Here is a 115,343-nt window from a genome sequence, read left to right as displayed (position 1 = left end):
TCCGCGGCGCGGGCGACGCTTCGACGATCGGCCTGGTGACCGGCGCGCAGAGCACCGAGGAGTTCATCGACGGGTACTCGGTGTCGTCGTCGGCCGCGCGGATCCGGGCGCGCACCCTCGCCGAGCTGCAGGATGCCGAGGCGACCGCCCGCAACCTGCAGGCGCGGCTGTCCGCGATCCGCGAGGTCGTCACGGAGCTCAAGCGCCTGGCCGACGAGAACGTGCGGTCCAAGGAGCAGGCCAAGCAGGCCGCAGTGGCGCGCAAGGCCGAGATCCAGGAGCTGATCGCGGAGCAGCAGCGGCTCAAGAACCGCATCGAGCGGCGCAAGGACGTCGCGCTGGAGAGCATGCGGGACAACGAGCAGGAGCTGAGCTCCATCGAGGCCGACCTCAAGGGGATCATCCGCGAGCAGGAGGAGCGGGACGAACGGCTGGCCCAGGAGCAGGCCGAGCGGGAGGCGGCGTCGGGCGGCTCCTCCGGCGGTGGATCGTCCGACGGCGGTGACTCGTCGGGTGGTTCCTCCGGTGGCAGCAGCGCCGGCAGCCTGTCGTTCCTCAGCTACCCGACGGCGAGCCCGGTCGTCACGTCGTCGTACGGCATGCGCTTCCACCCGGTGCTGCAGTACTACCGGCTGCACGCCGGGACCGACTTCCGGGCGTACTGCGGCACGCCGATCCTGGCCCCTGCCGACGGCACCGTGCAGTACGCGCGGTACCTGGACGGACTCGGCAACCAGGTGCTGATCAACCACGGCTACTCGTCCGGCGGCAGCAGCGTGATGACGAGCGCGAACCACCTCACGTCTTTCGCGGTCTCGTCGGGTCAGCACGTCTCGCGGGGTCAGGTGATCGGCTACTCAGGCACCACCGGGACGTCCACGGCCTGCCACCTCCACTTCGAGGTGTACGTCGACGGTTCGACGGTCGACCCGATGACCTGGCTGTAGGAGCCTGGCTGCGGGAGCCCGGTGACAGATACCTGGTCGTAAAAGCCTGGTCCACCCTGGTCCGGCGCGTAAACTGGGCCGTCGCGCTGCCTGCACGAGGTGCGCCGAACAGCAGATCCCGGAGGGAGACCATGGCCAAGAAGGACGATCCGCGCAAGATCGTGGCGAACAACAAGAAGGCCCGTCATGACTACGTGATCGAGGACGTCTTCGAGGCCGGGCTCGTGCTCTCGGGTACCGAGGTCAAGGCGCTGCGGATGGGGCGGGCGTCCCTCACGGACGGGTACGCCAACATCGACCGCGGCGAGGCGTGGCTCGAGAACGTGCACATCCCCGCGTACTTCCAGGGCACGTGGAACAACCACGCGCCGCGGCGTCGGCGCAAGCTCCTGCTGCACCGCGAGGAGATCGCGCGGCTGGAGTCCAAGTCGCGGGAGAAGGGGCACACCCTCATCCCGCTGTCGCTGTACTTCCTGGACGGCCGGGCCAAGGTCGAGATCGCGCTCGCGCGCGGTAAGAAGGAGTACGACAAGCGGCAGACCCTGCGCGAGCAGCAGGACATGCGCGAGGCGCAGCGGGCCATGCGGGCCAAGGAGATGCTCGGCTGACTGTTGCGGAAATAACGTTCCCGTCCAGGGTGTTGATCACCTAGACTGGAGACGTTCCGCACGGGCGCAGCCCGCGTGGGACACGTTGAAAACAACATAGGGGCTGATCGGTTTCGACGGTGGTCGTGCTTCGAGGAGAAGCGGGTCGAGGATGCAGGCTTATCTCGTTAACGATGCCTGTAAACCAATAGTTGCCGATAACTCGCGCAACGAGTTCGCCCTCGCCGCCTGAGCGAGCCCGAACTCCGTCGGCCTGGGAATTGCTTCCGTCCCAGTAGCCGGCGTCATCTAGGAAGCCACTGCTCGTAGCTCTCGTCATCGGGGCTGCGGGAACACTCAGGTGACTGGGCCTGTCCGTGAACGTGTCTGCGCGAGCACGGGGGCCGAGAAAATCCATAGCAGACTGCGCCCGGAGAAGTCCTCGAAAACCGATACCGGACCCGGGTTCGATTCCCGGCAGCTCCACATCAGGTTCGGCGATCCGAACCGTAGTCACTCGTGCCCGGGCCGACATCGGCCCGGGCATTGGTGTGCGCGGGGCAGGTGGGCCCGCGCGCGGGTGGCTCGTGGCTCGTGGCTGCTGGCGACCTCCGCCGGCTCGCTGTGGGCCGGCTGGGGAGAACCTGGATCGTAACGGAAGGGTCTCGGTTCGGTTTCTCCTCTTGAGTCCGTTCAGCCCGGAATGGAAGGTGTGTCCACCCTGCGAGCGTGAACCGGTGTCTGCCAGGCAGTACCGAGGTACGGCCGCAACCTCACGAGCCACAAGGAGGACTCACGATGGCGGTGCGTAGACCCATGCTGCTCGGTTCGGCGCTCTTGGTCTCGGCGCTGTTCGGCACCGTGTTACCTGGCGCTGCGGCGGATACCTCGGCGGACGTGAGCATCGAGTCGATCGGCGGGCAGGCCGTGACCGACGGTCGCGTGCGCGACCGCGTGACGGGCGAGGTACCTGTGGCCGGGACGGCGAGCACCGGAGCGCCGGAGAGCTCGGCCGGTCCTCTGGTGGCAGACGCCGGGGACAGCGGACTTGTCGCCGCCGGCGGCTCGACGGCCCTGCTGGGCGCGGCCTTCGGCGGTGCCGCACCGTACGAGTTCTCATGGTCGGCCACTGACGGGACGCTGGCTCGTGCCGATTCCGCGACCCCCACCTTCGACAGCACGGGTCTGCAGCCCGGCACGTACGACGTGACACTCGAGGTCACCGATCGCCTCGGGGCGACAAGCACCGACGTCGTCAAGGTCGTCGTGTACAAGAGCGTCGAGGCGGTGCTGCTGGACGAGACGGCGTCGGACACGACACCCGGCGTGACGGGCGTGGCGCCGCTGGAGTACGAGTTCGACGTCGTCGCGGGGACGGCCCGCCTCGACGTGAACGTGACCTGGACCAACGAGAACAACGACTACGACCTCATCCTCATCGGTCCGAACGGCAACGAGGCCGCACGTTCGGCCGGTGGAACACCGCAGACGTCGGAGGCGACCGGTGTGGACGGACCCGCCGAGGGCACGTGGACGCTGCGCGTGGACCGCTGGCTCACGGTGACCGACACCGTCACGTCGGTCGTCACGGGCATCCAGCAGGCCGACCCGCGACCTGTCGTTGCGGCGGGCGGTCCGTACGCGTTCGCGCTGGGCGCGGATCAGGCCCTCGCCGGTAGGGCGACGGGCGGGACAGCGCCCCTGACCATCGGATGGGACCTGGACGGTGACGGCGAGTTCGACGACGCCGCGGGCCCTGCTCCGACCGTTCATCTGCCCGAGGGGCGGTACCTGGCGACTCTCAAGGCCACGGACTCCGCTGGGCTGGAACGTCGGCAGACGACGAGCATCCTGGTCGCAGCGCCGGAGGTGATCGCGACGCAGACCGTACCGGTCACAGTGATCGGCATTGCGGACACCGGTATCAACCCGTACCACGAAGAGTTCTCGGCGCAGACCTATCCGGACCCGGCCGTTCTGGCCCTGACGGACAACTTCACCAGGCATCCTTCGGAGTACATCCCCGGTTATCCGGAGGACGCCGCGGCGCTCCCCGTCACGCTGGGTGAGGGATACCTGCCTGCCGAAGACACATCGCTCTGGGCAGGCAACGAGACGATCGCCCCGGCGACCCTCTACTGGATCCCGGGCACGAAGATCGTCGGTGCCGTTGACGCGGGCGGCTCCACCGGTGCGACGTCCGCGGATGATCCGCACCCGATCCTGGACGACAACGGCCACGGCTCCGGATCGGCGTCGGTGTCGTCCGGCAACCGTTACGGCTACTGCCCGACCTGCCTGCTCGTGGCTGTCGAGGGGCTGGACGAGACCGTCGCGACCGGCTACCCGTGGGTGGACATCACCTCGCACTCGTTCGGCTATGTCGGCGGCGCCCCGGTCGGTCCTGTCAGCAGCGGCGAGGAGGTCACCAAGGCCGCGGCCGAGCGGGGACAGACCGTGCTGTTCGCCGCGGGGAACGGCGTGGGCAACGCCTTCGACGTGCCGGTGAACACCTGGCACTCCGACCAGACGGGCCCGGACTGGAACATCACCGTGGGTGCCATCCGGCGCGACAACCAGCGCGCTGTCGTCGGCGACGGCATACCCGTGCATGTCTCGGCCTGGGGCGATGGCAACCTACCCTCGGCGTGCCGCACCGGGACGATCGGCCAGTGCGCCTTCGGCGGCACGTCTGCGGCGACGCCGTATACCGCCGGCGTCTTCGGCTCGGTACTGACCCAGGCCAGAGCGGCTGTCGGCGACGGTGCCGCCGGGCAGAAGCCCGGCCAGGTGGTCGCCTCCGGCATCGCGCGAGACGAGAGCGTCTACCTTGCCGACGGCAAGCTGACCCGGGCGGAGCTGCGCGAGGCCGTCCTGAAGACCGCGTTCCCGCTGAACCAGGACAACGCCGTCTCGCCGTACCCGTATCCGCTGACTGCGCCGTACAGCGGTGAGTCGAACGTCCTGTTCGAGGGCTACGGTGCGGCGACGCCCCATTCGGCCCGGCGGGCTGTCGACGTCCTGCTCGGGGCAGAGCTGCTGCCGGAGCGGCCGTTCGAGGACCAGTTCTTCGCCCTGGACCGTGCCGTGCGCGACACGCTGTGGGGTGGCTACGACCGTGACGGCGACGGAGCAGCCGACGACGAGAGCATCGCCGACGGCGTCGACCTCACGGCAGCCGACCTGACCAGCGTCGCGGGCACCCTCGACGTCCTGCGTGAAGTGGCGGAGGCGAAGGAGGCGGACGAGCCGGGCAGCGAGCCCCGGACGCACAGTGCTGCGCCCCTGACCCGCTACCTGCACCGCCGGGTCTCGGCCGAGCCTGGTGTCACCGGCTGCGGTGCGACCATCAACGAGACGTACCTGGGGGCGGAGAACACCCCGGGCGACCTGGAGCCGTGCTTCGAGTCCCGTGTCACCAGCGTAGGCGCGGCCTTCCGGCCGCTGGGCATCTTTCCATCGGACGCTCCGCTCGACGCGCCGCTGCCGGCCGGGTCGACCGTGCACGTCGAGCTGTACATCGCCGGCGAGACGCCCATGATGGTGCAGCCCACCGGCGTGCTGATGGCCACGGATCGGGAGCTGGGCGAAGGCGAGGGCATGCTCGCACCCGTCAACGGGAGCGGTCCCGGCGGCGCCGTCTGCACGACGCTGGGCGAGGCGTGCTGGACGAAGCACGAGTTCTCCTTCACGACGTCCCGTCCGGCGTTCTCCGGCGAGCAGATCACCTTCCAGGTGCGGCTTCTCGGCGCCCGATCGTGGGCGTTCGGGTTCGAGGGTGCCCATGCGTCGAAGATCGTCATCGCACCCGCCGACCTGCCGTCGACCGGGTTCGAGCTCGGCGCGAGCATCACGTCTCCGGGCGACGGCTCGGAGCTCGGCGAGTCCGAGACGATCACAGCAGGTGGCTCGTACGCGTTCCCCGACCCTGGCAGCGACCCGACCGGGGCCGGGGACCATCCGGTCACGCGGCGGGTGCAGGTGTCGGTGGACGACGTGTCCTTCGCCGAGCCACGGACCGCGGTCCTCGACGAGGGCACCGGTACCTGGAGCGTCGAGATCGGCACACTGCCCGTCGGCGAGCACGTCATCTACGCTCGGGCGCGGGTCGACGGGACGGTATCGGAGGCGTCGGCCAGCCGGTTCACCGTCTCGCCGAACGCTGAGGTGCAGTGGCAGATCGTCGACCGGAACGCGCCCGTCGTCGGGACCGCTTGGCGGCCGACCCTCGGCTTCGCCGACTGGTCCTTCGTGTTCGACACGGCACAGTTCGCGACCAGCGGTCCCAAGACCGTGGTGGTCCGGCAGGTTGACGGGGGCGTGGAGACCGCCCGTGACACCGCGCGGGTTCGGTTCGAGTAGCGGCGGTCGGCGACGAGCTGAGGAGAGGACCTCCGGGCGAGCGTGGAGCTGTCTAGCGCAGCACCCGCGAAGCCCGGAGGTTCTCGCGCGCAGGCCGCTCGACGTCGGGACCTGGCCAGGGCACACTGGCAGCGGCGCGGACACCGGGGTTCGCGCGCCGGAGCGGAAGGGCATCACATGGCCGACTACGCGGACGTCTACCGGCGCAGCCTCGACGATCCCGAGGGATTCTGGGGTGAGCAGGCGGGTCTGATCTCCTGGTTCCGCAAGCCCACCCGCGTGCTCGACGCCGACAGCCCGCCGTTCTACCGCTGGTTCCCCGACGGCAGACTGAACACCTGCTACAACGCGCTGGACCGGCACGTGATCGCGGGCCGTGGGGACCAGGCGGCGCTGATCTACGACAGCCCCGTCACCGGCACCTCCAGGACCATCACCTACGCCACGCTGCTGCAGGACGTCGCGGCGTTCGCCGGCGCCCTGCGCGACCTCGGGGTCGGGCAGGGCGACCGCGTGGTGATCTACATGCCCATGGTGCCCGAGGCCGTCATCGCGATGCTCGCGTGTGCCCGCCTGGGGGCCGTGCACTCGGTGGTGTTCGGTGGGTTCGCCGCGAACGAGCTGGCGGTCCGGATCGACGACGCGCAGCCGAAGGTAGTGGTCTCGGCGTCGTGCGGGATCGAGCCCAGCCGGGTGGTGGAGTACAAACCGCTGCTCGACCGGGCGCTGGAGCTGGCCGACCACGAACCGTCGTCGTGCGTGGTGCTCCAGCGGCCGCAGGCGGCGGCGACGCTCGTCGAGGGCCGGGACCTGGACTGGGCCACCGCCATGCATGCCGGGCGGACCAATCCGGCTCCCTGTGCCGACGTCGCGGCGACCGACCCGCTCTACATCCTGTACACGTCGGGGACCACGGGGAAGCCCAAGGGGATCCTGCGCGACAACGGCGGCCACGCCGTCGCCCTGGCCTGGTCCATGCGCAAGATCTACGACATCGACGCAGGCCAGGTCTGGTGGACGGCGTCCGACGTCGGCTGGGTGGTCGGCCACTCCTACATCGTCTACGGGCCGCTGATCGCAGGCGCCACGACCGTGCTGTACGAGGGCAAGCCCGTCGGTACGCCCGACGCCGGGGCGTTCTGGCGGGTCGTCGCCGAGCACGGCGTCGAAGCCCTGTTCACCGCGCCGACCGCGATCCGGGCGATCAAGAAGGAGGATCCGGAAGGGATCCTCGTGGCAGGGCACGACACCTCGTCGTTGCGGCACCTGTTCCTCGCGGGGGAGCGGCTCGACCCCGGCACGTACGAGTGGGCGGGAAGCATCCTCAGGGTGCCCGTCATCGACCACTGGTGGCAGACCGAGACCGGCTGGGCCGTCGTCGCGAACCTGCGCGGGCTCGACCTCATGCCGACGCGGCCCGGGTCACCGTCGGTCCCCGTGCCGGGCTTCGATGTGCAGGTGCTGCTGCCCGACGGCACGGTAGCCGGGCCCGGGCAGGAGGGCAGCCTCGCGATCAAGCTGCCGCTGCCGCCCGGGACCCTGCAGACGCTGTGGCGCGACGACGAGCGGTACGTGTCGTCGTATCTTGCGGCGTACGACGGCTACTACCTGTCGGGCGACGGCGGCTACATCGACGAAGACGGGTACGTCTATGTCATGGGCCGCACCGACGACGTCATCAACGTCGCCGGGCACCGCCTGTCGACCGGGGCGATCGAGGGGGTGCTCGCGGCGCATCCCGCGGTGGCGGAGTGCGCGGTGATCGGCGCCGCCGACCCCCTCAAGGGGCAGGTGCCGCGCGGGCTCGTGGTGCTCAAGGCGGGGGCCGACCCCGAGGGGGTGGCGGCGGAGCTCGTCGCCGCCGTGCGCGACCAGATCGGGCCGGTCGCCGCGTTCAAGGACGTCGAGATCGTCGCCGGGCTGCCGAAGACCCGCTCGGGCAAGATCCTGCGGCGCACCATGCGTCAGCTGGCCGACGGCGAGCATCCTGCCGTGCCGTCGACGATCGAGGACCCGGCGGTGCTGACCGCTCTGGAGCCGGTGCTGCGGCGGGACTGACACATGTCATGCATCGACCGGGTGTTTCTCCAGGCAAGGTGGTGATCGGCGGCACTGCCCGCCGCGTGTGCGCCGTCGGAGGGTGGATACACGAAGCGAATCCACTTCAGTTCCCCCTTTCCGCTCCCGAACCGCCCGCCGCGGCACGGCGCATCCGGGGGCGGGCGGCAGCGCGTCCAGCCGCGACGAGTGCGAGGCCGGAGCGTGGCCCTGCGGGCGAAGGTCGTCGAGGCCGCGGCCGAGCAGTGCGCGGAGGGCCTCCGTAGGTTCGCCCAGGGGGCCGAGCAGACTTTCGAGCCGCTGGTGCAGATTGCCGACGAGGGGCCGCGCAACGTGCTGATCCTGCGCCCTGAATGTCGCGACGACCTACCTGGTCGACGGCGCGATGCCTGCGCGGGACGTGTCCTGCCGGGCGGCCTGACGGATCCCGGGTGGCGGGGGAGCGCGCGGTCCTCGAGGATCGCGCGCTCTCGCGCAACCACGCCGAACATCGGCGTCCGAACAGACCACCACGCTAGGGTGACGCCCGTGCAACACCCCGGAGACCCTGGCCTCGTTCCGGAGCCTGCGTCGGCGCAGGTACCGGGCGGTTCGATGCTGCTCGAGGACGGCGCGCGGGTCGGGACCGACCCCGTGCTGCGTCCCGCCGCGCGCTGGTGGCGCCATGTCACGGAGGAGGCCTTCGGCCTCGACCTGGTTCCCTCGGGGACCGATCGCGGCTCCGACCGTTCGACGGGACAGCACGTCGACTTCGCCCTCGCTCCAGATCTGCCCGCCGGCGGATACCGCCTCGAGGTGCGCCCCACGGCGGGCCGTCCGGAGGCCGTCGGCTCGGTGGCCGGCTCGGTTCGGGTCGACGCCGCGGACCTCGCCGGCGCGCACGCCGCCGCCCAGACCCTGCGCCAGCTCGCCGGCCCGGCGGCCTACCGGCGCGCGGCCGCGGCCTACAGCGGCAGTGGCATCGCGCCGCTCGAGCTCCCGGCGGTGCGCATCGAGGACCACCCGCGTTTCGAGTGGCGGGGGGTGCTGCTCGACGTCGCCCGGCACTTCCTGCCCAAGCACGACGTGCTCCGGTTCATCGACCTCGCCGCCGCCCACCGGCTGAACGTGCTGCAGCTCCACCTCACCGACGACCAGGGCTGGCGGATGCAGGTCCACCGTTACCCGGAGCTGACGCGGACCGGCGCCTGGCGTCGCGAGTCCACCGTCGGCACGTGGCGCACCGGCTCGGGCGACGGTCGTCCGCACGGCGGCTTCTACACGCAGGACGACCTGCGCGAGATCGTCGCCTACGCCCGCGACCGGGGCGTCACCGTGGTTCCGGAGATCGACGTGCCGGGTCACGTCGAGGCCGCCGTCGCCGCCTACCCGGAGCTCGGCACGCGCAAGGACCGCCAGAGCGTCCGCACCACGTGGGGCATCAGCCAGGACGTGCTCGACCCGTCCGAGGGCTCGCTCGCGTTCTTCCGGCACGTGCTGGACGAAGTGCTCGACGTCTTCGACACCCCGTGGATCGGCCTCGGCGGCGACGAGGTACCGCCCACGCTCTGGCGTGAGTCGCCCCGGATCGTCGAGCGTGCCAGGGCGCTGGGCCTGCTCGCGCCCGACGGCGCACCCGACGTCACACAGCTGCACGGCTGGTTCATCGCCCGCCTGGCCGAGCACGTGTCGGCGGCCGGCCGTCGCGCCGTCGTCTGGGACGAGGCGATGTCGCCGATGCTGCCGCGCGACGTGATCGTGACGTCCTGGCGTGGCTACGCCCAGGGCGCGGCCGCGCTCGAGGCAGGATACGACGTGGTCATGGCGCCCGAACAGGCCGTCTACCTGGACCATCGCGCGAGCGATCACCCGCTGGAGCCGATCCCGGTGGGCTTCCTCCGCACGATCGAGGACGTCTACGCTTTCGACCCCCTCCCCGCCCCGCTGAGTGCCGGATTTTCGCCCGTCCAAGGCCCACGGACGGGGCGAAAATCCAGCACTCAACGGACGGTGGGGCGGTTGTTGGGGGCGCAGGCTCAGGTCTGGTCGGAGCATCTGGACGGCGCGCGGCGCGTCGACTACGCGACCTATCCGCGGCTCGCGGCGTTCGCCGAGGTGGTGTGGTCGCCCCGGGCCGACCGGGAGCCGGGCTCAGCGGCGTCGAAGGAGTTCCTGGAGCGCCTGGAACGGCGCCACCTGCCGCGCCTGGACGCGTACGGCGTCGAGTACCGACCGGTCGCGGGGCCCCACCCGTGGCAGACCCGGCCCGGCGTCCAGGGCCACCCGCGCGACCTGGCGGCGGAGACCGCCGTCGGCGGCTGGGCGGGGCTCGGCGGCTGGCGCGAGGACGGCGGCGTCGAGAACCTCCCGGAGCAGGACCATCCGGCGCAGCCGGACCCGGGGTGACCTCGACGAGCGCCGGCCGGTTGGCTCGGGGGTCAGGTCGCACGGCAGGATGTGGGTGTGTTGCGCATCGACGATCCCACGTTCACCTGGCCCCTCCTGACGCTCGACGAGGCGGCCCTGGACCACAACATCGCGACCGTGGCGGGCGCGTTCGCCGGTGCCGGCGTCGAGCATGCGCCGCACGTGAAGACGCACATGTCCCGCGAGGTCTGGGAGCGGCAGTCCGCCACCGGGGTGTGGGGCGCGACCGTGGCCACCCCCGCACAGCTCCGGACCGCGCTCGGCTGGGGCGTCCCGGGTTCGGGACGCCGCGCCTTCCTCGCGAACGAGCTCGTCGACCCGCGCGACGTCGCCTGGCTGCGTTCGGCCCTCACCGACGGCATCGCTGAAGGCACCGCCGGCGAGGCCGCGAACAGGCTCGCCGACGAGGTATGGGTGTACGTGGACTCCACGTGGGGCGTCGAGCTGCTCGCCGGGGGCTTCGCCGGCGCCGCGCCGGAGACCGTCGCCCGCCTGGGCGTGCTCGTGGAGCTGGGTGTCCCCGGTGGCCGCACCGGTGTGCGCGGCGTGTCCGACGCCGTCACGCTCGCCGGGCTGGTGCATGACGCCGGGCTCCGGCTGGTCGGCATCGCCGGCTACGAGGGTCCGGTGGCGAGCGGCACCAGCGACGAGGAGCTGGCCGCCGTCGGGCGATGGTGCGACGAGCTGCGCGAGGCGGGCGCCGGGGTCGCGGACCTCGTGGACGGACCCGTGGTCCTGAGCGCGGGCGGCAGCACCTTCGCCGATGTCGTGGCGCGGCGCCTCCCCGTGCCGGTCCGGGACGCGGCGGGCGAGGACGTGCCGACCCGTGTGGTGCTGCGGTCCGGTGCCTACGTGACGCACGACCACGGCCACTACGTGCGCGTCGACCCGTGGACGCGCCTCGGCACCGAGCGGCTCCGGCCCGCGATCACGGTCTGGGCCGCGGTGCTGTCCGCCCCCGAGCCCGGGCTGGTCATCTGCGGTCTGGGCCGCCGGGACGTGTCGTTCGACATCGACCTGCCGACGCCGCTCGTCGCGCGCACGCCCGACGCCGCCGGGCGGCTGGGTGAGCCGCGCACCCTGACCGGCGTGCGGGTGACGGCGCTCAACGACCAGCACGCCTACCTCGCGCTGGATTCCGCCGCCGACGGCGTGCTGCGGCCGGGCGACGTCATCGGGTTCGGGATCTCGCACCCGTGCACCACCCTCGACAAGTACCGCACCGCCCTGGTGACCCGCGGCGACGACGTCGTCGAGCAGGTCACCCTCGACTTCTGAACCCGTACCCGGCCCATCGCACGACCCGACCAAGGAGATATCGATGACCGCGAAGTCCGTCCTCTCGACCCCGGACGCCCCCGCGCCGGCCCACACGTTCCACCAGGGCGTGCGCAAGGGGCCGTTCGTGCAGGTCTCGGGGCAGGGCCCCATGGACCCGGCGACGAACACGTACGTGCACGCCGGCGACGTCGGCGCGCAGACGACCCGGACGCTCGAGAACGTGCGCGCGATCGTGGAGGCGAGCGGCGCGACGTTCGACGACGTCGTGATGCTGCGGGTCTATCTCACGAAGCGTGAGGACTTCGCGGCCATGAACGAGGCCTACGGCGAGTTCGTGACGAAGCACTGCCCGGGCGGCGTGCTGCCGAGCCGCACCACGGTGTTCGTCGGTCTGCCGCACGAGGCGATGCTGGTGGAGATCGACGCGCTCGCGATCACCGACTGATCGATTGTGGGCGTGATCGTTGCGACAACGTGCCCGTTCTAGGCGCAACGATCACGCCCACAACCAAGGTCAGTCGGCGGGAGCCGGGTCCGGGGTTGCGGTCGGGGGCAGCGTGGGGCGGTTCTTGGCGATCTGCCTGCGGACGCCGACGACCACCAGGAGCACCACGCCCGCCAGCGCGAGCCACGGGATGATCGCCCCGAGCACCAGGACGACGACGTTGAAAGTGCTGACCAGCGCGCTCCACCCCGCGGACAGGCCGCCAAGGAACCCACCGGGCCGCGCCTGAGCGGCGGGGGAGTCCTCCGCGACGATCTCGACGTGCAGCGTGGACATCGCCACCTCGTCGGAGAGCCGGTTGCGCTCGGAGACCCGGGAGTCCAGCTCCGCCTGACGGGTGGAGAGCTCCGCCTCGATCTCGATGAGGTCGGAGGTGCGGTCGGCGTCGGCCATCAGCTCGCGCAGCCGGTCGGTGGAGGTGCGCAGCGCCTCGATGCGGGCGTCGAGATCCTGCGCGGTCCCGGTGACGTCCACCGTCTCGACGTGGCGGTCACGTACCTCGCCGAGCTCGTCGAGGGCGTCCAGCGTGGCCGACACCCGGTCGGCGGGGATGCGGAGCGTCATCGAGGCGCTGCCGGGCTCGCCGTCGGTGGCGGCCTGCTCGTCGCGCGCCTCGACCCGGCCGCCCGCCTCCTCCACGAGATCGGCGATCTGCTCGGCGGCCTCGAACGGGTCGTCCACCGCGAGCGTCGCGTTGCCGGTGGTGATGAGCTCGCGGTTCACGGCCTCCTCGGGAGCCTCGGCGATACCGACGGCGCCCGTCGCGTCGGCGACGCCGTCCTGGCCCGTGCCCGGTTCGACGACCTCGCGCGCGGACCCTTCGCCGACTGCCGGTTCGCCACCGGAGTCGCTCGCGCCGCTGCCGGAGCAGGCCGCGAGGGTGACCACGAGGGTCCCTCCGACGACCGCTGTCAGGAGGGTGCGGAAGAGTCGGCGCGCGGGCCGGCCCGCGTCCCCCCTGGCTGACCGGTTGCGCTTCATGGGACGAGCGTAGGAGGCCCGCAGGGCAGGAACATGCCCCACCTGAGAACTGTGATCCCTTTGTGAACTTGTGGGCCCGGTGACCAGATTTTTCTTCGGTTTTGCGGGGTTTTTGATCACGGTGCGGTCACGTCATGCCTGGGCCGCCAAGGTACGGCAGGCTCGGATTCGTCAGGCACACGAAGTAATCCGGATACGTCGACAGAGGGAGTCCGGCGCCAGGGCAAACGTGACCCAAGTAACAGTCTTGTTACGGGTCGCGCCGGGCGATGGACACCGACTCTGTTAAGGAGGTCTACTAACAAACATGGCGACGCAGACAGAACGCAACGGCACCGGGCGAGGGCTCGGCGCACGCTTGCGCGCGACGTCCAAGGTGCTTCCCGAGCACGCCAGGGCGCACAACCGGTCCCTGGTGCTGCAGCACCTCTTCCACGAGGGGCCCACCTCCCGGGCCGACCTCGCACGAGCCACCGCGCTCACCCGCGTCACGATCTCCGACCTGGTCTCGGTGCTCATCGCCGAGGGCCTGGTGGAGGAGCTCGGCACCCGGCCCGGCCAGCGCGTCGGCAAGCCCGCGATCCTCGTGGGCCTGCGCACCGACGCCTTTCAGATCGTGGCCGTCGACCTCACGGAGCACCGCCACATGCGGGGCGCCGTGCTCAGCCTCACCGGCGAGATGATGGTCCGCCGCGAGCTCGACATCGACGGGCGCACGGGCGACGAGCTCGTCGATCTGCTCACCCGCTTCGTCCGCCGGCTCGTGGCGGCGGCGATCCACCCGGTGATCGGCGTCGGCGTCGGCTCGCCCGGCATCATCGACCTGGACGGGCGCGTCGTCGAGGCGCCCAACCGCGGCTGGTACGACGTGCGGCTCGCCGAGATCCTGGGCGAGCGACTGGGCCTGCCCGTGCACGTCGCGAACGACGCGAACACGGCGGCGCTCGGTGAGTTCACCTACGGCGGGGCGACCGGCAGCATGCTCGTGGTCACCGTCGGTGCGGGCGTGGGTGCCGGCGTCGTGGTCGACGGCGTGCGGGTGCACGGCCAGGGCGACGCGGCGGGCGAGATCGGCCACGTCACCGTGGACGACAACGGCGAGCAGTGCGCCTGCGGCCGCGTGGGCTGCCTCGAGACCGTCTTGTCGGTCCCGGCACTGCGGCGCGCCGTCGCGAACAAGAACAAGGAAGATTCCGACGCCGCTCTGGCGTCGGCAGGCCGGGTACTGGGTGTCACCCTCGCCCCGGTCGTCAGCGCGCTCAACCTCACGGAGGTGTTGCTGAGCGGCCCGCGTGGCCTGCTCGACGGCGCCCTGCGCGAGGCAGCGCTGGACACCATCCGTCAGCGGACCATGCCGGCCATCAACTCTGGCCTGCAGCTGCGGATGGCCGCGCTCGACGAGGACGTCGTGCTGGCGGGCGCCGCCGTCCTCGTGCTTTCCGCCCAGCTGGGGGTCTCGTGAGCAGTTATGCGCACGTGTCGGCGGCAGGCGTCTCATCGAGCTTCCACTCGAGTCATCACCATGCACCGCGACACGAAGTCGTATCCCGGGAGGAACCCCAACGTGAACACAAACCGTCTCGTCGGCGCTGCGGCGTCGGCGATCACCCTGACGCTCGCGCTCAGCGCCTGCGGTAACGCGGGCGGCGCCGCGACCGCCGAGGAGACCGGACCAGGCGAGGTCCGGGTCTGGCTCGTCGGCTCCGACACGCCCGTCGAGGCCCGCGACTACCTGAAGAAGACCTTCGAGGAGGAGAACCCCGGCAGCACTCTCGTCATCGAGGAGCAGGCCTGGGAGGGTCTGGTCGACAAGTACACGACGGCGCTGTCCGGCTCGGACGCCCCGGACGTGGTCGAGATCGGCAACACCCAGGCTGCCGCCTTCACCTCGGCGGGATACTTCCGCGAGATCACCGCCGACGAGTTCGAGACCCTGGGCGGCAGCGACCTGCTCCCCGGCTTCGTCGAGGCCGGCGACTGGGAGGGCAATCACTACGCCCTGCCGTACTACTCGGGCTCGCGCGTCGTTTTCTACTCCGAGCAGATCCTGGGCGACACCGAGGTGCCGACCACGCTGGACGAGTACGTCGAAACCGCCGTCGACCTGAAGACGGACGACCTGTCCGGGGTCTACTGGCCGGGCCAGGACTGGTACAACGCGCTGCCCTTCATCTGGGAGAACGGCGGCTTCGTCGCCGAGCAGGCCGAGGACGGCACCTGGGAGGCGGGCTTCTCCTCGGAGGGCGGCCTCGCCGGCCTGGAGCAGATCCAGACCATCATGACCAAGGGCAACAACGCCCCGGCCGACACCAACGAGGCCGACCTGCAGGTGCCGTTCTGCGAGGGCAAGGTCGCCTTCCTCTCGGCGCCGAGCTGGATCCAGTGGTCGATCAACGCGCCGGAGGAGCCCGAGGACCCCGAGGGCGTGCCGGGCTGCGCCTCCACCTACGGCAAGGACCTCCAGGGCTTCGCCCTGCCGGGCAAGGACGGCGGCGCCGCGCAGGTGTTCGCCGGCGGCTCGAACATCGCCATCGCACAGAAGTCGGCCCGTCCGGACCTCGCGATGAGCGCCTACGAGATCCTGCTCAGCGACGAGTACCAGTCGATCCTCGCCGGTGCTGGCCTCTTCCCGGCCAAGACCTCGCTGTTCGAGCAGGTCGACCAGGAGTCGTCGATCGGCAAGGCCGCCGCTGAGGCGGCCGCCAACGCCAAGCTCACGCCGGCCTCGCCGAAGTGGGCGGACGTCGAGTCCAAGATGCTGCTGCAGACCGCCTTCACGAAGATCGCCTCCGGCGAGGACGTCAAGACCGTCGCGGAGCAGCTCGACGCGGACATCGAGGAGATCCTCAACAGCTGACCGGATCAGCTTCCCGTCCCGCCCGGTGCAGCCCCAGAAACGCCCGGGCGGGACGGGACACCACTGCCCGCTCCGGGCGTGCCCCGCCCGACCCCCTGAGGAAGACGGACATGAGCCTTCTCGCGGACCTTCCCGCGCCTACGGCGCCACCGCGCCAAGAGATCCGGCAGCCGAGCCGGAAACCGTTCCTGCCGTGGCTCCTGCTCTCGGCCACGATGGTCATCCTCGGCGTACTGACCGGCTATCCCGTGCTCCGGCTGGTCGTCATGTCGTTCCAGGAGTACGAGCGTGCCCAGCTCATGGGTCTGCCCGCCGAGTGGGTCGGCTTCGACAACTACGCGACGGTGCTGACCGACGTCGAGGGCTTCTGGGCCGTCCTGGGGCGCAGCTTCGCGCTCATGGTCGTCCTCGTGGTCACGACGATGGTGCTCGGCATGCTCGTCGCTCTGCTCATGATCCGGATCGGCAAGGGCATGCGGCTCCTGGTGTCGGTGGGCCTGCTGCTGGCCTGGGCCATGCCCTCGCTGGCCGCGACCACCGTGTGGGGCTGGGTCTTCGACACGCAGTACGGCGTCGTGAACAACGTGCTCACCGCGATCACGGGCGACCGGTGGTTCGGCAATTCCTGGCTGCTCAACCCGTGGTCGTTCTTCCTGATCCTGACCTGCATCATCGTGTGGGGCGCCGTGCCGTTCGTCGCGTTCACGCTGTACGCGGGCCTCACGCAGATCCCCGAGGAGGTGATGGAGGCCGCGCAGCTCGACGGCGCGAGCGCCTTCCAGCGCTTCCGGCTCATCCAGGTGCCGTACGTGCGCAGCATCATCACGGTGCTCGTGATCCTGTCGATGATCTGGGACCTGAAGGTGTTCACGCAGGTGTTCGTGCTGCAGGACATCGGCGGCGACCGGGAGCTGACCAACACCATCGGCGTCTACATCTACCAGACGGGTATGGCCCAGGGGCACTACGGCCTGGCGAGCGCGATCGGCGTCATCTTCGTGGTCGTCATGCTGGCCATCTCGTACCCCTATGTGCGGCGCACGCTGCGGGAGGAGGAGCTGTGATCAAGATCCGCAGGCGCCTCGCCGACACCGGGTTCGGCGTCCTGGCCCTGATCGTCTTCGCCTTCTCGGCGTTCCCGGTGTACTGGATGGTCAGCACGTCGTTCCTGCCGAACAGCCGGATCCGCGGCGAGGACCTGGCGTTCTTCCCGACGCCGGACCTGTTCACGCTGGACAACTATCGCGCGGCGATGTTCGGCGAGGCGCGGGCACCGTTCCCGCCGGCCGTGCTGAACTCGATAGGTGTCACGTTCCTGACGCTGGTGATCGCCCTGGTCGTGGGCTTCGTCGCGTCGCTGGCTCTCACCAGGTTCCAGTTCAAGGGCCGCCGGACTTTCATCGTGCTGATCCTCGTTGTCCAGATGATCCCCGGAGAGGCGATGATCGTCTCGATGTTCCGGATCATCGACGGCTGGCAGCTGCTCAACACGATCATCGGCCTGACGCTCGTGTACACGGCCGGTGTGCTGCCGTTCACCATCTGGACGCTGCGCGGATTCGTGAACGGTGTACCCAAGGAGCTGGAGGAGGCGGCGATGATCGACGGCTGTTCCCGGGCCGGCGCGTTCTGGCGGGTCACGTTCCCGCTGCTCGCCCCGGGCCTGGTGGCCACCGGTGTGTTCGCCTTCATCCAGGCGTGGAACGAGTTCGTCACGGCGCTGGTGATCATGCAGCGGCCCGAGGCCATGACGCTGCCGCTCTGGCTGCGGACGTTCCTGCAGGCCACACAGGCCACGAACTGGGGAGCGGTCATGGCGGCGTCGGTACTCATCGCGATTCCCGCGGTGGTCTTCTTCCTGATCGTGCAGGGCCGGATGACCGGTGGTCTGGTGTCCGGCGCGGTGAAGGGCTGATGGGCGGCAGGTCCACAACAGGCAAGTCCAGCAGGGGCGGGCCCAGCAAGCGAAAGGTCGGGATGGGACAGGTCGGCAAGGGGAAGGCTCGCGCCCGGACGGGGTCCGGGCGCGAGTCCGCGTACACGGTCGGTCTCGACATCGGCGGCACCAAGATCCTCGGCGCACTCCTGGATCCGGAGGGCGACGTGGTCTCCACCGTGCGCCGGTCCACGGTGCACGGCGCCGACGGGCTGATCGCGGGCGCGACGCAGGCGGTGCGCGACGTCGCCGCGTCGGGCGGGGTGGAGATCTCGCGCCTGGCGGGCGTCGGGCTGGGTATCCCCGGCATCGTCGACCACCGGTCCGGCACGGTGAAGCACGCGGTCAATCTGGGTGTGCACGACGACGAGCTCGCACTCGCCGACCTGCTGTCCGCCGAGCTGGGCGGCGTGCCCGTGGTGGTCGAGAACGACCTCAACGTGGCCGCCGTCGGCGCGGCGCACGTCCTGGAGCGGTCGGCCGAGCAGGACGGCGTCGAACAGGACGGCGGGGCGCGCGACCACGAGGACCTCGCGTTCCTCGCGCTCGGCACGGGCCTCGCGTCCGGGCTGGTGCTCGACGGGCAGCTGCGGCGCGGCGCGAGCGGTGCGGCGGGCGAGATCGGGCACATCCCCGTGGACCCGCTCGGGCCGGAGTGCCCGTGCGGGCAGCGCGGCTGCCTGGAGCGGTTCGCGTCGGGCAAGGCGCTGGAGGCGGCGTGGCCGTCGCGGCACGGCAAGCCGTCGCCGGTCGAGCTCTTCGATGCGGCGCGCGCGGGCGACGAGGAGGCGATAGTGGTCAAGGACAGGTTCGCGTCCGCCACGGCCGCGGCCGTTCGGCTGCTGGTGCTGACCACCGACGTGCGCCACGTAGTGCTCGGCGGAGGTGTGGCCCAGCTCGGCACAGAGCTGCTCGACGCGGTGCAGGACGCGCTGCGCGAGCAGGCCAAGGTGTCGCCGTTCCTGGGTTCGCTCAAGCTGGCGGAGCGAGTCCGGCTCGCGCCGACCGATGTTCCGGTCGCGGCGGTCGGCGCCGCTGTCCTCGGGAGGAGAAGCTGATGGAGGTCGTGATCGCGCCCCCGGGCGAGCTCGCGCGGCTGGCGGCGGACGCCGTCGAGGGGCTGGTACGCGCCAACCCGGAGGCGGTGCTGGGGCTGGCCACCGGGTCGTCGCCGCTCGCGGTGTACGACGAGCTCGTGCGCCGGCACAAGGAGGGCCTCTCGTTCGCGCGGGTCCGGGCGTTCATGCTGGACGAGTACGTGGGCCTGCCCGCGGACCACCCGGAGCGGTACCGCAACGTCATCAACAAGGAGTTCGCGTCCCGCGTCGACCTCGCGCCTGGCGCGGTGCAGGGCCCGGACGGCCTCGCCGCCGACCTCCCGGCGGCCTGCGCCGCGTACGAGAAGGCCATCGCGGACGCCGGCGGCGTCGACCTGCAGATCCTCGGTATCGGCACCGACGGGCACATCGCGTTCAACGAGCCGGGCTCGTCGCTGGCGTCCCGCACCCGGATCAAGACCCTGACGAAGCAGACCCGTGAGGACAACGCGCGGTTCTTCGGTGGTTCGGTCGACGACGTGCCCCGGCACTGCCTCACCCAGGGCCTGGCCACGATCATGTCGGCGCGGCACCTGGTGCTGCTGGCCTCCGGGCGCACCAAGGCCGAGGCGGTGCACCAGCTCGTGGAGGGCCCCGTCTCGGCGATGTGGCCCGCCACCATCATGCAGCTGCACCCCCACGCGACGGTGCTGGTCGACGACGCGGCGGCGTCCCGCCTGCAGCTCGCCGACTACTACCGGCAGACCTACGCCGAGAAGCCGGACTGGCAGGGTCTCTGACCCGTCAGAGGTAGTTGCCCGCGACGGGCGCCGGCTTCCACCGGCCCGACGTCGCCACGTCGGTGACCCGGGCGGTGCTCAGCCCGTCTGGGCCGTGCTCCAGGATCGAGCGCCGGGCGACCTCGCGCAGGTCCGCACCGGTGGCGCCGTCCAGGTAGGAGGCGACCAGACCGACGTCGACGGGGGACCGGGGCGGCAGGAAGAGCCGCAGGATCTCCGTGCGTCCCGCCAGGTCCGGCGGCGGTACCTCGATGATCGTGTCGAAGCGCCCGGGGCGCTTGACCGCCGGGTCGAGCGCCTCCGGGTCGTTCGTGGTGGCCAGGGTGAGCACGTCGTCGGAGCTGCGGGTGCCGTCCAGGGCGTCGAGGAACTCGGCGAACGACGTGTCCCCGCGCGAGCCCTTGGACGCCACCGAGTCGATCTCCTCCAGGACCACGAGGCACGGGCCCAGGCCGCGGATCTCCTCGTACAGCTCGGTCATCCAGGTGCGCAGCACCTCGGCGGTGACGAGCACCACGGTGAGCGGCCCGGCGAGCTCGGTGGCGATCACGCGTGTGAGCTTCGTCTTGCCGACACCCGGCTTTCCCGCCAGCAGCAGCCCGCGCGACGTCGTGTGGCCCAGGGCCCGCAGGGCGTCCCGGCGCGTGGTCACGCTGGAGCAGAACAGGTCGACCTCGCGCCACAGCTCGGCGGGCAGCACCACGTCGTCGCGCACCTGGACAGTGTGCTTGACCGGCGTCAGCTCGACGGCGCCGGTCGACGCCCGCGCCGACAGGACTCCGCCGCGGTAGGGGTGCTCGTCCTCCAGCGTGCGGGTCAGGTCCGCGAGGACCCGCTCGGCGAGCGCGAGGCCGCCCGGCGGCGTGAAGGCCGTGACCGTGGGCGTCCCGTACCGGTAGGCCACCTCGACGGCGACCGGCGTCTTGTATGCGGACCTAGCCGGGAAGAGGACCGTGGCAACGGCCGGCACGCTCACGGACGTGCCGTTGCCCAGGTCGAGGGCCGCTCGCTGCGGGGCACCGCCCGGGCCGAACACGGCGACGTCGTCCTGGTGCCGCTCCACCCAGCGCTGGAGGGCGTAGCCGTGCAGGCGCTGCAGCGTGCGCGACATGTCGCGCGAGACGTTGACGAGCGCGCTCTCCTCGACGTCCCACTGGCGGCTCAGCCACTCGCTCGACGAGCGCGGGTCCCTCGGACGTTCGGGGATGGGGCGGCCGAGCATGGCGGCCACGGCTGCCACGGCGCGCCGCGCGGCCTCGTCGTTGTCGCCGAAGTCGGGCCAGACAGGATCGTGCAGGCCGCTGGGCAGCCCATCGGTCAGGTCGGCGGAAAGAGTGGTGGACAAGGTCTCGGCGAGGTCGGCAGGGGAGACGGTGCCGTCGTCGGGCAGAGTGAGGCTCCTCTCAGGGCGGGGATGTGACATGCAGACAGTTATAGCCGTGGTCACCGACACCGACGCAAGGCTTTCCGCGGCCGGATCGTCCCGCCGCACCCCTGGGACGTCCCGCGAACAGGCCCGGACCTGCTCCGGAGCGCGTGCCGCTGGAGAGGGTGTCGGTGGTCCCGCGTAGACTTCTCGGCATGACCGAACCACTCTCCAACCCGCAGGACGACCCGCGCACGCAGGGCGGTACGAGCGTCCTCGAGCGCGAGGAGACCCGGGAGGAGACCCAGCCCGGGGACCATGAGCGCTTCGCGCACTATGTGCGCAAGGAGAAGATCATGCAGTCCGCCATGAGCGGCAAGCCCGTGATCGCGCTCTGCGGCAAGGTCTGGGTCCCCGGCCGGGACCCGGGCAAGTTCCCGGTGTGTCCCAAGTGCAAAGAGATCTACGACGGTCTCCGTGACCCGCAGGACGGCGGCGAGGGCGACTCCTCCAAGTGACGAGCCAGCCGCAGCAGCTGCCCCACACACCGTCGTCTGCGGCCGCATCGTCGCTTAGCCCTGCCTTTCCACGTCGTGCCCCCTGGGGCACGGCGTCGAGTCTGCGCGCCTGGCAGGCGGAGGCCCTGGAGCAGTACCGCGAGAGGAACCCGCGGGACTTCCTGGCCGTCGCCACCCCTGGCGCGGGCAAGACGACGTTCGCGCTCCGCATCGCCACCGAGCTCCTCGAACAGGGCATCGTCCGGCGCGTCACGGTCGTGGCGCCCACCGAGCATCTGAAGACCCAGTGGGCCGACGCCGCCGCCCGTGTCGGCATCCGTATCGACCCGCACTTCAAGAACTCGCAGGGCCGGCACGGCTCGCACTACGACGGCGTCGCCCTGACCTACGCGCAGGTGGCGGCCAAGCCGGCGCTGCACCGCGCCCGGACGGAGGCCGCGCGCACCCTCGTGATCCTGGACGAGGTACACCACGGCGGTGACGCCCTGAGCTGGGGCGACGCCGTTCGTGAGGCCTTCGAGGTGGCCGAGCGCCGGCTTGCGCTCACCGGCACCCCGTTCCGCAGCGACACGTCCGCCATCCCGTTCGTCGAGTACGAGGCCGACGCCGAGGGCATCCGCCGCTCCAAGGCCGACTACACCTACGGCTACGGCGAGGCCCTGCGCGACCACGTCGTCCGGCCGGTCCTGTTCATGTCCTACGCGGGCGACATGCGCTGGCGCACCAAGATGGGCGACGAGGTCAGCGCCCGGCTCGGCGAGGCCATGACCAAGGACATGACCGGGCAGGCGTGGCGCACCGCCCTGGACCCGGAGGGCCAGTGGATCCCGTCGGTGCTCTCGGCGGCCGACAAACGTCTCACCGAGGTGCGCCGCACCGTGCCCGACGCCGGCGGCCTGGTCATCGCCACCGACCAGGACAACGCGCGCGCCTACGCCGCGCACCTGCAGGAGATCACGGGCAAGCGCCCCACCGTCGTCCTGTCCGACGACGAGGGCGCGTCCGGGCGCATCGAGGAGTTCGCGCAGAGCGAGGACCGCTGGATGGTCGCCGTGCGCATGGTGTCGGAGGGCGTGGACGTGCCACGCCTCGCCGTCGGCGTGTATGCCACGAGTGCCTCGACGCCGCTGTACTTCGCGCAGGCGATCGGCCGGTTCGTGCGTGCCCGTAAGCGCGGCGAGACGGCGTCGATCTTCCTGCCGAGCGTCGCGCCGCTGCTGAACCTGGCCAACTCCATGGAGCAGGAACGCGACCATGCGCTCGACCGGCCGCGCACGGCCGAGGAGCAGGGCATCGAGTACGACCCGGAGGCCGCGCTCATCGCGGAGGCCAACCGGGAGGAGAAGGCGTCGAGCGAGCTGCAGGGCTCGTTCCAGGCGCTGGAGGCCCAGGCGTCGTTCGACCGGGTCCTGTTCGACGGCGGCGAGTTCGGCACGAGCGCGGACCTCGGCTCCGCGGAGGAGCTCGACTTCCTCGGCCTGCCCGGGCTCCTGGAGCCCGACCAGGTGGCCACGCTGCTGCGGCAGCGCCAGGCAGACCACCTCAAGGCGCGCGGCGGCGCGCCGACCGCCCGCGAGGTGGAGAACGAGCGGTCCGAGCAGGAGCACCGCCGCGCGGCCGAGCTGCGCAAGGAGCTGTCCAAGCTCGTGTCGGCGTGGGCCAAACGCAGCGGGCAGCCGCACGGGATCATCCACACCGAGCTGCGCCGCAAGTGCGGTGGGCCCGAGGTACCGCTCGCGACCGCCGACCAGCTGACGGCGCGTGTCGCCCAGGTCCGGCGCTGGTTCGTCGGGCAGAAGTAGAGCATGAGGATCCGCATGTTGAGACAAGAGGCCGTCCCGGCCCTGTTCGCGCCGCCCGGGGCGGCTCTCTGGCCTACCGTGAGTGCATGACCGACGAGCTTCGGGGCATCGGCGCCCCGCTCACAGACTCGTGGCCTGTGTTCGACAACGGTGTCAATGAACCCCGGCCGCTTCCCGCAGCACCCCTGCCGGCGGTGCGCCCGTCGGTCGCGCTGCTGACCGACCGCTATGAGCTGACCATGCTCCAGGCGGCGCTCGCGGACGGTACGGCCCATCGGCACTGCGTGTTCGAGGTGTTCACGCGACGGCTCCCGGCCGGGCGCCGATACGGCGTGCTGGCAGGGACCGGCCGCGTTCTGGAAGCGCTGCCACACTTCGTCTTCGAGGACACCGAGCTGGCGTACCTCGAGGAGAACCGAGTGGTGGACCGCAGGACCCTCGACTACCTGGCGAACTACCGGTTCACCGGGACCATCCAGGGGTACGCCGAGGGTGAGGTGTTCTTCCCCGGCTCTCCGGTGCTGCAGGTGGAGGGCACCTTCGCCGAGTCCGTGCTGCTGGAGACCCTGGTCCTGTCGATCCTGAACTTCGACTCGGCGGTGGCGTCGGCGGCGTCGCGCATGACGAGCGCGGCCGGCGGGCGTCCCGTGCTGGAGATGGGCTCGCGCCGGGCGAACGAGCAGGCCTCGGTCGCGGCGGCCCGGGCGGCGGTGATCGGCGGCTTCGCCGGCACGTCGAACCTCGAGGCCGGTATGCGGTACGGCCTGGACACGATCGGCACCGCCGCACACGCGTTCACGCTGCTGCACGACTCGGAGCGGGACGCGTTCGCCTCGCAGGTCGCCTCGCTGGGCCCGGGCACCACCCTGCTCGTCGACACGTACGACGTGAAGCAGGGCGTGGCGACCGCCGTCGACGTGGCGGGGACCGGGCTGGGCGCCGTGCGCCTCGACTCCGGTGACCTCGGCGGTCTGGCGCAGGAGGTGCGCAAACAGCTCGACGAGCTCGGTGCGCGCGACACGAAGATCGTGGTCACCTCCGACCTCGACGAGTACGCGATAGCCGCCCTGGCCGCGGCGCCGGTCGACGTGTACGGCGTCGGCACGTCGGTGGTCACCGGGTCCGGCGCGCCGACGTGCGGCATGGTCTACAAGCTGGTGGCGCGCGCCGACGCGTCGGGCGTGCTGCAGCCGGTGGCCAAGGCCTCGGCGAACAAGGCCTCCCGGGGCGGGCGCAAGGCCGCCGCGCGGCGCTACGGCCGGGATGGCCACGCCGTCGAGGAGATCATGGTGACCGGGCCGGACGACGCGGTGGCCGAGTGGACGCCGCAGAGCGACGACCTGCGGCCGCTGCTCGCGCCGATGGTCGTCGACGGCGCCGTCGACTCGCGCTGGGTGGGTCCGTACGGGGTGGCGAACGCCGCCATCAACCACGGCATGGTGCGCGCGGAGCTGCCGCGCGGAGCACGCCGCCTGTCCGACGGTGACCCGGCGATCCCGACCGTGGACCTCCGGCTGGAGAGCCTGCTCGACTGAGCCTGGACCGACGTTCGGACCTGCATCGGGACCGACCTGTGAGCCACCTGTGACCGACGAAGGGTTGCAGGTCACAGCCCGGCGACAACTTCGCGAAAATCTTGGACAGGGGTGTCCAGTCGAGGGACGAAACCGCCTAGAGTGAGACCGTGACTTCTTCCCCACCGCCGCTGCTCATACCCATGGGGTCAGCCGGGACGGCCGTCGAGGAGGACACCGATGCGGACCTCGCCTCGGGGGTCGCCGACCCGTGGGTGACGATCGTGTGGAACGACCCGGTGAACCTGATGTCGTACGTGACGTACGTCTTCGAGAGCTACTTCGGGTACCCGCGCGTCAAGGCAGAACGGCTCATGACTCAGGTGCACAAGAACGGTCGCGCGGTGGTGTCCAGTGGTGGGCGCGAACGCATGGAGGTGGACGTGCAGGCGATGCACGGGTTCGGTTTGTGGGCGACGCTGCAGGAGTCGGGCGCGCGGGGAGCCGCATGACGCCGTTCCGCGCCATGCGGCGGGGTTACGAGGCCAGGTTCGAGCCCGTGGAGCGGATCGTCCTGGCCCGGGTGGCACGCGACGTCGCGGACATGCTCCGCGAGGAGGCGGGCCTCGACCTGTTCGACGACGGCGACGATCCAGGCCCCTCGACGCATCCCGGGCCGGGCAAGGGGCAGGCGTGGGCCAACGGCCTGCTGGCCCCGGACGAGCTGACGGACGCCGACCTCGCCCGGCTGACGGGAGTGACCGGTGTGGGACGCATCCCGACGGACCCCGCGGCGCGGCGGCTCCTGCCGGACGCGAGCAAGAACGACTCGGAGATGGCCGCCGAGTTCCGCCGGCTGACCCAGAACGACGTCGCCCAGGGCAAGGTGGACCGGCTCGAGGCGTTCGCCGCGCTGCTCGACCTGCCCACGGGGGACGACGCGCCGTCGCCGCTGGGCCGGCACGGGGCGCCGCCGCCGGTGCGGGTCCCGCGCGAGGACGCCGAGCAGTTCGCGGGGGCGCTCACCGACGTGCGGCTCGTGATCGCGGAGCGGCTCGGCCTGAAGTCAGACGACCAGGTCATGCAGCTCACCGACGAGATCATGTGGGACCGGCAGGCCGGTCGCGAGATCCCCGTGGCGACCGACGGCCGCGCGGCCCGGCGCTTCTGGTCCGGCGTGTTCGTCGCGGCGGGCTACGCCCAGGAGACGCTGATGGACGTGATGCTCGCGGAGCTCCGCGGACGCCGTCCCCCGGGCGCGGTCTGACGCTCAGAGCTCGTAGGTCTTGCCCTGTTCCGCGACCTCGACCGGCCCGGCGTACGAGCCGCGCGCCTCGGCCAGGGTGTCGGCCGGGTCGTTCCAGACCGGCAGGTGCGTGAGCAGCAGACGGCGGGCACCGGCGTCGGTCGCCACCTGACCCGCACGGTGGCCGGTCAGGTGGATGCCGCGCTCGACCACGTCGTCGCGTCCCTCGAGGAACGCGGCCTCGCTGAGTAGCAGGTCGACGTCGCGCGCGAGCTCGACGACGGAGGTGCAGGCGTCGGTGTCGCCCGTGTAGGCGAGCGTCGTCGTGCCGCCCGACGACGACGGGCCGGTGATCCGGACCCCGTACGTCTCGACCGGGTGGAACACCCGGTGCGGCTCGATCGTCAGCGGACCGACCTCGACGAGTTCGTGCTCGGCCCAGGACCGGAAGTCGAAGTCGTTCTCCATCGACTCGCCGTCGCTCAGCCCGTAGGACAGCGCGACGTGCCGCTCGGCGGTCGACGGGCCGTAGACGGGCAGCGGGGCGCCTCGGCCGCCGTCTCGCAGCGAACCGCGCTCGGGGTGGTAGCGCAGGTAGACGTACAGGCCCGCGAGGTCCGCGCAGTGGTCGGGGTGCAGGTGCGAGATGGACACGGCGTCGAGCGCCATCGGGTCCATGTGCCGCTGCAGGGCGCCGAACGCGCCGTTGCCGAGGTCGAGCACGACGTTCCAGTCCCGCGCCTCGTGGCCCGCGGCGGCCGACTCGGCGGCCGAGACGTGCACCAGGTACGAGGACGCAGGTGTGGCCGGGCCCGGGAACGACCCGGACACCCCGAAGGGGACCAGGCGCATCAGACGGCCTCCACGAGGGAGACCTCGGGGCCCAGGAACCGGCTGGCGAGCTGCCCGAACGGCGCCGGGTCGCCGGTGGTCAGGAAGCGGTGCACCGGTGCGCCGACGTCGGGCGTGCGCTCCAGGCCGTGCTCCACGAGGGTGCGGTACACGTCCTTCGCGGTCTCGTCGGCGCTGGACACCAGCGTCACCTCCTCGCCCATGACGTACGAGATGGCTCCGGCGAGCAGCGGGTAGTGCGTGCAGCCCAGCACCAGCGTGTCGACGCCGGCGGCCTTCACCGGGTCGAGGTACTCGTGCGCGAACTTCTGCACCTCGGGGCCCGATGTCTTGCCCTCTTCGACGAAGCGCACGAACTCCGGGCACGCCTGGCTCGTGATCGTCAGGCCCGGGGTGACGTGGAACGCGTCGTCGTATGCGCGCGACTGCACGGTGGTGCGCGTGCCGATGACGCCGATCCGGCCGGACCGCGTGGCGGTCACCGCGGCCCGGGCCGCGGGCAGGATGACCTCGACCACGGGGATGCCGTGCCGCAGCTCGTACCGCTCGCGGGCGTCGCGCATCATCGCGGACGACGCTGTGTTGCACGCGATGACCAGCATCTTCACGCCGTCGGCCACGAGCCGGTCCATGGCGTCCAGCGCCATGGCGCGGACGGCGGCGATGGGCTTGGGACCGTAGGGGCTGTTCACGGTGTCGCCGAGGTACCGGACCTGCTCGTTGGGGAGCTGGTCCAGGATGGCGCGCGCGACCGTGAGGCCGCCGAGGCCGGAGTCGAAGATCCCGATGGGCGCGTCGTTCACGGGTGAAGCCTAGCGATGACATGGTGTGGTCACCGTTGCTCGTGAGCCGTGCCACGCGTGACGCGTGACACGTTCCGGCAGGTCAGAACGGCCCCGGACAGGACCACCTACGCTTGGCGCATGACCTCCAGCACCGACACAGTCGCCCGCGCCGACGGGCGCGCCACCGATCAGCTCCGCCCCGTGAAGATCACCCGGGGATGGCTCGACGAGGCCGAGGGATCCGTGCTCGTGGAGTTCGGCCGCACGCGCGTGCTGTGCGTCGCGTCGTTCACCGAGGGCGTGCCGCGCTGGCGCAAGGGCTCCGGCGAGGGCTGGGTCACGGCCGAGTACGCGATGCTGCCGCGCGCCACCAACGAGCGCAGCCCGCGCGAGTCCGTGAAGGGCAAGATCGGCGGCCGCACGCACGAGATCTCGCGCCTGATCGGCCGGTCGCTGCGCGCCGTCGTCGACATGAGCGCGCTCGGCGAGAACTCGATCGTGCTGGACTGCGACGTGCTCCAGGCCGACGGCGGTACCCGCACCGCGGCGATCACCGGGGCGTACGTGGCCCTCGTCGACGCCATCGCGTGGGGGCGCCGGCACGGGCACATCAAGGGCGGCAAGCAGGTGCTGTCCGACTCCGTCGCCGCCGTCTCGGTCGGCATCATCGACGGGACCCCGATGCTCGACCTGCCCTACGTCGAGGACGTGCGCGCCGAGACCGACATGAACGTCGTGGTCACGGGCTCCGGCAAGTTCATCGAGGTGCAGGGCACCGCCGAGCACGCGCCGTTCGACCGCGCCGAGCTCGACTCGCTGCTCGACCTGGCGGTCGGCGGCACTGCCGAGCTCGCCAAGCTCCAGCAGGAAGCCCTCGCGAAGGAGCTCTGACCTCTAAACGCGCGCGGCCTCGACCTGCGCTGCGACGCTGTCCTCGCCCACGAACACGCTGCCGCCGCGGCGCACGGTGTCGTTGTAGCGGCGGAGCATGTCGGGCTTGTTGTCGCGGACGAGGGCGATCCAGACCGCCGGCGCGCCCGTGTCGGGGTCGTGCGCGGCGCTCCACTCGGCGATCTCGACCATGATCGGGATCAGTCCGAGGCCCCGCTCGGTGAGGTCGTAGCGCACGCGGCGCCGGTCTGCCGGGTCGGTGGACCGGCGCAGGATCCCGGCGTCCGTCAGCGAGTCGAGGCGGGCGGACAGCACGCTCGGTGAGATGGCCTCGTCGGACGCCAGGAACTCGTTGAACGTGTGCTTCCCGAAGTAGACGACGTCGCGCACCACGAGCAGGGACCACGGGTCGCCGAACGCCTCCAGCCCGAAGTTCACGGGGCAGGTGGACTTGCCGCTCGCGCGCTTCATGATGCCCTCCCGTCCTCGGATCCCGCTTTTCTGACCGACGTTCCCGGCCCGGAAAACTCGTTGCCGCCGGACCGATGATTCTCCGCGACCCGCTCCGTCAACTCTGCATGATCACTACGAAGATCGTAGTGAATTGACACAGGGTCCACAAGGACCCGGGACTCGAGGAGCTTCAGATGAGCGCGAACGAGACGCAGACGGCGTCGAACGGCGTGGCGAAGCTGCGCATGCAGGACCCCGAGGTGCGGACCTTCGCGCACCTCCTGGTGAACGTGAGCCTGGCATCGGTGGTCAACTTCACCGTCTGGTTCGCGGTCACGTTCTGGGTGTACCTGGAGACGACATCGGTCTTCGCGGCCGGCGTGATCTCTGGCATCTTCCTGGTCGCGATGGTCTCGACCGGCGTGTGGTTCGGGTCGCTGGTCGACCACCATCGGAAGAAGACGGTGATGCAGGCCTCGGCGGCCGTGTCGCTGGCCTTCTACCTCGCGGCGCTCGGGTTGTACGTGACCACGCCCGCGGCCGTGTGGACCGATCCGGCGAACTTCCAGCTGTGGGCGCTCGTGCTGCTCGTGATGGCCGGCGTCATGGCGGGCAACGTGCGGGGCATCGCGATGACCACCGTCGTCACCGCGCTGTTCGACGAGTCGCGCCGCGACCGGGCCAACGGCCTCGTCGGTACGACGTCGGGCATCTCCCACCTCGTGACGTCGGTGATCAGCGGGCTGCTGGTCGCGTCGAGCGGGATGCTGGGCGTGCTGGTCGTCGCCGTGGTGGTGCTGACCGCCGCCGTCGTGCACCTGCACCGCCTGCCGGTGCCGGAGTCGCTGGCCGAGGCCGCGGCGGCGGGTGAGCCCAAGAAGGTCGACCTGCGCGGGACTCTGCGTCTGGTGAGCCAGATCCCGGGGATGTGGGCGCTGATCGGCTTCACGCTGCTGAACAACCTGCTCGGCGGCGGCCTGATGGCGCTGGCCGACCCGTACGGGCTGTCGCTGATGTCCGTCCAGGCCTGGGGGTTCGCGTGGGGCGGGATCAGCGTGTTCATGATCCTGGGCGGGCTGGTCGTCGCCAAGCGCGGCGTCGGGCGCAACCCGCTGCGGACGCTGCTCGTGGTCAACCTGATCATGTGGGCGGCCACGTTCCTGCTGCCGATCCAGCACAGCGTCGTGCTGCTGGTGGCCGGGTTCGCGGTGTACCTGTTCGTCATGCCGTTCGCGGAGGCGTCCGAGCAGACGGTGCTGCAGAAGGTCGTGCCGTACGAGCGGCAGGGCCGGGTGCTCGGGTTCGCACACAGTGTCGAGATGGTGGCGGCGCCGCTGACGGCGTTCTTCATCAGCCCGCTCACCGAGTTCGTGTTCCAGCCGTTCATGACCGACGGCGCCGGCGCCGCCCTGATCGGCGGCTGGTTCGGCACCGGGCCTGCCCGGGGGATCGCGCTGGTGCTCATGCTGCTGGCGGTGCTCGGCCTGGTGCTGACGGCGGCGGCGCTGGCCAGCCGGCAGTACCGGACGATGAGCCGGCACTACCGGGACGGTGCGGGCGGCGCCGGTGCGGGCGACCGGGACGCTTCGGCGGACGACGGCCCGCGGGTGGCCGGCGAGGTGCCGGTGGCGGGCGCCGTCGTCGGGCAGCCGGAGCCGGCACTCGCATCCGTGTGAGGAGCAGCCAGGCGGGCGGCGGCTGGCATGATCGGGGCATGAACTCCCTGATCGTGCCGACCGCCGCCCGCATCGTTCTCGCGACGCACAACGCCAAGAAGGTCGGCGAGCTGCGGGCCATCCTGGCGGCGTCGGGCCTCGACCTGTCCGACGGCGAGCTGGTCACCTCCGGCGAGGTCGGCGCGCCCGAGCCCGTTGAGGACGGCGTGACGTTCGCCGAGAACGCGCTCATCAAGGCCCGCGCGGTGTGCGCCGCCACCGGGCTGCCCGCCGTCGCCGACGACTCGGGCCTCGCCGTGGACGTGCTGGGCGGCGCGCCCGGGATCTTCTCGGCGCGCTGGGCCGGCAAGCACGGGGACGACCTCGCGAACCTCGAGCTGCTGCTCGGCCAGCTGGGTGACGTGCGCCCCGAACATCGTCAGGCAGGGTTCGTGTGCGCCGCCGCGCTGGTCACACCCGAAGGTCGCGAGGAGGTGCGCATCGGCGAGATGCGGGGAGTGCTGGAGACGGCGCCGCGCGGCACCAACGGGTTCGGCTACGACCCGATCCTGGTCCCGGACGAGGCGGCGCCCGGCGTGGCCGACGCGGGCGCGGGCGTGGGCATGGGCGTGGGCGCGGCCGACGGAGCGGGCGACGGCGCGGGTGCCTCCGGCCGCCGTCGGACCGCCGCGGAGCTGGACCCGGACGAGAAGAACGCGATTTCGCACCGCGGCAAGGCGTTCCGCGCGCTGGCGCCGGCAATACTCGAGGTGCTGGGCTCCGGCTCGCGCTGAGCCTCTGGTCTCGGTCCGTGCAACGGATCGATCTCGCTGACTTCGGTCCGTTGGTACGAGATCGGTCAATCAACCGACCGATCTCATACCATCCGACCGATCTCGCTGACTTCGGTCGGTTACAGCCCTGCTCTTGAGGCCGGCGCCGTGGCGGCCTCGGTCAGCCGTCCGTCCCGCTCCGCGCCGTCTGACCGCGGCGCATGGCCGTCACCAGAGTGCGCCAGCCGAGCAAGGTGATCGCCAGGAAGAGAGCCGTGACCAGCGCGAACGACCAGGCCAGCCCCTGGCCGGAGACGCCGCGCAGCGCCAGGCCGCCGACCACGGTGACGAACCAGATCAGCACGCCGGTGGGCCAGATCCGGGCCGGGTCCTGCCAGGCACGGGTCACGGCCCAGCCGATCACGCCTGCCAGCGCGAACGGCCACACCACACGACCGAACGCGGCGGCGAACGACCCGTCGTGCGACGCGATGCCGATCAGGGTGAAGGCGAGGACGGCGACGGCGTCGGCCACTGCGGCGGGCCAGACGGGCGCGGTGCGCGAGGTCGGGGTGGTGGTGCTCACGGGTCGAGGGTAGCTCGCGGGCCGTCGGGGACTCTCGCTGCGAGATATCGGCCAGAAAACTGCGCATTGCGGAGAAGATTTACATAGCGGACATATAGCGCGTTGCTTCTTGAATCATCCAGGTTCCAGGATCCTCCCGGCCCACCGTCCCGGTGGGTCTTGTGATCAAGGAGGCAGCATGCAAAGCAACCTCTCCCGCACCATCCTCGCGGGTCTGGCGGCTCTGGCGCTGGGCGGCACCGTCGCCGTCGCGTCCGTCGCACCCGCGACGGCCCAGCCGAGCGAGGCAGTCGGCAACGTCGCGGTGCACGCCGCGGCGACCACCCGGGCGGCTCACGACAAGGTAGTCGAGTACTGGACCCCGCAGCGGATGCGCAACGCCGTCCCCGCCGACGTCCTGGTGGCGGGCAAGGACAAGTCCTCGGCGGGCGGCAGCGTGACCGCCGGCCAGCCGACGGTGGTCCCGCAGGCGAAGGCCAAGCCCACCGCGGCCGCCGACTTCACGGGTGGCTACTACTCCGGCGGTGGCGACGTCCGCGACACCACGGGCAAGGTGTTCTTCACGCTCAGCGGCACGAACTACGTCTGCTCGGGCAGCGCCGTGAGCTCCGGCAACAAGGACGTCGTGCTCACAGCAGGTCACTGCCTCAACGAGGGACCGGGCGCCTACGCGACGAACTTCGCGTTCGTGCCGGCGTACGACGACGGCGCCCGCCCCTACGGCACCTTCACCGCTCGGCAGCTCACCACCACGACCCAGTGGCAAAACAGCGGCGACTTCGACTACGACGTCGCGTTCGCCGTCATGAACACACTGAACGGGGCGCACCTGACCGACGTCGTCGGCGGGCAGGCGATCGGGTTCAACCAGGCCCGCGGCCAGTACATGTACTCGTTCGGCTACCCGGCGGCCAACCCGTACGACGGCTCGGACATCGCCTGGTGCCACGGCACGGTCGTGCAGGACACGTTCGGCGGCAGCGCGGACCAGGGCCTGAACTGCAACATGACCGGCGGCTCGTCGGGCGGCCCGTGGTTCGTGAACTACAACGAGACCACCGGTCTGGGCACGCTCAACTCGGTGAACTCCTTCAAGTACCGGGCGGGCAGCCTGCGGAACTACATGTTCGGCCCGTACCTGGGCACCGTGGCCCAGTCGCTGTACAGCTCGGCGTCGAACCTCTGACGCCCTGAACCCAGGTTGCCGAGGTAGAACCCTGGCGAGGTAGGACTCTGGCGAGGTAGGACCAGGGCGAAGTAGAGCTGTGGCTGCGCTGAGGTTCTACCTCGCCGAAGTCCTACCTCGCCCTGGTTCTACCTCGCCCTGGTTCTACCTCGCCCTGGTTCTACCTCGGCAGGGCCGGGAGGAGGGCCAGGTAGTCGGCGAATGCCTCGTTCACCTCGGCGTGGTCCAGCCCGAACCGGTCCAGGCTGTATCGGTGCGGCGCCCGCGTCTTCGGCGTCTCGCGCGCGGCCGCCAGGTTCGCGTCGTCGGTGGCGCCCCACCGCGCGTCCAGCCGCGTGAAGAGCTCCGGCAGCGCCGTCCCCGGATCGCCGGTGAGCCGGTCGTACGGCAGGTCGAGCACGACGTCGGGACCCAGCTCGGCGCGCTGAGCCACCGCGCCGGACACGCCGCGCGACATGATCGACACCCAGTCGCGGCCGATCTGGGCGAGGTCCACGGCGTCCTCGTGCCGGTGCAGCCGCTGGGAGGCCTCGGCGAGGGAGCACAGCGAGGCCAGCGCGACCTCCGGGGCCCGGTGGGTCCACACGAACTTGGCGTCGGGGAACACGTCGCGGATCTCGGCCATGTGAAAGAGGTTCGCGGGGTGCTTGAGCACCCAGCGCCGGGCGGGACGGCCGTAGGACAGGACCTGGAGCGTGTCGCGCAGGAACCGGTAGTCCGTCCGGTGGTCGAAGGTCCGCAGGCGTTCGAGATACTCCGGCATGGGCACGGCCGAGGCATGCAGCTCCGAGTGGGCCCGGATGAACGTGTCCTCCTCCTCGGCCTCCGCGTAGAGCGGGTGGATGGTGTCCCAGGTGGGGCTGAGCCTGGACACCATGGCGTACTTCTTCCGGGTGCGCCGGATCAGCGCGGCCTCCGTGTCGTCGTCGACGGCGAGGCCCAGGTGGGTCATCTCCCAGAGCTTCGGCCCGCGGTGCTCCGGTGACCTGGACAGGATGTTGTAGGTGAGGGTGGTGCCCGTCCGGGGCATGCCGACCACGAACACGGGGGCGTCCACCGGCTCGTCCGCGATGCCGGGGTGCCGGGCACGGAGGTCGCCCACCACCACGTGGTTCCGGACCCGGCTCTCGACCAGGCCCTGTCCCGCCATCCAGCCGAGCGGGCTCAGGCCCGGGAACCTGGCGAAGGCCCGCAGGGCCAGCCGGAGGTGGTCCAGGTCGGCCGCGTACTCGGCCCGCAGCGGCATGCGGCCGCGCGAGGCGCGCGCGACGATCCTGTCGAAGACGGCGTCGGGGTCCCTGCGAGTGCGGGTCCCGGGAGCCAGGAACAGGTTGGTCAGGCGAAGGGCAGGCGTGGTCTGGGACACGTATCTCCAGGGGGTGTGGGCGCGGGTGTGCAGGGTAGCTGCGCATATCGTCCCTGAGGGGACAATTCGCCGTAAAGGAAACAAGCCCGCCCGCCGGACGGCGCCAGGAGGCGCGGCAGAGGGGTCAGACGCCCAGCCGACGCCGCAGCTCGCGGGCCTGCCGACGGGAGACCTCGACCTGGCTGCGCTGCCGGTCGTTCATGACCAGCACGAGCGCACCCTTGAAGTCCGGTACCAGCTCGCGCACATGGTCCAGGTTCACCAGGTAGGAACGATGGGACCGGAAGAAGTGCCCGCGCAGGCGCCGCTCCAGCTCGTTCAGGGAGAACGTGACCAGCAGCCGCTCGTCGGCCAGCTTGAGGTAGGAGTAGCCGCGCGCGGCGCTGGCGTACACGATCACCGACTGGTCCACGAGCACCGTGCGGCCGTCGCGCTGCACCGGCACCCGGGCGAGCGGCTCCGGCTGCGCCGGCTCGTCACCGCGCCGTCCGGCAGCCCCGCCGTTCGACGCTCCGCCCGCCCCCGCACCACCGGCGGCCCCCGCCTGCGCATCGTCGGACCCGGCATGCTCGAGCGCCCGCTCCAGCGCACGCCGCAGGCGTTCGGCGTCGAACGGCTTGACCAGGTAGTCGGCGGCGGCGAGGTCGAAGGCCTCGACCGCGTGGTCCGGGTACGCAGTGGTGAAGATGACCTTGGGCGGGTACGGCAGATCGCGCAGCGCGGCCGCCACCTCGAGGCCGCTGCCCCCGGGCATGCGGATGTCGAGCAGCACCAGGTCGTAGGGGAGGGACCGCAGGAGGAGGAGGGCCTCCTCGCCGTTCGCGGCCTCGCCGACCACCTGGACCTGCCCGAGCTCCTCCAGCAGATAGCGCAGCTCGGCGCGGGCCGGGGCCTCATCATCGACGATCAGGGCGCGGGGGCGCATGCGGTCAGCGTAGCGGGACGCGCACCTCCACCGCCGTCCCCTCACCGGCCGTGGACTGGATGTCCAAGGTGAACCGCTCGCCGAACAGTGTGGTGAGCCGTTCCGAGATGTTCTGCAGGCCGACGCCGCCGCGCGCGCCCGCGGCGCCCCGCGAGCCGTCCACACCACGGTCGGGGGAGGAGCCGTTCCCGAGGACGTCGAGCACGTCGGCGGTCATGCCGACGCCGTCGTCGACCACCCGGATCGACGTGGTGCGCGTCAGGGGGTCCACGCGGGCCTTGAGCGTGACCGTCCCGCCCTCGACCTTGTCCGCCAGGCCGTGCTTGACGGCGTTCTCCACCAGCGGCTGGATGGTCAGCACGGGCACGTGCGCCGTGAGCACCTGCGGGTCGATGTCGTACCGCACGCGCAGCCGGTCCCCGAACCGCGCCTGCTCCAGCGACAGGTACGTGCGCACGAAGAAGTACTCCTGCGCGAACTCCGCGAGCTGGCCCTCCTGCCGCACGGCGTACCGGAAGAAGTCCGACAGGCGCAGCAGCAGCTGCCGCGCCTCGTCCGGGTCGGTCCGTGACTTCGACGCGATCGTGTTCAAGATGTTGAACAGGAAGTGCGGGTTGATCTGCGCGCGCAGGGCGTCGAGCCGGGCGTCCGAGGCGAGCTTGCGCTCGCGGTCCGCCTCGGCCAGCTCGAGGTGCAGCGACAGGATGCTCGCCATGTCCTCGATCTGGTCACGCGGCGCGGGTTGGTCGTGCGTCCGGAAGACGCCGATGGTGCCCACCACACGTGCGCCCACCACGAGCGGTACGACGACGGCGCTGCGCAGCGGGCAGTCAGGGTCGTCGCACCCCATGTTCGACGCGCGGCGGGACACGACCGTGCGTCCCTTGGTGATGGCGCTCCGCACGGCGGCGGCGCGCACCGGCCCGCCCGCCTGGTGATGGTCGGAGCCCGGGCCGACGAACGCCAGGTTCAGCTCCCGGTCGGTGATCACCACGGCGTCCCCGCCCAGCAGCGGGCGCAGCAGCTCGGCGGTGCGGCGTGCGGCGTCGGCGGTCAGGCCCGACCGGAGCGGCATCCGGCGTCCGCCCGCCACGATCCGGCGACGGGACCGCACGGCTCCGCGTCCCTCGGGGTCCTGCGCCTCGCGCCCGTCGGGTGCCTCGGAACCGGCGCGCCGTCGCGACCAGCGCCGGAGCGCCGTGGCCGCGCGCGGGCCGCGCAGCGCGGAGGGATACCCGAACACGAGCAGCACGGTCGCCACGGTTCCGGCCGCGACGGTGGTGCCCACCCCGAGCGGCGGCGACACGAACACCTGGGTCACGAGGTACACCACCGCCCACGTGACGCAGATCGTGCCGGCCAGGAGCGCGCTACCGGTCCGCATCACGTTCCCCCTTGCGCTGTGTGCCGTGCCCGGACCGGCGCGGCGTGGTCCCGAGGCTCGCAATAGTGAGCCGCGCCAGGCGTTCGGCGTGCCGGTCCGCGGCGGTTCCGTGCAGTACGAGCCACTGCCGCTCGACGTCGTCCGGCGGAGTGGTCGCCCGCGAGACGAGCCACGTGACCAGGGCGGCCAACGGCGCCGCCACGAGGGTCGGGGTAACCAGCATCTGCCCGAGGCCCGGTCCGACGGGCAGGGCGCCGACGACGAACATGCTCACGGACACCAGGCCGCCGACGAGCATGCCTGCGGTGGCCCCGGCGGCCGTCGTGCCGCGCCACCAGATGGCCAGCACGAACACGGGCGTCAGCGCCGAGCCGGCGATGGCGAACGCCCAGGTGACCATGGCCGCCACGATGGAGGGGACGGCGGGCGTGAGGTCGGCCGGCTGCATGGCGATCGCGAGCCCGCCGGCCGCGAGCGCGACCACCGCGGTGCTCGCGCGGCCGGCCCAGACCGCCTGGCTCTGCGTGGCGCGCGGGTTGATGTGCCGTTCGTAGACGTCGTGCCCCCAGGACGCGGCGGCCGCGAGCAGCAGTCCGGCGATGGTGGACATCACCGCGACCAGGGCCCCGGCCGCGACGACGGCGAGCCCGGAGTCGCCGCCGTAGATCCGGCCCAGCACGGGCAGCGCGTGCTCGGGCACGCGCAGGATGCCGTCGACGGTGAGTTCCTCGAGCCAGGGGTGGTCGTCGACGGCCGCGGCGATCTGCTGCCGGGCGGCCGTGCCGAGCATGACGGCGAGCGCGTAGAACAGCCCGGCCAGGCCCAGTACCCACACCGTCGTCATGCGGGCGGCGGTGCCGGTGGGACTGGTGAAGTAGCGGTTCATCACGTGCGGCAGGCCGGCGGTGCCCAGGACGAGGGTGAGGATGAGGGCGAACTGGGCCAGCGGCCCGTAGGCGGCGCCGGGCTGCCCGAAGGTCGCGGGCGCCGTCGGGTCGAGATGGTTGCTCTCGGGCTGCAGGTGCCACCCGGTGTCGTCGTGCACGGGATTGGCCAGCGGCTCGGCCGACAGGTCTCCCACGGCGGCGGAGTAGTTGAACCCGGACCCCGCGACGACGACGGCGAGCCATACCAGTGCACCCAGCAGCAGGAGGAACTGGATGGCCTGGGTCCACGTGGTGCCACGCATCCCGCCGAACGCGACCATCCCGGCCACCACCGCCGTCGAGAGCACCACTCCGGTGGCGTAGGCGGACAGGCCGGGCAGGCCGCGCCCGACCAGGAGCTGCCATGTGATGCCGCTGCCCACCGCCTGCGGCACCAGGTAGGACAGGATGACGATCTGCACGACGCCGACGGCGACCAGGCGCACTCGTTCGGAGGCGAGGCGGCGGCCGAGGAAGTCGGGAATGGAGAACTCGCCGAACCGGCGCAGCGGCGCCGCGACGAACAGCAGCACGGGGACAAAACCGGCCGCGAAGCCGACGGCGTACCAGACGCCGTCGAGCCCGGACACGTACACGGCGGCCGCGACCCCGAGGAACGACGCGGCGGAGAAGTAGTCCCCGCAGATGGCCAGGGCGTTCGTCGCGACGCCGACCCGCTGCCCGGCCAGGTAGAAGTCCACGGTGGAGACACCGCGCGGCCGCACGACGAGCGTGACCAAGGCGACGAGGGCGATGAGGGCGACCAGCGTGCCGGCGCTCGTGACGGTCACGGGAGCTCGCCGTCCGCCGGGTAGTCGTCGTTGTCGTCGTCGTGCCGGCCGCCGAGCATGCGCGCCTCGACCGCCGACGAGAGCGTGGCCGCCGCCAGCCCGATCACCAGGAAGAACGCGTACAGCCCGAACGCCGCCATGGCGAAGCCCGGGCTCATGCCGCCGGCCAGACGGCCGCCCGACCACCAGCCGAGCGTGAGCGACAGGGCCGGCACGCCCATGACGGCGGCCAGGAACAGCACGACGTGCGTGATCGCGACGCGCCGCAGCGTGCGGAAGGTCGCGTCGACCTCGGCCGGCGTGTCGTGCTCGTCGACGCCGTCGTCGTGCTCCATGGGATGAGACTAGGCGTCAGGCGTGCGGATCAGGCGCCAGGCGGTGCGCAACAGGATGACGGCGCCGCCCGCGATCATGATCAGGCCCATGCCGGGCCACAGCTTGCCCCAGGAGTCGGTGTCGGCGCTGACCAGCACCATCTGCACGGTCTGCCAGCCGACGGCGAGCACGGCGGGCGCTGCGGCGACGAGGCAGTGCCCGATCGCCACCCGCCGGTACGGCAGGACGGCGCCGGCGAACGCGAGAGGTGCGGCGGCCAGCGTGGCCCAGCCGAGGTAGCTCGCGTGGCCCGGGATGTGTCCCAGTGGCGTGCTGATCCAGGGCAGAACCGACCCGATCATGACGCACAGCCCTCCGATGGCCATCGCCAGGCTGCCGGGGTGGAAGACACGGCGGCGCACGGCGGTACCGGAAGTGCTCGTCATCGAGGCCATGTGGTGATCGTAGGGCTGCGGGGCCGGTTCAGGGACCCCTGGCAGAGGCTCGCCCTGCCGAACGGCGGGTCGGGTCTCGCGAGCGGTCATGATCGCGTCGCCAGCGGTCGGGTGAAGAATCCCGGCGCCGCTCGCCGCCGTGAGCGACCGTTCGCGGGGTCGCCGCCGCCGTCCGGCGGGTCGGCCCTTGCGCTGCTGGGGCGCCTGCCCTTGGCTCAGGCTCAGGGGTCACGTGTGACCCGCACCACAGTGCGGCCCGGCACGCAGCTGGGGCTGCCGCCGGGCCGCACCACGACACGCAAAGGAGCGTCGACATGGCCGACACCAACGAGGGCCCGGCGGGCGGTGCACCGCCGCCGGGTGGCGGTGGCGCCACACTGCCGGAGAACGGCTGGCGAAAGGAGTACTGGAAGAAGAACCTCCGCCTGATGGTGGTCCTGCTGATCGTCTGGTTCGCAGTCTCGTTCGGCGCCGGAATCCTGTTCGTCGAGCAGCTCAACGAGATAGTGATCGCCGGGTTCCCCCTGGGCTTCTGGTTCGCGCAGCAGGGGTCGATCTACACGTTCATCCTGCTGATCCTCATCTACGCCATGCGCATGGACAAGCTTGACGACCAGTACGGCGTCAGCGAGCGCGACGACGACGGGAGCTGGTCATGAGTGACATCCAGACCTGGGCGCTCGTCTTCGTGGCGTCGTCGTTCGCCCTCTACATCTTCATCGCCTGGCGCAGCCGGGTGCAGGAGACCAAGGGCTTCTTCGTCGCCGAGCAGAACATCCCGGCCGTCGCGAACGGCGCCGCCGTCGCCGCGGACTGGATGTCGGCGGCGTCCTTCATCTCGATGGCGGGCCTCATCGCGTTCCTCGGGTCGGACGGTTCCATCTACCTGATGGGCTGGACGGGCGGCTACGTGCTGCTGGCCTTGCTGCTCGCGCCGTACTTGCGCAAGTGGGGCAAGTTCACGGTTCCCGAGTTCGTCGGTGACCGGTTCTCCGAGACCGTCCGGTCGGTGTCCGCGCTCGTGGCCATCATCGTCTCCTTCACCTACGTGGTGGGCCAGATGGCCGGCGGCGGCATCGTGTTCTCCCGGTTCCTCGGGGTGGAGCAGGCGACCGGCGTGGCCATCGCGGCGACCGTCATCTTCGCGTACGCGGTCTTCGGCGGCATGAAGGGCATCACCTGGACCCAGGTGGCGCAGTACACGGTGCTCATCGTGGCCTACCTGATCCCGGCGTGGGCCGTGGCGCAGAGGATGACCGGGTTCCCGGTGCCGCAGGTCTCGTTCGGCGAGATCCTGGCTGAGCTGAACCGAATCGGCACCGAGTTCGGGCTGCCCGTCTACACGGAGGCGTTCACGGCCCGGCCGCAGATCGACGTCTTCCTCGTCACCCTGTCGCTCATGATCGGTACCGCCGGCCTGCCGCACGTGATCATCCGGTTCTACACGACCAAGACGGTCCGCGGGGCGCGCTACTCGGCGCTCTGGGCGCTGATCTTCATCGGCCTGCTGTACACGACGGCGCCGGCCGTGGGCGCGTTCACCAAGCTCAACCTGCTCGAGGGCGTGCAGGGCGCCGCCGTCGACGCCCTACCGTCCTGGGTGCAGAACTGGATGGCTACGGGCCTGGTCACCGTGGGCGAAGGCGTCGACACGATCGGCACGGTCAGCAACGATCCGCTGTCGGGTGCCGACCTGATCATCAACAACGACATCCTGGTGCTCGCCAGCCCCGAGATCGCGGGCCTGCCGGCGCCGATCGTCGGGCTCGTCGCGGCGGGTGGCCTCGCGGCCGCCATGTCGACGGCGGCCGGCCTGCTGCTGGTCATCTCGTCGTCGGCGTCGCACGACCTGTACTTCCGATACGTGGACCACCACGCGTCGGAGAGCCGCCGCCTGCTGGTCAGCCGGATCGCGATGGGGCTGGCCGTGCTGGTCGCCATCTACTTCGGCATCAACCCGCCGGCGTTCGTGGCCCAGGTGGTCGCCTTCGCCTTCGGGCTCGCCGCGTCGACCTTCTTCCCGATCCTGCTGCTGGGGATCTTCTGGAAGCGGACCAACGCGAAGGGGGCCGTGTCCGGCATGCTCGCCGGCCTCGTGTTCACCGCGACGTACATGATCTACACGTTGCCCGTGTTCGGCACGCAGGCCAACGACCACATCATGGGCGTGAGCCCCGAGGGCATCGGCGCCATCGGCGCGGTGGTCAACCTGGTGGTCACGGTCGTCGTGTCGCTGCTGACCAAGCCTCCGTCGCACGAGATCCAGGAGATGGTCGAGAACATCAGGTATCCCGCCGTCGCCCGCAGGACGGAGGCGTCGTCGACCTGATCAAGCTCGCTGTGGGTACGTAGTACATCCGCCCCTGGATCCCCCCCCGCTGCGTACCCACAGCGTCCCCTGAACGGCCCGTAGGCTGGGGGCATGCACCTCGTCGCCCAGGAACTGTCCTTCGCGTACCCGGGGCGGGACGTGCTGTCCGGTGTGAGCTTCACGGTGAACGACGGCACGCGCCTCGGCGTCGTCGGCGAGAACGGGTCCGGAAAGTCCACGCTGCTGCATCTCCTCGCCGGAGACCTGCTGCCGAAGTCGGGAGACGTGCGCAGGCACGGCAGCGTGGCGCTCGTCGAGCAGGAGCTGCACCCCGCAACGGGCCAGACCATCGGCGACGTGGTCGCCCGCACGCTCGACGGCCTGCGGACTGCGGCCGCCGAGCTGGAGGCCGCCGCCGCCGCGTTCGACCACGGGTCGGGCGACCTCGCCGTGCTCGAGCGCACTCTCTCGCTCGCGGAGCACCTCGCCGTCTGGGACGCCGACCGGCGCGTCGAGGTGGCGCTCACCAGGCTGGGCGCGCCGCGCGACCCCGCCCGCCGCCTCGACCAGCTCAGCGTGGGGGAGCGGTTCCGGGTCCGGCTCGCCTGCCGCCTGGCGGAGCGCTCCGACCTGCTCCTGCTCGACGAGCCCACCAACCACCTCGACGACTCCGCCATCGAGTTCCTCACGGGCGAGCTCGTGGCGTGGCGCGGCGGCGTCGTGCTCGTCACGCACGACCGCGAGCTGCTCGACGACGTCGCCATCGCCATCCTCGACCTCGACCCGTCCTGGGACGGCAAACCCGTGCTGTACGGCCAGCCGGGCTACCTCGCCTACCGGTTCGCGAAGAACCAGGCGCTGCACCGCTGGCGGCAGCGCTACCGGGCCGAGCGCAAGCGGGCGGCGCAGCTCGCCGAGCGGCTCGACGAGTCCTACGAGGGCCTCTCCGACGCGTGGCGCCCGCCCAAGGGCTCGCAGGGGCATCGCCGCGCCACGCGCGCCCGCATCCACGTCAAGGCCGCCGACCGGCTCGTCCAGAAGCTGGAGGCCGAGGCCATCGAGGTCCCGGCGCCGCCGGTGGAGCTCGGTTTCCCGGACCTCCCGGCGATGTCGCCGGGCTGGGACCCCAGTGATCCCGTCGTGGAGGTGCGTTCGCCGCGCGTGGGGGACGACGGCGGCGCCCGCCTGGACCTGCCGGGCACGCGGATCGCGATCCCGCCGTCGGGCAGGCTGCTCATCGTGGGGCCGAACGGGACCGGCAAGTCGACGCTGCTCGGCGCGCTGGCCGGAACGCTGCGGCTGGACCGGGGGAGCCGGTCGGTGGTGCCCGGAGTGCGCATCGGTGTCGTCGGCCAGGAGAGCGCGCCCATCACCGGCAAGGCGCGCCGGCTGACCGGGTTCGAGACGTACGCCGACGAGGCCCTCCGGCTGCTCGCCTCGGGCGAGCTGGACCCGGACCACGTGGTGCCCGTCGCGGGCCTCGGTCTGCTCAGCGAGGAGGACCTGGACCGGCCGCTCGCCGAGCTGTCCGCGGGGCAGCGCCGCCGGTTCGAGCTGGCGCGGGCGCTGCTGCACGCGCCGCACCTGCTGCTCCTGGACGAGCCGACGAACCATCTGTCGATCGACCTCGTCGACGAGCTGACCCGCGCGCTGCAGGTCACGCCGTGCGCCGTGGTGGTGGCGACGCACGACCGGCGGATGCGCTCGGACCTGGAGGACTGGCCGGTGCTGGACCTCAGTCGCCCGCTACCGGGACTGCCGGGTGGCCCAGGTACTGGCGGATCTCGCCGGTGAGCTTGCGCAGCTCGTTGTCGGCCGTGTCCACGTGCGACTGGTCGAGCGTCACGCCCAGCAGATAGCGCCCCGAGTGCTCGTGCACCTCGATGACGAACACGGCGCCCTTCTCCACGTCGAGGACCAGCCGGATCAGGCGGCCGCTGTCGAGCTCGTCGAAGTCGTCGTCGAGGTGGGTCATGAGCGCCTTGAGGCGCGCGCCGTAGTTCTCGTAGATCTTCCGGTGCCGGTCCGGCGTGGCCAGGCCGACCAGCGGCGCGAGGTCCGGGTGGTCCAGCACGTCGACCCGGAAGAGGCCCTTGCCGCGCGCGTGATAGGCCACGTAGTGCAGGGACGACAGGCCGAGCCGGGCTGCGCACAGCGCGACCACGCCGTCGGTCTCGGGACCGTAGGGGGCCAGCGCGTGGTGGGCGACGTGCTCGGGTGCCGCGCGCTCGACGTCGGGCTCGGCCCGCAGCTCCGCGCGGCGCTTCCGGTACTCCGTGATGCGGTCGATTGCGAGCAGCAGGCCGGACCCGCCCGCGAGCACACCGACGAAGATCGCTCCGCGCCGGAGGCTGAAGTTCTGGCCGAGCATGGACGCCATACCGAGCTCGACGAGGAACGGCAGGAGCAGGCTGCCGCCCAGTCCCGTCGCCAGCTGCCCCGCAAGTCTGCTGCCCCGCATCGATGCTCCCGTCCGGGCACCGACCGTCGGGCGCCTGGGACGTTATACCGCAGGTGCGGAGAACTCGGACAACGACGCTAGGGAAGCCGGCCCACGTGGGCCATCGCCTGCTTGAGCAGCATGCCCTGACCGTTCATCATCTCGGCCTGGACGTCGTCCGCGCAGGCCTCCTCCGGCGTGAGCCAGGCGAGATCGAGGGCGTTCTGCTGCGGGCGGCAGTCGCCTGTCACGGGCACCACGTACGCGAGCGAGACGGCGTGCTGGCGCGGGTCGTGGAACGCCGTGATGCCCGGCGTCGGGAAGTACTCGGCCACCGTGAACGGCTGCGGCGACGGCGGCACCTGCGGCAGCGCGACCGGCCCGAGGTCCTTCTCGATGTGCCGCAGCAGCGCGTCCCGGAGCCGCTCGTGGTACATGACGCGCCCCGACACGACGGCCCGCGTCATCGTGCCCTGCGTGTTCACCCGCAGGAGCAGCCCGACGGCGACCACGTCGCCCGAGTCGTCGACGCGGACCGGCACGGCATCGACGTACACCAGCGGAAGCTGGGCCCGTACGACGGCGAGGTCCTCGTCGGTCAGCCACCCCGACACCTGGGAGGGGTCGGAGTAGAAATCGTCGGAAGGGTAGTCGGCAGTGTCCGTCACGGGTCCGTTCTACCAGTTCGGGCCGCGCCGTGCCGTACCCCGCGCCGTCGGATCGGCGCCAGCCCTGTCGTACGGGTCACGCGAGCGGCATTCCTGGAATAGCTGAGGGCAGAACCGCGCTGCACCAGGGAGACGCACAACGAGAGGAATCGCCACATGGCCACCGTCGACATCACCGATGCCACGTTCGAGAAGACCGTCAGCGACAACGGGATAGTCCTCGTGGACTTCTGGGCCGACTGGTGCCCGCCGTGCAAGATGTTCGGACCCGTCTTCGAGGCGTCCTCGGAGAAGAACGACGACATCGTCCACGCCAAGATGGACACCGACGCCAACCCCGCCATCTCGTCCGCGGCGCAGGTGACCTCCATCCCCACGCTCATGGCGTTCCGCGACGGCGTGCTGGTCTTCCGCCAGGCGGGCGCGCTCCCGGCCAAGGGCCTCGCCGAGGTCGTGGAGGCCGTCCGCGGACTCGACATGGACGCTGTGAAGAAGGACCTCGCCGCGCAGCAGAACTGACGCGCCAGCAGCTGCCCGGCTGAGCGGCAGCGACGGCCGCCTCCGGTGGGAGGCGGCCGTCGCCGTCTGCTGGTCGAGGGTGCGCGAGGCGGGACTCGAACCCGCACGTCCGAAGACACCAGGACCTAAACCTGGCGCGGCTGCCAATTACGCCACTCGCGCGCGGCGCACAGTCTACGGGTAGGTGAGCGCGCTGGTCAGCGGAACGCGGCGAGGCCCGTGATGTGCCGGCCCAGCACCAGCGTGTGCACCTCGTCCGTGCCCTCGTAGGTGCGGACCGACTCCAGGTTGTTCGCGTGCCGCATCGGGGAATGGTCCAGCGTGACGCCGTTGCCGCCCAGCACGGTGCGCGCCTCGCGGCAGACGTCGATGGCGATGCGCGCGTTGTTCAGCTTGCCCGCTGAGATCATGTATCCCTCCAGGCGCCCGGCGTCCTTGAGCCGGCCCAGGCGCAGCGCCATGAGCTGCGCCTTGGTGATCTCCAGCGCCATGTCGACGAGCTTGGCCTGCGTGAGCTGGAAGCCCGCGATCGGTGTGCCGAACTGCTCACGCCCCTGGGCGTAGGCGAGCGTGTCCTCGAACGCGTCCCGCGCGGCGCCGACCGCACCCCACACGATGCCGTAGCGCGCCTCGTCGAGGCACACGAACGGCCCGGACAGGCCCGGGTTCTCCGGGAGGAGGGCATCCGGCGGCACGCGGACGTCCTCCAGCGTGATGTCGCACTGCACCGAGGCACGCATCGACAGCTTCGGCTCGATGGGCACCGCAGAGAACCCGGGGGTCGACGTCGGCACGATGAACCCGCGCACGCGGTCCCGCTCGCTGCCGTCGTCCTGGTGCTCGCTCACCTTGGCCCAGATGATCGCGATGTCCGCGAACGAGGCCATGCCGATCCACCGCTTTGCCCCGTCGAGGACCCACTCGCCGCCTTCTCCGCCCGCGCTGCCGGGCTCGAAGCGGGCGCGCGTGGTCATGCTCGCCGGGTCGGAGCCCGCACCGGGCTCGGTGAGGCCGAAGCAGCCCACCACCTCGCCGGTCGCCATCCGGGGGAGCCACCGCTGCTTCTGGGCCTCGGAGCCGTGCTTGTGGATCGCCGACATCGCCAGCGAGCCCTGCACCGACACGAAGGTGCGGATGCCGGAGTCGCCGGCTTCCAGCTCCTGGATGGCCAGTCCGTACTCGACAGCGGATCGACCGGCGCAGCCGTACCCGGTCAGGTGCATGCCGAGCAGCCCCAGCTCGCCCAGCTCGGGGACGAGTTCCTGCGGGAAGTGCGCGTCGGCGAACCAGCGGGCGATGTTCGGCCGGATGCGCCGGTCCACGAACTCCCGCACGCGGTCCCGCGTGGCCAGCTCGGAGTCGCTGAGCTCGGAGTCGATGTCGAGCAGGTCCGCGGGGGAACTCATTAGTCGAGCCCGAGAACCTTGCGGATCCGGGCCACGTGACCGGTCGCCTTGACGTTGTAGAAGGACTCGGCGACCGTCAGGTCGGGGTTCACCACGACGGTGGAACGGACGACGCCCACGTAGGTCTTGCCGTAGTTCTGCTTCTCGCCCCAGGCGCCGTACGCCTCCAGCGTCGCGTGGTCCTCGTCGGAGGCGAGCGGGAAGGTGAGGGACTCGGCGTCGGCGAACTTCGCCAGCTTCGACACGGTGTCGGGGGAGATGCCCACGACGGCGTAGCCCGCGCTCAGCAGCGACGCCTCGGAGTCGCGGAAGTCGCACGCCTCCTTGGTGCAGCCCGGCGTCGCGGCGGCCGGGTAGAAATACACGATGACGCCCTTGTCGGTGCTCTGCGCCAGGTCGGCGAGGCGGACGGTGGCGCCGTCGGCGGTGGGCAGGGTGAAGTCGGGAGCCTTGTCCCCGGGTGCGAGACGAATGGTCATGGCCGTAACGGTAGTCCTTCCGCCGGCCACTCCCGGGAACGACTGTGCCGGCCAGGTGGGTAACGGAGGCGTAGCAGTGCTAGCTGTCCGTTACCTACCTGGCCGGGATCACCTTGCCCTGCGGTCGCGTAGCGTTGTCCTGTGAGCACTCCCGCTGTGACGAAAGCTGTGACGAACGCCGCGACCAAGCCAGGCACCCTCCCGATCCGCATGCTGCACGACCGGCTCCTGGTCGAGCCCGAGACGGACTCGGCGGAGCGGCAGTCGACCGCCGGCCTGGTGATCCCCGCGACCGCCGTCGGGCCGAAGCGGCTCGCGTGGGCGACGGTGGTCGCCAAGGGTGAGCACGTGCGGCAGGTCGACGTCGGCGACCGCGTCCTGTACGACCCGGAGGAGCGCGCCGAGGTGGACCTGGCCGGCAAGGACTACGTGCTCCTGCGCGAGCGCGACGTGCACGGCGTGGCCGAGCGCGACGAGGCGGACGGCGCGACGGGGTTGTACCTGTAGTCAGGCGGGCCGCGCTTCGGCCTGCAGCCGCTCCAGCCGTTTGATCATCCGGCGCACAATCAGCAGCGGGATCGCGCCGAGGACGCCGAACGACATGTCGATGAGGCTCCAGCCCCACGGGATGTCCCGGATCGGGCCAGCGATCAGTGCCAGCGGAATGATCCCCGCGCAGGCGATCAGGCCGAAGTCGATGACCCAGAGGTTTCGGACCGGGTCGCGCAACGGTCCCCAGAACGCCACGGCGATGACGAGGTGCGCGAAGGCGAGCCAGTCCGTGCCGTAGGCGATGAACGGGTAGGTCGCGGCTGTGGTTTCCAGCCCTTCCCGGACACGAGCGAACCAGTCGACGAGGCTCGGCAGCCACGACTCGATACCCCAGGCGAGCAGGAGCTCATGGCCCCAGCGAACCTCGGTCACCAGAGGGAACGCGGTCACGCCGCTCAGGACGAGGCCGACGATGAACACGATCAGCCAGCCGCGCACCCGTCGGAGGAGGGCCGCCTGTTCGGCTGTCGAAGCGGTCTCGGCCGGGGCGTTCGCGCTGGTGCCGGTGGCGGTCATGACCTCGGAGCGTAGCGCCGGCCGACGATGCTCGGCTGTCGTGCAGTTCACAGGGCCGGGCCGTCCGTTCGGTTACCGGTGACGGGCCTGCTCCTGGTAGTGTTTCTCCCCGTTGCGCGCCATTAGCTCAATAGGCAGAGCAGCTGACTCTTAATCAGCGGGTTCGGGGTTCGAGTCCCTGATGGCGCACCAGCACGGCGGTTCGGAAACCCCCTCCTCGAGGTCTGGGCGACGGTCGTCGTGGGCGGAGAAATCGGTGCGCCGGGGGCCTCAGGCCCTGGTAATCTTTCCGTCGCAGGCGCCATTAGCTCAATTGGCAGAGCAGCTGACTCTTAATCAGCGGGTTCTAGGTTCAAGTCCTAGATGGCGCACAACATCGCGAAGGCCCTCACCACGGTGGGGGCCTTCGCGGTTCCTGCCGGGCGAGCCCCCGGCTCAGACCAGATCCACCGGGAACAGCTCAGTGCGGGCCACCACCCGGTCTCGTTCGTCGGCCAGCGCCGCACGGCGCGGATCGGCGACGTACCCGTCCAGGGCGGCCTGGCTCGTGAAGCGGTAGAGCTGGACCTCGTGCGGCCGGCCGTCCGCGCCGTTCGACACCGCACGTTGCAGGACCGAGCCACCGTGCTCCGGGACGAGTGCGAGCACACGGTCCTCGTAGGCCGAGAGTGCGGCCTCCTGGCCGGGATACGCCCACAGGAAACAGCAGAGCTGGATCTGGTCGTCGAGGTTCGTCATGGCGCGAGCCTAGGCAATCGTCGCCACACTTCACCCGCTCCGCCCGCGCATTTGACCAGGCAACTCGTCCAGGTACCGCACAGTTTGTCCTCTGGTTGCCCTCCGCTCCCGTTCCGTTCATCCGCCCGGTCCAGGTTGACGTCCGGGCGTGCTCAGGTGCCGTCCACCTTCACGGAACAGGGAGGACGGCCATGCGGCCAGTCACCAGGAATCAGCGAGCGAAGCAGCAGGCCGGGCTCGTCGCGGCGGTCGCGGCCGTCACGGCGGCCACGCTCGCCATGACGGGATGGGTGGCGACATCGTCGTCCGCCGCACCCGCCGATACCGGCAGCCATGCCGGGAGCGCGACGGCGACCGCGCCGCACGAGCCGGAGGCCCCGGCGTCGGGCAACCCGATCCTCACGCCCGACGACGGCGCGTTCCTGGAGGGGACCGTGCCTGTCGCGGCCGAGCCCGTCGCGCCTGGTGACGACATCAACAGCCTCACCGTCGACGGCACCGACGTGCCGGGCGCCACCGAGACGCTCGGTACCGCGACTCTCGGTTACAACGTCGGCAGCAACTCCACCGAGGCGCGCTATCGCAACCACGTCTCGGTCAACGGCAGCGAGCCCATCTACCTGCCCGACGCCGTGAGCGAGCGCGTGGAGCTGGAGATCCCCAACGAGTACCTCGTGACCGGCGAGAACACGGTCGAGGTGGTCGCCGGCACGTTCGACGCGAGCTGCGGGCCGAACCACGACGACTTCGTGCTCTCCGACTTCACGCTCGAACCGCTCGGCGAGATCGCCGACGGCGAGGAGAACGAGTACACCTACGCGTTCGGCGACGGCAGCTGCGGCACCAACACCAGCCTGCTGCTGCGTGCGGAGCTGACATTCTTCGTGCAGGGCGACCCGCAGGGCACCACCGGCCTGAGCGCCGACCTGGACACCACCACGCTGGCCAACGGCGAGCACACGATCGAGGCCCGCACGGCGTCGGGCGACACCACGGCGCACACCGTCCGCGTGAACAACGCGCCCGCCGGCGCGCCCCGCCTCACCCCGGCCGACGGCACCCTCGCCAACGGCACGGTCACTGTCACGGGCGCGCGCCCGGCGGACGGCGACGACGCCACGACCGAGCTCACCGTCGACGGCGACGCGGTCGAGACGACGGAGACGCTCGGCTCGGGTGACGCGGCGTTCTCGTTCAACGTCGGCTCGAACGCCGTGGACGGCAACGCCGCGAACATGCTGGTGGTCAACGGGATCGAGACGCCGATGGGCGGCTCCTACGCGAGCCAGCGCGCCGACGTCGTCATCCCCAACGAGTGGCTGCGGCCCGGCGAGAACACCGTCAAGGTCGTGACCGGCACCTTCCCGGGCGACTGCAACCGCGACGACTTCACCATCTCGAACCTCGCGCTGACGCCCGCCGCGGGAACCGCGGCCGGCGTCGGGCTGAAGCCCTCGTACTCGATGGGCGACGGCACCTGCGGCTCCAGCGGCACGGCGCTGCGCGAGATCACGGTGACCTTCACCGTCGACGCCCCCGCGCGCGGCCTGCGCGCCGACGTCGACACGGCGACGCTGCCCGACGGCGAGCACGAGCTCGCCGCCACCTCCACCACCGGCGAGACCGCCACCCGCGCCCTGTTCACGGACAACACCGGCCCGGCGCTCGTGGAGTCCACGCCCGCCGACGGCGACCGCCTCACCTCGGCTGTGCCGCTCGCGGTCGCGGTGGACGACGCCTCCGGTGTGGTGCAGGGCCCGGACGTCACGCTCGACGGCGACCAGATCGCCCTGGGCGACCCGGTCGGGCCCGGCCTGTCGGCGGGCGACCACGTCCTCGCGGTGACCGCCACGGACGGCCTCGGCAACGAGGTCACCCACGAGATTCCCTTCGTCAGCGCCGGGATCCCGGACGTGCCCGCGGACGTCGCACCGGCGTCGGGCACCGCGGCCGTGGGCCGCACCGCGACGCTGAAGGCGACGGTCACCGAGCCCGACGGCGGCGATGTCACCGCGCGCTTCTCCGCCGCGGAGATCCTCACGCCGTCCGAGGCCTGGCAGGGCGCGAGCGACGGCGTGCCGACCGAGCTGCGCGTGCCCGGCCAGAAGAAGCTGAGCACCCGGGCGCTCGCGCCGGGCGACGACCGGTCGGCGGACTCGCCCGACTCGGGCGACGTCACCTACCAGCGGTTCGACGTGCCGGTCCGGGGCAAGGTCGAGGCGCCGGTGCTGCGCTGGGAGGGCACGGCCGACCCGGCCCGCCTGGTCAGCCTGCGGGCCTGGAACCCGGGGACCTCCGCCTGGGACGTCGTCGCCTCCGCGCGCGGCGCCGTCGACGGCGGCACGGTGCTGGAGGGCCCCGTGACCCGCGACTACGTCGTGCGGGGCAAGGTGCACGCGATGGTCAGCGGCGAGGACCCCTTCGCCGACGACATCGACGCGGGCGACTCGAACAGCTTCGCCGACCCGGACGCGTACGACTTCTCGATGGTGCACTACACGGACACGCAGTACCTGTCCGAGGGTGCCGTCGAGCAGGAGACGGCCGAGGAGCGCGCCGTGTGGGCCGAGGGCTACACGGGCGTCATGGACTGGATCGTCGACAATGCCGAGGAGCGCAAGATCGCGTACGTGGCGCACACCGGCGACATCATCGAGAACAACATCCGGGCGATCCCGCCGGAGCTCGAGGACCAGGTCACCGGCGAGTTCGAGTTCGCCTCCGAGGCGCAGGGCCGCATCGACGCCGCGGGCATCCCGAACGGTGTGGTCGCGGGCAACCACGACAACCAGTCCGGCAGGAGCCCGGAGCTGTACGACCAGTACTTCGGCCCGCAGCGGTACGAAGAGCTCGCCGAGGGCTGGGAGAACGCGTCCTACGGCGGCTCGATGAAGCCGGGCTCGAACGAGAATCACTTCGACCTGTTCTCGGCCGGCGGCCTGGACTTCGTGGTGGTGGGCCTGTCCTACGGCGTGACCCGGGACGAGGCCGAGTGGGCGGCGTCGATCTTCGACCGGTACTCCGACCGCAACGGTGTCCTGCTCACGCACGACTACCTGGAGCCGTCATCGGAGCCCGACGGGCGCGGGGCCAACTTCGGCGGCTCCGACGGTCCGCTGCTGTACAACCTGCTCGTCAAGGACAACCCGAACGTGTTCCTGGTGCTGGCCGGGCACCGGCACGGCGTGGGCACGAACGTGCGCCCGCCCGTGATCGGCGACATCGGCGGCGGCGTGGTCGAGCTGCTCGCGGACTACCAGTTCTACACGGTGTCCGCGGAACAGATGGGACTCACCCAGATCGGCGGCTACAACCCCACGGACCAGCTCCAGCTCGGCGCGTCGTTCTTCCGCATGCTGCAGTTCGACGTCGACCGCGGCGAGGTGTCCATCGACACGTACTCGCCGCTGCTGGGCGAGTTCGGTGCCACCGAGTACGACACCGAGCACCGGTACAACGGCCTCGAGGACAACATGGTGCTGCCGGTCGACCTGACCTCGCGTACGACGTCGTTCACGACGGACTCCGTGGTGCTGTACGACCCGATGTACGAGATCGGCCGGGACACCGTTTCCTCCGGCGAGGTCGCCTCGGTCCGGTGGACCGGCCTCAAGCCGGACCGCACCTACGCGTGGTTCGTCACGGCCCGCACCGCGGGTGGCGGCACGGCGACGGCGTCGCCGGCGTACTTCACCACGGCACACCCCTAACCCCCTTTGGTTGTGGGCGTGATCGTTGCGCCTAAAACGGGCACGCAGTCGCAACGATCGCGCCCACAACCGACACCGCATGGGAGAGACGTGAGAAAGATCCTGGTGGGTCTCGTAGCGGCTGTCGGCACCGGCGCCGTGCTGGCGGTAGCCGCACCGCCCGCCGTGGCACACGACGCCACCAGTGACGTCTACGCGGAGGTGACGCGGGCGGCGTCGTCCGCCACCGAGAGCGGGGAGCCGACTCCGGACGTGACCGCCGTGCTCGACCTCGAGTACGACCTGCTGATGAAGTCCGCCTGGCTGCGGGCCGAGGCGTACGAGGCGACCGGGCGGGCCGACCAGCTCGCACAGCTGGACAAGCACGAGGAGGCGGTCAACGGGTACGTCACCGACCGCTTCGTCGTCACGTACGACGGCGAGCCGTGCGCCCCGACGTTCGACGCCGCCGACGTGGTGGATCGCGGGGAGCGGCCGTACGCCTCCCTGACGTACACGTTCGCGTGCGACGGCGAGCCGGAGGGCGTGCACGAGGTCTCCAGCGCCCTGTTCCCGGACGCCGAGTCGTTCGTGCACTCCACCGAGACGATCGTCCGGTACACGCTCGACGAGGAGGACGGCTCCGCGGTGCTGACCGCGGCGTCGCCCACCCTCACCACGGGGGAGAACCGGCTGATCGAGCAGCTGGGGGAGTTCTTCGTGCTGGGTGGAGAGCACCTGCTGTTCGGGCTGGACCACGTCCTGTTCCTGCTGGCGCTGCTGATCGGCGCGCGTCGGCTGCGCGACGTCGTCTGGACCGCCACGGCGTTCACCGTGGCGCACTCCGTGACGTTCCTGCTCGCGGCCCTGGGCGTGGTGTCGGTGCCCGCGATGGTGGTCGAGCCGGTCATCGCCGCGTCGATCGCCGTGGTGGCGGCCGTGGACCTGTACCTGATCTGGCGTGGGCGGGGCGTTCCCGGGCCTGCGTCCAGCGGGCGGACCGCGGCGGGGCCGGTGCGGGACGCGTTGCGGTGGCGTGCCCCGGCCGGGTCGCGGGGCGAGCTGACGCCTTGGGACCGGTGGCGGCTGCCGGTCGTGTTCGTCTTCGGCCTGGTGCACGGGGTCGGATTCGCGGGTGCGCTCGGGATCTCAGCTGCCTGGTCGTGGACCCTGCTGTGGTCGCTGCTGTCGTTCAACGTGGGTATCGAGGCGGTGCAGCTCGGCATCATCGCCGTCGTATTCCCGTTGCTGGTGCTGCTGCGCGTCCGAGCCCCGCGGACGGCCCGCTGGGCGCTCGGTGCGGCGACGGCGGGGATCGTGGTGGTGGCCCTGTACTGGGTGGCGGAGCGCCTCGCCGCAGCTCCGTGACGCCCCGGGCTGTGCGATCGTGGCGTAATCCATGAAAGTTTCGCTCGTTCCCGCGGGACGACGCCGGACGGATGGGCGTCAGCGTCTGGTACGCGTACGTCGCGAAGTCGATCAACCACGCCGCCGTCCGCCAGGTGCTGGCCGAGGCGCGACGGGGCGCCGAGGACGAGTGTGCCCGGCTGCTCCGGGCCGACGGCGGTGCGGACGGCGGTGCCGGCAGCGTGGACGACGAGGCGCTGACGCAGGCCCGGCGCCTGCTCGCCCTTGCCGACGGTCTGACGCTGAGGGTGCTCGTCCGGGACCTCGAGCCGGCCGAGGCCGTGAGCATGCTCGAGGCGGAGATCGGCCGGGCGCCGGCGGCCTAGCCGGGGTCGCCGTCGTCGTCGAGCAGGTCCCCGAACAGCTCGTCGGCCTGCCGCGCGACCTCGATGTCCCGCGCGAGCCGGTCGGGCCTGCCGCTCAGCTCGGCCCAGGCGCCGTCGCCGTACAGCCCACGCCGGATCCACCCGAGGACGAGGTCCGCGCCACCGGCGTAGCGCTTGCCCTCGATCCTGGCGAGCTGGGCGAGGTCGGCGTCGGACAGGTCGATCACGACGCGCCGTCCGTCGAGCTCGACCCGCGAGCAGGGGCCGCGGTCGGTCATGGGTCTTCCGATCAGGGGTTGTCGGGGGGTGCCTTTCGCCAGCCTTCCGCACCCCGGGGCAGGCGTGCGCGGCGGGCCGCGAATCCTTGCGGATACGCAACACCTGGCCACCACCTCGTACGCTCTTCGGTGTGAGCCAGCCCGTTTCCTCTTCGCCCGACGCCGCACACGAGCCCGACGCCGCGGACCGCCCCGAGCTCTCGGGATTCCGGACCAAGCCGGTGTCGTTCGTGCGCCGTTCCGGCCGGCTCACCGACAGCCAGAAGCGGATGTGGGCCAAGCGCCACGCCGACTACCTGATCGACGTGCCCCGGGCGATCGCGCGCACCTCCGTGGACCCCGAGTTCGTGCTGGACGCGGAGGCCGTCTTCGGGCGCGCGGCCCCGCTGGTCGTGGAGATCGGCTCCGGCCTCGGGGATGCCGTCGTCGACGCCGCCGCTGGTGACGCCCGGCGCGACTACCTCGCCGTCGAGGTCTACCAGCCCGGGCTCGCCCATACGATCGCCCGCGCCGAGCGGGCCGGGACCGCCCTCGGGCAGGAGGGGCTGCCGAACCTGCGGCTCGTGCAGGCGAACGCGGCCGAGCTGCTCGAGACCACGCTCCCGGCCGGGTCCGTCGACGAGCTCTGGGTCTTCTTCCCCGACCCGTGGCACAAGGCGCGCCACCACAAGCGCCGTCTGGTCACCGGGGAGTTCGCCGCGCTCGCGGCGCGCGTGCTGCAACCGGGCGGGACCCTGCGCCTCGCCACCGACTGGGCGGAGTACGCCGAGCAGATGATCGAGGTCCTGGACGCGAACGAGGACCTCGCCAATCCGCACGGTCCTGGTGGCATGGCCCCGCGGTTCGAGCGGCGCGTGCGCACCGGGTTCGAGCGCAAGGCGCACCAGGCCGGGCGCGCGATCACGGACCTGACGTACGTGCGGCGCTGAGGTCGGGTCGTCCCGCGGACTTCACCCGGCCTGGCGTGGGAAGTTGAAGATGTAACGACTTGGTCAAGTCCATAAACCCACGTCAGATCTGTTTGCCCCAGGCATGTGAGGTGCGGCACATTGGGCCCCGGTGCGAAATGCGCACCGGGCCGCGAGCAGAGCGCGCGCCCCCATTCGCCAATGGAGGCGTCATGAGTGACGTACAGGCACCAGGGCCTGCAGAAAGTGATTACCAACGCGTCGAGAGATCGGACGAGTTCCAGAGCCTCCGCAAGGCGTTCCGAAACTTCGTCTTCCCGATGACCGCGCTGTTCCTCGTCTGGTACCTCCTCTACGCGCTCATGAGCACGTATGCGCACGAGTTCATGAGTATCCGCGTGGGTGGCACCATCACGGTCGGCCTGATCTTCGGGTTGCTGCAGTTCGTGTCCACGTTCGTCATCACCACGCTCTACGCGCGGTGGGCGAACAACAAGTTCGACGCCCGGGCCAAGGCCCTGCGCGAGGAGATCGAGGGGGGCGCGCTGTGAACGGGACCGTCATGGCAGCGGCTGCGGCCACGAACGTCGGCAACACCTGGATCAACATCGGCATCTTCGCGGCGTTCGTCGCGGTGACCCTCATCATCGTCTTCAGCGTGTCCCGACAGAACAAGACCGCGGCAGACTTCTACGCCGGCGGGCGGAACTTCACGGGCGCGCAGAACGGCACGGCGATCGCCGGCGACTACCTGTCCGCGGCGAGCTTCCTGGGGATCGCGGGCGCCATCGCCGTCAACGGGTACGACGGCTTCCTGTACTCCATCGGCTTCCTCGTGGCCTGGCTGGTGGCGCTGCTGCTCGTCGCCGAGCTGCTGCGGAACACCGGCAAGTTCACGATGGCGGACGTGCTGTCGTTCCGGCTCAAGCAGCGGCCGATCCGGATGGCCGCGGCGCTGTCCACGCTCGCCGTGGTGTTCTTCTACCTACTGGCCCAGATGGCGGGCGCTGGAGGTCTCGTCGCGCTGCTGCTCGGCATCACCGACAAGGCCGGCCAGGGCCTGGTCATCGCCGTCGTCGGTGGCCTCATGATCCTGTACGTGCTGGTGGGCGGCATGAAGGGCACCACATGGGTGCAGATCATCAAGGCGGCTCTGCTCATCCTCGGTGCCGGCGTCATGACGTTCTGGGTGCTCGCGAACTTCGGCTTCAACCTCTCCGCCGTCATGCAGGAGGCCGTGAACATGGCCGGCGAGAACGGCGAGGCGATCCTCGAGCCGGGTCTTCAGTACGGCGCCTCCGCCGTGTCGCAGCTCGACTTCCTGTCCCTCGCGCTGGCCCTGGTGCTCGGCACGGCGGGACTGCCGCACGTGCTCATGCGCTTCTACACGGTGCCGTCGGCCAAGGAGGCCCGGAGGTCTGTGGTCGTGGCGATCTGGCTGATCGGCATCTTCTACCTGTTCACCCTGGTGCTCGGCTACGGGGCCGCGGCACTCGTCGGCCCGGAGACCATCCTCGCGGCACCAGGTGGACAGAACTCGGCGGCACCCTTGCTCGCGTTCGAGTTGGGCGGCGAGATCTTGCTGGGCATCATCGCGGCGGTCGCCTTCGCGACCATCCTCGCGGTGGTGGCCGGGCTGACGATCACGGCTGCGACGAGCTTCGCGCACGACATCTACGCCTCGATCATCAAGAAGGGGCAGGTCGCCCCGGACGGCGAGGTCCGGGTGGCCCGCTGGACCGTGGTCGTGATCGGCATCATCGCGATCATCGGCGGCATCTTCGCCAACGGGCAGAACATCGCGTTCCTCGTGGCGCTGGCGTTCTGCGTCGCGGCGGCGGCGAACCTGCCGACGATCATCTACTCGCTGTTCTGGAAGCGGTTCAACACGTCCGGCGCGCTGTGGAGCATCTATGGCGGCCTGATCTCGACGATCGTGCTGATCATCTTCTCGCCGGTCGTCTCGGGCAAGCCCGCCGACCCGGTCACGGGGCTCAGCAAGTCGATGGTCACCGACCCGAGCATCGACTTCCACTGGTTCCCGCTCGACAACCCGGGCATCGTGACGATCCCGCTCGCGTTCCTGCTCGGCATCGTCGGCACGTTCCTGAGCAAGGAGCGGTCGCACCCGGAGAAGTACGCCGAGATGGAGGTCCGTTCCCTCACGGGCGCGGGCGCCGAGAAGGCGGTGGCCCACTGACGTCCCCGCCGAGGTAGAACTCTGGCGAGGTAGGACCGTACGAGAGAGGCACCGCGGACCGTCCGCGGTGCCTCTCTCGTACGGTCCTACCTCGCCAGAGTTCTACCTCGGCGCCTCGAGGCGGATGATCACCGACTTGGAGGCCGGGGTGTTGCTGCCCTCCGCTGTGTGGTCCAGCGGGACCAGGACGTTGGTCTCCGGGAAATAGGCCGCCGCGCAGCCGCGGGCTGTCGGGAACGCGACGATCCGGAACCCCTCGGCCCGGCGTTCCTCCGTACTTCCGTCCCGGCCCGGCCACTCGCTGACCAGGTCCACCGTGTCGCCGTCGGCGAATCCCAGGGCCGTCAGGTCCTCGGGGCGCACGAACACGACCCGCCGTCCGCCCTTCACCCCGCGGTACCGGTCGTCGAGGCCGTAGATGGTGGTGTTGAACTGGTCGTGCGAGCGGACCGTCTGGAGCAGCAGCCGGCCCTCCGGCACCCGGACGATCTCGAGCTCGTTCACCGTGAAGTTGGCCTTGCCCGTCGCCGTCGGGAACTTGCGGGCGTCGCGCGGGGGGTGCGGCAGCACGAACCCGCCGGGCACGGCGACCCGGCGCTCGAAGTCCTCGAAGCCTGGGACCACACGCGAGATCGAGTCGCGGACGCGCGAGTAGTCGTCGGCGAACTCCTCCCACGGCGTCGTGTCGTCCGGCCCGAGGGTGCGGCGCGCCAGGTCGCAGAGGATGACGGTCTCGCTGCGCAGGGAGTCCGACGCCGGGGCGAGCTTCCCCTGCGAGGTGTGCACCACGCTCATCGAGTCCTCGACGGTCACCACCTGCTCGCGCCCGCCCGTGAGGTCCCGCTCGGTACGGCCCAGGCACGGCAGGACCAGCGACCGCTTGCCGGGCAGGACGTGCGAGCGGTTGAGCTTGGTCGAGACGTGCACCGTGAGCGGGACCTCCCGGAGCGCCACCTCGGTGACCGCGCTGTCCGGCGTGGCCGCGGCGAAGTTGCCGCCCACCGCCATGAAGACCTTCAGGTGCCCGTCGCGCAGGGCACGAACGGTGTCGACGACGTCGTACCCGTGGGCGCGCGGTGGCTCGAAGTCGAACTCGGTGGCGAGCGCGTCGAGGAAAGCCTCGGTGGGCCGCTCCCAGATCCCCATGGTGCGGTCGCCCTGCACGTTGCTGTGCCCGCGCACCGGGCAGGCGCCCGCACCCGGCCGGCCGACGTTCCCGCGCAGCAGAAGGAAGCTCACCACCTCGCGGATGGTCGCCACGGCCTGCTTGTGCTGGGTCAGGCCCATCGCCCAGCAGACGATGACCTTGTCCGCGGCCAGGACGTCGCCCACGAAGTCCTCGATCTCGGACCGGTCCAGGCCGGTCGCCGCGTCGACGTCGGCCCAGTCCAGGGCGCGCCAGGCGGCAGCAGCCTTCTCGAAGCCCGAGGTGTGCTCGGCGATGAACTCACGGTCCAGGACGCCCTTGTGCCCGGCGGTTCGGGAGTCGTCATCGGCCTCCAGGAGCAGGCGGTTCACGGCCTGGAACAGGGCCAGGTCGCCGGCGAGGCGGATCTGGAGGAACCGGTCGGCGAGCTTGGTGCCCTGCCCCACCACGCCGCGCACCCGCTGCGGGTTCTTGAAGGTCTGCAGCCCGGCCTCGGGCAGGGGGTTGATCGCCACGATCCGCGCCCCGCGGTCCTTGGCCTGCTCCAGCGCGGTCAGCATGCGCGGGTGGTTGGTCCCGGGATTCTGCCCGACGACGACGATCAGGTCGGCGTGGTCGGTGATGTCCTCCAGGGACACGCTGCCCTTGCCGATGCCGAGGGTCTCCGTCAGCGCGGTGCCCGACGACTCGTGGCACATGTTCGAGCAGTCGGGCATGTTGTTCGTGCCGAGCTTGCGCGCGAGGAGCTGGTAGACGAACGCCGCCTCGTTGCTCGTGCGGCCGGACGTGTAGAAAGCTGCCTCGTCCGGCGAGTCCAGGCCGCGCAGCTCGGTGGCGACCAGATCGAGGGCCTCGTCCCAGGACACCGGCCGGTAGTGGTCGGCGCCCTCGTCGCGCAGCATCGGCTCGGTCAGGCGCCCCGACTTGCCCAGCCGGTGGTCGGTCCAGGTGGCCAGCTCGGAGATCGGGTGCTCGGCGAAGAACGCCGCGTCCGCGCGCTTGCGGGTGGACTCCTCGGCCACTGCCTTGGCGCCGTTCTCGCAGAACTCCGCGATGTGTGGCTTGCCCGGCTCGGGCCACGCACACCCGGGGCAGTCGAAGCCGCGGTGCTGGTTGAGCAGGGGCAGGGTGCGCAGGCCGCGCGCGACCCCGGCCTCGTCGAGGACGTGCGCCAGGCCATGGACCACGCCCGGTACTCCGGCGGCGCTGGTCTTGGGCGGGCCGATGCGCAGGGTCTTCTCGGGGGCTTCGGTGCGGGCCTCGTCGCTCACGTCTGTCACGGCTCGACCCTACGCCGGACTTCACCCCGTGTGGAGGGTCTGGACACCTCTCTCGAGGGGCCCGTGCGATGGCGACCACCGCCGAGGCAGCGTTAACTGAAGTCGTCCGGACGATCCGTCCCGGGCCGCCCGGTCACCTCATCCGTTCCTCAGGAGGCACATCATGGGACAGGCACGCGAGTTGATGAACCGGGTCACCGAAGCGGTTGTTGCCGGCGACCTCGATGCGTTGCGCGAGGTCTACGACAAGGACGTCGTTGTCACCACGCCGGACGCAGGGACACTGCACGGCATCGAGGCATTCGTTGAATGGAACAGGTCATTCGTCGACTCGTTCTCCGAGCGCGACTACCAGGCCGAGCGGCAGCTGGAAACGGGCGAGTGCGCCATCGATCAGGGCGAGTTCATCGGAACCCACACCGGCCCGATGGCGCTACCCGACGGGAGCAGCCTTCCGCCGACCGGCAAGCAGATCCGGATGCGGAGCGCCGACGTCGCCACGGTCTCGGACGGAAAGATCGTCCGGCACGACTTCTACTTCGACCAGGCCGACCTGGCCGCCCAGCTCGGGGTAGCTCCGACGACCTAGCCCAGCTGCTCATCGTCGCGGGCTGCGCGCACACGGCCTGGACATATCGCTCAGCCGGGGTGGGACACTGGCGGCATGGGAGTCGTCACCGACCGACGGCGCGTCGTCCGTGTGCGTGAGGGTGCACGCGCGGCACGTCCGGACACGCTCGCCGTCGAGGAACCACTCATGGTCCGGCTGGTCGTCCCCGGGCCGGCAGGGGGAAGCAGCGCGCTGACCCTGACGATGCGTACGCCCGGCCACGACTTCGACCTCGTGGCCGGCTGGCTGGTCTCCGAGGGGGCCGTCGCGGCGGCGTCGGACATCGCGGCGATGCGCCTGTGCCCGGACGAGGACAACACCGTCGAGGTGGCGCTCGCGCGCGGCGTCGAGCCGCCGCGGCAGCGGGCCTTCACGACGACCAGTGCGTGCGGCGTCTGCGGGTCGGACACCGTCGTGGAGGTGCTCGCGGGCCTGCGCTGGCCGGTCGCGAGCGACCCGGTCACGGTCAGCGCGGACGTGATCGCCGCCCTGCCCGACCTCCTGCGCGAGCGCCAGCAGGCCTTCGACCGGACGGGCGGCCTGCACGCCGCGGGTCTGTTCACCGCGGACGGCGAGCCGCTGTACGTGCGCGAGGACGTCGGCCGGCACAACGCCGTCGACAAGGTGGTCGGGGCCGCGCTGCGCGACGGCACCCTGCCCGCTGCCGGGACGGTGCTCCAGGTCAGCGGGCGAGCGTCGTTCGAGCTGGTGCAGAAGGCCGCGCGGGCCGGCATCCCGGTGCTGTCCGCGATCTCCGCGCCGTCGACCCTTGCCGTGGACCTGGCCGACGAGTGCGGCCTCACCCTGCTCGGGTTCGTGCGCGGCGACTCGATGAACGTCTACACGCGGGCGGACCGGGTGCGGTGAGCGGACCGGAGCCCCGCACCCTCGACGGTGCGGGGCTCCGGCCGGCATAGCCGGGACGGTGCTCAGCAGTTCCTGATGTAGTAGACGGGGTTCCAGCTGATCGGGTGCCGACGCTCGAACGCCGTCGACGGCGACAGCACCTGCGTCGAGCCGTTCGAACCGTAGAAGCGGGCGACGGTCCCAGTGGTCTGGTTGTTGTCCCATCCGCCGTCGCCGATCCAGTTGGACAGGGCGTACGTGCGGCAGTTGTACAGGTGGAAGATCTTCCACTTGTTCTGGCTGGTGTCCCAGGCCCACGCGCACATCGTGCCGTACTCGCAGCCGTACTGCTGACCAGGGTTCGCGTACGAGACCGCGACGGTCGGGCTGATGGTCGGCACCGCCGTGATGCCGAAGTCACCGCCGACCTCTGCTTCGGTCGGCGCCGGGGGCAGCACGAGGGTTCGGTACTGCGTGCCGACGGCCGTGACGCGCGTGCCGTCCGGCGTGGCCGAGCTCTGGCCGGCGTCGGACGCAAGCGCCGCCTGGGAACCGCCGAGGACGCCGAGCAGCGTCATCAGCAGGGCCGACAATGCGGCGAGTGTTCGTTTCTGGGGAGACATCGGATCATCCATCCTGCCCCGCGCCCCGTACGCCCGACCCCGTGCCGGGCGCTGCGCGGAACACCCCGAACCTTGGTACAGGTGCTCCGCGCGCGCGACGAGGTTCGACGCTGGGCGAAACTCACGGCGTGGCGGTGAAACATGCCCGTGTGATGTATCAGACCGTCCGCCGGAGCCTCAGCCCGCGAAGCGGGGACTCGGGCATGCCCGACGGCGACCGTGCGATGGCGCGCGGGGACTGCGGCCCTGACTCGCCGTACCAGGTACGGCGAGTCAGGGCCGGGCGTCAGGGGTCAGCCGGCGAACAGCGGGACGACGCTGCGGACGGTCTGAAACAGGCCGTAGGCCAGCGGCACCGTCACCACCAGCCAGGTGACGATCAGCCGGGGGACCTGGTTCGACGTCGGCTCCGGGGTCGGCTCCGCGGTCTGCTCGGCGGTCAGCTCGGGCATGGTCACACCTTCCCTTCGACGAACGCGTCGGCCGAGCCGGTGGGCTCGTGGAACTTCGCCGCCACAGGCCGGACCAGGATGTTGGCGACGAAGCCGACCGCGAGCACGGCCACCATGGTGAACAGCGCGGGCCGGTAGTCGGCGGCGACCAGCTCGCCCGGCGTCCCCTGCGCGTCGAGGAACCCGTTGATGATCAGCGGCCCGGCGATGCCCGCCGCCGACCATGCGGTGAGCAGGCGGCCGTGGATGGCGCCCACCTGGAAGGTGCCGAACAGGTCACGCAGGTAGGCGGGGATCGTCGCGAAGCCGCCGCCGTAGAACGACAGGATGACGGCCGCGATGAGCACGAAGACCGCCGTGGAGGCGTGTCCGATCGTGGCGAGCAGCACGTACAGCACCATCCCGACGCCCAGGTACATGATGTACGTCGGCTTGCGGCCGATGTAGTCCGACGTCGACGACCACACGAAGCGGCCCGCCATGTTGAACAGGGACAGGAACGCGACGAACCCGGCCGCCGCCGTCGGCGCCACCGAGGACGTGCCGCCGTCCCGGAAGAAGTCCTGGATCATCGGCGCGGCCTGCTCCAGGATGCCGATGCCCGCCGTGACGTTGCAGAACAGGACCGTCCACAGGAACCAGAACTGCGGGGTCCTGATGGCGTTCGCCGCGGAGACGTTCGCGGCCGACACCATCGGCTTGGCCGCCACCGCGGCGGCGTCGAATCCCACGGGCGACCAGCCGGGCGGCGGAACCTTGACCGTGAACACGCCCAGCATCATCACGAGGAAGTACGCGATGCCCAGGGTGACGAACAGCGAGGTGACGGCGCTGCCGGAGGCCACGGACGTGGAGTCCGAGGGGTCGTACCCGCTGTCGTAGAACGCCATGAGCTGCCGGGACAGCGGCGAGGCGACGAGCGCACCGCCGCCGAAGCCCATGATCGCCATGCCCGTGGCCAGGCCCGGCCGGTCCGGGAACCACTTGATCAGCGTGGACACCGGCGAGATGTAGCCGATGCCGAGCCCGATCCCGCCGATGACGCCGTACCCGAGGTAGACCAGCCAGAGCTGCGACGTCGCAATGCCGAGCGCCCCGATGAGGAACCCGGAGGCCCAGAAACACGCGGAGGTGAACATCGCCGCCCGCGGCCCGGCGCGCTCCACCCAGGTGCCCATCACGGCGGCCGAGAGGCCGAGCATGACGATCGCGATCGAGAAGATGACGCCGATCGCGGTGAGACTCGCCTCGAAATGGGCCACCAGCGCGTTCTTGTAGACGCTGGTGGCATAGGCCTGGCCGATGCACAGATGAATGGCGAGCGCCGCGGGCGGGATGAGCCACCTGCTGTAACCGGGCTTGGCCACCGTGTGTTCGCGGTCGAGGAACGACAGCGCCACGGAGCACCTCCTCGTGCTGGGGGGATCCGGCCGCGGAAGTGCGGTTTCACCCGTTTTGGTGCGCACGCTACTGGCGGTGGGTGCTCGGGTCAATGGTCGACGGCGGGGCGCCGGCGGTCAGTGCTGCGGGCTGCGCACGGCCGCCAGGAAGAGGGGGAGGCTGGTCTCGGTGTGGGCGATCCGCAGCAGGTACGGGCGGTCGACGATCATCCGGACCGGACCATCGCCCGGCGCGATGCCGCTGGTCTCCATCCCGATCTCGGTGACGGCGGCCGCGACGGTGCCGTCCTCGTCCAGGCTCAGATACGCCTGCTGCATCACCTGGCTCACCTCCAGCGGCTCGGTGGTGCTGATGCCGGACAGGTCCGCGCCGTCGTACAGGCCTGCCAGGCCCGCCTCCTCCAGCGCCGGAGCCAGGTCCAGGATCGGCGGCTCGAGCTCCAGGGTCGGCATGGCGAGCTCGACCAGCCGTGGCCCCTCCGTGCCGAGGGCCTCGTGGAGGACGGCCAGCGTCTGGGGCGTGATCTCCGCAGGATCGGTGCCGGACGGCGGGAGGAGCACGTCTGCATGGAACGCGTCGATGTAGGGGAGCCGGACCGCGGCCCACCCGTCGTGGGTCGCATAGGCCCAGCTCTCGGTTCCGTGCAGCATCTCGGTGGGCGCCGTGCCGTCGGGGCCGGTGAAGTCCTCGTCCCTCGTGGTGGACTCCTGGAACGGGGTCTCCCAGCCCGCGGCGAGGAGTATCGCGTTCTGCAGCACCAGGCGCAGCAACGGGTCGGGCTCGATCGCCGACTTCTCGATCAGGCCGCCGGTGTGCTCGTTCACCCAGGCGTCCAGCACCTTCTTGCCCTCGTCGCTCGCCAGGTCGGTGCGCTGGACGCCGGCGTCGAACGAGGTCGCCAGGGCGTCGAGGTAGGCCTCCTCGACGGTAAGGCCGTCGTCGAGCACCGCCTGGTTCGCCAGGTGCAGCACCGGCTCGTCGGGGAGCTCGTCGTCCTGCGCGACGGCGGGGTCGCCGTCGTGCTCGGCGAGCGCCCCCTGAAGTGCGTTGTAGGCGGAGGTACGGTCCTCGCCGGTCGCGCCGAGCGCGGCGTCCAGGGACGCGGCGGTCTTCCCGCGCGCGCCCTCGGCGAGCAGTGCCAGGGCGAAGCTCAGGGACGCCGGGGAGACCAGGGCGTTCGCGTCGGGCTCGGCGGTCGCGCGCAGTGCGAGCAGGCCCAGCTCCTCGGTCGCCGCGACGGCGTCGGCGCTCGCGGGCGCGTCGGCGGGCGTGATGACCAGGCGTTCCGCGTCCGAGCGCTCCAGGCCCTCGTCCGGGGCGGGTCCGCCGCATGCGGTCAGGGCGAGGGCCGCTGCGAGCATCGCGGCGGCCGCAGCCGCGGCCGCCGTCGTACGGCGGCGGGTGGGGTGGGCGGTTCTGCGGCGACGCTGCACGGGTCTCTCCTGGGGGGCGACTGAGTGGGTTCGACTTCTTGTGTCGTGATGGTGAGCAGACTTGCGGGAGCTCGGCTCGACGCCGTGGCTGACTTCGGTCGGTTGCACGGTGCTGGCGCTGACTTCGGTCGGTTGCACTGAGATCGGTCGTTTGTTTGACCGATCTCAGTGCAACAGACCGAAGTCACATCAGATGCCGTGCAACTGACCGAAGTCATCGGGGCCAACCCCGGGTGCCCATACCAGGCGCGTGGGCGCCGGCCGCAGTGTCCAGCGGGACCCCGACCAGCTTCGTGAACATTCGCTCCGCGGCGTCGGCTCATGAGATGTGAGTTCGACGTCGCGGGCTGCGGACGGCGAAACGCGCCGATGGAGGCGACAAGTGTCAGTGGCTCCGGGCACAATCTGTCCCGACCTTCGAGAAGTGAGGTAAGGGACAAGTGGCAAGTATCAATCGGCGGATCGCCGAGGAGCTGGGCGTTCGGGAAGGGCAGGTCACGGCCGCGGTCGACCTGCTCGACGGCGGCGCGACCGTGCCGTTCATCGCTCGCTACCGCAAGGAGGTCACGGGCACGCTCGACGACGCGCAGCTGCGCACCCTCGAGGAGCGGCTGCGGTACCTGCGTGAGCTGGAGGAGCGGCGCGCCGCGATCCTGGCGTCGGTGGACGAGCAGGGCAAGCTCACGGACGAGCTGCGCGCCCAGATCCTGTCCGCCGAGACCAAGTCACGGTTGGAGGACATCTACCTCCCGTACAAGCCGAAGCGGCGCACCAAGGCGCAGATCGCGCGCGAGGCCGGCCTGGAGCCGCTCGCCGACGCGCTGCTGGGTGACCCGTCGCTCGACCCGACGGCGGCCGCCGGCGCGTACGTCGACACGGACAAGGGCGTGGCCGACACGGCGGCGGCGCTCGACGGCGCCCGCGCGATCCTCGTCGAGCGCATGGGCGAGGACGCCGACCTGATCGGCACATTGCGTGAGCGGCTCTGGAAGCGGGGCCGCATGCTGTCCGCCGTCCGCGACGGGGAACAGGACAAGGGCGCCAAGTTCTCCGACTACTTCGAGTTCGGTGAGGCCCTGTCCAGCCTGCCCTCGCATCGGGTGCTCGCCCTGTTCCGGGGCGAGAAGGAGGGCGTGCTGGACCTGACGATCGAGCCGGAGGAGGGCATCGAGGCCGGCGTGCCGACGTCGTACGAGGCCACGATCGCGCACCAGTTCGAGATCACGAACCAGGGTCGGCCGGCCGACCGCTGGCTCACCGACACGGTCCGCTGGGCGTGGCGCACCAAGATCCTGGTGCACCTCGGCATCGACGTGCGGCTGCGGCTGCGCTCCGAGGCGGAGGACGAGGCAGTGCGCGTGTTCGCGGCGAACCTGCGCGACCTGCTGCTCGCGGCGCCCGCCGGCACGCGGGCCACGATGGGGCTCGACCCGGGCCTGCGTACCGGCGTCAAGGTCGCCGTCGTGGACGCCACCGGCAAGGTCGTGGAGCACGCGACGATCTACCCGCACGCTCCTGCGAACCGCTGGGACGAGTCGCTCGCCGTGCTGGCGCGGCTCGCCAAGAAGCACGACGTCGACCTCGTGGCGATCGGTAACGGGACGGCGTCGCGCGAGACCGAGCGGCTGGCCGCCGACCTCATGAAGAAGGCGCCCGACCTCGGCCTGACCAAGGCGATCGTGTCCGAGGCCGGCGCGTCCGTGTACTCGGCGTCGGCCTATGCCAGCGCGGAGCTGCCAGACCTCGACGTCTCGATCCGGGGCGCGGTCTCCATCGCGCGCCGGCTGCAGGACCCGCTCGCCGAGCTCGTCAAGATCGACCCCAAGTCGATCGGCGTGGGCCAGTACCAGCACGACATCACCGAGACCAAGCTGTCGCGTTCGCTGGACGCCGTGGTGGAGGACTGCGTGAACGGCGTCGGCGTGGACCTCAACACCGCGTCGGTGCCGCTGCTGTCGCGGGTCTCCGGCATCACCTCGACGCTCGCCGAGAACATCGTGGCCCACCGCGACGCCAACGGCCCGTACTCGTCGCGTGCCGCGCTGAAGAAGGTGCCGCGTCTGGGCCCCAAGGCGTTCGAGCAGTGTGCGGGCTTCCTCAAGGTCTCGGGCGGCGAGGAACCGCTGGACGCGTCATCGGTGCACCCCGAGGCATACCCGCTGGCCAGGCGCATCGTGACGGCGTCGGGCGCGGACGTGCAGGCCCTCATCGGCAACGGCGGCGCCCTGCGCACGCTGCGGCCCACCGAGTTCGTGGACGAGACGTTCGGTCTGCCCACGGTCACCGACATCTTCGCCGAGCTGGAGAAGCCCGGTCGCGACCCGCGTCCGGCGTTCACCACGGCGTCGTTCGCGGACGGCGTCGAGACGCTCGGCGACCTGCTGCCCGGCATGGTGCTGGAGGGGCAGGTCACGAATGTCGCGGCGTTCGGCGCGTTCGTCGACATCGGCGTGCACCAGGACGGTCTCGTGCACGTCTCCGCGATGTCCAAGAACTTCGTCAGCGACCCGCGCGAGGTGGTGAAGTCGGGCGACATCGTCAAGGTGAAGGTCATGGACGTGGACCTGCAGCGCAAGCGGGTCTCCCTGACGCTGCGCCTGGACGACGAGGTCGGTGCCGCCCCCGGCGGGCGGACCTCTGGCGGCTCCCGCTCCGGTGGTCAGGGGTCGGGCGGGCAGGGCTCCGGCGCGCAGGACGGCCAGGGCGGTGGCGTCCGGAAGGGCGGCGGACGGCAGGGCGGCCGCGACGGGCGCGGTCAGGGCGGGCGCGGGGGGCAGGGCGCGCAGGGCCAGGGCGGCCGCGGCGGGCAGGGTGGCCGTGGCCGCCCCGCTCCGGCGGACACCGCGATGGCGGACGCGCTGCGCCGGGCCGGCCTGGCCTGAGCTCCGGCGGGTCAGATGCGCAGGTCACGGGTGACCTGCGCATCTGACAATTTCGTAAGGTTCTGCGGCGTCGAGCCCCCTGGCGATCGGGACGTCAGCGGGTCACGATGACGACATGAGTCTTTCGGAGGAATTGTTCGACGTCGTGGTCATCGGCGGCGGCGCCGTCGGCGAGAATGCGGCTGACCGTGCGTCACGGACCGGCTTGTCCGTGGCGGTCGTCGAGTCGGAGCTGGTCGGCGGGGAGTGCTCGTACTGGGCCTGCATGCCGTCCAAGGTGCTGCTGCGCGCGGGCGCTGTGCGCGCCCTGGCCAGGGACACCCCGGGCCTGCGGGACCCCGGCGCGCCCGACGTCGCCGCCGTTTTCGCCCGGCGCGACGAGATCACCAGCAACTGGGACGACGCCGGGCAGGTCTCCTGGGTCGAGGGCGCCGGCCTGACGCTCGTGCGCGGGCACGGGCGGCTGGCCGGGGAGCGGCTCGTCGAGGTCACGGTGCCGCCGGTGGCCGCGGTCGGGTCCGGGTCCGGGGCCGACGGCTCGGACGGCGTCGCGGAGGGCGGAGCGGACAGCGGCCTCGGGGAGGCCGACACGGGTGAGGAGCCGGTGACCCGGCTCCTGCGGGCACGGCATGCGGTGATCGTCGCGACCGGCAGCGTCCCCGTCCTGCCGAACACCCCGGGACTCGCGGAGGCGGCGCCCTGGTCGAGCCGCGAGGCGACGGCGGCGGACGCCGTCCCCGAGTCGCTCGTCGTCATCGGGGGCGGCGTCGTCGGCGTCGAGATGGCCAACGCGTACACGGACCTCGGCGCGCAGGTCACGCTCCTGGCCCGCGGGGGTCTGCTGTCGAACGCGGAGCCGTTCGCGGGAGAGATGGTCGAGGAGGCGCTGCGCAAGCTCGGCGTGGACGTCCGCACGGGCACCGAGGCCGCCTCGGTCGAGCGGCCCGGCACTACGCTCGAGGACAGCGCGCCCGGCCCTGTCACCGTCACCCTGGCCGACGGCGAGAAGATCACCGCCGCCGAGATCCTCGTGGCGACCGGCCGGGTGCCGCGTACGGCGGACCTGGGCGTGGAGCGCGTGGGCCTGTCCGAGTCGGCGCTGGGCCGCGGCGGGGCGCTGGTGGTCGACGACTCGCTGCAGGTCACAGGCGTGCCGGGCGGCTGGCTGTACGCCTGCGGCGACGTCACCGGCCGCGCGCCGACGACCCACCACGGCAAGTACCAGGCGCGGATCGTCGGCGACGTGGTGGCCGCGCGGTACGGCACGGAGGCGGGAGATCGGTCACCGACCAGGGGCGACCCGGAGCCCGCCGTCGGGCAGGAGGGCAAGCCGTGGTCGCGGTATGCCGCGACCGCCGACGAGACCGCGCGCGTCCAGGTCGTGTTCACGCAGCCGCAGGTGAGCTGGGTGGGGCCGACGGAGCACGAGGCGCGTTCGGCGGGGATTCCCGTGGAGACCGTGTCGTACGACCTGTCCTGGGTGTCGGGCGCGAGCGTGGAGACGCCCGGGTACACCGGCCGTGCCCAGGTGCTGGTCGACACGCAGCGGCGGGTCCTGGTGGGCGCCACCTTCGTGGGGCCCGACGCCGGGGAGATGCTGCACGCGGCGACGATCGCCGTCGTCGGCGAGGTGCCGCTCGACCGGCTGTGGCACGCGGTTCCCGCGTACCCGACGGTCAGCGAGGTCTGGCTCCGCTTCCTGGAGTCCTACGGCCTGTAGGACCCAGGTTGCCGAGGTAGAACTGTGGCGAGACAGAACTGGGGCCGGAGCGCTGATCAGCGCTCCGGCCCCAGTTCTGTCTCGCCCCAGTTCTACCTCGCCCCAGTTCTACCTCGGCATCACGAGGTGGGCGTGAGGGAGCCGTCCGAGCTGAAGACCAGGCCCAGGGTGACCTCGCCCTGCTGGAGGGCCGACTTGGTCAGCGGGCCGCCGGCGTCGAGCGAGCGGAAGTCCGCGAACTCCAGGCCGTAGGTCTCCTCGAGGCCCGGCTGGCAGAACGGGCGCTCCGTGCACTCCGGCGGGCCGCCCAGCACCAGACCGCCACAGGCCTCGGCGAGCTCGCTCAGCGAGGTCACGCCGTGCTCGTCCGCGAACGCCTTGGTCACGGCGAACGCGTTCTGGTCCTGCGCGGGCGAGGGCTCGCCGAACACAAGGCCGACCTCCTCGCCCAGGCCCGTCAGCGCCTCCGCGGTGGCATCGAGGTCGCTGCTGGCGACCGCCTCGGCGTCGGCCCCGTTGACGTCCTTGTTGATGAACTCGGTGAGCGTGCCCACGTACTCGGGGATCACCTGGACCTGCTCGCCGCTCTCCAGTGCGGGGAGGTAGGCCTCGCGGTTGCCGATGGTCGTGACCGTGGCCTCGTACCCGGCGGCGTTCAGGACCGTCGCGTAGATGTTGCCCAGCGTGGCACTCTCGGCGAAGTCGGCGGCGCCGATGGCGATCTCTCCGCTACCGCTCTGCTCGGGGTTGTCGAGGCCGGCGTCGGCCACGAACTCCTGGGCGACCTCCTCGGAGCTGCGGCGGTCGACGTCGACGGCCTTGTTCAGGCCGATGAGGGTGTCGGTGTCGAGGGCGGCCGACACGGTGTCGAGGAGCGGGACGAGCGTGTCGTCGCCCTCGATTGCTGCCGCGTTGACCGCCGGGATGATGTTGTCGACGGTCTGCAGCTGCTTGTCGTCCTCGAGCACCACGAGCTCGTCGCCCGGGGCCGCTTCGCAAGCGGCCATGCTGCCGCCGCCGCCCGTCGAGGCGCTGCCGCTCCCTCCGGCGGAGCCCGGCGTGCCGCAGGCGGCCAGGAAGGTGAGGCTCGCAACGGCCGCCGCGGCGCCGAGCGCCCGGGGCAGGGACACGTGCGTACGGGGGAACTTCATCGAATGTCTCCGAACGTGGGTGGCGTACAACTGTTCTACGGCTTCGATCTGTCCCATTCGACCCCGGTGAGCGATGGAAGGCAAGAGATAAAGCCACCCGTGAGATTCTCGTTACATTCTCCGAGGGCCGGGGCCTGCCCCCTGTCGGTGCAGGTCGGCTTCAGACGGTGCCGGTGTCGAACCGTGGTGGTGCGGGCGCGGAGCGCCGTCGTCGGGTGGCCGCGCCCACGCGCAGCGGCGCGGGGGTGGCCAGGCGCTGGCCGATCGCGAGGACGGCGTCGATCGCGAGGCACAGCGCCGCGACCACGATGCCGCCGGCGAGCACCTCGCCGTATCGCTGCGTGCCCATGCCGAACGCGATGACCTGGCCCAGGCCGCCGCCGCCGGCGAGCGCCGCGAGCGGGATCGTGGCCACGACCTGAACGATGGTGGTCCGCAGCCCGGCGGAGACGAGGGTGGTGGCGAGCGGCAGCTCGACCTGCAGCAGGATGCGGCCGCCGCTCATGCCCATGCCGCGGGCGGCGTCGCGTGCGTCGGGGTCGGCGCCGCGTACCCCCTCGTAGGTGTTGACCAGGAGCACGGGCACGGCGAAGAACGCGGCGGCGATGACGGTGGCCGTGTTGCCGAACAGCCCGCCCGCGGCGAGCAGCAGGATGATGCCGAGCGTCGGCAGCGCCCGGGAGGTGTTGGTGAGCCAGACGACGAGGCCCGCGCCCCGGCCGCTGTGCCCCAGCCATGCGCCGAGCGGGATCGCGAGCGCCGCGGCGGCGCCGACAGCGGCGGCGGTCATGAGCAGGTGCTCGCCGGTCAGCTCGAGCAGGCCGCCGGGCTCGGTCCAGGTCAGGGGGTCGTTGAGCCACACGAAGGCCTGGTCGACGACGCCGGTGGGGGCGGTCATGCGGTCCTCCTGCGCAGCCAGGGGGTCAGGGCTCTGCCGGCCGCCCAGAGGGCGAGGTCCAGCACGAGGGCGAGCAGGATGGTCGCGAGCGTGGCCGTCATGATCTCGGCCCGGTAGAAGTTGTTGCGGAAGCCCTGGAACATGAGCTGCCCGAGCCCGCCGTAGCCGACCACCACACCGACGGTGACGAGCGCCACGGTGGACACGGTGGCCAGCCGCAGCCCGGCGACGATGCTCGGCAACGCGCTCGGCATGGCCACCTGGACGAGCATCCGGCCCGGCCCGTAGCCGAGGCCGCGGGCCGCGTCGAGCACAGCGGGGTCCACGGTGGCGAGCCCGGCCACGGTGTTGCGCAGGATGATGAGCAGTGCGTAGACCACCAGGCCCACCAGGACGGGCGTGCGGCCGATCCCGAGCAGCGGCGCCAGGATCGCGAACAGCGCCAGCGACGGCACCGTGTACATGACGGCGACCGTGCCGAGCACCGGCCCGGACAGCCACCGGAACCGGGAGACCAGTGCCCCCAGCGGGATGGCGATGGCGGCCGAGATCGCGACGGCCTCGATCGTCACGCCGGCATGCTCGACCGTGCGTTCCCACAGCACGGGCGCGTTGTCGACCACGTAGGACCAGGAGAACCAGGGGTTGCCGGGCATGCCTCCGACCGTACCGTGGGTGACACCCGGTAGGTTCGACGACATGGCTGCGCGCACCGTGATCGAGCTGGACAACGTCCGTAAGGCGTACGGGGACGGAACCGTCGCCGTCGAAGGGCTGAGCCTCGCCGTGCGCGAGCACGAGGTGCTGGCCCTGGTCGGCCCGTCGGGCTGCGGCAAGTCCACCACGCTACGCATGGTGAACCGCCTGGTGGAGCCGACGTCGGGCCGCATACTGCTCGACGGCGAGGACGTCACCGACACCGACCCCGTGGCTTTGCGCCGCCGTATCGGCTACGTGATCCAGAACGTCGGGCTGTTCCCGCACCGCACGGTCGAGGCGAACATCGCGACGGTGCCCGGCCTGCTCGGCTGGGACCGGAAGCGCACGCGGGCGCGCGTGACCGAGCTGCTGGACCTGGTGGGTCTGCCCGCCGCCACCTATGCCAAGCGGTACCCCCACGAGCTGTCCGGCGGCGAACGTCAGCGCATCGGCGTGGCCCGCGCGCTCGCGACCGACCCGCCGGTGCTCCTGATGGACGAGCCGTTCGGCGCCGTCGACCCGGAGTTCCGGCGGCACCTGCAGGCGGAGTTCCAGCGCATCCAGCGCGAGACCGGGACCACCGTGATCCTCGTGACGCACGACATCGACGAGGCGGCGCGCCTCGGCGACCGGATCGCCGTGCTGTCCCGTGGCGGGGTGCTCGAGCAGGTGGCGAGCCCGCTCGCGGTCCTGGCCCACCCGGCGTCGGACCGCGTGCGGGACTTCACCGGCGAGGGCGCCGCGTCCCGCATGCTCGCCCTCGCCCGCGTCCAGACCGCCGATCTGGAGGGCGCGGAGCGGATAGTCGAGCCGGCGCCCGCGCCCGTCCGGCTCGGTGGGCGCCTGACCGACGCGTTCGAGGCGGTCGCGGCGCTGCCGGGCTCGGCGATGGGCCGGGTTCCGGTCGTGGGGGAGTCGGGCGACGTCGTCGGCTCGCTCACCGCCGACGGGATCCTCGGCGCGCTGCGCCGGGCGGCGGACGCGGCGGCGAGCGACCCGGGCGTCGCGGATGCTCCGGATGCTCCGGACACCGAGGATGCCCAGGACACCGCGGACGACGGCGTGCCCGGCCGCGAGCCGGCAGTGTGACGGACACCCCGTTCCCCAGGGCGCACAGGCCGGGACCCCGCGGAACCGGTCCCGATAGTCTCGGTCCGTGACCAACGCCCGAGTAGCCCTCGCGACCTGCTCCCAGCTGCCCGACCTCGACAAGGACGACGTGCCGCTGATCGCCGCGCTGGCCGAGCGCGGCGTGACCGCCGACCCCGCCGTCTGGGACGACCCGGCCGTGGACTGGCACGCCTACGACCTCGTCCTGGTCCGCTCCACCTGGGACTACTCGCCGCGCCACGACGAGTTCCTCGCGTGGGTGCGCTCCCTGCCCAAGGTGGCCAACTCCGCCGACGTCATCGAGTGGAACACCGACAAGCGCTACCTGCGTGAGCTCGAGGCCGCCGAGATCCCCGTGATCCCCACGATCTGGCTCGACCCCGCCCGGCACCTGTCCAAGCGCGCCGTGCACACCCGCATGCCCGCCTTCGGCGACTTCGTGGTCAAGCCCGTCGTCAGCGCCGGAGCGCAGAACACGGGCCGCTACCAGCCCGTGTCCGCCGAGTCGCGCGGTAAGGCCATCGCGCACGCCACCCGCCTGCTCGACGACGGCCGCTGGGTCATGATCCAGCCCTACGTCACCTCCGTCGACACCGCCGGCGAGACGTGCCTCATCTTCATCGACGGTGAGCTCACGCACGCCGTTCGCAAGAACGCGCTGCTCACCGGCCCGGCCGAGGACACCGGCGAGCTGTACGCGGAGGAGGAGAAGTCCGCGTTCGAGGCCACCCCCGCCCAGATCGACGTGGCGGAACGGGCGCTCGCTGTGGCGCGGACGGCGACCGGCGCAGACCTCACCTACGCGCGTGTGGACCTCGTCTCGGGTGACGACGGCGTCCCGATGGTCATCGAGCTGGAGCTCACCGAGCCGTCGCTGTGGATGAAGTACGGCACGGGCGTCGAGGGCAAGCTCGCCGACGCCGTCGTGAAGCTGCTGGGCTGATCCCGCCCCGATTTCCCGGGAGTACGCGAAAGGGCCCCTCACCTGAGTGAGGGGCCCTTTCGTACGGGGTGAGCGACGGGACTTGAACCCGCGGCCCTCGCGACCACAACGCGATGCTCTACCAGCTGAGCTACGCCCACCATGTTCGCCGATCGTGGACCGGCGGCCGTCGAAAAGCATACATGCTCGGTGGCCGCGGGCCGAACTTGAATCTACGGGGCGAGGTGCTTCGTGACGGACGTCTCTGCCACACGCTGCGCCGCCGCCCGCGCGGTCGCCGTGTCAGGGCCGGGCTGGGCGGGGAACAGGACCTCGCGGTAGTAGCGCAGCTCGTCGATCGACTCGAGGATGTCGGCGAGCGCGCGGTGCCCGCCGCCCTTCTTCGGTGACGCGAAGTAGACGCGCGGGTACCAGCGCCGCGCGAGCTCCTTGATCGACGACACGTCGACGATCCGGTAGTGCAGGTGCGCCACCAGCTCGGGCATGTGCAGGTCGAGGAACGTCTTGTCGGTGCCCACCGAGTTGCCGGCCAGCGGCGCCTTGCGTGGCTCCGGCACCCACTCGCGGACGTAGGCCAGGATCTGGTCCTGCGCCTCCTGGAGGGTCAGCCCTCCGTCGAGCTCGTCGAGGAGGCCCGACGTGGTGTGCATGGCGCGCACGAAGTCGTTCATCTGCGCCAGCGCTTCGGCGGGGGGCTTGACGAGGACATCGACACCGGTGCCCAGGACGTTGAGGTCGGAGTCCGTGACGATGGCCGCGACCTCGACGAGCGCGTCGGCGCGCAGGTCCAGGCCCGTCATCTCGCAGTCGATCCAGACGATGCGCTCGTTGGGGTTGGGAAGGCTCACGCGGCTCAGCCTATTCCGTCCGGGGGTGAGGGGTTGCGCGAGGCATCGGATCGCCGCCCGTTGGTGCGGGTCCTCGAGGCGTCATGGCGCACAAAGGCCCTTCCGCGAGGCGATCTGAGGTCGTCGGGGAAGGGCCAGGATGTCTGACGTCGGCGGCGGTCAGATCAGGCGGAGCCGCTTGAAGCGCTTGGTGGCGCGGCGCTCGGGGCGTTCACGCAGGGCGCGCTCCTGGGCTCCGGCGACCTCGGCCCGGCGGGCGATCTCGGCGACCTGAGCGCGGCCGATGTAGTACGCGGTCTGGGCATGCATGTGCGTGGTCCTTCCAGGGGTGGGGAGAGGCTGACGGTGTCGTGGGTGCGCCGGCCGGGTCGCGGCCCGGTGTCCTGTTGTGTTTCCGTCGTGTTACATCATTCCTGATACCGGAAATCCCGCGCAAGGCGGACAGCGGTGATCTGCAGCACCTTTCCGCAGGTCAGCGCGCAGGCGCGTACTGGTGCGGAAAGACCGAAGCAGAGCGGGTGGTAGGCACACGCTCTGCTTCGGTGGTGGGGACGGCGCCGGCCGCCGGAGGTCCGGCGGGCGCCAGAGGGATCATGCGGAACGCACGCGCAGGGCGGGTGCCGGTGCGCGGCTGTCGTTCCGGTGTGCGGCGCGGGCCTCGGCCTTGCGTCGCTTCTGCTCCTTGCGGAGCGCGTTCCAATGCCGATGCTGCTCGGCGTCGCGGAGGCGGTCCCGGTGAAGGGTGAGCGCCAGGTCGTACTCGGTGTGCACGTGAGTGCCTTTCGTGACGCTGGAGGTGTCGGTCTCCCGACGTGGGTCTGGCCGGACCCTGTCCACCGCTCGGTATGGGACCGAACGGACGTCACCGCGGTGTGCCTAGAGCCTCCCAGGTAACACCGACGTTACGCACGGCTTTTTGCGCAGACGTGTCCGACGCTCAGGTCACTCCGGTGACCTCAGCGTCTGACACGTCTCGCTAGACCTCGCCGGGGAGGGCCTTGCGGATGACCAGGCGGGTCCAGGCGCCGATGAAGATCCGGTCGCCCTCCTCGATCTCCTTGCGCACGCCCTGCGTCAGCGGGTTGTCGGGCAGGGGGTCGCCCGCGGGCGCGACGAAGGTCCCGTTCGAGGAACCGAGGTCCTCCACCCACCACCGCTGACCGTCGGTGGTCAGCTGGCAGTGGCGCCGGGAAACGCCGGGGTCGCTGCCGCAGTCGACGTCGGGCCGGATGCCGCGGGACTGCGACGGCCGGCCCACCAGGAGGCTGCGCTGGCGCAGCGTGACCAGACCGGGCAGGCCGGCGGACGGCATCGGGTCCTCGGGCCGCTCGTGCGCGTACCAGTCGGGGTCGACCCAGATCTCCGCGACCCAGGCGTCGTCGCCCGGTACGGGCGGCGCGCTGAGCCCGCCGCCCGCGGACGGCGTGGGCGTCCCGGTCGAGGACGGCGGCGGCGCACCCGTCGACGGTGCGGGACCGGGAGGCGACACCGCGCCCGACGTCGGCGGAGCAGGCCCCGAGACCGGGCGGCCCGGCGGCTGCGTCGCGCCCAGATCGCCCAGGTCCAGGCCGGACGCCGGGGCCGGCGGTGGGGCGGGTGTGCCGGTGGTGAAGTCGTACCCGCAGTTCTCGCAGAACAGGGAGCCGGCCGGGGACAGGTCGCCGCAGTTCGGGCAGGTCACCGGGCCGGTCTCGCCTGTCTCGGCCCCGGAACCGCCGGGCTCGGCCCCCGGCTGGCCGCTCTCGGTCTCCAGGCCCCCGGGCTGGGCAGCGGACGCCGCGCCGGCCGGGATCGGCGTGCCACACACGTCACAGTAGTCCGTGGCCTGGCTGGCGTGGCCCTCCGGGCAGGTCACCGTCATGCGCGCCGGACCCGGGTCGTCTTGGTGGATGCGGTGTCGAGTGCCATCTCGTCCAGCTTGGCGGTGTTCCGCTTGAGGCGCACGGTGCCCTCCTCCTCGTTCTCCACCTCCACGATCTTGCGCAGGCGCGAGGTGGCGTCGTCGTTGCCGGTCTCGGCGGCGAGCTGGACGGCGCGACCGAGCTTCACGGTCGCGGTCGCCTCGTCACCAGCGGCCTTCGCGGCCAGGCCCTCCTGGATCGCCGAGGCGAGCTCCGCCTGGCCCGTGTAGTGCGCCACCTCGGGGCTGATCCGGGCGGTGAGCGTGGAGTCGTCCGACCACTTGGCCTTGACCAGGCCCGACGCCGCCACCCCGCCGTCCACGGCGATCTGCACCCGCGCGGCGAGCTGCTCCGAGCCCACCGGCTTGGCCGGCACGCGGACCGCCACGTGATAGTCGCGCGTCTCGTCCGCCCACGCGCCCGTGGGATAACCGCTGGTCAGGGGGTTCACCTCGGTGCGGCGTCCGGTGAGGTCGTCCACCTCCGGGGCTACCTGCTTGACGAACAGGACCTGCGACCCCTGCGGCGCCCACACCCGCAGGTCCACCGCGGCGACGCCACGGGCCATGGACTTGCGCACCAGGGCGGAGAAGTCCTCCGCGATGTCCTCGGGCCGCGCGATCAGGTCGACGGTGCCGAGCAGCGCCGTCGAGATCTTGCGCAGCTCCTCGACCACCCAGCGGTCGCCGACCCCGCGGGCGTCGCACTGGAAGTGGCCCGTGACGTCGGCGATCATCCGGTCGAGGTGCATGGTCGGCTCGGACTCGTTCTTGCCGTCGGTCAGCAGGATCAGGTGCTTCTGCGCCACGGGCGCCGTCGCGAAGAGGTCGTCGGCGAGGCGCAGCCAGGTCGAGATGGCGGTGCCGCCGCCCGCGGCCATGGTCGAGATGGCGCGCTTGGCCTCGTTGCGGGCGCCCGGCTCCATCGTCACCATCGGCACCCGCGCGTTGGGGTACGGGAAGATCCGGGTGGCCACGTGCGAGCCGCCGATGATGGCGAACAGCGTGCCGTCCGGGATCTGGTCGACGGCGACCGCCGCCGCGTGCTTCGCCGCCTCCATGTTGCGGCCCTGCATGGAGCCGGAGGTGTCGACGGCGACGATCTCGGCGACACCGCTCGCGCCGCCCGCGCCGGCGCCGCCCGCGCCGATGCCGGCCGCCCCCGCGCCCGTGCAGGTCACGGACACGACGGCGTGCACATCGGTGGCGCCGTCGGACAGGAACTCGTTCTGGAAGACCTCGGCGGAGAACTCGGCCACGGTGGCTCCTCTCGGAAACAGCAGGTTATCGCTGCTCGGTGACAGTGGGGGAGACGCGGGCGAGCGCGGCGGTGATGTTGTCCCGCCCGCCCTGTGCGTTGGCCCAGCGCACGAGCGCCGCGGCCGTGGTGTGCGGGTCGCCCGACGTGGCGAACCGGCGTACGAGGTCGCCCATGTCGTGCGCGTCGGAGCAGTAGTTCCACAGCCCGTCGGAGCAGACCAGCAGCCAGCCGGGTCCGGACGGGACGGTCGCGGCGCAGCGGGCATCGGTGTCGGGAGCGTCCGGGCCGAGCCAGCGCGTGATGGCGTGGGCCTGCGGCGACGTCTCCGCCTGCGCGCGCGGCGCGCCCGCCGCGATCATCTCCTGCGCCCAGGAGTCGTCGACGCTGAGCTGCTCCGGGCTGCCGGCGTCGGGCAGCCAGTACACGCGGGAGTCGCCCAGCCAGCCGGCGACGATCAGGCCGTCGTCCACGACGGCGGCCACGAAGGTGCACGACGGCGGGTCGTCCGCCACGTCGGTCCCCTTGGTCGCGGCGAGCTGTTCCGCGGCGCCCCGCACCGCCTGGCCGGCGGCGCGCGACGCGGCGACCATGGCGTCGGTCCAGCCGGCGATGCGCCGGCTGGTGGCGCCCTCCACCGAGCTCGATCCCTGCGGCCCGTAGGCCACGAGCACGTCCCGTGCGGCGCGGCTCGCGGCGAGCGAGGCGACGTCGGAGTCCGGCGCGCTCGACACGCCGTCGCACACCACGAGCGCCGCGAAGGTGCTGCCCGCGGCGAGCGCCATCGCGTCCTCGTTGCGGGCGTGGCGGACGCCGCGGTCGCAGACGCCGGCGACCCAGCCGGCCGGGCGCTCCTCGAAGTGGTCGCGCTCGGACTGCCCAGGGGTGCCGCAGTCGGCGCAGTACCCGTCCGGGGCGATGGTGCCGCCGCAGGCCGCGCAGGACCGGCGCGCCGAGGAGTCACCGGTGGCGGGGTCGGGGTCCACCACGATCGGTGCCAGCTCGAGGGTCACCTCGGCGGGCGTTCCGGGATCTGCGTCCGGGGCACCCAGCGGCGTGCCGCAGTTCTCGCAGAATCTGGCGCGGGGCGCCGCGTTCTCCCCGCAGCTGGGGCAGCGGACGAGGGTACTGTCGTCGGCACTCATGTCTGGGTCGGTCTCCTTGCGCTCGTCAGGGCTCGCGCCCCACGACTGTCTTCAGCGGATCAGCGGTCACCGCAGGCGGCTCGTGTGCACCAGTTCGTGTGCACCGGTTCCGGTGCGGGGACCGCTCACCGCATCGTCCACCGCCGTACGGAGTTTGCCCGGTCGACGAGTGCTACGCGCTCCGAGCGCTCGTCGGTGAGGTGGGCGAGGGTGCGCAGGGCGTCCTCGAGCCGGTCCCGTAGCTCGGGTTCCGTGGCCGCCGCGCCGGCCACCTTCACGCTCGGGTCGGGGCCGCCGCGTGTGACCAGCCCGAGCGCGCCGGCGAGGGCGTCGACGGTGACCTCGGCCCTGGGCCGGTCGGGGACGTGGGCGTTGTCGAGCCCGGCGACGGCGTCGGACAGGTCGACCAGGTTGCGGCGCGCCGTGACGAGCAGCCGGGCCCGCCGGAGGCGGGCGTCCGGGAACGAGCCCCGGGTGGGGCCCACCAGGTCGAGGGCGGCGAGGGCGCCGTCGAGGTCGCCGCCCGCGGACCGCACCCGGGCGAGGCCGAACGCGGCGGCGCCGGTGTAGTTGGCGTCGGCCCGCGCGACCGTGCCGTACAGCTGCTCGGCGACGCCAGGCTCTCCCGAGAGCTCGCAGGCCGTGGCGAGCGCGAGCTTCGGCGCGGGCTCACCGGGGACCTGCCCGTAGACGGCGTTGAACGAGGCCCGGGCCGCCGCGGCGTCGCCCGTCGAGAGGTGCCCGAGGCCCTCCATCCAGGCGGCGCGCCACTCCCAGGGGTCGTGCTCGAGGATCTGCGCCACCGTGATGCGCAGCCGCTCGAGGTCACCGGCCTCGATGGCCGTGCGGGCCAGGGCGAGCCGCACCTCGACGGTGGCCTCGGGGGCGTCGTCGAGCGCCGACATGCGGGCGGCGGTATCGGGGTTGTTCACGCCCGCCAGCCAGGACGCCATCGGGTCGCTGGAGTCCACCTTCAGGTGCGGCAGCTCGTGCCAGGCCAGGGCGCCGTCGGCGCCGTCGAGCGGTGGTACGCCGAACAGGAGCGACTCGGCCGACGTCGTGGCCGTGTAGCCCGGGCCCTTGTCGGTGGCGACGACCTCGCGCAGCACCCCGAGGAGCTGGACGCGGGCCTCGTCCACGGAGGCGAACCGGTCGGCGGGCGCGGGGGCGCACGCCTTGGCGAGCCAGCGGTAGAACGAGTCGTACTTCTGGAAGACGGGCGTCTCGGCGACCGGCGGGAACGACGCCTGGTAGACCGTGGTGTTGCCGCGGAAGTCCAGCACGAGGGAGGCCAGGGTGCGGCCGAGCGTGAAGATGTCGGACGCCACGGACGGCCCGATCTCGGCCACCTCGGGCGCCTGGTAGCCGATGGTGCCGTAGATCGCCGAGGTCATGTCGTCGGTGCGGCGCACACCGCCCATGTCGATCAGCTTGACGCCGTCCCCCTGGGCGATGATGTTGTCCGGCTTGAAGTCGCAGTACAGCAGGTCGTGGTCGTGCAGGTAGCTGAACGCGGGCAGCACCTCGAGGATGTACGCGATGGCCTGGTCCACGGGGAGCGGCCGGGCCTGTCCGCCACCCTGCTCCCGCCGCTCCTTGAGCACGTCCTTGAGCGACTTGCCGCCCACGAACTCCATGACGGTGTAGCCCAGGCCCTCGTGCAGCACGAAGTTGAAGATCTCGACGATCAGCGGGTGCTCGACCTCGGCGAGGAACTGGCGCTCCGCGACTGCCGCCTCGTACGCCTCCCGGTCGCCCGCGTTGAGCAGGCCCTTGAGCACCACCCAGCGGCCGCTGACGTTGCGGTCGCGCGCCAGGTAGATCCAGCCGAGGCCGCCGTGGGCGAGGCAGCCCACCACCTCGTACTGCCCGGCCAGGAGGTCGCCCGCCTTGAGCGCGGGGGCGAAGTCGTACCGCGCGCCGCAGTGCCCGCAGAACCCGGCGATGCGGCCGGGCACGCCCTCCCGGGAGCGGCCAACGGGCTGACCGCACGTGGGGCAGTAGCGCTTGCTCTCGGCCAGCTCCGGCGTGGCCATGACGGCCTGCAGCGGGTCGGCCACGGGGGTGTGCGGCACGGTGGTCAGGCCCGCGCCGAGGCGGTGCCCGCGCAGGCGGGTCGAACCCGTGCCGACCCGCCGGGTCTGGTACGTCCCCGGCGCCACGCGCGCCGAGCCCAGGGCCATGGACGCGAGGCGGGAGGAGCTGGTCCGCCCGGTCGCGGGCTGCGCCATCTCGGGCATCCCGCCCGAGGCGCGCACCGTCGTCGGGTCGTCGGCGCCCCAGGACGCCGCGACCGCGGACAGCGCGCTCCCGGCGGGGTTGCCACCGGCGGGCGCACCGCACACGTTGCAGTAGCCGTCCTCGATGGTGCCGGTGCAGCCCGGCTCGGCGCAGGCCTGTGTCGTCATCGGTGTCCCTCCGGGAGATCGCGCACGAGCGTCTCGAGCTGCTCGGTGAAGTGCCGTGCCAGGGCCAGGTCGCAGGGGGTGGCGTCCAGCGCCTCGCGGGCCTCGTCCTCGCCCGCCTTCACGGTGGACGACGCCGCCCGCCCGTTGCCCTGGGCCTTCGTCATCAGGTTCTTGACGCGGTAGCGCAGCTCGGCGCGCTCGCGCAGGGGTGCGGTGTAGGCGTCCTCGACGCGCTCCATCGCGCGCTCGACGGCGCCCAGCCGCTGGACGTACGTCGCGAGCCGGTCGCGTTCGTCCGGCACGTCGCCGAGCCGGGACACGTCCGGGATCGCGAGCCGCGGCGGGTCCGCGATCTCGCGGCGGCAGCGCTCGGCGACCTGGGTGAGCACGGGCAGCCGCTCCGCCAGGGTGGTGCGCAGCGCGACGGCGCGCTCCCGGTCCTTGACGAGCGACCGGCTCCGGGCGGTGGCCACGATGAGGTCGCGCTCGGTGCGCGCTATGTCGTTCTCGAGCGCGCCGAGCGGGCCCGAGACGTCGGCGCCGCGGGCGGCGTCGGACTTGAGCCGGGCCAGCCGGTCGCGCAGGCGGGCGACGGCGGCGTCGTCCTCCGTGTCGGCGGTCGCGTGCGCGGCGTCCTCGGCCCGGACGATCCCCGCGGCGACCGCCCGGAAGCGGGCGGTGACGTCGGCGGCGTGCGGGTCGAAGGACAGCCGGGCGGCGAGCTGGTCGGCCTGGGCGTCGCACAGGCGCGCGGCGTCGACCAGCGAGAGGAGCGAGGTGGCGGGGTCGCCGCCGAGGCGGCCCCAGATGAGCTGCGACATGCGCTCGCGCGCCACGGCGTCGGCCCGGCCCGAGTCCCATACCGTCACCAGCTCGTCGGCGCGTGTGCGCACCGCCTGCCACAGGGTCAGCGCGAGGACGACGTCGGCCGTGACGCCGTCCGCGCCGGACTGGCGGGCCGCGGCGTCGAGCCGGTCCAGGTCGGCGCGGCGCGCGTCGAGCCACGACTGGAGGTCCGCGAGGTAGGTCAGGAGCGCGTCCGGCTCTGCCGCCACCCCCAGGGCGCCGGGCGGCGCCGGCGCGCGGTCGGTCCTGCTCACGGCGTCCGTCCGTACACGGGCTGCGGTGCGGCCGGCGCCGGGCCGAGCGCGTCGCCCAGCCAGCGGTCGTAGGACTGCTCCCACCGCCCGCTGGAGACCATGTCCTCCAGCACGCCGTTGACGAACCGCACCATGTCCGCCTGGTCGGCCGGGATGCCGACGCCGTACGGCTCGTCGCTCACGGCGTCGCCCACGACGCTCGCGTACGGGTCCTGCGCGGCGAAGCCGGCCAGGACCGTGTCGTCGCCGGTGATGGCGTCCACCGCACCCTGCTGGAACAGGACCAGGCACGTCGTGTGCGTGGCGGCGGGGACCGCCTCGACGCCCTCCCACTGCTGGAGCCGTTCCAGGGTGGTGGTGCCGTCGGGCGCGCAGACGCGCTGCCCGGCGAGGTCGTCGATGCCCGCGACGTCGGACGTGGACGGCACGAGGAGCTTCTGGCCCGAGTGGTAGTACTCCGCGGAGAACGCGATGTTCTCCCAGCGGTCGCAGTTGATGGTGAAGGCGCGGGTCACGATGTCGACCTCGTGCTCTTGCAGGACCGTCTCGCGGTCGCCCGACGTGATCACGCGGAACTGGATCGCGTCCGGGTCGCCGAGGATCGCGTCGGCCACCTGGCGGGCGACATCGATGTCGAAGCCCTCGATCTCGCCGTTGAACGGGTTGCGCGACCCCATGAGCAGCGTGTCCGCCGAGACACCCACGCGGAGCGCGCCGCGCTCGCGGATGGCCGCCATCGTGGAGCCGGACGTCACCTCCGGGCTGCCGCCCGGGTCGATCGAGGCGACGGCGGGGAGCCCGTCGGCGCAGTCCTGCGGCGCGGCGACGGCGCCCGCCGCCGCGCCGCCGCTCCGCGCCTGCGGTGCCGCCTCCTGCGTGGACTCCTGCGCCGACGAGCCGAGCCCGGCCGTGCCGGTCAGGAGCTGTGTCGTGGGCTGGGGCGCGCACGCCGCCGTCGTGCCGACGATGGCGAGCGCGACGAGGGCGGTGACCAGCGGTCTGCGGGCTGTGCGCATGCTCATCGGTACTCCTTCAGGCGGACGTTCATCCCGGCGGTCGCGGCCACGGCCCCGGCCACGCCGAGCACCAGGGCGACCCAGCCGGCGATCAGGGCGGTGGTCGAGGCGGAACCCAGCCGGTCGACCGCCGCGGTGCTCGTGGCCTCGACCTCGGCGTGGGCGGAGTCGGAGAACGCGGCGAACGCCGCGCCCGCCGAGTCGTCGGCGGTGGACGTCGCCGCCTCGACGGCGGCGTCCCAGTCGCCGCCGTCGTCCAGCTCGCGGATCTCGGCGTGCTTGGCGTCCCAGGCCGCCAGGAGGTCCTGCGAGCTGGTGTCGCCGTCGACGGCGTTCCCGGCCTCGTCCAGGAGGTCCTGCGCACTGGCGAGCGACGTCTGGTAGGACTCCTCGAAGTCGGCACCGGAGCCGCGCTTGATCAGCGTGAACGACTCCATCGACTTGGCGTCGGTGGCCAGCGAGAGGGCCTGCGACGTCGCGACGGTCGCCGCGTACGGGCCGCTCGCCACGGACCGGGCCACGCCGTTGCCGCCCAGGACGGCGGCCGTGGCAACCACCCCGCCCACCAGGAGGGCGACGCTCGCGGCCGCGAGGCCTGTGTTCAGCACACGGTGGGTGCGGCGCGCCAGCCAGAGCTGGACGGCGCCCAGCGCCACCAGGCCCAGCAGCACGAACAGCAGCAGCGCCTGGGCCAGGGAGACGGAACCCATGTCGGCGTCGACGCGCTCGGACGTCGAGACCGACACCTCGTCGAGGGTGGGCAGCACCTCGTCGCGCAGGGCGGCCGAGGCCTGGTCCAGGTAGGCCGCGCCGACCGGGAAGCCCTGCCGGTTGTTCGCCCGGGCCGACTCGACCAGGCCCGCGTACCGCTGCACGGAGTCGGAGATCGTCGCGAGGTCGGCGGCCTCGCCGTCCCCCCGTGCGGTCGCGGCCAGCGACGGGACGGCCTGCGCTGCCTCGGACAGGCTCGCCTCGTACCGGGCGCGTGCCTCCGCCGGCTCCAGCCCGCCCACGAGGAACGCGTTGGTCGCCGTGGCGTCCGCCGACACGAGGTCGTTGCGCAGCTCCTGCGTGCCGACCAGCTGGGCCGCGTCGCGCTGCGCGTCGCGCAGGGCCGCGGACTGGCTGCTGCCCGCCAGGAACCCCGTCACGCCCAGCAGCAGGCACGCCACGACGGCGACCGTCGTGGCCAGCGCCAGCCGGCCCGGCGTGGTCGCCAGACCCGCGGTGAACCGCGCGGCGGGCGTCGTGGGCTCGGGAGCGGCACCGTTGCCGTCCGCGGGGCCGGTCCCGGCGCCGGGCGCGGCCGGGCTCGTCGTCAGGGGCGCGGTCACGGGGTGGCCCCGCTGTCTGTGCCGATGTCCACGACATCCTCCAGGTCTTCCGGGACCAGCGTGCGCAGCTGGTCCAGCGTCGGTCGTTCAACGTCCCGCAGGCGCCAGGCGTGCCGGGCGATCGCGGAATCCAGCACATTGCGTGCCCAGCGCCCGTTGCCGAAGCCCTCGCCGCGCACCTGGTCCGCCGCGAGACGGTCGAACCGCTCCAGCGTGGCCGGCTCCGGCTCGAAGTCGGCGGCCCGGGCCATGCTCTCGAAGATCTGCCGCAGCTCGTCGCCGGAGTAGTCCTCGAACGTGATGGTCCGCGCGAAGCGGCTCTCCAGGCCCGGGTTCGTACTCACGAACCGGGCCATCGGGCCCGGGTAGCCCGCCACGATCACCACGAGGTCATCGCGGTGGTCCTCCATGTCCTTGACGAGCGTGTCGACCGCCTCCCGGCCGTACTGGTCCTCGGCCAGGGCGTACGCCTCGTCGATGAACAGCACGCCGCCCAGGGCGCGCTGCACCACGGCCGTCGTCTTCTCGGCCGTCTGGCCCAGGTAGCCCGCGACCAGCTCGGACCGGTCCACCTCCACGAGGTGGCCTTTCTCGAGCAGGCCGAGCGCGCGGTAGATCCCGGCGACCAGGCGGCCGACCGTGGTCTTGCCGGTGCCCGGGTTGCCCACGAACACGAGGTGGCGGGTCAGCGTCGGGGACGTGAGGCCGGCTTCGGCGCGCAGGCGCTCGATGCGGAGGAGCTCGGTCTGGCGGTGTATCTCGTTCTTGACTCTCGTCAGTCCGGTGAGGTCGTCGAGCTCTCTGAGCAGCTCTTCGAGGGTTCTCTGTTCGGGGGCCTCGGGGGCCTCGGGGGCCTCGGCCGGGGTGGCCGCGGACCCCGCGGCCTCTCCTGTGGGGTCGCCCTGGGCGGTGGGTTCGGCGGCTTTGTCGCGGCCTGCCGCGGCGCTGCGGTGGACGGCCTTGGTGCCTTCGGCGGCGGCTATGGCGCTGATGCTGGGGTCGCCGAGGGCGGCCGCGGCGTCCACGACGGCGGCCAGGGCCTCGGCGTACCGGGCCGCGCCGGGGTTGCCGGTGGTGATGAGCTCGGTGAGGAGGTCTGTCGGGGAGGAGCGCCAGCGGCGTGCGCTTACTGCGGCGTCGAAGAACTGCTGGAAGCCGGTCGACGTCGGTCGGGCCGTCGCCGTGAGCCAGTCGGCCGGGGCACCGGGGGAGGACTCGGCCACGGCCGCGGCCAGCCGTTCGCCCTCGGTTCGGGCGGCCGGGGCGCTCACGCCGACGGCGGTGGCCGTCGCGGCGAGCGCGTCGAGGGCGGCACCGAGCGGCGTCGTGCTCACCGGGCCTCCGCCGTCCGTGGTCACGGGGCCTCCAGGGGAGGCGGGGCCGACGTCGTCCCGGGGGCCGTCGAGCCCGGGGCCGGAAGGGAGCCGGGCGCGGTACCCGGGAGCGTCAGGCCGGACGACGTGCCGAACTTCTCCTCGAGGAAGCGGCCGTGCGCCACGAGGGCGACGGCGTCGGCGCGGGACACGGCGTCGGAGATCTTGTCGATGGTGGCTCCCAGCAGGTCGAGCTGGTCGCACAGGATCATGAGCGACGTCTTGCCGCGGTCCACGACGCGCCGGTCGGCGAAGTCGCGGGGGAGGCGCAGGTAGGCGTCGACGGCCTCGGGCAGGTAGCTGGTCGCGGTGGCGACGACGGTGTGCGCCTGCTGGGATCCGGCGCCGAGCCGGTCCAGGCGCGGCGCCATCTCGTGCACGGTCTCGGCGACCCGCTGCACCCGGGCGGTGACGGCCGCCGGCGCCCGGCCGGACGTGCGTGCCAGGACGGCGTCGACGGACGTCACTATCTGCTCGGTGGTGGGCGGGGCGGGGATCGAGACCTGCCGCTCCTCTTCCTCGGTGTGCGTGCTTCCGCCGAAGAGTCGCCGCCACCAGCTCATACCTGCCTCCGGGCCCGCCGTCACGGGGTGTTGAGGTCGAGTGATCCGCTCGCCACGCCGTTGGTGTTGGTACGCCGTGCGCGCTCCACGTACTCGGTCGCCTTGGTCGTCTCGGTCTGGAGCACGCCGATGGTCTGCGACATCGAGTCGAGCGCCCGGCTCTTGAAGTCGCTGATGGAGTCCATCGTGGCGTAGATGTTCGCGAACGCCGCCTGGAGCTGCTCGATGCCGACCGTCGAGCTCGCGGCCTGCTCCTGGATGGTCGCGGACTGGTCGGCGAGCATCTTGGACGTGGAGGCGATCATGTTCGACGTCGTGGTGTTCAGCGCGCCGATCTGGTCGAGCACGAGCTTCTGGTTCGCCAGGGCCTGGGCCACGATGACGGCGGTGCGCAGCGCGGAGACCGTAGTCGTCGTGGCGCGGTCGACACCCTTGGTGAGCTCGACGTTGTTCTTGATGATGATGTCGATCGCAAGGTAGCCCTGGATCGACACCGCGAGCTGCGTGAGCAGGTCCTGGTGCTTCTGGCGCACGTAGAACAGGACGTCCTCGGACAGCGCCTTGGCCCGTTCGGGCTCGGCGATCTGGAGCTCGGCGACCTTCGCGGACAGCTGGGCGTCGAGCCGCTCGGCCACGTAGATGTACTGGTTGAGCCGCGCCATCGTGTCCCAGAGGTTCTGCTTCTCCAGGTTGAGCGCCGCGTTGTCCTTGCGCAGCTCGTCCTGCCCGTTGTACAGGGCCTGGATGATCGCGTTGAGCTGGCCCTGGGCGGACTCGTAGCGGCGGAAGTAGTCCTGCAGCTTGTCGCCGAACGGGATGACGCCGAGGAACTTGCGCCCGACGCTCTTCTCGGACGGGTCCAGGTCCTCGACGGTGCGGCGCAGCTCCAGCAGGGTCTGGCCCACCTTGGAGCCGTCCGCGAGGCCGCCCTCCTTGAGCGCCCGGACGGGCGTGGCCAGCAGCCGGTTGCTGGAGTCGGCGGCCTGGCGGATGTCCTGGTCGCCCATGGTGCGCACGTCGTCGGCACGCTTGGCGAACTCGGGGCTCTTGGTATCGGCGCTGAGCAGACCGTCGAGGTAGGTGGATACCTTCTGGTCGAGCGCGGGGGCGACGGCGGGGTCCACCTTGGGCGCCATCTTGGGCGCCTGCGTGGCGGCAACGGGCTGGACCGGGTCGGGCGCGCTGAGCACGAGGGGCTCGGCGGGGGCAGGCGGTTGAAGCGGCATCGGCTCGGTCATCGGTGCTCCTCGCGATAGGGCGTCCGAACCCGGCGAGTATATGCGGCGAGCCACTCTCGCCGGGAGGAAAACGCCTGGGTGCGGGGTGAGAACGCGGAGGCACCGACAAGAGTTCCCGGCGTGCCGTGGGCACGGCCGGCGGTCGAGCGAAGATGGGGTGCAATGCCCGATTTCACCCGATAGGACCCTACTCATGGGCCCGGGTCGTCGCTACGGTCGCTGACTGTCGCCGCGACCGTGGCGCGTTTGGAGGCAATATGTTCTGCACCACCCTGGTGCGCCCTGCCGTGACGAGACGTTCTCTCGGCTTCGGTGCCATCAGCGCTGTGGCGCTAGGCGGCATGGTGATCGCCGCGGGGCCCGCACAGGCCGACCCCGCGCCGAGCACCGTCCTCGTGACCGCCGGAGAAGTCAGCACATTCGGTACCCCGACGGAGGTCGCGCTGACCGACCACTACCTCTTCGTCGAGGTCCAGTCCGCGTCTGGGCCGCAGGTCGTCTGGCGTGACCGAGCGGACCCCGCGGCGGCGTGGGGCACCGAGCTCGGTGGGTCGCCGCTGGTCGGCGAGCTCGTCACGGCGGAGACCGACGTCGTGCAGATCGACCAGGGCGACACGAACCTGATCGCCTGGGCGCGTGAGGGGGGTGGGAGCCGGAGCACCTCGACGAGCACGACTCTGGGTGCCGGCGCCCAGTATCTGGCCTTGCGCCAGGGGTCGTCCGTGGTCGTGCAGCCCGTCACAGAACCGACGGACACGCTCACGGTCCCGGCTTCCTTCGAAGGCAGCAGCCGGGGAGTTGCTGTCGCTGGTGACGACGTCGTCGTGATGGACGACCAGTTCACCTTGACGCGGTACGACATCGTGACCGGCGGTGTCCTCGAACAGCGGCCGGAGGTCTGCTCATCAGACTTCAACGGCTTCGCTGTCGTCGATGACGCGGACGAACGCTTCACCATGTTGTCGTGCAGGGAAGGTGGGCTGCTGCTCGACCTCGAAGGGGTCTACCGCGACTACGAGGTTCTCGAGCGGAGCGGCGGCGCGTCGACTCGCGTTCCGGTGCAGCTCGGCCCTGGTGTCGTGGTGGGCGAGTACGCGTACGACTACGGGTACGGCACGGCAGCAGAAGGTGTCTTCGGCGGAGTCACGAGATCCCTCGCGGTCCCTTCAGACACCAACACCAACCTGCCGGAGTTCGATCTGGACGACGCCGGTACGACGGTTGCCTATGTCGACGCCGCCGATGACGTGCGCGCCGTGGACCTGACGTCGATCGCCTCGCCGGTGGCGACCGAGCCGACGGACACCAGCGCCCCCTGGCTGAACGGTCTCAGCATCGGCGCGGAGTGGATCAGCGGCATGCCAGAGCACGCGTCCGATCCGGACTACACCGTCACGGCGTCCGTGTCGGACTCCGGTGACCCGTACTTCCGTCCGAGCGGAGTCGCTCGTGTGGAGCTCCGTTACCGACAGAAGCAAGTACATGAGGACACGTTCGGCGACTATGTAGTCATCCCGGGCGACACCGCCGACGTCACGAGTCCACAGGGATCGACGACGTGCTGGACGGCCCGCGGCGTTGACAACGCCGGCAACGCCGGCGCGTGGGCCGCCGAAAGTGGGTCCGAGCAGTGCATCACGATCGGGCGCAACGACTGACCCAGCCTCTCGGAACGGGCCGGCCGTCCACGTGCGCATGGGGCGGCCGGCCTTCGGGCGGCGTAGCAGCGTCGTCGTGTGTGGCACGCCCCACACGGCACCCGTAGGCGGAATACCACCGTCGGGAGCGGGGGTTTGGGAGCATGAACGGAGTCGTTCGGACAACCTTCCAGACAGGATGTACACGAAGCCATGCCCTCGCGCCGGTTCTCCCGCCCGCGTGCCGCCGTCGTGCTGACGGCCGCCGTCGCTCTCCTGATCGCCGCCTGCTCACCCGGGGGAGGGACGACCGGCGAGCCCACCGGCGAACCCGTGGCAGGCGGAACCCTGACCTACGCCTCCGGCGACGCCGAGCCCTCCTGCCTCGACCCGCACGTGGGCGGCAACTACCCGCAGGCGCTCATCGCCACGCAGTACCTGGAGTCGCTCGTCTCGCTCTCCGATGACGGCGAGGTCATCCCGTGGCTCGCCACCGAGTGGACCGAGAGCGACGACGGCCTCACGTGGGAGTTCCGGCTCCGCGAGGACGTGACGTTCACCGATGGCACGCCCTTCGACGCCGAAGCCGTCGCCGCGAACATCGAGCACGTGCAGGACCCGGCGACGGCGTCGTCGACCGGTTACCTCGCGCTGGCGAAGATCGAGAACGTGGTGGCCGTCGACGACCACCTGGTCCGCCTGGAGCTGAGCGCACCGGACAGCGCGCTGCTCGAGTCGCTCTCGCAGGTGTGGGTGGCGATGGAGTCGCCGAAGGCCCTGGAACGCAGCCAGGAGGAGAACTGCGCCGCACCGGTCGGCACCGGCCCGTTCGTCGTCGACGAGTGGGAGCGCCAGGAGTCGGTGACACTCGTGCGGAACGACGACTACGCCTCGCCGCCTGCTGACGTGGAGGTGCCCGAGGGAGCCACCCTGCCGTACCTCGACTCGATCGTGTGGCGGTTCATCCCCGACTCCGCGAGCCGCTACGCCGCGCTCCAGTCGGGCGAGGCGCAGGTCATCGACAACGCGCAGCCCGACACCATCCGGTCCGCGGAGCCGGACGACGCGATCGAGGAGCTCGACGCGCCTCGTCCCGGCGCCGCCAACCGCATCGAGCTCAACTCGGGCAAGGCGCCGTTCGACGACGAGCGCGTCCGCGAGGCGTTCATCCGTTCCGTGAACGTGGACGACGGCATCCAGAGCCTCTTCTTCGGCACGGCCGAGCGCTCGTACTCGCCGCTGTCGAGCGTCGAGCCGCTCGGCCTGAGCGAGCCCGACCGCTTCGCCGTCGACACCGCCGCCGCCGCGGACCTCCTCGACGAGGCCGGCTGGGACGAGCGGGACGCCGAGGGCTACCGCGTCAAGGACGGCGAGCGCCTCACCCTCGACTTCCCGGTGAGCACCAACCAGTCGATCCCGGCCGAGCAGTCCCTGTTCGAGCAGATCCAGGCGGACGCCAAGACCGCGGGCTTCCAGGTCAACCTCCACCCGCTCGACCTGTCGAGCTGGTACGGCGCGCTCGCCGAGAACGACTACGACCTGGTCAGCGCCCCGTACACGAAGGTCGGGCCGGACGTGCTGCGGATCCTGTACCACTCCGCCAGCATCGAGCCCGCGCCGAGCGGCTACTTCGCGAACCTCGCCCAGGTGGACGACGCCGAGCTCGACGAGCTGCTCACCCGAGCCTCGGCCACGAGCGATGCCGGTGAGCGGGCCGACCTCTACGCGCAGGCGCAGCGGATCATCCTCGACGGGTACTACATCCTGCCGCTGTACGACCAGCAGAACCACTTCCTGTACTCGTCGACCGTGCGGGGTCTGCGTGCGATGCCGACGGTGTCGACGCCGACCTTCGCCGAGGCCTGGCTGGCGTCTTGACCCTTCCGGTCCCCACCACCGGGGTGCGCAGGAGCCCGGCGCCGGGCAACCGGCGCTGGCTCCTCCTGCGCGCCGGCGGGGTCCTCTTCGTGCTCTGGGCGGCGGCGACGATCACGTTCTTCGCCCTCCGGCTGGTCCCGGGTGACCCCGCCGAGGCCATCCTCGGCGGGCCCGGCTCCCAGGCGGGACCCGAGGCGCTGGAGCAGGTCCGCCGCGAGTACGGCCTCGACCAGCCGCTCGTGGTGCAGTACCTGACCTACCTCGGGCGGCTCGTGACCGGTGACCTCGGGCAGTCCTACTCGCTGCACAAGCCCGTGGCGACGGCGATCGGGGAACAGCTCGGCGCCACGCTCGCCCTCGCGCTCTGCTCGCTGGCCCTGGCCTGGGCGCTCGCGTGCGCGCTGGCGGCGTGGAGCGTGCGGGGCGGCCGGGTCGCCTGGGCCATCGGCTCCGGGCTGGAGCTCGTCGCGGCGGCCGTCCCGCACTTCTGGCTCGCCACCGTGCTGATCCTGTTCTTCAGCAACACCCTGGGCATCCTGCCGCCGGTCAGCGTGCCCGGGCCGCTCGGCATCGTGCTGCCCGCGCTCACCATGGCGATCCCGCTGGCCGGGTTCCTGGGGCAGGTCATGCGCGAGTCGCTGCTGACGGCGATGGAGTCGCCCTTCGTCACGACGGCGCGAGCGCGCGGCGAGAGCGAGGCCCGGATCTTCTGGCGGCATACCCTGCGGCACGCGGCGATCCCCGCCGTCGGGCTGTCCGGGTGGGCCTTCGGGTCGCTGATCAGCGGTGCGGTGGTCGTCGAGTCGGTGTTCGCCCGCCAGGGCCTCGGCCGCAGCCTGCTGTCGGCGGTCCAGCTGCGCGACGTCACCCTGGTGACGGGCATCGTGCTCGTGGTGGCGCTCGCCTATACGGTCATGACGCTCGTGACCGACCTCGCCGACCGCGCCATCGACCCGCGCGCCAGGGCGGTGACGGAATGATCCGGCCGCGTACCGCCGTCGCGGGCGCCACGGCGTTCCGTCCCACCGTCGCCGAGGCGATCGCCGGCCTGGTGCTGGTGCTCCTGCTCGTCGCGGCGCTCTGGCCGAACCTGCTCGCGCCGGGGGACCCGCTCGCCGTCTCGCACACCGACGCCTTCCGGCCGCCGTCGCTCACCCACCTCTTCGGGACCGACGAGTCCGGCCGGGACATCTACACGCGCGTGGTCCACGGCGCGTCGGAGTCCCTGCGGATCGGCGTTCTCGCGACGGCGATCGGCATCGGGCTGGCGATAGTCCTCGGCTTCGTCGCGGGGCTGGGCCCGCGCTGGCTCGACTTCGGCACCACCCGGTTCGTCGAGGTGCTGTTCGCCTTCCCCGGTCTGCTGCTCGCGCTGCTGTTCATCGTGGTCACGGGGCCGGGCGTGCTGAGCTCGACGATCGCCGTCGGCCTGGCGACCGCGCCAGGCTACGCGCGCATCATCCGGTCCCAGGTGCGGCGGACGGCGGCCGCCGAGTTCGTCGAGGCCGCCCGCGTGCTGGGCCGCGGCCGGCTCTGGATCATCACCCGGCACATCCTGCCGAACGTGACCGCCGCGCTGTTCGTGCTCGCGACCCTCGGGCTCGGGCAGGCGGTCATCTGGGTCTCCTCGCTGAGCTATCTCGGCCTCGGGGCCGTGCCGCCCGCCGCGGAGTGGGGCGCGATGCTCGCCGCGGGCCGCACCTACATCGCGAACTTCTGGTGGATGACCTTCTTCCCCGGCCTCGCGATCGTCGCCAGCGCCGCGGCTGCGACCGTCGTCGGCCGCGGCATCCAGAAGCGGAACAGGAGTGCCGCATGAGTGGGCCGGTGCTCGAGGTCAGCGACCTGGTCGTGGAGTTCTCCGGGCGTCGCGTGGTCGACGGGGTCAGCTTCCGGGTGGCGGCCGGCGAGTGCGTGGCGATCGTCGGCGAGTCCGGCTCGGGCAAGAGCGTGACGGCGCGCAGCATCGTCGGCCTCGCGGGCGACGGCGCTCGGGTCTCGGCTGCGGAGCTGACGGTCGCGGGGCAGCCCGTCCTGTCGCTGACCGGGCGGCGTCTGCGCCGGTTGCGCGGCGGCACGGTCGGCCTGATCGCCCAGGACGCGCTCGTCTCCCTCGACCCCCTGCGCCCCATCGGCCGCGAGATCGGCGACACGCTCGCCCTGCACACCGGGCTCGACGCCGCCGCGCGCCGGGCGCGCACCATCGAGCTCCTCGAACGCGTAGGCCTGCCCGACGCCGAGCTGCGGTCCCGCCAGCGTCCCGGCGAGCTCTCCGGCGGCCAGCGACAGCGCGCCCTGATCGCCTCTGGGATCGCGGGCGCGCCGCAGCTCCTCGTCGCGGACGAACCCACCACCGCCCTGGACCAGCCCGTCCAGGCCGGCGTGCTCCGGCTGCTGGGGCAGCTGCGCGACGAGGGCACCGCCCTGCTGCTCATCAGCCACGACCTGTCCGTCGTGCGTGGCATCGCGGACCGGGTGCTCGTCATGACCGACGGCGCCGTGGTCGAGGAGGGCACCCCGGCCGAGGTGTTCGAGCAACCGAAGCACGAGTACACCCGCAAGCTGGTCGACGCCGTCCCGGCGGGCCGCCCCCGCGGCACCCGGCTGTCGCCGGCGTCGCTGCCGCGTTCGGCGCCGCCGCCGTCCGTCGCCGACCCGACCGCCGGCGACCCGACCGCCGGCGTCGAACGTAGGAGTAGTCGCGGTATGGCCGCTGATAAGGCGATCAGGCCCACGTTCGGCGAGGTGCTGCTCGAGGCCTCCGGCATGCGCCGGACCTTCTACGTCGGGGGGCGGGAGATCGTCGCCGCCGACGACGTGTCGTTCTCGCTCCGCGCGGGCCGGACCCTGGGGCTGGTCGGGGAGTCCGGCTCCGGCAAGTCCACGACCGCCCGCCTGCTTCTCGGACTCGAACGCCCCGACGCCGGCGAGGTCACGCTGCTCGGCGAGCCCTGGAGCCCCCTGCCGGAGGCCCGACGCCGCCCCCGCCGGCCCTTCGTCGGCGCCGTGTTCCAGGACGCGCTCAGCTCGTTCGACCCGCGCTGGACCGTCGGCGCGATCCTCGCAGACGCTGTCACCCGCGGCCGGTCGACCCGGCCCGGACCGGTCCGCGCGGAGGTCACTGCGCTGCTGGACACCGTCGGCCTCGACCACGCCCTGGCGGCCCGGCGTCCGCTGCACCTGTCCGGTGGCCAGCGCCAGCGCGTCTCGATCGCGCGGGCGCTGGCCGCCGACCCCCGGGTGCTGATCCTCGACGAGCCGGTCTCCGCGCTCGACGTCTCGGTCCAGGCGCAAGTGCTCGATCTGCTCGATGAGCTCCAGCGCGATCGGGACCTCGCCTACCTCCTCATCACCCACGACCTCGGGGTCGCGCTGCACATGAGCGACGACATCGCGGTGCTCCGGGAGGGCCGCGTCGTCGAGCTTGGCCCGGCAACCACCGCGAGCGTCACATCTCAGCCTTCGGCTTCGCGTCCAGGGTGTCGATAGTGTTCAGCAGGCGCAGGTATCCCGCGAACTTCTCCTCGACCTGCTCCGGCTGCAGCCCGTAGCGCCGCATGTCGTACTCGTGCCGACGCGTTCCCGCCGGCCGGGCGAGCACCCGGTCGAGCTGCGCTTCGTCGCTCGCCGTCCACCTCGCCCCGATCGCCGAGTACACCCGCGGCACCTCGGTGTGCGGGTCGGCGCTCAGCGCGTGGTACGGCACGTCCACGATGGACGACGGCGGCAGGGTGAGCCGCGACTCCAGCGCGTTGTTCACCCACGTGACCATGGAGTCCATGATGAGCTCCCCGACCTCGAGCGGGTCGGGATCCGTCTGGTACGGCGCCCACAGCGTCTCCACGAGACTGCACGCCGAGCCGACGACGGTGGCCGGGTCGCGGTGCGTCCACACGAACGTGGCGTCCGGGAACACCTCCTTGATCACCGTCATGTCGTTCAGGTGTGCCGGGTACTTGACGATCCACCGCTTGGGCGCCCGCCCGTGCTGCAGCACCTGCAGGCCCTGCTTCAGGCACTCGTAGTCGCCGGCCAGCTCCGCCGCGCTGCGCTGCGCGTACCACTCCCGGTAGGAGGGCATGCTGCCGTGGAACAGCGGCCAGAAGGTCCCGTGCGGCATGAGCAGCAGCGACTCCTCCGGGTCCTTCGCACTGATCGGATGGATGTCCTTCAGGCTCGGCGCGAAGACCTTCGTGAAGATCTGGGCGTTCTGGTCGAACTTCTTGATCGCCCGCTTCGCCGCGGCGGGGTCCTCGAGTCCCGTGTTGGACATCTCCCAGGCGAGCGGCCCGCGATGGTCGGGCGACGCCGCGAGCACCTTGTGGGTCAGCGTGGTCGCCGTGCGCGGCAGCCCGAGCACGAACACCGGGTTGGTGATCTGCTCGGCGGCGATCTCCGGGCGCTCGGCCAGCAGCTTCTTGATGCGCAGCCGGTTGGTGTAGCGGTCCTTGACCACACTGAGCGAGAACATCCAGCCCAGGGGCGTCAGCCGGGGCTCCTCGGAGATGCTCGCGAACACGCGGCCTAGACCGTCGGCGAGCTCGGGGTCCTGGATGCCGGCGTCCTTCTCGACCTCGGCGACGGCCTTCGCCCAGGCGCCGGCGGGGTCGTCGCGCCCCCTGACGGCGGGGGCGAAGACGGTGTTGAGAACCTTGGAGGCTCGGGTAGTACGGCTCACGGTGTCCCTTCGGGGGTGTGATCGGCGTGGCGGGTCGTGCGGCTTCCGCGGGGATCACGGAACGGGCGGCCCGGACCGCGGCGGGGATTACTGCTCGGGGCGGAAGGAGACCGGCAGGGCCTCCAGCAGGCGAAAGCGGAAGTCAGGCGCCCACCGGAGATCCTCCGGACCCACCGCGAGCGTGGGCGTGAGGCGGCGGTGCAGGGTCTCGGCCGCCGTCCGGACGATCAGCCGGGCCAGGTGCGGCGCGGGGCAGGCGTGGGCGCCCACACCGAACGCGAGGTGGGCACTGCCGCCGGAGCCGTCCCAGGGGCTCTCGCCGCGGATGCTCGGGTCCGAGCCGACCGCACCGACCGCGAGCAGCATCGCGTCCCCGCGCTGCACGAGCTTGCTGTCGAGCACGAAGTCCTCGACGGCGATCCGCGGAGCCAGCGCGCTCACCGGGGGCGCGGTCCACAGCACCTCGTCGAGCGCCTCGTCGGTCCCTAGCCGACCGCCGGCGAGCCGCCTGGCGAACCGGTCGTCGGTCAGGGAGAGGTAGAGCGTCTGTGCCAGCCAGGCCTGCAGGCCGAGGTCCGCGGTAGCCGTGAGCGACAGGACGCCGAGCGTCGCCTCCGCGGTGCTCTCGTAGGCGGCATGCCGCGCGAGCCGGCCGGCGGGGGTGGGCGCGCCGTCCGCCCGGCGGGCCGCCGTCTGCCCGGTGAGCAGGAAGCTCACCTCGTGCACGGCCGACGCCGCATTCCGTTCGGCCGGCCGGCGCGCGGCGGCACCGAACACCTGCTGCGCCGTCCCGGCGTCGAACCCGAGAACCGCGCCGAGTGTCAGGTGCGGCATCTGCGCGACGTAGTCGCGCACCAGGTCGGCCATACCGGTCGCGGCGAACTGGTCGATGAGCTCGTCGCACCGGGCGCGGGTGGTCCGCACGACCTCGGCGTCGTCGATCACGCCGAGCGACTCGTCGAGCGGGATACGGAGCCGGTCGTGCGTGCTTCCGTCCGCCTGTTCCACCGTGAGCCGGGCGGACGACGCCAGCGGCCCGAGCAGGAGTGAGTCCGCCGAGGCCGGGCCGCGCTCGTGGCCGCTCCAGAGCCCGGTCGTCGCGCTGAGGGGGAGCTGGCCGCGGGCCATCGCGACAATTGTCCGGTACTCCGTCACGAGCCAGGCGCGGGCACCGGGCTCCAGCTCCACAGGGGCGATGTCCCCCCACTCCTCGCGCAGCCGTGCGTGGACGGCGCCCGCGTCGCGCGACGCGGTCAGCTCCGTGATGGTCGTGACGGTCGCGGGATCGTCGAGCTTCAAGGGCCGGCCGGCGAAATCATCGCTGACGGCGTCGCCGGTGCCGGCGATACCGTCGGTCATGGTTGACCTCATCATGTCCCCGTCTGGGTCGGGTACAGGTTGCTTGCTCGCCGAACCCTGCCGGATATATAGGCGACTGTCGAGTATGTCCGGGTATCTGATGGCCTGGGGAACGGGTGGTTTTTTCTCCGGCCGCGCATCCTGCTCCGACGATTAAGCGCTACCGGGCGAGACGGTCATGGGGCGACAATCGACCCGACCACGGGGCCGAACGGCCCTCCGACAGCAAGCTGACAACGGGGTGCGGGACATGGCTGAGAATCGCGAGGGCCTGCGGGTGCTCTGGCTGACGGGACCTCCGGGCACCGGCAAGTCCACGCTCGCCTGGTCGGTGTACCAGCGGCTGGCCGACGACGGCGCGCGCGTCGCCCACGTCGACATCGACCAGCTCGGTATGTGCTATCCCGCGCCGGACGGCGACCCCCACCGGTACGCGCTGAAGACCCGCGCGCTGGCCGTGATGACGCGCCTGCTGCGTGAGCGGGGCGTCGAACGCCTCGTCGTCTCGGGCGTGACGGAGTCCGGTCCCGCGCCGGTGCTGCCCGGATGCCGCCTGCTGATGGTCGGCCTGACCGCCGAGAGCGAGCTCCTGCGCGAGCGGCTCGTGGCGCGTGGACTGCCGTCCGCGGAGGTCGCGGCTCAGGTCGGAGAGGCGGGCGCGGAGGTTCCGGAGCCGGCCGACGGTGGCCTCGTCCTGGACACGTCGGCAGCCGCCGTCCCCGACCTTGTCGACCGCCTGGTCGACGCCTGGCCGCCGTCCGCGGGAGTATTGGCCGCCGGCAGTCCGCCGGATCCTGAGCCGGCCGACGGCGAGATCCTCTGGCTGACCGGTCCGCGGTGCGTCGGGAAGTCCACGGTCGGGTGGGACGCCGTGATGAGCCAGTGGCAGTCGGCCCGCCGGACCGGATTCGCCGACGTGGGACAGCTCTCCTTCGCGGACGACGCCGAGGGCGGAACCCTCGGGGTCGAACAAACGGCAGCGCTGTGGCGCACCTTCGCGGCTGATGGTGCCCAGCGGATGGTCCTCGTCGGCGCCCTGCCCGACGGCGCGGACCTACCGGGGCTGGCGTCCCTGTTCTCCCCGGCGCGGCTGACGGTGATGCGGCTGGAGGCATCACCGGCGACTCTCCGGGAACGCGCACAACGCCGTCGTGCCGGCGGTCCCGCCGTGCTGGCGGGCGACGACCTGCTGGGCCAGCCCGCGGAGGTCGCCGAGCGCATCGCCGACCGGGCGATCAGCGAGCAGGCCAGGCCGGTGCCGGACGGCGTCGTGCGGATAGATGCCGACGACGCGTCCCCGGACGCGGTCGCGAAGGAGGTTCTCGCCCGGGTCGGCTGGTGAGGACTTGGCCGATGCCCGCCGTCAAGGAATCTCGGTCGACAGCCTTGCCTCCTGCGAGCGGCTAGAAACCCGCGAGGGTCCGCACCGTCTCGATCGTGTCGGCCTCGGCCGCGCTCTTGTCGTCGCGGTAGCGCAGCACGCGCGCGAAGCGCAGGGCGAGCCCGCCCGGGTAGCGGGTGGAACGCTGCAGCCCGTCGAACGCGATCTCGACGACCTGCTCGGGCCGAACTGTGACGACCCACCCGTTGTCGTCGGTCTTGAGCTCGGTGAAGCGCGCGGTCTGCCATTCCAGCATCTCGTCGGTCATCCCTTTGAACATCTTTCCCAGCATCACGAACCCGCCCTCAGGGTCGCGCGCACCGAGGTGGATGTTGGACAGCCAGCCCTGCCGGCGGCCCGAACCCCGCTCGACCGCCAGCACCACCAGGTCGAGCGTCTGCCGCGGCTTGACCTTGATCCAGCCCGCTCCGCGGCGTCCGGCCGCGTAGGGCGTGTCGAGCGACTTGACCACCACGCCCTCCTGGCCCTCGCGCAGCGCCCCCGCGAAGAATTCGGCGGCAGCCTCGGGATCGGACGTCACCAGGCGGCGCACCACGTGCGGCGCCGCGACTTCGTCAAGTACGGCGAGGCGCTCGTGCAGCGGGGCGTCGACGAGGTCGCGGCCGTCGGCGTGCAGCACGTCGAAGAAGAACGGGGACAGCTGAAGCTGCGAGGCCAGCTCCGCCTCGGGCGTCGCCTCCCGGGTCGCGGACCGCGCGGCGGTCTCCTGGAACGGCCGGGGCACGCCGTCCTCCCCGATCGCGAGCGCCTCGCCGTCCAGCACCAGGCGGTCCGACGGGAGAGCGCGCACCACGTCGACGATCTCGGGCACGCGCTCGGTGATGTCGTCCAGGGAGCGCGTGACGACGCGGATGTCGTCGCCGAGCCGATGCACCTGGATCCGGATGCCGTCGAGCTTGACGTCGACGCACAGCTCGGTCGGTGCGTCGGCTGAGCTGAGCTTCTCGAAGGCGGCGGCGATATCCGGCGCTGACTGGGCGAGCATCGGCCGGACCGGTCGGCCGACCTCGAGCGTGAACGTCGCCAGCGCGCCGAGCGGATCCTCCGCGAGGAGGGCGGCGCTCGCCACCGGCCCGGTGGCGCCGCGCATCATGACGGCGCGGCGGACGGCGTCCGGGGGAGTGCCGGCGGCCTCGGCGACGGCGTCGACCACGACCGAGTCGAGCGCACCTTGCCGCAGCTCGCCCGCGACCAGGCCGCGGAGGAAGGCCTGCTCGCGCTCGGTCGCGGCGCCGAACAGATCTGCGGCGGCGGCCGAGCGGGCCTGGGCGGACCCGGGGCCTTCGAGGGCTGCCATCTCGGCGAACGCGGCGTCGACGGCGCGCACCGTGAGCGTGGCTTCCGACGCGGGCGGCGGGAGGTCGCGCAGCGCCGCGTAGCCGAGGCCGGTGCGGCGCTGGCGCAGGGCGCCCGCGATGTAGGCGACGACGATCTCGATGTTGGTGGAGGCCTGGTCAGCTGCGGCCGAGTCGCCAGCGGCCGTGCGGCGCAGCAGGTCGGCGATGGCCGCGCGCTTGGCAAGGCGCGAGCGGGTGGCGGAGACGGCGTCGGACGTGGCGGCGACCTCGGCGAGGAGCATGTTCCATCTTGACGCGTCCGCGGTCGGAACGCGGCCTATCTGGGCGGATGCGGGAAGCGCCGCCTACTTCGAGCGGTCCGACGTCGGCGCCTGGACCGGACTCCGCTTCCCGTCGCCTGCCGCTGCCGCTGCCGCGTAGGCGGCACCCCGTCCGGCGGCCCGAGCGGCGATCAGGCCGCCCCGGACGCGCACCGCGACCTCGGTCTCGTCGTCGACGTCCGCCTGGCCCAGGGCCGACGCCGCCACCGCGCCGTCGTCGATCACCAGACGAACGTGCTGCCAGGCTCCGGGACCGAACACGCGGCGTAGGACTCCGCTGAGGTCGCTGACCCGGAGCCGCACGAGACGCCCGGTCTCGGCGGGATCGCTCGTGACGACGACCACCGTGGCCTGCTCGCCGGGCCGGGTCGAACGAACGGCCTCTTCGGCGGCGGCCAGCCGCCGAGCGCCCAGCACCGTGACCAGGCCGTCGGCGCCGAGGTCGACCGGTTCGCCGGTGATCTGGTCCACGAGCCCCGCAGGCGGAGCCCACGCATCCTGGCACTGCTCGCCGGGCTCGACATGGGGCAGGTACGACGGTGCCCAGGCGTCGGCGAGATCGAGGTCGGCCAGGTGCTCGCACGCGCGCGCCTGGTCGAACGGGTCGCCAAATCCCGGCGCCATCTCGGCGAGAAAGCCCGAGCCGCTCAACTGCGTCAGCACCAGCTCGGCCAACCGCACCTGGCGCGCGGGTGCCTGGTCCGGGTGGCGCTCGCGATCCGGCAGGTAGGGCTCCAGCCCGATCGCGAGCACCAGGGCCTCCAGCCGGGCGAGCTGCGCCAGCACGGCCCGGCCTCGTTCGTCGTCGACGACCCCCGTGAGCGAGCGCAGCTGCAGGCGGCCGCCCGATGCGGTGTCGCCCGCGAGGGGAAGGCGCTCCAGCCAGGTCCGGGCGAACGCGCCCAACGCGTCGGCCAGCGAGCCGGGCGGTTCTGGGGCATCCGCACCGCGGGCTTGCTCGACCAGCTCGACGAGCACCGCCAGGTACAGCGCGCGCTTGCCCGCGAAGTTCGAGTAGACCGCGCCGCGGGTCAGCTCGGCGCGGTCGGCGATCCGGTCGATCTTCGCCAGCGCGTAGCCCTGCTCGACGAACTCCTCGCGGGCTGCGGCCAGCACTGCCGCGCGAGTGCGCTCCTGCTGCTGCGCCCGGGTCAGCCGAACCATCGCACGTCCCTTCCTCGACCGTCGCCGTTAAGATACTCTGAAAATCCAGATGATTACATCATCTGAATCCAACGACGAGACGAAGGACGCTGCCGGTGACAGAGCAAGGGTTCGAAGCAGAAGGACTGGTCAAGGCATTCGGCAAGGTCACAGCGCTCGACGGCGTCAGCCTGGCCGCCCCGCGCGGGCAGGTGCTCGGCGTGCTGGGGCCCAACGGTGCGGGCAAGACGACGGTGATCCGTATTCTGGCGACCCTGCTGCGCCCGGATGGCGGACGTGCGTCCGTGGCCGGGTACGACGTCACGCGGCAGCCTGGGCAGGTTCGCCGACGGATCGCGCTGTCGGGCCAGCACGCCAGCGTGGACGAAGAGCTGACCGGGCGGGCGAACCTCGTCATGATCGGCCGGCTGCTCGACCTGACGCATCCGCAGGCGGCCCGGCGCGCCGGCGAGCTGCTCGCCCGATTCGGCCTCGAGGACGCGGCGAAGCGGCCGGTGGCCGGCTACTCCGGCGGCATGCGGCGGCGTCTCGATCTGGCGGCGAGCCTCGTCGGGCGTCCCGAGGTGGTCTTCCTCGACGAGCCCTCGGTCGGGCTGGACCCCGGCAAGCGGGACGAGCTGTGGCAGATGATCCGCGGGCTCAGCGCTGACGGTGTCACCGTCCTCCTGACCACCCAGTACCTCGAGGAGGCCGACGCGCTCGCCGATGCCATCGCCGTCATCGACCACGGCCGGGTCATCGCCTCCGGCACCCCCGCCGAGCTCAAGAGCCAGGTCGGTGGGCACACCATCGCCGTCCGGCCGAACGATCCCGCGGATGCCGAGGCGACCACCGCCATCCTGGCCGACGTCGCGGGCCGGGCCCCGGAGCGCTCCACCCGGCACGAGCTGGCGGTGCCGGTCACCGGTGACGAGGCGCTGTTCGAGATCGCGGCCCGGCTGCGTGAACAGCGCATCGGCGTCTCGGAGCTGTCGCTCAGGCTGCCCAGTCTCGACGAGGTGTTCCTCGCCCTGACGGGGGCGCCCGCCACTGCCGCTGACAACACTCCCGAACCGACGAAGGCTGCCTCATGACCACCGTTGCCCCCGCCACCTTGCCCACCACCGAACAGCCGCGTACCAGGCCGCTCGCCTGGTTCCGCCACAGCCTCGTGCTCGCCGGCCGCAGCCTCGCCAAGACGACGCGCAACCCAGGCCCGATCGTCAACGGGGTCATCACGCCGGCCCTGTTCATGGTGCTGTTCGCTTACCTCTTCGGCGGCTCGGTCGCCGGCTCGACCGCCGACTACCTCCAGTACCTCTTCCCCGGCATCCTCGTCATGGGCGCGGGCCTGGCCGGGATGGTCTCGACCGGCAGCAGCATCAACCTCGACCTCAAGAACGGAGTCACCGACCGGTTCCGCAGCCTGCCGATCAGCCGCATCGCGCCGCTGCTCGGCTCCGTGCTGGCCGACCTCGTCCGCTACCTCCTCGCGGTCGCCATCCTCTTCGCCATCGGGGCGCTCCTCGGCTTCCGCATCCAGGGCGGCCTGGCCGACGCCGTCGCCGCGGCCGGGCTGGCCATCTTGTTCGGCTTCTGCCTGAGCTGGGTCATGGTGTTCGTCGGCGTCCTGGTCAGGAGCGCCGAGTTCGTGCTCGCGATCAGCTTCATCACCTTCCTGCCGCTGCAGCTCGGCAGCAGCCTCGCGGCTCCCGTCGAGACGCTGCCGGGCTGGCTGCGGGCGTGGGCCGAGATCAACCCGGTCACCCAGGTGATGGACGCCTGCCGGGCACTGCTCAACGGCGCACCGGCCGGCGACGCCGTCGCGACCACGCTCATCTGGTGCGCGGCCCTCTTCGTCGTGTTCTGCCCGCTCGCGGTCCGCGCGTACGGGCGCCAGCAGTGACTTGGTGCCGCCCCTGAGCGTCGGGTCGGTAGAGCCGCGTCACCCACGCGGACCGGCCGGTATCAGCCCAGGGGCCAGGCCGCCACCGCGGCGCCGACCTCCTTACGGGCGCGCGCCCGGACTCCGGGCACGAGCTCGAACGGCTCCTCGCCGCGCTTCGGTGCACGACGCCAGGTCCCGACCAGGCGCCCGTCCACGAGGACCGCCGGGCGGAAGATTCCGTTGATGAACGGGACGACGGTCCGCATGGCCTCGGCGTCCGCGACCAGCTCGCGGTCCTGATAGCCCAGCACGACCTCGTCGAACCCGGGCACGAGGACGACGCCGGCCGGCTTGGCGAGCTCGGGATCGAGGCTGGGCGCGCCGCCGCCGTCCAGCCCGCGCCCGCCTGCCTCGTGCCCGATGAGCATTGCCTGCTCGCCGACCACCACCTCGGTAAGGGCTTCCGGTTGCGCCTCGCGGAGGGCCGCAACCGCGGCGCGCACCGGCACCTTGGGCAGACCGAGCCACCAGGCGAGGTCGTCGGGGGTGGCGGGCCCCCGGCTGGCGAAGTAGGACAGCGCGATGCGGCGCAGGGCCGCGTCGGGCTCCTCGTTCTGGACGCCCAGGGAACCGGAGCCCGGCGTCGCGACCATGAGCTGCTGCGCCCCCGCGAACGGTCCCCAGTGCAGCACTCGCCGGAGCGCCAGCGTAGCGATCAGGTGGTAGCCGCGCTGGCCCTCGACGGGCACCCCTGCCTGGCGCCAGTGGTCGAGCATAGCGGCGCGCGAGATCCCGCCGTCGTGCTCGGGCGCCGCGAGCGCCTCCCGGGCGACCGCCTCCGCGCGGGCGATGACCGCGTCGTCCAGGCCCTCGGTCTCGCGGGTCCGCCGGCCCGTGCGGATCATGCGCTCGCCCGTCAGCGAGACGAGTGCGGCGAGGTCGCTCGGCGTGGTCGCGAAGAGCGTGCCGCGCTGGGTCCACCCGCGTACGAGCTCGCCGGCGTCGAACGCGGAGCGCACGTCGTCCAGCGTGGTGCCCGGGCGAGACCGGATCGCGATGGCGCGTAGCACTGCCGGCAGGTCCTGGCCCTGGAGGGCCACCATTCGGCGTACCACCTCGACCGGCGATACCCCAGGGGAGCCAGGACCGTCGTCGGGCAGCACCAGCCCCTGCGTGCGCAGGCGCAGCCGGCGTGCGGCGTCGGGGGAGAGCTCGGTCGGTCCGGAGGACATGCAGGAAGGCTACGTCGCACGTCTGACATTCACCGGCGGCGGCCGGTCAGGTGGTCGCCGCCGGCTGGTGGCCCCGGATGCCCTACCGATCATCCGAGGTCCGCACGGCCCGGACGCCGACGGCGAGCACCGCTCCTACCGCCACGACCGCCCCCGCCGCCGTCGCGAGGCCCGCGAGGAGGATCGGAGCGGACGGCCGCACGATCGGCTCGCCGATCAGTGCCTGCCAGGTGACGATCCCGAGCATCGCCGCGAAGGCGAGAGCGCCGATGAGCACGAGCCGGAACCGCACCCGGGGGACACGAAGCACCGGGACCCGGCGGGAGAGCAGCTCGAGCGCCAGGAGGCCGAGCGGGATCGTCTGCAGCGCGTGCAGCCCGATGAAGTGCGGGATGCGCAGGTCGCCGCCCTCGGTGCTCCAGCCCAGGAACGGCAGGCCGGGTCCGCCGTCGGCGACGCCGACCGCGTGGGCGCCGGCGACGCCCTGGAAGTCGTCGAGCTGCTCCGCTGTCGGGCCGGTCATGAGGAAGGCGAGTCCCATGCCGACGATTCCCAGGGTGATGCCGGCACGGACGGCCAGGTTGCGCGCGGCGTCGGGACCGGGATTGAGGGCGACGGTGATGCCGACGGCCGCGCTCGCGAGCCAGACGACGGCGATCGAGCCACCCATGACGGCCCACAGCGCGCCGTTGAGCGGGGTGGTGATGTTGAAGTGGCTCGTCGTACCGGCCGCGGCGGCGCCGGTGATGACGACTATCTCGACGAGGAGCGCCACGGCGATGACGGTGCCGAGCACCTCGGCCGGCCGCCGGAACCGGCGTACCTGGCCGATCAGCCAGGCCATGGTGACGGCGTAGATGGCGGTCGAGAGGACGAACTTCAGCGGCTTGAACCACGCGTTCTGGCCCAGGATTTCTCGAGGGTCGACGATGGCGAGCACACCGGTCGCGACCGTGAGCACGGCCATCACCACGGCGAGGCCGATGAGCGCGCGGTGCCACCGGTCGGGGCGGGGGAGCGTGGGCGGGACGGTCGGCGTGGAGATGGCGATGGGGGAGGTCATGTCGGTTCCTCTGTCTCGTTCGTCTCGTGTGTCTGCCCGGGGACGACGCCCCCGCGGTAGCGGCGATGGGTGTGCGACTCCTGCGCGATGCGGCGGAGCCCGGCGAGCAGCACGTCGCCGAGGACGATGCCGACCACGACGGCCTCGGCCATCTGGTCGCGGTCGCCGCTCGCCGCGACGGCGTCGAGGTCCGCCTCGGCGATCATGTCGATGGCCTCCGCATAGCGGGACAGCACCGCACTCAGGTCGGTTCGGGTCACCGCGAGGTCGTCGAGCACGCTCGCGGCGAGGGGGATACCGGGGTTCTTGTCGACCGTCGCCCAGCCGCGCTCCCGCATGACCGCGTGCACCTTCTCGACCGACGCCGCCGAGGGGGGCGTGATCTCGCGCGGGACCGACTGCTGGGCGATGCCGAAGACGTGGTCGAGCTCGATGCCGGGGTCATCGATCGCGGCGATGACCCTGCCGGCGGCGGCGACGGTGAGGCCGCCCGTGTCGATGAGCGCCCGGATGAGGCGGAGCCGCGCGACATGGGCCTCGCCGTACGCGGTCGAGTTGTAGCCGGTCCGCTCCCCGACGGGCAGCAGACCCTCCCGCGTGTAGTACTTGATCGAGGCGGTGCTGACGCCCGTCCGCTCGCTGAGTTCCGAGATGCGCATACTGATAGTATGACTATCGATAGTGGAGGTATCAATAGCGAGGAGCACACCGTGTCCGAACCCGCAATGTCGCCAGCACCGGCTCCAGCTCCGGCTCTCGCACGAGGCCGGCTCGTCCTCGCCGTCGCATGGCTGGTGCTCTCGCTGGCCGGCCTGATCGGCACCTGGGCCTTCAACATCGCGTTCATGGCCGACCCGCAGGGCCTCGGTTATCTCGAGGGCTGGTTCGCCAACCCGGCGAGCTCCTCCGCGGCGGTCGACATCATCGTCGTCGCGATCGCGGCGTGCCTGTTCATGCTGGTCGAGGGCACCCGGCTCGGCTGGGCCCGCTGGGTCTGGATCCTCGTGCCGCTGAGCTTCGCGATCGCCATCGCCTTCACGTTCCCGCTCTTCCTCGGCCTGCGGGAGCTCGCCCTGCGGCGCAGGGCGCTGCCAGCCGGCTGATCACCAGCTCGTAACCCGCTACCCGACCGCCTGGCGCGTGAATTGACATGGTCAAGACCAGCTCGACCTAGGCTAAACTCACCTCGCTTGCCTCCGTAGCTCAGTTGGATAGAGCGGGTCACTTCTAATGACTAGGTCGCGGGTTCGAATCCTGCCGGGGGCACCCAGGAACGTGGCGACGCCGGCCGTGGCGGGGTCCCGGCCATCGCCACGGCCGGCGAGTCAGCCGGCGGCCGGTTGCTCGGGCGAGACCTCGGTGGGCGCGCCCGCCGCGGGCTTCCGGAGGGCATAGGCGCGATACGTGTGCCCGGCCTCACCGGTCAGCTCGATGACGTCGGTGGCGGCCCGCGCGGTCCTGGCCCGCCCGCCCCGGGTGGTGTCGAGCACGGCGAACCGGCCGGAGAAGAGCTTGCCGCGCAGCGTGACGGTACCGTCGCGGTCCGGGGTGATCCGGTACTCGTCGGCCTGCCCGTCGCTCCACGTCGCTCCGACGGTGTGGCCGCCGCGCGCCCGGAGGCCGTCGACGGTGCCGTTCGGCCACGCCGGCGGCAGCGCGGGCAGCAGGTGCACCTCTCCCGTATGGCTCTGCAGCAGCATCTCGGCGATCCCACCGGTGGCGCCGAAGTTGCCGTCGATCTGGAACGGCGGGTGGAGGTCGAACATGTTGGGCGCCAGCCGGGCCGGCGTGACCAGGTACTTGATGAGGTCGTGGGCGCGCCCGCCCTCCTCGAGCCGAGCCCAGAAGTTGATCTTCCAGGCCAGGGACCAGCCGGTGCCGTCGTCGCCGCGGAGCTCGAGCGTCCGCTTCGCCGCCTCGAACAGCTCGGGCGTGCCACGCCTGGTGATCTGGTTGCTGGGATGCAGGCCGTAGAGGTGCGAGACGTGGCGGTGCGTGCGCTCGGTCTCGACCCAGTCGTGGAGCCACTCCTGGATGTTGCCGCGCGAGCCGATCGTCATGGGGGCCAGCCGCTCCCTGGTGGCGAGCACCCGCGCACGGAAGTCGGCGTCGACCCCGAGGACCTCGCTCGCCCGCGCGCATCCGGTGAACAGGTCGGTGAGGATCTGGTTGTCCATCGTCGGGCCGGCCGCGACGCTGGCGTCGGTGTGGTGGGAGAGCTCTGGCGAGTTCGACGGGTTGGTGACGAGATAGCCGAGGTTCGGCTCCTCCACGAGCGTGTCGAGGAAGAACTGCGCGGCACCCCGCATCGCCGGGTAGTGCTCGCGGAGGAAGTCCAGGTCCCCGGTGAACTGGTAGTGGTCCCAGATCGTCGTGGCGAGCCACGCTCCGCCCGTCTGCCACATCCCCCAGAACGCGCCGTCGACGACCGACGTGCCCCGCCACCCGTCCGTGTTGTGGTGCGTCACCCAGCCGCCCGCGCCGTACTGCACCTCGGCCGTGCGCGCGCCGGTGATCGCGAGGTCGTCGATCATCGAGAACACCGGCTGGAAGCACTCGGACAGGTTCGTCGTGTCCGCGGGCCAGTAGTTCATGGGCAAGTTGGCGTTGATCGTGTACTTGGAGTCCCACGCGGGGAACAGCTCGTGGTTCCAGATGCCCTGGAGGTTCGCCGGCTGCGTGCCCGGCCGCGACGACGAGATCAGCAGGTACCGGCCGAACTGGAACAGCAGCGCGGAGAACTGCGGGTCGTCGACGCCGCCGTGCTGGGCGATCCGGACGTCGGTCGGCTGGTCGGCCGCTGCCGTGCGCCCCAGGTCCAGGGTCGTCCGGTCGAACAGCTCCCGGTACTCGGCGACGTGCCGGCCGCGCAGCTCGTCGAACGACCGGCCGACGGCGGCCTCGAGGTGGTGCGACGCGATCCCCTGGTAGTCGCCGCCGACGTCGGTGTGGTCCACGTAGCTGCTGCCGATCGAGACGAGGAGCAGCACGCTGTCCGCACCCGAGACGGTCAGCCGGCCGTCCACGCTGCTGACGCTCCCGCCGTCGGCGACGGCGCGTGCCGACGCCAGGAACCTGACCTGGCCGGGGATCCCCTCCTGGTCGCTCGAGACCCCGTCCAGCGCGATCGCCGTGGCGTCGGGGCTGGCCGTGGTGGTCCGCTGGGCGCTGTCGAAGGCGGCGGTGAACGAGATGGAACCGGATGCGTCGGCGGTCAGCCGCATGACGACGACCTGGTCCGGGGCGCTGACGAAGGTCTCCCGGCGGTAGCGCACGCCCCCGACGACGAAGCTGGTCAGGGCCGTGGCCGTAGTCAGGTCGAGCTGCCGGTGGTACTCGGTGGCGCCGCTCGTGCCGGGGACCGTGAGGCGCAGGTTCCCGACGGTCTGGTAGGCCAGCTGCCCCACCGGGTTGCCGAGCATGTTCTGGTTGATGAGGTCCTGGGCCTCGACCCAGCGGTCCTCGAAGACGAGCCGGCGCACCTCAGGCAGCGCGGCCAGCGCCCTGGGGTTCGCGGAGTCGTGCGGGCCGCCGGCCCAGATCGTGTCCTCGTTGAGCTGCAGCCGCTCGGTCCCGGGGTTTCCGAAGACCATGGCGCCCAGCCGCCCGTTGCCCAGCGGCAGCGCGCGGAGCCAGTCGTCGCCCGCCGGTTCGTCGTACCAGAGCGCCAGGTCTCCGGCCGCCCGGACCTCGGGTGGTGGAGCGGACGACGCCCGCGCGGCAGCCGTCCACTGCAGGGGCAGCAGCAGACCTCCCACGCCCGCCGCACCGGCGTGGATGGCTTGCCTTCTGGTCACGTCTGGCATCTCGTCCTCCATTGGACGTCGACAACGCGAGTGGCCCGCTCCGTGAGCTGGGTGGGGACAAACCTACAAAGATATGACGTATCGGGTCAACCGTCCCATGGTGTCTCGATAAAGGAGGCCCGCCCCGGCGCGTGTTGTCCCCAAACATCAAATCTTCGTGGGCCTGGAGCCGGACCCAGACAGGCGCCCGCCTATGCGGCCGCGGCGCGCCGGTGGGCGGTCGGCGTCGTGCCGCGGACCCGTTTGAAGGCGACGCTGAGGGCGAACGCGTTGGCACAGCCGACGCGGCGGGCGATCGTCTCGACGGTGTCCGAGGTGTCGCGGAGCAGGTCGGCGGCCAGCGTGAGGACTGGCCACCACCGACGACCGGACGCTCGTCGGCGCCTTCCAGGCAATCGACCGGGCGATCATCAACCCCTGGTTCATGATCACCGGCTTCATCGGCAGCCTGGTCTTCACACTCGTCGCCGCGCTCACCCAGCTCGGCCGCCCCGCACTGCTCTGGGTCGTCGTCGCTCTCGTCCTCTACGCGATCGTCTTCGGCATCACGATCGGCATCAACGTGCCGCTCAACGACGCGATCAAAGCAGCCGGACTGCCAGACGACCCGGCCCGTCTCGCCGCGATCAGAGAGGCGTTCGACGAGGCGAGGTGGCGGGCATGGAACCTCGTGCGCGTGATCGCCAGTGCCGCCGCCTTCACGAGCCTGGCCGGGGCGCTCGTCGTCGAGGGCAGGGCGGGAGTCAGCTAGCGATCCGCGGTCCGTCCGTACAAACGAACCTGGTGTTTCTGCACACCAACAGCGCGGCACGGCTTGGCAGAACGTTCTTGACCTATCAGGATGAAGCCGTGACCCAAGGAACACGCTCCGCAGTGCTCGGCCGTCGGGGTGGTGTGGACCCGAACGTTGCGGAGCAGCTCGGCTTCACGGTGCACGACGTCGTACGGGATCTGCGCCGCGACGTCGCCGCCGCGACCCTGCCCCTCCCCATCGACAGCGCCGAAGAGGCCGAGGCCTCTCGGGAACGCCTCTTGGCACAGCTCGACGAACACCTGCTGCCGCGCCTCGCCGAGCTGTCCAGCCCCGCCGTCGTCGTGCTGGCGGGCTCTACCGGCGCGGGAAAGTCGACCCTGTTCAACAGCCTGCTGCGCGAGGAGGTCTCCGAGGCGGGAGTGCTGCGGCCTACCACCCGGGAACCCGTGGTGGGGGTGCACCCGCGCGACGTCGACACGCTCACGCCCGGGCCCGTCACCGAGCTGGCCCGGCTGGTCAAGCACGAGGGCGTGCCCCGCGGCACCGCGCTGATGGACGCGCCCGACCTGGACTCGTTCCTGTCGGAGAACCGCTCCACCGCCCACCAGCTCCTCGAAGCGGCCGACCTCTGGCTGTTCGTCACCACCGCCGCCCGCTACGGCGACGCCCTGCCGTGGCAGGCGCTCGACCGCGCTAAGGAGCGCGGCGCGAGCGTCGCCATGGTGCTCAACCGGGTGCCCAAGGAGAACCTGACGACCATTCGCGGGGACCTCAACTCGCGGATGAAGGAACGGGGCATGAAGGACGTCCCGCTGTTCATCGTGCCCGACGTCGGGCCCCACGAGGGGCTGCTCGACCCCAAGCTGGTCGAGCCCATCCAGCGCTGGCTCGGCCTCATGGCCGGGCCCGAACGCTCCCGCACGATCATCCTGCGCACACTCAAGGGCGCGCTCGGCGCGCTCCCCGAATGGGTGCTGGGGCTCGCCGCCGCCGTCGAGCAACAGGGGACCGCCGCCTTCGACCTGCGCAACGCCGTCGAGTCGGTGGTTCCGGACGAGCAGCTCGCCGCGCGCACCGCCGTCTTGTCCGGCGCGGCCGGCGAGGGCACCGTCGCCGCCCGGTTCGCGCAGCTAGAGAGCACCCACCGCATCTCCCGGGTCACGGTCCGCGACGGCGTCGCCCGGACCACCAAGCGCGCCGGCAAGGCCCGCGACGCGGCGCTCGCGCGACTGCGCGAGGAGGTCGAGGCCACCGCGGCGCGCGCCTTCGTGGCCGCGGGCGTCCGCACCGAGGAACGCCTGCGGGACACCCTCGCCGGACCAGGCGCCCCACCCGCCGGCGAGACGATCCTGCCGTCCGGCTCCGACCGCGCGAAGCAGCGGCTCGTCTGGGGGCAGGAGGCCGCCGTCGACTGGTCCCGGACGGCCGACGACATCGTCGAGCGCCTGGACACCTTGGCCGCCGACAGCTCCGAGCACGACGCCGCGGCCCGTGCCGCAGGCGCCCGCAAGGCGTTCGGGGACCAGGGCCTGGCCACCCTGCTGCTCGGCACCGCCCTCGGGAACGAGGACTCCGCGCGGCTCGTCGACCGTGTGCTCGGCGAGACCACCGGCGACGCTATTGAGGAACTTCAGGGCGAACTTGCCGACAAGGTAGCGCTAGCGGTTGCGGAAGAGGCCCGTTCTGTCCAGAGTGCCCTTGACGTCCCCGCCTTAGCCGACGACGCGGCCGCTCCGCTCCGCGTGCGGCTGGCCGAGCTCAGGAGGCTGACATGACGAGCCATGACGCGACACTGAGCGCTCGCACCGAAGACCTCGGCCGCGCGCTGCAGATCGCCGGATCACGCCTCGACGACGCGGTCTTCGGCAAGGTCGCCAGCTCCGTCGCCGGTGTCCGCGAGCGGCTCGCCCTCGGAGTGGACCACACGGTCGTGGCGCTCGCGGGCGGTACCGGCTCGGGCAAGTCGAGCACCTTCAACAAGATCTCCCGCCTCACGTTCGCCGACGTCGGCGTGAAGCGCCCCACCACCGCCAAGGTCACCGCCTGCTCGTGGAGCGACGACGCCACGCAGCTGCTGGACTGGCTCGGCGTGGAGCGGGAGCGCCGCATCACGCGGGCGGGCGAGCTGGACTCGGCCGACGAGGCGAGCCTGGCCGGGCTGGTGCTGCTGGACCTGCCCGACCACGACTCCGTGGCGCCGGGGCACCGCGAGGTGGTGGACAAGGTGCTGCCGCTGGTCGACCTGCTCGTGTGGGTGGTGGACCCGCAGAAGTACGCCGACGACGCCCTGCACACGGGCTACCTGCGTGACTCGTCGGGGATGCAGGCCTCGACGGTGGTCGTGCTGAACCAGATCGACACGGTGCCGGTCGGGCAGCGCGACAACCTGGTCAACGACGTGAAGCGGCTCCTGCGCGACGACGGCCTGGAGAACGTCCCGGTGGTCGCGGCGTCGACCAAGACCGACATCGGCATCGCGGACCTGCGCGGGCTTCTGGAGCAGACGGTGGCGCGCAGGTCGGTCTCGGCGGGCCGTGCCGCGGGCGAGCTCGACGCCGCGGCGACCCTGCTGCTGGGCCAGACCCCCGCCGAGGTGCCCTGGCACATCGACACCGTGCTCGAACGTGAGGTGGACGCCCTGGCGCGGGCCGCGGGCCTGGAGTCGGTGGCGGCCCAGGTGGGCGCGGCGGTACGCAACGGGTACGGCTCGCCCGAGTTCCGCGCGCCGGACCCGGACTCGATAGCGCTCTCGCGGTCGCGCTGGCTCACGGGTTCGGGGGAGTCCCTCAAGCCCGGCTGGCGGCGGTCGCTCGCCTCGAGCGTCGGCAGCGCCCAGGACGTCGCCACCGCGGTGGCGACCGCGCTGCAGGGCATCACCCTCGACACCCGGGGCCCGACGACGCAGCGGCTGACCCGCAGGCTCGCGCTGGGGGCCGTGCTGCTCGCCGTGCTGCTCGGGATCGCCACGGTGCTGGCCTCGACGGGGATCCTGCCGGCGGGGGAAACGTGGACCACCGTGCTCGGGGTGCTCGCCGTCGCGGCTGCTGTGGCGGCGCTCGTGGTGTTCCTCGTGGCGATGCAGATGCGCCGCGCCCTGGCCGCGCGGCGGGAGCAGGGCGTCATCGCATCGGGCCGGGCCGCGCTCGAGCGGGTGCTCCAGCAGACCCTCGGCACGCCCACCCAGAGGCTGCTCGACGAGCACCGCGCGGTGCGCGAGCTCGCACAGAGTGCACGCGACGACGGACCCTCCGCACCGCTCCGCCTGGAAGAGAACTCGACCACAGGCGGCCATATCCAGGCTTCGTCCCCAGGCGGGGTCAGGCTCACCGACCTGGGTACCGTTCGCGCCTGATGCTGGGTACGGACCGGCCGCTCGGGCCGGTCCGTGACACCCAGGAGGCCTGAAATGAACGACGTCACGGTGACCGTGCAGGGCAACGCCGGCAACAACCCGGTGCTGCACCTGAACGCGGCCAAGGATCTGGAATGGACCACGTTCCGCGTGGCCAGCACCCGGCGCTACG

The 115,343-nt window shown here is 71.6% G+C and carries 99 protein-coding genes, 5 tRNA genes, 1 other RNA gene and 1 pseudogene (2 of these 106 cut by a window edge); 56 read left to right on the top strand and 50 right to left on the bottom strand.

Annotated features, from left to right (window positions below):
- From EW117_RS12335 to EW117_RS12300, 8 genes are all read left to right on the top strand, one after another.
- Positions 1-947, top strand: partial view of a M23 family metallopeptidase gene (locus EW117_RS12335; RefSeq protein WP_129787005.1) — the 3' portion only. 430 nt of this gene lie to the left of the window's left edge; only the last 947 of its 1,377 coding nucleotides appear in the window; its start codon lies beyond the left edge, outside the window; the stop codon is at positions 945-947.
- 131 nt (positions 948-1,078) lie between these two features.
- Positions 1,079-1,555, top strand: coding sequence for an SsrA-binding protein SmpB (gene smpB, locus EW117_RS12330; RefSeq protein WP_129787004.1), 477 nt, complete (start codon positions 1,079-1,081; stop codon positions 1,553-1,555).
- A 99-nt stretch (positions 1,556-1,654) separates the two neighbouring features.
- Positions 1,655-2,023, top strand: a transfer-messenger RNA (tmRNA) gene (gene ssrA / locus EW117_RS12325).
- 309 nt (positions 2,024-2,332) lie between these two features.
- Positions 2,333-5,896: a S8 family serine peptidase gene (locus EW117_RS12320; RefSeq protein WP_129787003.1), complete on the top strand. Its 3,564-nt coding sequence runs from the start codon at positions 2,333-2,335 to the stop codon at positions 5,894-5,896.
- Between the two features lie 177 nt (positions 5,897-6,073).
- Positions 6,074-7,954 (top strand): propionyl-CoA synthetase, encoded by a 1,881-nt coding sequence (locus tag EW117_RS12315; protein ID WP_129787002.1) that lies wholly within the window; start codon positions 6,074-6,076, stop codon positions 7,952-7,954.
- Between the two features lie 528 nt (positions 7,955-8,482).
- Positions 8,483-10,339 carry a beta-N-acetylhexosaminidase gene (locus EW117_RS12310; RefSeq protein ID WP_242504253.1) on the top strand — a complete coding sequence of 619 codons (1,857 nt, stop codon included), beginning with the start codon at positions 8,483-8,485 and terminating at the stop codon, positions 10,337-10,339.
- A gap of 57 nt (positions 10,340-10,396) precedes the next feature.
- Positions 10,397-11,638 carry a type III PLP-dependent enzyme domain-containing protein gene (locus EW117_RS12305; RefSeq protein ID WP_129787001.1) on the top strand — a complete coding sequence of 414 codons (1,242 nt, stop codon included), beginning with the start codon at positions 10,397-10,399 and terminating at the stop codon, positions 11,636-11,638.
- Between the two features lie 43 nt (positions 11,639-11,681).
- Positions 11,682-12,086, top strand: coding sequence for a RidA family protein (locus EW117_RS12300; protein ID WP_129787000.1), 405 nt, complete (start codon positions 11,682-11,684; stop codon positions 12,084-12,086).
- 69 nt (positions 12,087-12,155) lie between these two features.
- On the opposite strand, the gene EW117_RS12295 is transcribed toward EW117_RS12300, so the two are convergent.
- Positions 12,156-13,127, bottom strand: coding sequence for a DUF4349 domain-containing protein (locus EW117_RS12295; protein WP_129786999.1), 972 nt, complete (start codon positions 13,125-13,127; stop codon positions 12,156-12,158).
- A gap of 307 nt (positions 13,128-13,434) precedes the next feature.
- On the opposite strand from EW117_RS12295, the gene EW117_RS12290 reads away from it, so the two are divergent.
- The 6 genes from EW117_RS12290 (at position 13,435) to nagB (ending at position 19,757) form a co-directional block, all read left to right on the top strand.
- Entirely contained in the window at positions 13,435-14,589 is a 1,155-nt protein-coding gene (locus EW117_RS12290; protein ID WP_129786998.1) for an ROK family transcriptional regulator, read from the top strand.
- A gap of 102 nt (positions 14,590-14,691) precedes the next feature.
- Positions 14,692-15,984, top strand: coding sequence for an extracellular solute-binding protein (locus tag EW117_RS12285; RefSeq protein ID WP_129786997.1), 1,293 nt, complete (start codon positions 14,692-14,694; stop codon positions 15,982-15,984).
- Positions 15,985-16,094: 110 nt separating this feature from the next.
- Positions 16,095-17,048: a carbohydrate ABC transporter permease gene (locus EW117_RS12280; protein WP_242504252.1), complete on the top strand. Its 954-nt coding sequence runs from the start codon at positions 16,095-16,097 to the stop codon at positions 17,046-17,048.
- Complete coding sequence (locus EW117_RS12275) at positions 17,045-17,899, top strand: carbohydrate ABC transporter permease (RefSeq protein WP_129786996.1); 855 nt, start codon at positions 17,045-17,047, stop codon at positions 17,897-17,899. Before EW117_RS12280 ends, EW117_RS12275 begins: the two co-directional genes overlap by 4 nt.
- 62 nt (positions 17,900-17,961) lie before the next feature.
- Positions 17,962-18,978 carry an ROK family protein gene (locus EW117_RS12270; RefSeq protein WP_129786995.1) on the top strand — a complete coding sequence of 339 codons (1,017 nt, stop codon included), beginning with the start codon at positions 17,962-17,964 and terminating at the stop codon, positions 18,976-18,978.
- Positions 18,978-19,757: a glucosamine-6-phosphate deaminase gene (gene nagB, locus EW117_RS12265; protein WP_129786994.1), complete on the top strand. Its 780-nt coding sequence runs from the start codon at positions 18,978-18,980 to the stop codon at positions 19,755-19,757. The genes EW117_RS12270 and nagB overlap by 1 nt, the downstream gene beginning before the upstream one ends.
- A gap of 4 nt (positions 19,758-19,761) precedes the next feature.
- On the opposite strand, the gene EW117_RS12260 is transcribed toward nagB, so the two are convergent.
- Positions 19,762-21,180 (bottom strand): AAA family ATPase, encoded by a 1,419-nt coding sequence (locus tag EW117_RS12260; RefSeq protein WP_129786993.1) that lies wholly within the window; start codon positions 21,178-21,180, stop codon positions 19,762-19,764.
- 158 nt (positions 21,181-21,338) lie between these two features.
- Here EW117_RS12260 and EW117_RS12255 point away from each other — a divergent pair, with 158 nt between their 5' ends.
- From EW117_RS12255 to EW117_RS12235, 5 genes are all read left to right on the top strand, one after another.
- Entirely contained in the window at positions 21,339-21,641 is a 303-nt protein-coding gene (locus tag EW117_RS12255; protein ID WP_129786992.1) for a DUF3039 domain-containing protein, read from the top strand.
- Positions 21,638-23,443, top strand: coding sequence for a DEAD/DEAH box helicase (locus EW117_RS12250; RefSeq protein ID WP_129786991.1), 1,806 nt, complete (start codon positions 21,638-21,640; stop codon positions 23,441-23,443). The genes EW117_RS12255 and EW117_RS12250 overlap by 4 nt, the downstream gene beginning before the upstream one ends.
- Before the next feature lie 86 nt (positions 23,444-23,529).
- Positions 23,530-24,978, top strand: a complete 1,449-nt coding sequence (locus tag EW117_RS12245; RefSeq protein WP_129786990.1) for a nicotinate phosphoribosyltransferase — start codon at positions 23,530-23,532, stop codon at positions 24,976-24,978.
- A gap of 182 nt (positions 24,979-25,160) precedes the next feature.
- Positions 25,161-25,469 (top strand): ATP-dependent Clp protease adapter ClpS, encoded by a 309-nt coding sequence (clpS, locus tag EW117_RS12240; protein WP_129787088.1) that lies wholly within the window; start codon positions 25,161-25,163, stop codon positions 25,467-25,469.
- Positions 25,466-26,224: a DUF2017 family protein gene (locus tag EW117_RS12235; RefSeq protein ID WP_129786989.1), complete on the top strand. Its 759-nt coding sequence runs from the start codon at positions 25,466-25,468 to the stop codon at positions 26,222-26,224. Before clpS ends, EW117_RS12235 begins: the two co-directional genes overlap by 4 nt.
- Positions 26,225-26,227: 3 nt before the next feature.
- On the opposite strand, the gene EW117_RS12230 is transcribed toward EW117_RS12235, so the two are convergent.
- Positions 26,228-27,055 (bottom strand): MBL fold metallo-hydrolase, encoded by an 828-nt coding sequence (locus tag EW117_RS12230; protein WP_129786988.1) that lies wholly within the window; start codon positions 27,053-27,055, stop codon positions 26,228-26,230.
- Entirely contained in the window at positions 27,055-27,858 is an 804-nt protein-coding gene (gene murI / locus EW117_RS12225) for a glutamate racemase (protein ID WP_129786987.1), read from the bottom strand. Before murI ends, EW117_RS12230 begins: the two co-directional genes overlap by 1 nt.
- Before the next feature lie 120 nt (positions 27,859-27,978).
- Between murI and rph the strand changes: the two genes are divergently transcribed.
- On the top strand, positions 27,979-28,731 hold the full coding sequence (gene rph / locus EW117_RS12220) for a ribonuclease PH (protein WP_129786986.1): 753 nt from the start codon (positions 27,979-27,981) through the stop codon (positions 28,729-28,731).
- A gap of 3 nt (positions 28,732-28,734) precedes the next feature.
- On the opposite strand, the gene EW117_RS12215 is transcribed toward rph, so the two are convergent.
- Positions 28,735-29,202 (bottom strand): winged helix-turn-helix transcriptional regulator, encoded by a 468-nt coding sequence (locus EW117_RS12215; protein WP_129786985.1) that lies wholly within the window; start codon positions 29,200-29,202, stop codon positions 28,735-28,737.
- 176 nt (positions 29,203-29,378) lie between these two features.
- Between EW117_RS12215 and EW117_RS12210 the strand changes: the two genes are divergently transcribed.
- Positions 29,379-30,860, top strand: coding sequence for an MFS transporter (locus EW117_RS12210; protein WP_129786984.1), 1,482 nt, complete (start codon positions 29,379-29,381; stop codon positions 30,858-30,860).
- A gap of 38 nt (positions 30,861-30,898) precedes the next feature.
- Positions 30,899-31,633, top strand: a complete 735-nt coding sequence (locus EW117_RS12205; RefSeq protein WP_129786983.1) for a non-canonical purine NTP pyrophosphatase — start codon at positions 30,899-30,901, stop codon at positions 31,631-31,633.
- A 160-nt stretch (positions 31,634-31,793) separates the two neighbouring features.
- On the opposite strand, the gene EW117_RS12200 is transcribed toward EW117_RS12205, so the two are convergent.
- On the bottom strand, positions 31,794-32,198 hold the full coding sequence (locus EW117_RS12200; protein ID WP_242504251.1) for a DUF3054 domain-containing protein: 405 nt from the start codon (positions 32,196-32,198) through the stop codon (positions 31,794-31,796).
- 178 nt (positions 32,199-32,376) lie between these two features.
- Between EW117_RS12200 and EW117_RS12195 the strand changes: the two genes are divergently transcribed.
- Positions 32,377-33,384: a trypsin-like serine peptidase gene (locus EW117_RS12195; protein ID WP_129786982.1), complete on the top strand. Its 1,008-nt coding sequence runs from the start codon at positions 32,377-32,379 to the stop codon at positions 33,382-33,384.
- A 160-nt stretch (positions 33,385-33,544) separates the two neighbouring features.
- Here EW117_RS12195 and EW117_RS12190 read toward each other — a convergent pair whose 3' ends face one another.
- The 6 genes from EW117_RS12190 to EW117_RS12165 all read right to left on the bottom strand — a co-directional run bounded on the left by EW117_RS12190 (position 33,545) and on the right by EW117_RS12165 (position 39,546).
- Positions 33,545-34,750 (bottom strand): sulfotransferase family protein, encoded by a 1,206-nt coding sequence (locus EW117_RS12190; RefSeq protein WP_129786981.1) that lies wholly within the window; start codon positions 34,748-34,750, stop codon positions 33,545-33,547.
- Between the two features lie 124 nt (positions 34,751-34,874).
- Positions 34,875-35,675, bottom strand: a complete 801-nt coding sequence (locus tag EW117_RS12185; RefSeq protein WP_129786980.1) for a LytR/AlgR family response regulator transcription factor — start codon at positions 35,673-35,675, stop codon at positions 34,875-34,877.
- A 4-nt stretch (positions 35,676-35,679) separates the two neighbouring features.
- Positions 35,680-37,059: a histidine kinase gene (locus tag EW117_RS12180; protein ID WP_129786979.1), complete on the bottom strand. Its 1,380-nt coding sequence runs from the start codon at positions 37,057-37,059 to the stop codon at positions 35,680-35,682.
- On the bottom strand, positions 37,046-38,776 hold the full coding sequence (locus tag EW117_RS12175) for a solute symporter family protein (protein ID WP_129786978.1): 1,731 nt from the start codon (positions 38,774-38,776) through the stop codon (positions 37,046-37,048). The genes EW117_RS12180 and EW117_RS12175 overlap by 14 nt, the downstream gene beginning before the upstream one ends.
- Positions 38,773-39,111, bottom strand: a complete 339-nt coding sequence (locus EW117_RS12170; RefSeq protein WP_129786977.1) for a 6TM ABC transporter family protein — start codon at positions 39,109-39,111, stop codon at positions 38,773-38,775. Before EW117_RS12170 ends, EW117_RS12175 begins: the two co-directional genes overlap by 4 nt.
- A gap of 9 nt (positions 39,112-39,120) precedes the next feature.
- Positions 39,121-39,546: a hypothetical protein gene (locus EW117_RS12165; protein WP_129786976.1), complete on the bottom strand. Its 426-nt coding sequence runs from the start codon at positions 39,544-39,546 to the stop codon at positions 39,121-39,123.
- A 314-nt stretch (positions 39,547-39,860) separates the two neighbouring features.
- On the opposite strand from EW117_RS12165, the gene EW117_RS12160 reads away from it, so the two are divergent.
- From EW117_RS12160 to EW117_RS12150, 3 genes are all read left to right on the top strand, one after another.
- Positions 39,861-40,205, top strand: a complete 345-nt coding sequence (locus EW117_RS12160) for a DUF4212 domain-containing protein (protein ID WP_129786975.1) — start codon at positions 39,861-39,863, stop codon at positions 40,203-40,205.
- Entirely contained in the window at positions 40,202-41,875 is a 1,674-nt protein-coding gene (locus EW117_RS12155; protein ID WP_129786974.1) for a sodium:solute symporter family protein, read from the top strand. The genes EW117_RS12160 and EW117_RS12155 overlap by 4 nt, the downstream gene beginning before the upstream one ends.
- Before the next feature lie 93 nt (positions 41,876-41,968).
- Complete coding sequence (locus EW117_RS12150; RefSeq protein ID WP_129786973.1) at positions 41,969-43,651, top strand: ATP-binding cassette domain-containing protein; 1,683 nt, start codon at positions 41,969-41,971, stop codon at positions 43,649-43,651.
- Here EW117_RS12150 and EW117_RS12145 read toward each other — a convergent pair.
- The gene (locus EW117_RS12145; RefSeq protein WP_129786972.1) at positions 43,593-44,318 is read right to left on the bottom strand and encodes a hypothetical protein; all 726 of its coding nucleotides are present in this window, start codon (positions 44,316-44,318) and stop codon (positions 43,593-43,595) included. The two genes, EW117_RS12150 and EW117_RS12145, sit on opposite strands and share 59 nt — an antisense overlap.
- Before the next feature lie 77 nt (positions 44,319-44,395).
- Positions 44,396-44,965 (bottom strand): NUDIX hydrolase family protein, encoded by a 570-nt coding sequence (locus EW117_RS12140; protein ID WP_129786971.1) that lies wholly within the window; start codon positions 44,963-44,965, stop codon positions 44,396-44,398.
- Between the two features lie 102 nt (positions 44,966-45,067).
- Here EW117_RS12140 and trxA point away from each other — a divergent pair, with 102 nt between their 5' ends.
- The gene (gene trxA, locus EW117_RS12135; RefSeq protein WP_277986463.1) at positions 45,068-45,484 is read left to right on the top strand and encodes a thioredoxin; all 417 of its coding nucleotides are present in this window, start codon (positions 45,068-45,070) and stop codon (positions 45,482-45,484) included.
- A gap of 80 nt (positions 45,485-45,564) precedes the next feature.
- Here trxA and EW117_RS12130 read toward each other — a convergent pair.
- From EW117_RS12130 to bcp, 3 genes are all read right to left on the bottom strand, one after another.
- A tRNA-Leu gene (locus EW117_RS12130) sits at positions 45,565-45,646 on the bottom strand.
- Between the two features lie 35 nt (positions 45,647-45,681).
- Complete coding sequence (locus EW117_RS12125; RefSeq protein ID WP_129786969.1) at positions 45,682-46,890, bottom strand: acyl-CoA dehydrogenase family protein; 1,209 nt, start codon at positions 46,888-46,890, stop codon at positions 45,682-45,684.
- On the bottom strand, positions 46,890-47,369 hold the full coding sequence (gene bcp, locus EW117_RS12120) for a thioredoxin-dependent thiol peroxidase (RefSeq protein ID WP_129786968.1): 480 nt from the start codon (positions 47,367-47,369) through the stop codon (positions 46,890-46,892). The genes EW117_RS12125 and bcp overlap by 1 nt, the downstream gene beginning before the upstream one ends.
- Positions 47,370-47,579: 210 nt before the next feature.
- Here bcp and EW117_RS12115 point away from each other — a divergent pair, with 210 nt between their 5' ends.
- Positions 47,580-47,876, top strand: a complete 297-nt coding sequence (locus tag EW117_RS12115; RefSeq protein ID WP_129787086.1) for a GroES family chaperonin — start codon at positions 47,580-47,582, stop codon at positions 47,874-47,876.
- Here EW117_RS12115 and EW117_RS12110 read toward each other — a convergent pair whose 3' ends face one another.
- Positions 47,877-48,437, bottom strand: a complete 561-nt coding sequence (locus EW117_RS12110; RefSeq protein ID WP_129786967.1) for a hypothetical protein — start codon at positions 48,435-48,437, stop codon at positions 47,877-47,879.
- Positions 48,438-48,553: 116 nt separating this feature from the next.
- Here EW117_RS12110 and EW117_RS12105 point away from each other — a divergent pair.
- Positions 48,554-48,629, top strand: a tRNA-Lys gene (locus tag EW117_RS12105).
- 106 nt (positions 48,630-48,735) lie between these two features.
- Positions 48,736-48,808: transfer RNA gene (locus EW117_RS12100), tRNA-Lys, on the top strand.
- 64 nt (positions 48,809-48,872) lie between these two features.
- Here the strand turns inward: EW117_RS12100 and EW117_RS12095 are convergent.
- Entirely contained in the window at positions 48,873-49,175 is a 303-nt protein-coding gene (locus tag EW117_RS12095) for a hypothetical protein (protein WP_129786966.1), read from the bottom strand.
- A 191-nt stretch (positions 49,176-49,366) separates the two neighbouring features.
- Here EW117_RS12095 and EW117_RS29405 point away from each other — a divergent pair, with 191 nt between their 5' ends.
- The 3 genes and pseudogenes from EW117_RS29405 to EW117_RS12080 form a co-directional block, all read left to right on the top strand.
- The gene (locus EW117_RS29405; RefSeq protein ID WP_165362665.1) at positions 49,367-52,885 is read left to right on the top strand and encodes a metallophosphoesterase; all 3,519 of its coding nucleotides are present in this window, start codon (positions 49,367-49,369) and stop codon (positions 52,883-52,885) included.
- Between the two features lie 90 nt (positions 52,886-52,975).
- On the top strand, positions 52,976-54,232 hold the full coding sequence (locus EW117_RS12085; protein WP_129786965.1) for a HupE/UreJ family protein: 1,257 nt from the start codon (positions 52,976-52,978) through the stop codon (positions 54,230-54,232).
- 56 nt (positions 54,233-54,288) lie between these two features.
- A pseudogene (locus EW117_RS12080) lies at positions 54,289-54,597 on the top strand (TetR family transcriptional regulator C-terminal domain-containing protein); the annotation flags it as partial.
- On the opposite strand, the gene EW117_RS12075 reads toward EW117_RS12080, so the two are convergent.
- Positions 54,594-54,875, bottom strand: coding sequence for a hypothetical protein (locus EW117_RS12075; protein ID WP_129786964.1), 282 nt, complete (start codon positions 54,873-54,875; stop codon positions 54,594-54,596). The pseudogene EW117_RS12080 and the gene EW117_RS12075 overlap by 4 nt on opposite strands.
- A 131-nt stretch (positions 54,876-55,006) precedes the next feature.
- Here EW117_RS12075 and trmB point away from each other — a divergent pair, with 131 nt between their 5' ends.
- The 3 genes from trmB (at position 55,007) to EW117_RS12060 (ending at position 57,983) form a co-directional block, all read left to right on the top strand.
- Positions 55,007-55,804 carry a tRNA (guanosine(46)-N7)-methyltransferase TrmB gene (gene trmB / locus EW117_RS12070; RefSeq protein WP_129786963.1) on the top strand — a complete coding sequence of 266 codons (798 nt, stop codon included), beginning with the start codon at positions 55,007-55,009 and terminating at the stop codon, positions 55,802-55,804.
- 191 nt (positions 55,805-55,995) lie between these two features.
- Positions 55,996-56,334 (top strand): DUF485 domain-containing protein, encoded by a 339-nt coding sequence (locus tag EW117_RS12065; RefSeq protein ID WP_129786962.1) that lies wholly within the window; start codon positions 55,996-55,998, stop codon positions 56,332-56,334.
- An 11-nt stretch (positions 56,335-56,345) separates the two neighbouring features.
- Positions 56,346-57,983 (top strand): solute symporter family protein, encoded by a 1,638-nt coding sequence (locus EW117_RS12060; RefSeq protein WP_129786961.1) that lies wholly within the window; start codon positions 56,346-56,348, stop codon positions 57,981-57,983.
- A 102-nt stretch (positions 57,984-58,085) separates the two neighbouring features.
- Here the strand turns inward: EW117_RS12060 and EW117_RS12055 are convergent, their stop codons facing one another.
- Positions 58,086-60,410, bottom strand: coding sequence for an FdhF/YdeP family oxidoreductase (locus EW117_RS12055; protein WP_129786960.1), 2,325 nt, complete (start codon positions 60,408-60,410; stop codon positions 58,086-58,088).
- A gap of 163 nt (positions 60,411-60,573) precedes the next feature.
- Here EW117_RS12055 and EW117_RS12050 point away from each other — a divergent pair, with 163 nt between their 5' ends.
- Entirely contained in the window at positions 60,574-60,999 is a 426-nt protein-coding gene (locus EW117_RS12050) for an ester cyclase (protein WP_129786959.1), read from the top strand.
- A gap of 75 nt (positions 61,000-61,074) precedes the next feature.
- Entirely contained in the window at positions 61,075-61,887 is an 813-nt protein-coding gene (gene fdhD, locus EW117_RS12045; RefSeq protein WP_129786958.1) for a formate dehydrogenase accessory sulfurtransferase FdhD, read from the top strand.
- 62 nt (positions 61,888-61,949) lie between these two features.
- Here fdhD and EW117_RS12040 read toward each other — a convergent pair whose 3' ends face one another.
- The 4 genes from EW117_RS12040 to EW117_RS12030 all read right to left on the bottom strand — a co-directional run bounded on the left by EW117_RS12040 (position 61,950) and on the right by EW117_RS12030 (position 65,775).
- The gene (locus EW117_RS12040) at positions 61,950-62,489 is read right to left on the bottom strand and encodes a hypothetical protein (protein ID WP_129786957.1); all 540 of its coding nucleotides are present in this window, start codon (positions 62,487-62,489) and stop codon (positions 61,950-61,952) included.
- Between the two features lie 293 nt (positions 62,490-62,782).
- Positions 62,783-62,941, bottom strand: coding sequence for an MFS transporter small subunit (locus EW117_RS29400; RefSeq protein WP_165362664.1), 159 nt, complete (start codon positions 62,939-62,941; stop codon positions 62,783-62,785).
- 2 nt (positions 62,942-62,943) lie between these two features.
- Complete coding sequence (locus EW117_RS12035; protein WP_207211850.1) at positions 62,944-64,335, bottom strand: OFA family MFS transporter; 1,392 nt, start codon at positions 64,333-64,335, stop codon at positions 62,944-62,946.
- A gap of 123 nt (positions 64,336-64,458) precedes the next feature.
- Positions 64,459-65,775, bottom strand: a complete 1,317-nt coding sequence (locus tag EW117_RS12030; protein WP_242504249.1) for a serpin family protein — start codon at positions 65,773-65,775, stop codon at positions 64,459-64,461.
- Between the two features lie 440 nt (positions 65,776-66,215).
- Between EW117_RS12030 and EW117_RS12025 the strand changes: the two genes are divergently transcribed.
- Positions 66,216-68,657, top strand: a complete 2,442-nt coding sequence (locus EW117_RS12025; protein WP_129786955.1) for a Tex family protein — start codon at positions 66,216-66,218, stop codon at positions 68,655-68,657.
- A 115-nt stretch (positions 68,658-68,772) separates the two neighbouring features.
- Complete coding sequence (locus tag EW117_RS12020; RefSeq protein ID WP_129786954.1) at positions 68,773-70,377, top strand: dihydrolipoyl dehydrogenase family protein; 1,605 nt, start codon at positions 68,773-68,775, stop codon at positions 70,375-70,377.
- Positions 70,378-70,496: 119 nt separating this feature from the next.
- Here EW117_RS12020 and EW117_RS12015 read toward each other — a convergent pair whose 3' ends face one another.
- From EW117_RS12015 to EW117_RS12005, 3 genes are all read right to left on the bottom strand, one after another.
- On the bottom strand, positions 70,497-71,528 hold the full coding sequence (locus tag EW117_RS12015) for a glycine betaine ABC transporter substrate-binding protein (protein ID WP_129786953.1): 1,032 nt from the start codon (positions 71,526-71,528) through the stop codon (positions 70,497-70,499).
- A gap of 160 nt (positions 71,529-71,688) precedes the next feature.
- The gene (locus EW117_RS12010) at positions 71,689-72,426 is read right to left on the bottom strand and encodes an ABC transporter permease (RefSeq protein WP_129786952.1); all 738 of its coding nucleotides are present in this window, start codon (positions 72,424-72,426) and stop codon (positions 71,689-71,691) included.
- Positions 72,423-73,082: an ABC transporter permease gene (locus EW117_RS12005; RefSeq protein WP_129786951.1), complete on the bottom strand. Its 660-nt coding sequence runs from the start codon at positions 73,080-73,082 to the stop codon at positions 72,423-72,425. Before EW117_RS12005 ends, EW117_RS12010 begins: the two co-directional genes overlap by 4 nt.
- 43 nt (positions 73,083-73,125) lie before the next feature.
- On the opposite strand from EW117_RS12005, the gene EW117_RS12000 reads away from it, so the two are divergent.
- Positions 73,126-74,214: an ABC transporter ATP-binding protein gene (locus EW117_RS12000; RefSeq protein WP_242504248.1), complete on the top strand. Its 1,089-nt coding sequence runs from the start codon at positions 73,126-73,128 to the stop codon at positions 74,212-74,214.
- A gap of 67 nt (positions 74,215-74,281) precedes the next feature.
- The gene (locus EW117_RS11995; RefSeq protein WP_129786949.1) at positions 74,282-75,178 is read left to right on the top strand and encodes an ATP-grasp domain-containing protein; all 897 of its coding nucleotides are present in this window, start codon (positions 74,282-74,284) and stop codon (positions 75,176-75,178) included.
- A 67-nt stretch (positions 75,179-75,245) separates the two neighbouring features.
- Here EW117_RS11995 and EW117_RS11990 read toward each other — a convergent pair.
- The 14 genes from EW117_RS11990 to EW117_RS11930 all read right to left on the bottom strand — a co-directional run bounded on the left by EW117_RS11990 (position 75,246) and on the right by EW117_RS11930 (position 89,361).
- Positions 75,246-75,318 (bottom strand) — tRNA-His (locus EW117_RS11990).
- Between the two features lie 72 nt (positions 75,319-75,390).
- Complete coding sequence (gene orn / locus EW117_RS11985; protein WP_129786948.1) at positions 75,391-76,026, bottom strand: oligoribonuclease; 636 nt, start codon at positions 76,024-76,026, stop codon at positions 75,391-75,393.
- Positions 76,027-76,185: 159 nt separating this feature from the next.
- On the bottom strand, positions 76,186-76,335 hold the full coding sequence (locus tag EW117_RS29395) for a hypothetical protein (RefSeq protein WP_165362663.1): 150 nt from the start codon (positions 76,333-76,335) through the stop codon (positions 76,186-76,188).
- Between the two features lie 282 nt (positions 76,336-76,617).
- Positions 76,618-76,797 (bottom strand): hypothetical protein, encoded by a 180-nt coding sequence (locus EW117_RS11980; protein WP_129786947.1) that lies wholly within the window; start codon positions 76,795-76,797, stop codon positions 76,618-76,620.
- A 205-nt stretch (positions 76,798-77,002) separates the two neighbouring features.
- Complete coding sequence (locus EW117_RS11975) at positions 77,003-77,887, bottom strand: FHA domain-containing protein (RefSeq protein ID WP_129786946.1); 885 nt, start codon at positions 77,885-77,887, stop codon at positions 77,003-77,005.
- Positions 77,884-79,185, bottom strand: a complete 1,302-nt coding sequence (locus tag EW117_RS11970; protein WP_129786945.1) for a VWA domain-containing protein — start codon at positions 79,183-79,185, stop codon at positions 77,884-77,886. The genes EW117_RS11975 and EW117_RS11970 overlap by 4 nt, the downstream gene beginning before the upstream one ends.
- Positions 79,186-79,210: 25 nt before the next feature.
- Complete coding sequence (locus EW117_RS11965; RefSeq protein ID WP_129786944.1) at positions 79,211-80,329, bottom strand: PP2C family protein-serine/threonine phosphatase; 1,119 nt, start codon at positions 80,327-80,329, stop codon at positions 79,211-79,213.
- Positions 80,330-80,454: 125 nt separating this feature from the next.
- Positions 80,455-82,737, bottom strand: a complete 2,283-nt coding sequence (locus EW117_RS11960; protein ID WP_129786943.1) for a serine/threonine-protein kinase — start codon at positions 82,735-82,737, stop codon at positions 80,455-80,457.
- Positions 82,734-83,837 (bottom strand): coiled-coil domain-containing protein, encoded by a 1,104-nt coding sequence (locus EW117_RS11955; RefSeq protein WP_129786942.1) that lies wholly within the window; start codon positions 83,835-83,837, stop codon positions 82,734-82,736. The genes EW117_RS11960 and EW117_RS11955 overlap by 4 nt, the downstream gene beginning before the upstream one ends.
- Positions 83,834-84,859, bottom strand: a complete 1,026-nt coding sequence (locus tag EW117_RS11950; RefSeq protein ID WP_129786941.1) for a glutamate ABC transporter substrate-binding protein — start codon at positions 84,857-84,859, stop codon at positions 83,834-83,836. Before EW117_RS11950 ends, EW117_RS11955 begins: the two co-directional genes overlap by 4 nt.
- Positions 84,856-86,187: a hypothetical protein gene (locus tag EW117_RS11945; RefSeq protein WP_129786940.1), complete on the bottom strand. Its 1,332-nt coding sequence runs from the start codon at positions 86,185-86,187 to the stop codon at positions 84,856-84,858. The genes EW117_RS11950 and EW117_RS11945 overlap by 4 nt, the downstream gene beginning before the upstream one ends.
- Positions 86,184-87,545: an AAA family ATPase gene (locus EW117_RS30505; RefSeq protein WP_277986461.1), complete on the bottom strand. Its 1,362-nt coding sequence runs from the start codon at positions 87,543-87,545 to the stop codon at positions 86,184-86,186. Before EW117_RS30505 ends, EW117_RS11945 begins: the two co-directional genes overlap by 4 nt.
- Positions 87,542-88,123 carry a hypothetical protein gene (locus EW117_RS11935; RefSeq protein WP_129786939.1) on the bottom strand — a complete coding sequence of 194 codons (582 nt, stop codon included), beginning with the start codon at positions 88,121-88,123 and terminating at the stop codon, positions 87,542-87,544. The genes EW117_RS30505 and EW117_RS11935 overlap by 4 nt, the downstream gene beginning before the upstream one ends.
- A gap of 20 nt (positions 88,124-88,143) precedes the next feature.
- Positions 88,144-89,361, bottom strand: coding sequence for a toxic anion resistance protein (locus EW117_RS11930; RefSeq protein ID WP_129786938.1), 1,218 nt, complete (start codon positions 89,359-89,361; stop codon positions 88,144-88,146).
- A gap of 287 nt (positions 89,362-89,648) precedes the next feature.
- Between EW117_RS11930 and EW117_RS11925 the strand changes: the two genes are divergently transcribed.
- The 5 genes from EW117_RS11925 (at position 89,649) to nikE (ending at position 96,365) form a co-directional block, all read left to right on the top strand.
- Positions 89,649-91,019 carry a hypothetical protein gene (locus tag EW117_RS11925; RefSeq protein WP_129786937.1) on the top strand — a complete coding sequence of 457 codons (1,371 nt, stop codon included), beginning with the start codon at positions 89,649-89,651 and terminating at the stop codon, positions 91,017-91,019.
- A 192-nt stretch (positions 91,020-91,211) separates the two neighbouring features.
- Entirely contained in the window at positions 91,212-92,876 is a 1,665-nt protein-coding gene (locus tag EW117_RS11920; protein WP_129786936.1) for an ABC transporter substrate-binding protein, read from the top strand.
- Positions 92,873-93,856: an ABC transporter permease gene (locus tag EW117_RS11915; RefSeq protein WP_242504247.1), complete on the top strand. Its 984-nt coding sequence runs from the start codon at positions 92,873-92,875 to the stop codon at positions 93,854-93,856. Before EW117_RS11920 ends, EW117_RS11915 begins: the two co-directional genes overlap by 4 nt.
- On the top strand, positions 93,853-94,695 hold the full coding sequence (locus EW117_RS11910) for an ABC transporter permease (protein WP_129786935.1): 843 nt from the start codon (positions 93,853-93,855) through the stop codon (positions 94,693-94,695). The genes EW117_RS11915 and EW117_RS11910 overlap by 4 nt, the downstream gene beginning before the upstream one ends.
- A complete protein-coding gene (gene nikE, locus EW117_RS11905; RefSeq protein ID WP_242504246.1) occupies positions 94,692-96,365 on the top strand; it encodes a nickel ABC transporter ATP-binding protein NikE in 1,674 nt (557 codons plus the stop codon). The genes EW117_RS11910 and nikE overlap by 4 nt, the downstream gene beginning before the upstream one ends.
- Here the strand turns inward: nikE and EW117_RS11900 are convergent.
- Positions 96,325-97,554 carry a sulfotransferase family protein gene (locus EW117_RS11900; RefSeq protein WP_129786934.1) on the bottom strand — a complete coding sequence of 410 codons (1,230 nt, stop codon included), beginning with the start codon at positions 97,552-97,554 and terminating at the stop codon, positions 96,325-96,327. The two genes, nikE and EW117_RS11900, sit on opposite strands and share 41 nt — an antisense overlap.
- A gap of 87 nt (positions 97,555-97,641) precedes the next feature.
- Complete coding sequence (locus EW117_RS11895; protein WP_129786933.1) at positions 97,642-98,913, bottom strand: cytochrome P450 family protein; 1,272 nt, start codon at positions 98,911-98,913, stop codon at positions 97,642-97,644.
- Positions 98,914-99,163: 250 nt separating this feature from the next.
- Between EW117_RS11895 and EW117_RS11890 the strand changes: the two genes are divergently transcribed.
- Positions 99,164-100,255 carry a P-loop domain-containing protein gene (locus tag EW117_RS11890; protein WP_165362662.1) on the top strand — a complete coding sequence of 364 codons (1,092 nt, stop codon included), beginning with the start codon at positions 99,164-99,166 and terminating at the stop codon, positions 100,253-100,255.
- Positions 100,256-100,316: 61 nt separating this feature from the next.
- Here the strand turns inward: EW117_RS11890 and EW117_RS11885 are convergent, their stop codons facing one another.
- Together EW117_RS11885 and EW117_RS11880 are read right to left on the bottom strand one after the other, a co-directional pair.
- Entirely contained in the window at positions 100,317-101,894 is a 1,578-nt protein-coding gene (locus EW117_RS11885; RefSeq protein WP_129786931.1) for an ATP-dependent DNA ligase, read from the bottom strand.
- A gap of 63 nt (positions 101,895-101,957) precedes the next feature.
- Positions 101,958-103,097 (bottom strand): TetR/AcrR family transcriptional regulator, encoded by a 1,140-nt coding sequence (locus tag EW117_RS11880; RefSeq protein ID WP_129786930.1) that lies wholly within the window; start codon positions 103,095-103,097, stop codon positions 101,958-101,960.
- 95 nt (positions 103,098-103,192) lie between these two features.
- Between EW117_RS11880 and EW117_RS11875 the strand changes: the two genes are divergently transcribed.
- Positions 103,193-104,170 (top strand): ATP-binding cassette domain-containing protein, encoded by a 978-nt coding sequence (locus tag EW117_RS11875; protein WP_129786929.1) that lies wholly within the window; start codon positions 103,193-103,195, stop codon positions 104,168-104,170.
- Positions 104,167-104,982: an ABC transporter permease gene (locus EW117_RS11870; RefSeq protein ID WP_129786928.1), complete on the top strand. Its 816-nt coding sequence runs from the start codon at positions 104,167-104,169 to the stop codon at positions 104,980-104,982. Before EW117_RS11875 ends, EW117_RS11870 begins: the two co-directional genes overlap by 4 nt.
- Before the next feature lie 62 nt (positions 104,983-105,044).
- On the opposite strand, the gene EW117_RS11865 is transcribed toward EW117_RS11870, so the two are convergent.
- The 3 genes from EW117_RS11865 to EW117_RS11855 all read right to left on the bottom strand — a co-directional run bounded on the left by EW117_RS11865 (position 105,045) and on the right by EW117_RS11855 (position 107,918).
- Positions 105,045-106,196 (bottom strand): winged helix DNA-binding domain-containing protein, encoded by a 1,152-nt coding sequence (locus EW117_RS11865; RefSeq protein WP_129786927.1) that lies wholly within the window; start codon positions 106,194-106,196, stop codon positions 105,045-105,047.
- Positions 106,197-106,278: 82 nt separating this feature from the next.
- The gene (locus EW117_RS11860) at positions 106,279-107,259 is read right to left on the bottom strand and encodes a hypothetical protein (RefSeq protein ID WP_207211845.1); all 981 of its coding nucleotides are present in this window, start codon (positions 107,257-107,259) and stop codon (positions 106,279-106,281) included.
- Positions 107,256-107,918, bottom strand: coding sequence for a MerR family transcriptional regulator (locus tag EW117_RS11855; protein ID WP_129786926.1), 663 nt, complete (start codon positions 107,916-107,918; stop codon positions 107,256-107,258). The genes EW117_RS11860 and EW117_RS11855 overlap by 4 nt, the downstream gene beginning before the upstream one ends.
- A gap of 51 nt (positions 107,919-107,969) precedes the next feature.
- Between EW117_RS11855 and EW117_RS11850 the strand changes: the two genes are divergently transcribed.
- Positions 107,970-108,362, top strand: coding sequence for a DUF2834 domain-containing protein (locus EW117_RS11850; protein WP_242504245.1), 393 nt, complete (start codon positions 107,970-107,972; stop codon positions 108,360-108,362).
- Positions 108,363-108,451: 89 nt separating this feature from the next.
- Positions 108,452-108,525 (top strand) — tRNA-Arg (locus EW117_RS11845).
- A 59-nt stretch (positions 108,526-108,584) separates the two neighbouring features.
- Here the strand turns inward: EW117_RS11845 and EW117_RS11840 are convergent.
- Positions 108,585-111,065 carry a glycoside hydrolase family 95 protein gene (locus EW117_RS11840; protein ID WP_129786925.1) on the bottom strand — a complete coding sequence of 827 codons (2,481 nt, stop codon included), beginning with the start codon at positions 111,063-111,065 and terminating at the stop codon, positions 108,585-108,587.
- A gap of 424 nt (positions 111,066-111,489) precedes the next feature.
- Between EW117_RS11840 and EW117_RS11830 the strand changes: the two genes are divergently transcribed.
- From EW117_RS11830 to EW117_RS11815, 4 genes are all read left to right on the top strand, one after another.
- Complete coding sequence (locus EW117_RS11830; RefSeq protein ID WP_129786924.1) at positions 111,490-111,816, top strand: anthrone oxygenase family protein; 327 nt, start codon at positions 111,490-111,492, stop codon at positions 111,814-111,816.
- 98 nt (positions 111,817-111,914) lie between these two features.
- Positions 111,915-113,594: a GTPase gene (locus EW117_RS11825; RefSeq protein ID WP_242504244.1), complete on the top strand. Its 1,680-nt coding sequence runs from the start codon at positions 111,915-111,917 to the stop codon at positions 113,592-113,594.
- Entirely contained in the window at positions 113,591-115,171 is a 1,581-nt protein-coding gene (locus EW117_RS11820) for a GTP-binding protein (protein WP_129786923.1), read from the top strand. Before EW117_RS11825 ends, EW117_RS11820 begins: the two co-directional genes overlap by 4 nt.
- Positions 115,172-115,225: 54 nt before the next feature.
- A protein-coding gene (locus EW117_RS11815; RefSeq protein WP_129786922.1) for a single-stranded DNA-binding protein crosses the window boundary here: on the top strand, positions 115,226-115,343 show its start. Its footprint extends 437 nt past the window's final position; 118 of the gene's 555 nt are visible here — the first part of the coding sequence; the start codon lies at positions 115,226-115,228; its stop codon lies beyond the right edge, outside the window.

This window comes from Promicromonospora panici, assembly GCF_900608595.1.
Classification (GTDB): Bacteria; Actinomycetota; Actinomycetes; order Actinomycetales; family Cellulomonadaceae; genus Promicromonospora; species Promicromonospora panici.
Note: the sequence above shows the minus strand (reverse complement) of the source record. Positions and strands in the feature narration are given on the sequence as shown.

Coding starts and splice junctions, on each gene's coding strand:
- smpB (WP_129787004.1), top strand. CDS start 1,079: ATGGCCAAGAAGGACGATCCGCGCAAGATCGTGGCGAACAACAAGAAG.
- EW117_RS12320 (WP_129787003.1), top strand. CDS start 2,333: ATGGCGGTGCGTAGACCCATGCTGCTCGGTTCGGCGCTCTTGGTCTCG.
- EW117_RS12315 (WP_129787002.1), top strand. CDS start 6,074: ATGGCCGACTACGCGGACGTCTACCGGCGCAGCCTCGACGATCCCGAG.
- EW117_RS12300 (WP_129787000.1), top strand. CDS start 11,682: ATGACCGCGAAGTCCGTCCTCTCGACCCCGGACGCCCCCGCGCCGGCC.
- EW117_RS12295 (WP_129786999.1), bottom strand. CDS start 13,127: ATGAAGCGCAACCGGTCAGCCAGGGGGGACGCGGGCCGGCCCGCGCGC.
- EW117_RS12290 (WP_129786998.1), top strand. CDS start 13,435: ATGGCGACGCAGACAGAACGCAACGGCACCGGGCGAGGGCTCGGCGCA.
- EW117_RS12280 (WP_242504252.1), top strand. CDS start 16,095: ATGAGCCTTCTCGCGGACCTTCCCGCGCCTACGGCGCCACCGCGCCAA.
- EW117_RS12270 (WP_129786995.1), top strand. CDS start 17,962: ATGGGACAGGTCGGCAAGGGGAAGGCTCGCGCCCGGACGGGGTCCGGG.
- nagB (WP_129786994.1), top strand. CDS start 18,978: ATGGAGGTCGTGATCGCGCCCCCGGGCGAGCTCGCGCGGCTGGCGGCG.
- EW117_RS12260 (WP_129786993.1), bottom strand. CDS start 21,180: ATGTCACATCCCCGCCCTGAGAGGAGCCTCACTCTGCCCGACGACGGC.
- EW117_RS12255 (WP_129786992.1), top strand. CDS start 21,339: ATGACCGAACCACTCTCCAACCCGCAGGACGACCCGCGCACGCAGGGC.
- EW117_RS12245 (WP_129786990.1), top strand. CDS start 23,530: ATGACCGACGAGCTTCGGGGCATCGGCGCCCCGCTCACAGACTCGTGG.
- clpS (WP_129787088.1), top strand. CDS start 25,161: ATGGGGTCAGCCGGGACGGCCGTCGAGGAGGACACCGATGCGGACCTC.
- EW117_RS12235 (WP_129786989.1), top strand. CDS start 25,466: ATGACGCCGTTCCGCGCCATGCGGCGGGGTTACGAGGCCAGGTTCGAG.
- EW117_RS12230 (WP_129786988.1), bottom strand. CDS start 27,055: ATGCGCCTGGTCCCCTTCGGGGTGTCCGGGTCGTTCCCGGGCCCGGCC.
- rph (WP_129786986.1), top strand. CDS start 27,979: ATGACCTCCAGCACCGACACAGTCGCCCGCGCCGACGGGCGCGCCACC.
- EW117_RS12215 (WP_129786985.1), bottom strand. CDS start 29,202: ATGAAGCGCGCGAGCGGCAAGTCCACCTGCCCCGTGAACTTCGGGCTG.
- EW117_RS12210 (WP_129786984.1), top strand. CDS start 29,379: ATGAGCGCGAACGAGACGCAGACGGCGTCGAACGGCGTGGCGAAGCTG.
- EW117_RS12205 (WP_129786983.1), top strand. CDS start 30,899: ATGAACTCCCTGATCGTGCCGACCGCCGCCCGCATCGTTCTCGCGACG.
- EW117_RS12195 (WP_129786982.1), top strand. CDS start 32,377: ATGCAAAGCAACCTCTCCCGCACCATCCTCGCGGGTCTGGCGGCTCTG.
- EW117_RS12185 (WP_129786980.1), bottom strand. CDS start 35,675: ATGCGCCCCCGCGCCCTGATCGTCGATGATGAGGCCCCGGCCCGCGCC.
- EW117_RS12180 (WP_129786979.1), bottom strand. CDS start 37,059: ATGCGGACCGGTAGCGCGCTCCTGGCCGGCACGATCTGCGTCACGTGG.
- EW117_RS12170 (WP_129786977.1), bottom strand. CDS start 39,111: ATGGAGCACGACGACGGCGTCGACGAGCACGACACGCCGGCCGAGGTC.
- EW117_RS12165 (WP_129786976.1), bottom strand. CDS start 39,546: ATGGCCTCGATGACGAGCACTTCCGGTACCGCCGTGCGCCGCCGTGTC.
- EW117_RS12160 (WP_129786975.1), top strand. CDS start 39,861: ATGGCCGACACCAACGAGGGCCCGGCGGGCGGTGCACCGCCGCCGGGT.
- EW117_RS12155 (WP_129786974.1), top strand. CDS start 40,202: ATGAGTGACATCCAGACCTGGGCGCTCGTCTTCGTGGCGTCGTCGTTC.
- EW117_RS12150 (WP_129786973.1), top strand. CDS start 41,969: ATGCACCTCGTCGCCCAGGAACTGTCCTTCGCGTACCCGGGGCGGGAC.
- EW117_RS12145 (WP_129786972.1), bottom strand. CDS start 44,318: ATGCGGGGCAGCAGACTTGCGGGGCAGCTGGCGACGGGACTGGGCGGC.
- EW117_RS12125 (WP_129786969.1), bottom strand. CDS start 46,890: ATGAGTTCCCCCGCGGACCTGCTCGACATCGACTCCGAGCTCAGCGAC.
- bcp (WP_129786968.1), bottom strand. CDS start 47,369: ATGACCATTCGTCTCGCACCCGGGGACAAGGCTCCCGACTTCACCCTG.
- EW117_RS12115 (WP_129787086.1), top strand. CDS start 47,580: ATGCTGCACGACCGGCTCCTGGTCGAGCCCGAGACGGACTCGGCGGAG.
- EW117_RS12110 (WP_129786967.1), bottom strand. CDS start 48,437: ATGACCGCCACCGGCACCAGCGCGAACGCCCCGGCCGAGACCGCTTCG.
- EW117_RS12095 (WP_129786966.1), bottom strand. CDS start 49,175: ATGACGAACCTCGACGACCAGATCCAGCTCTGCTGTTTCCTGTGGGCG.
- EW117_RS29405 (WP_165362665.1), top strand. CDS start 49,367: ATGCGGCCAGTCACCAGGAATCAGCGAGCGAAGCAGCAGGCCGGGCTC.
- EW117_RS12075 (WP_129786964.1), bottom strand. CDS start 54,875: ATGACCGACCGCGGCCCCTGCTCGCGGGTCGAGCTCGACGGACGGCGC.
- EW117_RS12065 (WP_129786962.1), top strand. CDS start 55,996: ATGAGTGACGTACAGGCACCAGGGCCTGCAGAAAGTGATTACCAACGC.
- EW117_RS12060 (WP_129786961.1), top strand. CDS start 56,346: ATGGCAGCGGCTGCGGCCACGAACGTCGGCAACACCTGGATCAACATC.
- EW117_RS12050 (WP_129786959.1), top strand. CDS start 60,574: ATGGGACAGGCACGCGAGTTGATGAACCGGGTCACCGAAGCGGTTGTT.
- fdhD (WP_129786958.1), top strand. CDS start 61,075: ATGGGAGTCGTCACCGACCGACGGCGCGTCGTCCGTGTGCGTGAGGGT.
- EW117_RS12040 (WP_129786957.1), bottom strand. CDS start 62,489: ATGTCTCCCCAGAAACGAACACTCGCCGCATTGTCGGCCCTGCTGATG.
- EW117_RS29400 (WP_165362664.1), bottom strand. CDS start 62,941: ATGCCCGAGCTGACCGCCGAGCAGACCGCGGAGCCGACCCCGGAGCCG.
- EW117_RS12020 (WP_129786954.1), top strand. CDS start 68,773: ATGAGTCTTTCGGAGGAATTGTTCGACGTCGTGGTCATCGGCGGCGGC.
- EW117_RS12015 (WP_129786953.1), bottom strand. CDS start 71,528: ATGAAGTTCCCCCGTACGCACGTGTCCCTGCCCCGGGCGCTCGGCGCC.
- EW117_RS12010 (WP_129786952.1), bottom strand. CDS start 72,426: ATGACCGCCCCCACCGGCGTCGTCGACCAGGCCTTCGTGTGGCTCAAC.
- EW117_RS12005 (WP_129786951.1), bottom strand. CDS start 73,082: ATGCCCGGCAACCCCTGGTTCTCCTGGTCCTACGTGGTCGACAACGCG.
- EW117_RS12000 (WP_242504248.1), top strand. CDS start 73,126: ATGGCTGCGCGCACCGTGATCGAGCTGGACAACGTCCGTAAGGCGTAC.
- EW117_RS29395 (WP_165362663.1), bottom strand. CDS start 76,335: ATGCATGCCCAGACCGCGTACTACATCGGCCGCGCTCAGGTCGCCGAG.
- EW117_RS11975 (WP_129786946.1), bottom strand. CDS start 77,887: ATGACGGTGACCTGCCCGGAGGGCCACGCCAGCCAGGCCACGGACTAC.
- EW117_RS11965 (WP_129786944.1), bottom strand. CDS start 80,329: ATGAGTGCCGACGACAGTACCCTCGTCCGCTGCCCCAGCTGCGGGGAG.
- EW117_RS11960 (WP_129786943.1), bottom strand. CDS start 82,737: ATGACGACACAGGCCTGCGCCGAGCCGGGCTGCACCGGCACCATCGAG.
- EW117_RS11950 (WP_129786941.1), bottom strand. CDS start 84,859: ATGAGCATGCGCACAGCCCGCAGACCGCTGGTCACCGCCCTCGTCGCG.
- EW117_RS11935 (WP_129786939.1), bottom strand. CDS start 88,123: ATGAGCTGGTGGCGGCGACTCTTCGGCGGAAGCACGCACACCGAGGAA.
- EW117_RS11930 (WP_129786938.1), bottom strand. CDS start 89,361: ATGACCGAGCCGATGCCGCTTCAACCGCCTGCCCCCGCCGAGCCCCTC.
- EW117_RS11920 (WP_129786936.1), top strand. CDS start 91,212: ATGCCCTCGCGCCGGTTCTCCCGCCCGCGTGCCGCCGTCGTGCTGACG.
- EW117_RS11910 (WP_129786935.1), top strand. CDS start 93,853: ATGATCCGGCCGCGTACCGCCGTCGCGGGCGCCACGGCGTTCCGTCCC.
- nikE (WP_242504246.1), top strand. CDS start 94,692: ATGAGTGGGCCGGTGCTCGAGGTCAGCGACCTGGTCGTGGAGTTCTCC.
- EW117_RS11895 (WP_129786933.1), bottom strand. CDS start 98,913: ATGACCGACGGTATCGCCGGCACCGGCGACGCCGTCAGCGATGATTTC.
- EW117_RS11890 (WP_165362662.1), top strand. CDS start 99,164: ATGGCTGAGAATCGCGAGGGCCTGCGGGTGCTCTGGCTGACGGGACCT.
- EW117_RS11885 (WP_129786931.1), bottom strand. CDS start 101,894: ATGCTCCTCGCCGAGGTCGCCGCCACGTCCGACGCCGTCTCCGCCACC.
- EW117_RS11880 (WP_129786930.1), bottom strand. CDS start 103,097: ATGGTTCGGCTGACCCGGGCGCAGCAGCAGGAGCGCACTCGCGCGGCA.
- EW117_RS11870 (WP_129786928.1), top strand. CDS start 104,167: ATGACCACCGTTGCCCCCGCCACCTTGCCCACCACCGAACAGCCGCGT.
- EW117_RS11865 (WP_129786927.1), bottom strand. CDS start 106,196: ATGTCCTCCGGACCGACCGAGCTCTCCCCCGACGCCGCACGCCGGCTG.
- EW117_RS11860 (WP_207211845.1), bottom strand. CDS start 107,259: ATGACCTCCCCCATCGCCATCTCCACGCCGACCGTCCCGCCCACGCTC.
- EW117_RS11855 (WP_129786926.1), bottom strand. CDS start 107,918: ATGCGCATCTCGGAACTCAGCGAGCGGACGGGCGTCAGCACCGCCTCG.
- EW117_RS11840 (WP_129786925.1), bottom strand. CDS start 111,065: ATGCCAGACGTGACCAGAAGGCAAGCCATCCACGCCGGTGCGGCGGGC.
- EW117_RS11830 (WP_129786924.1), top strand. CDS start 111,490: ATGATCACCGGCTTCATCGGCAGCCTGGTCTTCACACTCGTCGCCGCG.
- EW117_RS11820 (WP_129786923.1), top strand. CDS start 113,591: ATGACGAGCCATGACGCGACACTGAGCGCTCGCACCGAAGACCTCGGC.